120 protein-coding genes, 6 tRNA genes and 1 pseudogene (1 of these 127 running past the window's edge) are annotated in these 106,061 nt (G+C 65.8%); 41 read left to right on the top strand and 86 right to left on the bottom strand.

Annotation, left to right across the window (positions count from 1 at the left end; translation table 11 throughout):
- Nucleotides 1–116: pseudogene (locus P2PM1_RS25330) on the top strand (IS110 family transposase); the annotation flags it as partial.
- 280 nt (nucleotides 117–396) lie between these two features.
- Here the strand turns inward: P2PM1_RS25330 and P2PM1_RS03015 are convergent.
- A complete protein-coding gene (locus P2PM1_RS03015) occupies nucleotides 397–1,107 on the bottom strand; it encodes a DNA helicase (RefSeq protein WP_186398047.1) in 711 nt (236 codons plus the stop codon).
- Nucleotides 1,108–1,422: 315 nt separating this feature from the next.
- Here P2PM1_RS03015 and P2PM1_RS03010 point away from each other — a divergent pair, with 315 nt between their 5' ends.
- From P2PM1_RS03010 to P2PM1_RS03000, 3 genes are all read left to right on the top strand, one after another.
- Nucleotides 1,423–2,040 carry an ATP-dependent Clp protease proteolytic subunit gene (locus tag P2PM1_RS03010; RefSeq protein WP_186386490.1) on the top strand — a complete coding sequence of 206 codons (618 nt, stop codon included), beginning with the start codon at nucleotides 1,423–1,425 and terminating at the stop codon, nucleotides 2,038–2,040.
- Nucleotides 2,041–2,211: 171 nt separating this feature from the next.
- Entirely contained in the window at nucleotides 2,212–3,039 is an 828-nt protein-coding gene (locus P2PM1_RS03005) for an aldo/keto reductase (RefSeq protein ID WP_186398046.1), read from the top strand.
- 135 nt (nucleotides 3,040–3,174) lie between these two features.
- Entirely contained in the window at nucleotides 3,175–3,513 is a 339-nt protein-coding gene (locus tag P2PM1_RS03000) for a hypothetical protein (RefSeq protein WP_244292944.1), read from the top strand.
- Here P2PM1_RS03000 and P2PM1_RS02995 read toward each other — a convergent pair whose 3' ends face one another.
- Nucleotides 3,514–4,191 carry a YafY family protein gene (locus tag P2PM1_RS02995; protein ID WP_186398045.1) on the bottom strand — a complete coding sequence of 226 codons (678 nt, stop codon included), beginning with the start codon at nucleotides 4,189–4,191 and terminating at the stop codon, nucleotides 3,514–3,516.
- An 89-nt stretch (nucleotides 4,192–4,280) separates the two neighbouring features.
- Between P2PM1_RS02995 and P2PM1_RS02990 the strand changes: the two genes are divergently transcribed.
- From P2PM1_RS02990 to P2PM1_RS02970, 5 genes are all read left to right on the top strand, one after another.
- Nucleotides 4,281–4,877: a hypothetical protein gene (locus P2PM1_RS02990; RefSeq protein ID WP_186398044.1), complete on the top strand. Its 597-nt coding sequence runs from the start codon at nucleotides 4,281–4,283 to the stop codon at nucleotides 4,875–4,877.
- A 296-nt stretch (nucleotides 4,878–5,173) separates the two neighbouring features.
- Nucleotides 5,174–6,595 carry a circularly permuted type 2 ATP-grasp protein gene (locus P2PM1_RS02985; RefSeq protein ID WP_186386486.1) on the top strand — a complete coding sequence of 474 codons (1,422 nt, stop codon included), beginning with the start codon at nucleotides 5,174–5,176 and terminating at the stop codon, nucleotides 6,593–6,595.
- Nucleotides 6,596–6,601: 6 nt separating this feature from the next.
- Nucleotides 6,602–7,549: an alpha-E domain-containing protein gene (locus P2PM1_RS02980; RefSeq protein ID WP_186398043.1), complete on the top strand. Its 948-nt coding sequence runs from the start codon at nucleotides 6,602–6,604 to the stop codon at nucleotides 7,547–7,549.
- 75 nt (nucleotides 7,550–7,624) lie between these two features.
- Nucleotides 7,625–8,446: a transglutaminase family protein gene (locus P2PM1_RS02975; protein WP_186398042.1), complete on the top strand. Its 822-nt coding sequence runs from the start codon at nucleotides 7,625–7,627 to the stop codon at nucleotides 8,444–8,446.
- Between the two features lie 120 nt (nucleotides 8,447–8,566).
- Nucleotides 8,567–9,298 (top strand): proteasome-type protease, encoded by a 732-nt coding sequence (locus tag P2PM1_RS02970; protein WP_186396310.1) that lies wholly within the window; start codon nucleotides 8,567–8,569, stop codon nucleotides 9,296–9,298.
- Between the two features lie 11 nt (nucleotides 9,299–9,309).
- On the opposite strand, the gene P2PM1_RS02965 is transcribed toward P2PM1_RS02970, so the two are convergent.
- Genes P2PM1_RS02965 through P2PM1_RS02955 form a run of 3 tightly spaced genes read right to left on the bottom strand, consistent with a single transcriptional unit; the run spans nucleotide 9,310 to nucleotide 12,439 of the window.
- Nucleotides 9,310–10,008: an ATP-binding cassette domain-containing protein gene (locus tag P2PM1_RS02965; RefSeq protein WP_186386482.1), complete on the bottom strand. Its 699-nt coding sequence runs from the start codon at nucleotides 10,006–10,008 to the stop codon at nucleotides 9,310–9,312.
- A gap of 2 nt (nucleotides 10,009–10,010) precedes the next feature.
- Nucleotides 10,011–11,198, bottom strand: coding sequence for an ABC transporter permease DevC (devC, locus tag P2PM1_RS02960; RefSeq protein WP_208985170.1), 1,188 nt, complete (start codon nucleotides 11,196–11,198; stop codon nucleotides 10,011–10,013).
- Complete coding sequence (locus tag P2PM1_RS02955) at nucleotides 11,195–12,439, bottom strand: HlyD family efflux transporter periplasmic adaptor subunit (RefSeq protein ID WP_186398041.1); 1,245 nt, start codon at nucleotides 12,437–12,439, stop codon at nucleotides 11,195–11,197. The genes devC and P2PM1_RS02955 overlap by 4 nt, the downstream gene beginning before the upstream one ends.
- A 61-nt stretch (nucleotides 12,440–12,500) precedes the next feature.
- Between P2PM1_RS02955 and P2PM1_RS02950 the strand changes: the two genes are divergently transcribed.
- A complete protein-coding gene (locus tag P2PM1_RS02950; RefSeq protein ID WP_186398040.1) occupies nucleotides 12,501–13,169 on the top strand; it encodes a TetR/AcrR family transcriptional regulator in 669 nt (222 codons plus the stop codon).
- Nucleotides 13,170–13,276: 107 nt separating this feature from the next.
- Here P2PM1_RS02950 and P2PM1_RS02945 read toward each other — a convergent pair whose 3' ends face one another.
- Nucleotides 13,277–14,167, bottom strand: a complete 891-nt coding sequence (locus P2PM1_RS02945; protein WP_186398039.1) for a hypothetical protein — start codon at nucleotides 14,165–14,167, stop codon at nucleotides 13,277–13,279.
- A 231-nt stretch (nucleotides 14,168–14,398) separates the two neighbouring features.
- Here P2PM1_RS02945 and P2PM1_RS02940 point away from each other — a divergent pair, with 231 nt between their 5' ends.
- Both P2PM1_RS02940 and P2PM1_RS02935 read left to right on the top strand, forming a co-directional pair.
- Entirely contained in the window at nucleotides 14,399–15,292 is an 894-nt protein-coding gene (locus P2PM1_RS02940; protein WP_186398038.1) for a hypothetical protein, read from the top strand.
- A 77-nt stretch (nucleotides 15,293–15,369) separates the two neighbouring features.
- Nucleotides 15,370–15,765: a hypothetical protein gene (locus tag P2PM1_RS02935; protein ID WP_186398037.1), complete on the top strand. Its 396-nt coding sequence runs from the start codon at nucleotides 15,370–15,372 to the stop codon at nucleotides 15,763–15,765.
- Nucleotides 15,766–15,784: 19 nt separating this feature from the next.
- On the opposite strand, the gene P2PM1_RS02930 is transcribed toward P2PM1_RS02935, so the two are convergent.
- The 4 genes from P2PM1_RS02930 to P2PM1_RS02915 all read right to left on the bottom strand — a co-directional run bounded on the left by P2PM1_RS02930 (nucleotide 15,785) and on the right by P2PM1_RS02915 (nucleotide 19,013).
- The gene (locus P2PM1_RS02930; protein WP_186398036.1) at nucleotides 15,785–16,579 is read right to left on the bottom strand and encodes an ATP12 family chaperone protein; all 795 of its coding nucleotides are present in this window, start codon (nucleotides 16,577–16,579) and stop codon (nucleotides 15,785–15,787) included.
- Nucleotides 16,579–17,274 carry an HAD-IA family hydrolase gene (locus P2PM1_RS02925; RefSeq protein ID WP_186398056.1) on the bottom strand — a complete coding sequence of 232 codons (696 nt, stop codon included), beginning with the start codon at nucleotides 17,272–17,274 and terminating at the stop codon, nucleotides 16,579–16,581. The genes P2PM1_RS02930 and P2PM1_RS02925 overlap by 1 nt, the downstream gene beginning before the upstream one ends.
- Nucleotides 17,275–17,277: 3 nt before the next feature.
- A complete protein-coding gene (locus tag P2PM1_RS02920) occupies nucleotides 17,278–18,288 on the bottom strand; it encodes an RluA family pseudouridine synthase (RefSeq protein WP_186396305.1) in 1,011 nt (336 codons plus the stop codon).
- A 122-nt stretch (nucleotides 18,289–18,410) separates the two neighbouring features.
- The gene (locus tag P2PM1_RS02915; RefSeq protein ID WP_186396304.1) at nucleotides 18,411–19,013 is read right to left on the bottom strand and encodes a TetR/AcrR family transcriptional regulator; all 603 of its coding nucleotides are present in this window, start codon (nucleotides 19,011–19,013) and stop codon (nucleotides 18,411–18,413) included.
- 147 nt (nucleotides 19,014–19,160) lie between these two features.
- On the opposite strand from P2PM1_RS02915, the gene P2PM1_RS02910 reads away from it, so the two are divergent.
- Nucleotides 19,161–19,562: a RidA family protein gene (locus P2PM1_RS02910; RefSeq protein WP_186396303.1), complete on the top strand. Its 402-nt coding sequence runs from the start codon at nucleotides 19,161–19,163 to the stop codon at nucleotides 19,560–19,562.
- A 64-nt stretch (nucleotides 19,563–19,626) separates the two neighbouring features.
- Here P2PM1_RS02910 and crcB read toward each other — a convergent pair whose 3' ends face one another.
- The 5 genes from crcB to P2PM1_RS02885 all read right to left on the bottom strand — a co-directional run bounded on the left by crcB (nucleotide 19,627) and on the right by P2PM1_RS02885 (nucleotide 22,889).
- A complete protein-coding gene (gene crcB, locus P2PM1_RS02905; RefSeq protein ID WP_186396302.1) occupies nucleotides 19,627–20,013 on the bottom strand; it encodes a fluoride efflux transporter CrcB in 387 nt (128 codons plus the stop codon).
- Between the two features lie 273 nt (nucleotides 20,014–20,286).
- Nucleotides 20,287–20,715 (bottom strand): VOC family protein, encoded by a 429-nt coding sequence (locus P2PM1_RS02900; RefSeq protein ID WP_186386473.1) that lies wholly within the window; start codon nucleotides 20,713–20,715, stop codon nucleotides 20,287–20,289.
- 38 nt (nucleotides 20,716–20,753) lie between these two features.
- Nucleotides 20,754–22,166 (bottom strand): magnesium transporter, encoded by a 1,413-nt coding sequence (gene mgtE, locus P2PM1_RS02895; protein ID WP_186398035.1) that lies wholly within the window; start codon nucleotides 22,164–22,166, stop codon nucleotides 20,754–20,756.
- A 244-nt stretch (nucleotides 22,167–22,410) separates the two neighbouring features.
- Nucleotides 22,411–22,497, bottom strand: a tRNA-Leu gene (locus tag P2PM1_RS02890).
- 125 nt (nucleotides 22,498–22,622) lie between these two features.
- Entirely contained in the window at nucleotides 22,623–22,889 is a 267-nt protein-coding gene (locus tag P2PM1_RS02885; protein ID WP_186386471.1) for a FliM/FliN family flagellar motor switch protein, read from the bottom strand.
- A gap of 123 nt (nucleotides 22,890–23,012) precedes the next feature.
- Here P2PM1_RS02885 and lipB point away from each other — a divergent pair, with 123 nt between their 5' ends.
- Nucleotides 23,013–23,723, top strand: a complete 711-nt coding sequence (lipB, locus tag P2PM1_RS02880; protein ID WP_186386470.1) for a lipoyl(octanoyl) transferase LipB — start codon at nucleotides 23,013–23,015, stop codon at nucleotides 23,721–23,723.
- 154 nt (nucleotides 23,724–23,877) lie between these two features.
- Nucleotides 23,878–24,246, top strand: a complete 369-nt coding sequence (gene folB, locus P2PM1_RS02875; protein ID WP_186398034.1) for a dihydroneopterin aldolase — start codon at nucleotides 23,878–23,880, stop codon at nucleotides 24,244–24,246.
- Here folB and P2PM1_RS02870 read toward each other — a convergent pair.
- From P2PM1_RS02870 to P2PM1_RS02645, 46 genes are all read right to left on the bottom strand, one after another.
- The gene (locus tag P2PM1_RS02870) at nucleotides 24,221–26,698 is read right to left on the bottom strand and encodes a patatin-like protein (RefSeq protein ID WP_186398033.1); all 2,478 of its coding nucleotides are present in this window, start codon (nucleotides 26,696–26,698) and stop codon (nucleotides 24,221–24,223) included. The two genes, folB and P2PM1_RS02870, sit on opposite strands and share 26 nt — an antisense overlap.
- 65 nt (nucleotides 26,699–26,763) lie before the next feature.
- Entirely contained in the window at nucleotides 26,764–28,077 is a 1,314-nt protein-coding gene (locus P2PM1_RS02865; RefSeq protein ID WP_186398032.1) for a replication-associated recombination protein A, read from the bottom strand.
- Between the two features lie 27 nt (nucleotides 28,078–28,104).
- Nucleotides 28,105–29,541 carry a DegQ family serine endoprotease gene (locus tag P2PM1_RS02860; RefSeq protein WP_186398031.1) on the bottom strand — a complete coding sequence of 479 codons (1,437 nt, stop codon included), beginning with the start codon at nucleotides 29,539–29,541 and terminating at the stop codon, nucleotides 28,105–28,107.
- Nucleotides 29,542–29,689: 148 nt separating this feature from the next.
- Entirely contained in the window at nucleotides 29,690–30,115 is a 426-nt protein-coding gene (gene rplQ, locus P2PM1_RS02855) for a 50S ribosomal protein L17 (protein ID WP_067216462.1), read from the bottom strand.
- 78 nt (nucleotides 30,116–30,193) lie between these two features.
- The gene (locus P2PM1_RS02850; RefSeq protein ID WP_186386464.1) at nucleotides 30,194–31,216 is read right to left on the bottom strand and encodes a DNA-directed RNA polymerase subunit alpha; all 1,023 of its coding nucleotides are present in this window, start codon (nucleotides 31,214–31,216) and stop codon (nucleotides 30,194–30,196) included.
- Nucleotides 31,217–31,295: 79 nt separating this feature from the next.
- On the bottom strand, nucleotides 31,296–31,685 hold the full coding sequence (gene rpsK / locus P2PM1_RS02845; protein ID WP_067216467.1) for a 30S ribosomal protein S11: 390 nt from the start codon (nucleotides 31,683–31,685) through the stop codon (nucleotides 31,296–31,298).
- A gap of 71 nt (nucleotides 31,686–31,756) precedes the next feature.
- Nucleotides 31,757–32,125 carry a 30S ribosomal protein S13 gene (rpsM, locus tag P2PM1_RS02840; protein ID WP_186386463.1) on the bottom strand — a complete coding sequence of 123 codons (369 nt, stop codon included), beginning with the start codon at nucleotides 32,123–32,125 and terminating at the stop codon, nucleotides 31,757–31,759.
- Nucleotides 32,126–32,283: 158 nt separating this feature from the next.
- Nucleotides 32,284–32,880: an adenylate kinase gene (locus P2PM1_RS02835; RefSeq protein ID WP_186396294.1), complete on the bottom strand. Its 597-nt coding sequence runs from the start codon at nucleotides 32,878–32,880 to the stop codon at nucleotides 32,284–32,286.
- Nucleotides 32,877–34,211, bottom strand: a complete 1,335-nt coding sequence (gene secY, locus P2PM1_RS02830; RefSeq protein WP_186386461.1) for a preprotein translocase subunit SecY — start codon at nucleotides 34,209–34,211, stop codon at nucleotides 32,877–32,879. The genes P2PM1_RS02835 and secY overlap by 4 nt, the downstream gene beginning before the upstream one ends.
- A gap of 49 nt (nucleotides 34,212–34,260) precedes the next feature.
- Complete coding sequence (gene rplO, locus P2PM1_RS02825; RefSeq protein WP_186396293.1) at nucleotides 34,261–34,731, bottom strand: 50S ribosomal protein L15; 471 nt, start codon at nucleotides 34,729–34,731, stop codon at nucleotides 34,261–34,263.
- A 20-nt stretch (nucleotides 34,732–34,751) separates the two neighbouring features.
- The gene (gene rpmD, locus P2PM1_RS02820) at nucleotides 34,752–34,943 is read right to left on the bottom strand and encodes a 50S ribosomal protein L30 (RefSeq protein WP_067216479.1); all 192 of its coding nucleotides are present in this window, start codon (nucleotides 34,941–34,943) and stop codon (nucleotides 34,752–34,754) included.
- 42 nt (nucleotides 34,944–34,985) lie between these two features.
- Nucleotides 34,986–35,558 carry a 30S ribosomal protein S5 gene (gene rpsE, locus P2PM1_RS02815; protein ID WP_067216481.1) on the bottom strand — a complete coding sequence of 191 codons (573 nt, stop codon included), beginning with the start codon at nucleotides 35,556–35,558 and terminating at the stop codon, nucleotides 34,986–34,988.
- Between the two features lie 40 nt (nucleotides 35,559–35,598).
- A complete protein-coding gene (gene rplR, locus P2PM1_RS02810) occupies nucleotides 35,599–35,961 on the bottom strand; it encodes a 50S ribosomal protein L18 (protein WP_186386459.1) in 363 nt (120 codons plus the stop codon).
- Between the two features lie 11 nt (nucleotides 35,962–35,972).
- Entirely contained in the window at nucleotides 35,973–36,506 is a 534-nt protein-coding gene (gene rplF / locus P2PM1_RS02805) for a 50S ribosomal protein L6 (protein WP_186386458.1), read from the bottom strand.
- 44 nt (nucleotides 36,507–36,550) lie between these two features.
- Entirely contained in the window at nucleotides 36,551–36,949 is a 399-nt protein-coding gene (gene rpsH, locus P2PM1_RS02800; protein WP_186398030.1) for a 30S ribosomal protein S8, read from the bottom strand.
- 12 nt (nucleotides 36,950–36,961) lie between these two features.
- A complete protein-coding gene (rpsN, locus tag P2PM1_RS02795) occupies nucleotides 36,962–37,267 on the bottom strand; it encodes a 30S ribosomal protein S14 (RefSeq protein ID WP_186386456.1) in 306 nt (101 codons plus the stop codon).
- A gap of 23 nt (nucleotides 37,268–37,290) precedes the next feature.
- The gene (gene rplE, locus P2PM1_RS02790) at nucleotides 37,291–37,848 is read right to left on the bottom strand and encodes a 50S ribosomal protein L5 (protein ID WP_186386455.1); all 558 of its coding nucleotides are present in this window, start codon (nucleotides 37,846–37,848) and stop codon (nucleotides 37,291–37,293) included.
- On the bottom strand, nucleotides 37,841–38,158 hold the full coding sequence (rplX, locus tag P2PM1_RS02785) for a 50S ribosomal protein L24 (RefSeq protein ID WP_067216494.1): 318 nt from the start codon (nucleotides 38,156–38,158) through the stop codon (nucleotides 37,841–37,843). The genes rplE and rplX overlap by 8 nt, the downstream gene beginning before the upstream one ends.
- Nucleotides 38,158–38,526, bottom strand: coding sequence for a 50S ribosomal protein L14 (gene rplN / locus P2PM1_RS02780; protein WP_067216497.1), 369 nt, complete (start codon nucleotides 38,524–38,526; stop codon nucleotides 38,158–38,160). Before rplN ends, rplX begins: the two co-directional genes overlap by 1 nt.
- A 56-nt stretch (nucleotides 38,527–38,582) precedes the next feature.
- Nucleotides 38,583–38,825 carry a 30S ribosomal protein S17 gene (gene rpsQ / locus P2PM1_RS02775; protein ID WP_067216498.1) on the bottom strand — a complete coding sequence of 81 codons (243 nt, stop codon included), beginning with the start codon at nucleotides 38,823–38,825 and terminating at the stop codon, nucleotides 38,583–38,585.
- A 10-nt stretch (nucleotides 38,826–38,835) separates the two neighbouring features.
- On the bottom strand, nucleotides 38,836–39,036 hold the full coding sequence (rpmC, locus tag P2PM1_RS02770; protein ID WP_186398029.1) for a 50S ribosomal protein L29: 201 nt from the start codon (nucleotides 39,034–39,036) through the stop codon (nucleotides 38,836–38,838).
- Between the two features lie 23 nt (nucleotides 39,037–39,059).
- The gene (gene rplP, locus P2PM1_RS02765) at nucleotides 39,060–39,473 is read right to left on the bottom strand and encodes a 50S ribosomal protein L16 (protein ID WP_067216503.1); all 414 of its coding nucleotides are present in this window, start codon (nucleotides 39,471–39,473) and stop codon (nucleotides 39,060–39,062) included.
- A gap of 45 nt (nucleotides 39,474–39,518) precedes the next feature.
- A complete protein-coding gene (gene rpsC, locus P2PM1_RS02760; protein WP_186386454.1) occupies nucleotides 39,519–40,241 on the bottom strand; it encodes a 30S ribosomal protein S3 in 723 nt (240 codons plus the stop codon).
- On the bottom strand, nucleotides 40,241–40,621 hold the full coding sequence (gene rplV / locus P2PM1_RS02755; protein WP_186386453.1) for a 50S ribosomal protein L22: 381 nt from the start codon (nucleotides 40,619–40,621) through the stop codon (nucleotides 40,241–40,243). The genes rpsC and rplV overlap by 1 nt, the downstream gene beginning before the upstream one ends.
- 2 nt (nucleotides 40,622–40,623) lie before the next feature.
- Complete coding sequence (rpsS, locus tag P2PM1_RS02750; protein ID WP_067216510.1) at nucleotides 40,624–40,902, bottom strand: 30S ribosomal protein S19; 279 nt, start codon at nucleotides 40,900–40,902, stop codon at nucleotides 40,624–40,626.
- A 12-nt stretch (nucleotides 40,903–40,914) separates the two neighbouring features.
- Nucleotides 40,915–41,748: a 50S ribosomal protein L2 gene (rplB, locus tag P2PM1_RS02745; RefSeq protein ID WP_186386452.1), complete on the bottom strand. Its 834-nt coding sequence runs from the start codon at nucleotides 41,746–41,748 to the stop codon at nucleotides 40,915–40,917.
- A gap of 16 nt (nucleotides 41,749–41,764) precedes the next feature.
- Nucleotides 41,765–42,058 carry a 50S ribosomal protein L23 gene (locus tag P2PM1_RS02740; RefSeq protein ID WP_186386451.1) on the bottom strand — a complete coding sequence of 98 codons (294 nt, stop codon included), beginning with the start codon at nucleotides 42,056–42,058 and terminating at the stop codon, nucleotides 41,765–41,767.
- Nucleotides 42,055–42,675 (bottom strand): 50S ribosomal protein L4, encoded by a 621-nt coding sequence (gene rplD / locus P2PM1_RS02735; RefSeq protein ID WP_186386450.1) that lies wholly within the window; start codon nucleotides 42,673–42,675, stop codon nucleotides 42,055–42,057. The genes P2PM1_RS02740 and rplD overlap by 4 nt, the downstream gene beginning before the upstream one ends.
- On the bottom strand, nucleotides 42,675–43,388 hold the full coding sequence (gene rplC / locus P2PM1_RS02730; protein WP_186386449.1) for a 50S ribosomal protein L3: 714 nt from the start codon (nucleotides 43,386–43,388) through the stop codon (nucleotides 42,675–42,677). Before rplC ends, rplD begins: the two co-directional genes overlap by 1 nt.
- 23 nt (nucleotides 43,389–43,411) lie before the next feature.
- Complete coding sequence (gene rpsJ, locus P2PM1_RS02725) at nucleotides 43,412–43,720, bottom strand: 30S ribosomal protein S10 (RefSeq protein WP_067216522.1); 309 nt, start codon at nucleotides 43,718–43,720, stop codon at nucleotides 43,412–43,414.
- A 53-nt stretch (nucleotides 43,721–43,773) separates the two neighbouring features.
- Nucleotides 43,774–44,949: an elongation factor Tu gene (gene tuf, locus P2PM1_RS02720; protein ID WP_186398028.1), complete on the bottom strand. Its 1,176-nt coding sequence runs from the start codon at nucleotides 44,947–44,949 to the stop codon at nucleotides 43,774–43,776.
- A gap of 49 nt (nucleotides 44,950–44,998) precedes the next feature.
- Complete coding sequence (gene fusA / locus P2PM1_RS02715) at nucleotides 44,999–47,074, bottom strand: elongation factor G (protein WP_186386448.1); 2,076 nt, start codon at nucleotides 47,072–47,074, stop codon at nucleotides 44,999–45,001.
- Between the two features lie 23 nt (nucleotides 47,075–47,097).
- Nucleotides 47,098–47,568, bottom strand: coding sequence for a 30S ribosomal protein S7 (gene rpsG / locus P2PM1_RS02710; RefSeq protein WP_186386447.1), 471 nt, complete (start codon nucleotides 47,566–47,568; stop codon nucleotides 47,098–47,100).
- A gap of 741 nt (nucleotides 47,569–48,309) precedes the next feature.
- A complete protein-coding gene (locus P2PM1_RS02705; RefSeq protein WP_186386446.1) occupies nucleotides 48,310–48,609 on the bottom strand; it encodes a regulator in 300 nt (99 codons plus the stop codon).
- Between the two features lie 119 nt (nucleotides 48,610–48,728).
- Nucleotides 48,729–52,928, bottom strand: coding sequence for a DNA-directed RNA polymerase subunit beta' (gene rpoC / locus P2PM1_RS02700; RefSeq protein ID WP_186386445.1), 4,200 nt, complete (start codon nucleotides 52,926–52,928; stop codon nucleotides 48,729–48,731).
- Between the two features lie 104 nt (nucleotides 52,929–53,032).
- The gene (rpoB, locus tag P2PM1_RS02695) at nucleotides 53,033–57,175 is read right to left on the bottom strand and encodes a DNA-directed RNA polymerase subunit beta (protein WP_186398027.1); all 4,143 of its coding nucleotides are present in this window, start codon (nucleotides 57,173–57,175) and stop codon (nucleotides 53,033–53,035) included.
- Between the two features lie 203 nt (nucleotides 57,176–57,378).
- Nucleotides 57,379–57,756: a 50S ribosomal protein L7/L12 gene (rplL, locus tag P2PM1_RS02690; RefSeq protein WP_186386443.1), complete on the bottom strand. Its 378-nt coding sequence runs from the start codon at nucleotides 57,754–57,756 to the stop codon at nucleotides 57,379–57,381.
- A 60-nt stretch (nucleotides 57,757–57,816) separates the two neighbouring features.
- Nucleotides 57,817–58,335 (bottom strand): 50S ribosomal protein L10, encoded by a 519-nt coding sequence (gene rplJ, locus P2PM1_RS02685; protein ID WP_186386442.1) that lies wholly within the window; start codon nucleotides 58,333–58,335, stop codon nucleotides 57,817–57,819.
- A gap of 338 nt (nucleotides 58,336–58,673) precedes the next feature.
- On the bottom strand, nucleotides 58,674–59,369 hold the full coding sequence (gene rplA, locus P2PM1_RS02680; RefSeq protein WP_186386441.1) for a 50S ribosomal protein L1: 696 nt from the start codon (nucleotides 59,367–59,369) through the stop codon (nucleotides 58,674–58,676).
- A gap of 4 nt (nucleotides 59,370–59,373) precedes the next feature.
- Complete coding sequence (rplK, locus tag P2PM1_RS02675; RefSeq protein WP_186386440.1) at nucleotides 59,374–59,805, bottom strand: 50S ribosomal protein L11; 432 nt, start codon at nucleotides 59,803–59,805, stop codon at nucleotides 59,374–59,376.
- A gap of 237 nt (nucleotides 59,806–60,042) precedes the next feature.
- The gene (nusG, locus tag P2PM1_RS02670; protein ID WP_186386439.1) at nucleotides 60,043–60,573 is read right to left on the bottom strand and encodes a transcription termination/antitermination protein NusG; all 531 of its coding nucleotides are present in this window, start codon (nucleotides 60,571–60,573) and stop codon (nucleotides 60,043–60,045) included.
- Between the two features lie 32 nt (nucleotides 60,574–60,605).
- Nucleotides 60,606–60,803, bottom strand: coding sequence for a preprotein translocase subunit SecE (gene secE, locus P2PM1_RS02665; RefSeq protein ID WP_067216551.1), 198 nt, complete (start codon nucleotides 60,801–60,803; stop codon nucleotides 60,606–60,608).
- Nucleotides 60,804–60,907: 104 nt separating this feature from the next.
- Nucleotides 60,908–60,983: transfer RNA gene (locus P2PM1_RS02660), tRNA-Trp, on the bottom strand.
- 199 nt (nucleotides 60,984–61,182) lie between these two features.
- Nucleotides 61,183–62,358 carry an elongation factor Tu gene (gene tuf / locus P2PM1_RS02655; RefSeq protein WP_186386438.1) on the bottom strand — a complete coding sequence of 392 codons (1,176 nt, stop codon included), beginning with the start codon at nucleotides 62,356–62,358 and terminating at the stop codon, nucleotides 61,183–61,185.
- 137 nt (nucleotides 62,359–62,495) lie between these two features.
- A tRNA-Gly gene (locus P2PM1_RS02650) sits at nucleotides 62,496–62,569 on the bottom strand.
- 18 nt (nucleotides 62,570–62,587) lie between these two features.
- Nucleotides 62,588–62,672 (bottom strand) — tRNA-Tyr (locus P2PM1_RS02645).
- 208 nt (nucleotides 62,673–62,880) lie between these two features.
- Between P2PM1_RS02645 and P2PM1_RS02640 the strand changes: the two genes are divergently transcribed.
- From P2PM1_RS02640 to P2PM1_RS02630, 3 genes are all read left to right on the top strand, one after another.
- On the top strand, nucleotides 62,881–63,909 hold the full coding sequence (locus P2PM1_RS02640; RefSeq protein ID WP_186398026.1) for an RNA methyltransferase: 1,029 nt from the start codon (nucleotides 62,881–62,883) through the stop codon (nucleotides 63,907–63,909).
- 91 nt (nucleotides 63,910–64,000) lie between these two features.
- Nucleotides 64,001–64,076, top strand: a tRNA-Thr gene (locus P2PM1_RS02635).
- A gap of 102 nt (nucleotides 64,077–64,178) precedes the next feature.
- Nucleotides 64,179–64,904: an orotate phosphoribosyltransferase gene (locus tag P2PM1_RS02630; protein ID WP_371636306.1), complete on the top strand. Its 726-nt coding sequence runs from the start codon at nucleotides 64,179–64,181 to the stop codon at nucleotides 64,902–64,904.
- Between the two features lie 29 nt (nucleotides 64,905–64,933).
- Here the strand turns inward: P2PM1_RS02630 and P2PM1_RS02625 are convergent, their stop codons facing one another.
- On the bottom strand, nucleotides 64,934–66,001 hold the full coding sequence (locus P2PM1_RS02625; RefSeq protein WP_186398025.1) for a fatty acid desaturase: 1,068 nt from the start codon (nucleotides 65,999–66,001) through the stop codon (nucleotides 64,934–64,936).
- Nucleotides 66,002–66,154: 153 nt separating this feature from the next.
- On the opposite strand from P2PM1_RS02625, the gene P2PM1_RS02620 reads away from it, so the two are divergent.
- The 3 genes from P2PM1_RS02620 to P2PM1_RS02610 all read left to right on the top strand — a co-directional run bounded on the left by P2PM1_RS02620 (nucleotide 66,155) and on the right by P2PM1_RS02610 (nucleotide 68,598).
- Complete coding sequence (locus tag P2PM1_RS02620) at nucleotides 66,155–67,003, top strand: transcriptional regulator (RefSeq protein ID WP_186386435.1); 849 nt, start codon at nucleotides 66,155–66,157, stop codon at nucleotides 67,001–67,003.
- A gap of 127 nt (nucleotides 67,004–67,130) precedes the next feature.
- On the top strand, nucleotides 67,131–67,574 hold the full coding sequence (locus tag P2PM1_RS02615) for a cytochrome c (protein ID WP_186398024.1): 444 nt from the start codon (nucleotides 67,131–67,133) through the stop codon (nucleotides 67,572–67,574).
- 109 nt (nucleotides 67,575–67,683) lie between these two features.
- Complete coding sequence (locus tag P2PM1_RS02610; protein ID WP_186386433.1) at nucleotides 67,684–68,598, top strand: cytochrome c; 915 nt, start codon at nucleotides 67,684–67,686, stop codon at nucleotides 68,596–68,598.
- An 18-nt stretch (nucleotides 68,599–68,616) separates the two neighbouring features.
- On the opposite strand, the gene cutA is transcribed toward P2PM1_RS02610, so the two are convergent.
- Nucleotides 68,617–68,940: a divalent-cation tolerance protein CutA gene (gene cutA, locus P2PM1_RS02605; RefSeq protein WP_244292942.1), complete on the bottom strand. Its 324-nt coding sequence runs from the start codon at nucleotides 68,938–68,940 to the stop codon at nucleotides 68,617–68,619.
- A 70-nt stretch (nucleotides 68,941–69,010) separates the two neighbouring features.
- Here cutA and P2PM1_RS02600 point away from each other — a divergent pair, with 70 nt between their 5' ends.
- The 3 genes from P2PM1_RS02600 (at nucleotide 69,011) to P2PM1_RS02590 (ending at nucleotide 71,081) form a co-directional block, all read left to right on the top strand.
- Nucleotides 69,011–69,793, top strand: a complete 783-nt coding sequence (locus P2PM1_RS02600) for an NAD kinase (protein WP_186386431.1) — start codon at nucleotides 69,011–69,013, stop codon at nucleotides 69,791–69,793.
- A 96-nt stretch (nucleotides 69,794–69,889) separates the two neighbouring features.
- Nucleotides 69,890–70,468 (top strand): response regulator, encoded by a 579-nt coding sequence (locus P2PM1_RS02595; RefSeq protein WP_244292940.1) that lies wholly within the window; start codon nucleotides 69,890–69,892, stop codon nucleotides 70,466–70,468.
- A gap of 85 nt (nucleotides 70,469–70,553) precedes the next feature.
- Entirely contained in the window at nucleotides 70,554–71,081 is a 528-nt protein-coding gene (locus P2PM1_RS02590) for an Hpt domain-containing protein (protein ID WP_186386430.1), read from the top strand.
- A 38-nt stretch (nucleotides 71,082–71,119) separates the two neighbouring features.
- Here the strand turns inward: P2PM1_RS02590 and P2PM1_RS02585 are convergent, their stop codons facing one another.
- Both P2PM1_RS02585 and P2PM1_RS02580 read right to left on the bottom strand, forming a co-directional pair.
- Nucleotides 71,120–72,274: a DUF2336 domain-containing protein gene (locus P2PM1_RS02585; protein ID WP_186398023.1), complete on the bottom strand. Its 1,155-nt coding sequence runs from the start codon at nucleotides 72,272–72,274 to the stop codon at nucleotides 71,120–71,122.
- A 184-nt stretch (nucleotides 72,275–72,458) separates the two neighbouring features.
- The gene (locus P2PM1_RS02580; protein WP_186398022.1) at nucleotides 72,459–73,544 is read right to left on the bottom strand and encodes a lytic transglycosylase domain-containing protein; all 1,086 of its coding nucleotides are present in this window, start codon (nucleotides 73,542–73,544) and stop codon (nucleotides 72,459–72,461) included.
- 187 nt (nucleotides 73,545–73,731) lie between these two features.
- Here P2PM1_RS02580 and P2PM1_RS02575 point away from each other — a divergent pair, with 187 nt between their 5' ends.
- Complete coding sequence (locus tag P2PM1_RS02575; RefSeq protein ID WP_186386427.1) at nucleotides 73,732–74,184, top strand: MaoC family dehydratase; 453 nt, start codon at nucleotides 73,732–73,734, stop codon at nucleotides 74,182–74,184.
- 4 nt (nucleotides 74,185–74,188) lie between these two features.
- Nucleotides 74,189–75,070, top strand: a complete 882-nt coding sequence (locus P2PM1_RS02570; RefSeq protein ID WP_186398021.1) for a CoA ester lyase — start codon at nucleotides 74,189–74,191, stop codon at nucleotides 75,068–75,070.
- A 65-nt stretch (nucleotides 75,071–75,135) separates the two neighbouring features.
- On the opposite strand, the gene P2PM1_RS02565 is transcribed toward P2PM1_RS02570, so the two are convergent.
- Nucleotides 75,136–75,738, bottom strand: a complete 603-nt coding sequence (locus tag P2PM1_RS02565; RefSeq protein ID WP_186398054.1) for a flavin reductase family protein — start codon at nucleotides 75,736–75,738, stop codon at nucleotides 75,136–75,138.
- A gap of 2 nt (nucleotides 75,739–75,740) precedes the next feature.
- Complete coding sequence (locus tag P2PM1_RS02560) at nucleotides 75,741–76,325, bottom strand: nitroreductase (protein WP_186398020.1); 585 nt, start codon at nucleotides 76,323–76,325, stop codon at nucleotides 75,741–75,743.
- Nucleotides 76,326–76,523: 198 nt separating this feature from the next.
- Between P2PM1_RS02560 and P2PM1_RS02555 the strand changes: the two genes are divergently transcribed.
- Nucleotides 76,524–77,567 carry a hypothetical protein gene (locus P2PM1_RS02555; protein WP_186398019.1) on the top strand — a complete coding sequence of 348 codons (1,044 nt, stop codon included), beginning with the start codon at nucleotides 76,524–76,526 and terminating at the stop codon, nucleotides 77,565–77,567.
- Here the strand turns inward: P2PM1_RS02555 and P2PM1_RS02550 are convergent.
- From P2PM1_RS02550 to P2PM1_RS02525, 6 genes are all read right to left on the bottom strand, one after another.
- Entirely contained in the window at nucleotides 77,557–78,426 is an 870-nt protein-coding gene (locus tag P2PM1_RS02550) for a lysophospholipid acyltransferase family protein (RefSeq protein ID WP_186398018.1), read from the bottom strand. The two genes, P2PM1_RS02555 and P2PM1_RS02550, sit on opposite strands and share 11 nt — an antisense overlap.
- Before the next feature lie 155 nt (nucleotides 78,427–78,581).
- Nucleotides 78,582–80,537 (bottom strand): threonine--tRNA ligase, encoded by a 1,956-nt coding sequence (gene thrS, locus P2PM1_RS02545; RefSeq protein ID WP_186398017.1) that lies wholly within the window; start codon nucleotides 80,535–80,537, stop codon nucleotides 78,582–78,584.
- A 145-nt stretch (nucleotides 80,538–80,682) separates the two neighbouring features.
- The gene (locus P2PM1_RS02540; protein ID WP_186398016.1) at nucleotides 80,683–82,137 is read right to left on the bottom strand and encodes a RimK family protein; all 1,455 of its coding nucleotides are present in this window, start codon (nucleotides 82,135–82,137) and stop codon (nucleotides 80,683–80,685) included.
- A gap of 5 nt (nucleotides 82,138–82,142) precedes the next feature.
- Nucleotides 82,143–83,300: a GNAT family N-acetyltransferase/peptidase C39 family protein gene (locus P2PM1_RS02535; protein WP_186398015.1), complete on the bottom strand. Its 1,158-nt coding sequence runs from the start codon at nucleotides 83,298–83,300 to the stop codon at nucleotides 82,143–82,145.
- Between the two features lie 198 nt (nucleotides 83,301–83,498).
- Nucleotides 83,499–83,810: a membrane protein insertion efficiency factor YidD gene (gene yidD, locus P2PM1_RS02530; protein WP_244292938.1), complete on the bottom strand. Its 312-nt coding sequence runs from the start codon at nucleotides 83,808–83,810 to the stop codon at nucleotides 83,499–83,501.
- A 104-nt stretch (nucleotides 83,811–83,914) separates the two neighbouring features.
- A complete protein-coding gene (locus P2PM1_RS02525) occupies nucleotides 83,915–84,352 on the bottom strand; it encodes an iron-sulfur cluster assembly scaffold protein (RefSeq protein ID WP_186398014.1) in 438 nt (145 codons plus the stop codon).
- Nucleotides 84,353–84,623: 271 nt separating this feature from the next.
- Here P2PM1_RS02525 and folE point away from each other — a divergent pair, with 271 nt between their 5' ends.
- Nucleotides 84,624–85,259: a GTP cyclohydrolase I FolE gene (folE, locus tag P2PM1_RS02520; RefSeq protein WP_186386417.1), complete on the top strand. Its 636-nt coding sequence runs from the start codon at nucleotides 84,624–84,626 to the stop codon at nucleotides 85,257–85,259.
- A gap of 37 nt (nucleotides 85,260–85,296) precedes the next feature.
- Nucleotides 85,297–85,749 (top strand): phosphoribosyl-AMP cyclohydrolase, encoded by a 453-nt coding sequence (gene hisI, locus P2PM1_RS02515; protein ID WP_186386416.1) that lies wholly within the window; start codon nucleotides 85,297–85,299, stop codon nucleotides 85,747–85,749.
- 37 nt (nucleotides 85,750–85,786) lie between these two features.
- On the opposite strand, the gene P2PM1_RS02510 is transcribed toward hisI, so the two are convergent.
- The 4 genes from P2PM1_RS02510 to P2PM1_RS02495 form a co-directional block, all read right to left on the bottom strand.
- On the bottom strand, nucleotides 85,787–86,188 hold the full coding sequence (locus P2PM1_RS02510) for a DUF2000 domain-containing protein (protein ID WP_186396277.1): 402 nt from the start codon (nucleotides 86,186–86,188) through the stop codon (nucleotides 85,787–85,789).
- A 70-nt stretch (nucleotides 86,189–86,258) separates the two neighbouring features.
- Nucleotides 86,259–87,065, bottom strand: a complete 807-nt coding sequence (locus P2PM1_RS02505; protein ID WP_186398013.1) for an AraC family transcriptional regulator — start codon at nucleotides 87,063–87,065, stop codon at nucleotides 86,259–86,261.
- 81 nt (nucleotides 87,066–87,146) lie between these two features.
- Nucleotides 87,147–87,578, bottom strand: a complete 432-nt coding sequence (locus tag P2PM1_RS02500) for a CBS domain-containing protein (RefSeq protein WP_186386413.1) — start codon at nucleotides 87,576–87,578, stop codon at nucleotides 87,147–87,149.
- Between the two features lie 120 nt (nucleotides 87,579–87,698).
- On the bottom strand, nucleotides 87,699–88,391 hold the full coding sequence (locus tag P2PM1_RS02495) for a rhomboid family intramembrane serine protease (RefSeq protein ID WP_244301389.1): 693 nt from the start codon (nucleotides 88,389–88,391) through the stop codon (nucleotides 87,699–87,701).
- Between the two features lie 597 nt (nucleotides 88,392–88,988).
- Here P2PM1_RS02495 and P2PM1_RS02490 point away from each other — a divergent pair.
- From P2PM1_RS02490 to P2PM1_RS02480, 3 genes are all read left to right on the top strand, one after another.
- Complete coding sequence (locus P2PM1_RS02490; protein WP_186386411.1) at nucleotides 88,989–89,642, top strand: PAS domain-containing protein; 654 nt, start codon at nucleotides 88,989–88,991, stop codon at nucleotides 89,640–89,642.
- Between the two features lie 153 nt (nucleotides 89,643–89,795).
- On the top strand, nucleotides 89,796–90,416 hold the full coding sequence (locus tag P2PM1_RS02485) for a PilZ domain-containing protein (protein WP_186386410.1): 621 nt from the start codon (nucleotides 89,796–89,798) through the stop codon (nucleotides 90,414–90,416).
- A 301-nt stretch (nucleotides 90,417–90,717) separates the two neighbouring features.
- Complete coding sequence (locus tag P2PM1_RS02480) at nucleotides 90,718–91,335, top strand: transglutaminase-like cysteine peptidase (RefSeq protein ID WP_208985169.1); 618 nt, start codon at nucleotides 90,718–90,720, stop codon at nucleotides 91,333–91,335.
- Between the two features lie 157 nt (nucleotides 91,336–91,492).
- Here P2PM1_RS02480 and P2PM1_RS02475 read toward each other — a convergent pair whose 3' ends face one another.
- Together P2PM1_RS02475 and P2PM1_RS02470 are read right to left on the bottom strand one after the other, a co-directional pair.
- Nucleotides 91,493–92,029, bottom strand: a complete 537-nt coding sequence (locus P2PM1_RS02475) for a gamma carbonic anhydrase family protein (protein ID WP_186398012.1) — start codon at nucleotides 92,027–92,029, stop codon at nucleotides 91,493–91,495.
- A 76-nt stretch (nucleotides 92,030–92,105) separates the two neighbouring features.
- Nucleotides 92,106–92,423 (bottom strand): hypothetical protein, encoded by a 318-nt coding sequence (locus P2PM1_RS02470; RefSeq protein WP_186386408.1) that lies wholly within the window; start codon nucleotides 92,421–92,423, stop codon nucleotides 92,106–92,108.
- Between the two features lie 240 nt (nucleotides 92,424–92,663).
- Here P2PM1_RS02470 and P2PM1_RS02465 point away from each other — a divergent pair, with 240 nt between their 5' ends.
- Entirely contained in the window at nucleotides 92,664–93,389 is a 726-nt protein-coding gene (locus tag P2PM1_RS02465) for a hypothetical protein (RefSeq protein WP_186386407.1), read from the top strand.
- A 114-nt stretch (nucleotides 93,390–93,503) separates the two neighbouring features.
- Here P2PM1_RS02465 and P2PM1_RS02460 read toward each other — a convergent pair whose 3' ends face one another.
- Both P2PM1_RS02460 and cysE read right to left on the bottom strand, forming a co-directional pair.
- A complete protein-coding gene (locus P2PM1_RS02460) occupies nucleotides 93,504–93,719 on the bottom strand; it encodes a DUF3126 family protein (protein WP_186386406.1) in 216 nt (71 codons plus the stop codon).
- Between the two features lie 172 nt (nucleotides 93,720–93,891).
- Nucleotides 93,892–94,725: a serine O-acetyltransferase gene (gene cysE, locus P2PM1_RS02455; protein ID WP_186386405.1), complete on the bottom strand. Its 834-nt coding sequence runs from the start codon at nucleotides 94,723–94,725 to the stop codon at nucleotides 93,892–93,894.
- Between the two features lie 247 nt (nucleotides 94,726–94,972).
- Between cysE and P2PM1_RS02450 the strand changes: the two genes are divergently transcribed.
- On the top strand, nucleotides 94,973–95,782 hold the full coding sequence (locus tag P2PM1_RS02450; RefSeq protein WP_186398011.1) for an enoyl-CoA hydratase: 810 nt from the start codon (nucleotides 94,973–94,975) through the stop codon (nucleotides 95,780–95,782).
- Nucleotides 95,783–96,366: 584 nt separating this feature from the next.
- Here the strand turns inward: P2PM1_RS02450 and P2PM1_RS02445 are convergent.
- Nucleotides 96,367–97,251 carry an alpha/beta fold hydrolase gene (locus P2PM1_RS02445; protein WP_186386403.1) on the bottom strand — a complete coding sequence of 295 codons (885 nt, stop codon included), beginning with the start codon at nucleotides 97,249–97,251 and terminating at the stop codon, nucleotides 96,367–96,369.
- A complete protein-coding gene (locus P2PM1_RS02440) occupies nucleotides 97,248–98,015 on the bottom strand; it encodes an alpha/beta fold hydrolase (RefSeq protein ID WP_186398010.1) in 768 nt (255 codons plus the stop codon). The genes P2PM1_RS02445 and P2PM1_RS02440 overlap by 4 nt, the downstream gene beginning before the upstream one ends.
- 230 nt (nucleotides 98,016–98,245) lie before the next feature.
- Between P2PM1_RS02440 and P2PM1_RS02435 the strand changes: the two genes are divergently transcribed.
- From P2PM1_RS02435 to P2PM1_RS02415, 5 genes are all read left to right on the top strand, one after another.
- Nucleotides 98,246–98,491: a zinc-finger domain-containing protein gene (locus tag P2PM1_RS02435; RefSeq protein WP_186386401.1), complete on the top strand. Its 246-nt coding sequence runs from the start codon at nucleotides 98,246–98,248 to the stop codon at nucleotides 98,489–98,491.
- Between the two features lie 24 nt (nucleotides 98,492–98,515).
- Nucleotides 98,516–99,739: an FAD-dependent monooxygenase gene (locus tag P2PM1_RS02430; RefSeq protein ID WP_186398009.1), complete on the top strand. Its 1,224-nt coding sequence runs from the start codon at nucleotides 98,516–98,518 to the stop codon at nucleotides 99,737–99,739.
- Between the two features lie 60 nt (nucleotides 99,740–99,799).
- On the top strand, nucleotides 99,800–100,537 hold the full coding sequence (locus P2PM1_RS02425) for a competence/damage-inducible protein A (RefSeq protein ID WP_186398008.1): 738 nt from the start codon (nucleotides 99,800–99,802) through the stop codon (nucleotides 100,535–100,537).
- Nucleotides 100,538–100,577: 40 nt separating this feature from the next.
- Entirely contained in the window at nucleotides 100,578–101,087 is a 510-nt protein-coding gene (gpt, locus tag P2PM1_RS02420) for a xanthine phosphoribosyltransferase (RefSeq protein ID WP_186386398.1), read from the top strand.
- Between the two features lie 118 nt (nucleotides 101,088–101,205).
- Entirely contained in the window at nucleotides 101,206–101,943 is a 738-nt protein-coding gene (locus P2PM1_RS02415; RefSeq protein ID WP_208984801.1) for a L,D-transpeptidase, read from the top strand.
- 37 nt (nucleotides 101,944–101,980) lie between these two features.
- Here P2PM1_RS02415 and sfsA read toward each other — a convergent pair whose 3' ends face one another.
- The 3 genes from sfsA to P2PM1_RS02400 form a co-directional block, all read right to left on the bottom strand.
- Nucleotides 101,981–102,682 carry a DNA/RNA nuclease SfsA gene (sfsA, locus tag P2PM1_RS02410; RefSeq protein ID WP_186398007.1) on the bottom strand — a complete coding sequence of 234 codons (702 nt, stop codon included), beginning with the start codon at nucleotides 102,680–102,682 and terminating at the stop codon, nucleotides 101,981–101,983.
- Nucleotides 102,683–102,709: 27 nt separating this feature from the next.
- Nucleotides 102,710–104,155, bottom strand: coding sequence for a TrkH family potassium uptake protein (locus tag P2PM1_RS02405; protein ID WP_244301385.1), 1,446 nt, complete (start codon nucleotides 104,153–104,155; stop codon nucleotides 102,710–102,712).
- Nucleotides 104,156–104,234: 79 nt separating this feature from the next.
- Nucleotides 104,235–104,319 (bottom strand) — tRNA-Leu (locus tag P2PM1_RS02400).
- Between the two features lie 268 nt (nucleotides 104,320–104,587).
- Here P2PM1_RS02400 and map point away from each other — a divergent pair.
- Together map and radC are read left to right on the top strand one after the other, a co-directional pair.
- Nucleotides 104,588–105,421 carry a type I methionyl aminopeptidase gene (gene map / locus P2PM1_RS02395; protein ID WP_186398006.1) on the top strand — a complete coding sequence of 278 codons (834 nt, stop codon included), beginning with the start codon at nucleotides 104,588–104,590 and terminating at the stop codon, nucleotides 105,419–105,421.
- A 24-nt stretch (nucleotides 105,422–105,445) separates the two neighbouring features.
- Nucleotides 105,446–106,061 carry the 5' portion of a DNA repair protein RadC gene (gene radC / locus P2PM1_RS02390; RefSeq protein ID WP_186386395.1) on the top strand. The gene runs 95 nt beyond the window's last position, so 616 of the gene's 711 nt are visible here — the first part of the coding sequence; the start codon lies at nucleotides 105,446–105,448; its stop codon lies off the right edge, out of view.

Raw genomic sequence — 106,061 nt, 5'->3', positions numbered from 1 at the left:
ATCAACGGCTTGTCCAGAACGGAAAGAAGCCAATCGTCGCCATCGCCGCTCTCATGAGAAAGATCGTCGTCATCCTCAATGCAAGGCTCAGAGATCAGATCCAACAACAGAGTTGATGACGGCCGAGGGAGGGGTGACGGCCGAGAAGGATGGCAAGGCCCTGCCTTATTCTCAGGACGTCATCCCGGCCGCGCGCAAGCGCAGAGCCGGGAACCATTGGCGCCTTCAGCCCGCGTGGGGTGGAAGGGCGCCGGCCCAGTCTCTGCTGTGCTCTTCACCCCAACCTCTCTCCGATCCCGGCTCGGCGCTGGCGCGCCGTCCGGGACGCTAGGGAAGGTCAGAGCACGGACGCGGCGCCTGCAACAACGCGCTTGCCGACGGGAGGAAAGCCCGCCCCTAGCCGAGATCCGCGACGCGCATCTCGCCCGCCTGCAGGAACACGGCCCTGCTGAACAGGGAGAGGTCGAGCGGGTTGGGCAGCCGCAGGTCGGCAAGGTCCGGCAAGGGTTTCACGGCCGGGTCGTAGCTGCGGTCGACCTGCGAGACGAAGACCAGCACCGCGCCGGAGTTCCGGGCGAAGGCGGCAAGCTGCGCGACCTGCGTGCCGAGGTCCGGCGTGTCGCGCCGCTGGTCGAGGATCTGCAGATAGTCGATAACCGCGAGCGTGCCGGGAGCACAGCCCTGCAGCCGCTCCATGATGCGGGCAGAGCAGATCCCGTCGGAGCAGTCGAGCGCCAGGAGATCCTTGAGCGGCCCCCGCGCGCCGAGCCGCTCGAGCCGTGCCTCCACCTCGCGCTCGACATATTCCAGCGTGAAGACGGCGGCGCGGTTGCCGGCCTTCATCGCCTCGAGGCTGAGTTCAAGCGCCAGCAGCGTCTTGCCCTGACCGGGGCGGGCGGCAACGAGGATCATCTCGCCGGGGCGAAGGCGGGGATAGATCAGCGCGGCGGGCGAGCGCTCGGCGGCGCGCCGCGCCAACAGGCTCCAGCGGGCATGGCCCTCGCGGGCGGCGATGCGGTCGAGCGCGGCGGCAAGGGGAATGCCCGCCTCGCGGGAGAGCAGGCGCGCCTCGCGCTTGAGGCGATAAAGGGGTGCGGAAAGCTGCATGCCGGATGTCTCCGTCTGCGGGCGATGAGCGCAATCCCTCCTCATGCGGCGCCCGAACGGGTGGTCCGGTGATGCGAAAAGCCCGGCATGGCACATGCTTTCCCGAAGCGGAGGGGGGAGGCGCGGGCGGCACCCGACTCGCATTTTAGCCGATGTCCCGCCGCCGGGAAATCGCCGTGGCTGTCGCCTGCGGCAGTCGCGGCAACCTTCTTGCGAGAACCCCTTTGCCGCGCGGACATCCATCGCCTAAGTATGGGGAACGAAACCGGGCCCGGCGGGCCTGATTCCGTCTTCATGAAGGAGCTGATCTTGCACATGACCATCAAGCCGAACGATGTGCCGAGCCGCCTCGACGACGAGGACGGCGACGAGAAGACCAAGACGCCACCGTCCATCCAGGTCGACAAGCATCTGTTCGACGCGCGCACGGTGCTGATCACCGGCCCGATCAACCAGGAACTGGCGCGCGACGTCTGCGCCCGGCTGCTGGCGATGGCGCAGGTCTCCAACGATCCGATCACCGTGATCGTATCCTCGCCCGGCGGCCACGTGGAATCGGGCGACATGATCCACGACACAATCAAGTTCATCGCCCCGGAAGTGCGCATCCTCGGCATGGGCTGGGTGGCGAGCGCCGGCGCACTGATCTACATCTCGGTGCCCAGGGAGCGCCGCTACTGCACCCCGAACACCCGCTTCCTGCTGCACCAACCGTCCGGCGGCGCCGGCGGCCAGGCCTCCGACATCGAGATCCAGGCGCGCGAGATCCTCAAGATGCGCGACCGCCTGAACAAGCTCTTCGCCGCCGCCACCGGCCAGCCGATGGAGCGGATCGAGAAGGACACCGACCGCGACTACTGGATGGGCCCGGAAGAGGCGATCGGCTACGGCCTGGTCGGCAAGGTCGCGGCCTCGGTCAACGACCTCGACTGACGACCCGCCGGCGCCCCCTTGAGAAGAGAGGTGGCGCCGGCCCAAACTCCGGCCCGGCCGGCGCCCGCCCCTCTCGCAAGGGGTGCCGGCCGCCTGCCGGGCCGTTTCGTTTGCCGGTTCGCGCAACAGGCCCCTCCCCGCCGTTCGCGACCTCCGGACAGGAGCAGTGCCATGAAGCAACTCACCCTCGGCGGCATCGACATTCCCGCGCTCGGGCTCGGGACCTGGCCGCTGAAGGACGAAGCCTGCCGCGACATCGTCCGCGCCGCGCTGGAAAGCGGCTGGGACCATATCGACACGGCGGCGATGTATGCCAACGAGAAGGCGGTGGGCGCGGGCCTGCGCGCCTCCGGCCGCGCCCGCGACGGCTACCATGTGACCACCAAAGTCTGGCATGACAGCCTCGACCCGGAGAAGATCCTGCGCTCCTGCGAGGACAGTCTCGACCGGCTGGGGCTGGAGCATGTCGACCTGTTCCTGATCCACTGGCCGAACCCGCGCGTGCCGCTGAACGAGCAGATCGAGGCGCTGCTGGAGCTGCGCCAGCGCGGCTGGACGCGGGCCATCGGCGTCTCCAACTTCACCGCCGCGATGCTGCGCGAGGCGCAGGACCTCGCCAAAGGACAGCTCGTCGCCAACCAGGTCGAGTATCATCCCTTCCTGACCCAGAAGCAGGTGCGCGCGGCGCTGGAGGCCGCCGGCATGGCGCTGATCGCCTATTCGCCCATCGCCAAGGGCCGCGTCATCGGCAACGAGACGATCCGCGACATCGGCAAGCGGCACGGCAAGAGCGAGGTGCAGGTGACGCTGCGCTGGCTGCTGCAGCAGGGCGATGTCATCGCCATCCCGAAGACCGGCACGCCGGCACGGCTCGCCGAAAACGCCGCCGTCTTCGACTTCGAGCTCGACGCGGCCGAGATGGCGGCGATTTCCGCCCTCGGCAGCCCGAAGGGGCGCGGCATCGACCCGGACTGGGCGCCCGACTGGGACGAGGAATAGCCCTCGCCGCCTGCCGCGAGGCCGTTGCCGCAAGGGACCGGCCTGCCATCGCTTTGCCGCGATGGCGGACGACAGTGACGATGGGGCGACCCGGCGGCACGCGAGGCCGGGCGCGACAACAGGGGGAGACCCGGCATGCGTATCGACCATCTGAAGACTGCAGGAACCGGCTTGGCCGTGGCGGCCCTTTCCGCGCTGCTGCTGATGACCCTCGCCCCGCCGCCCGCCTTCGCCCAGCGCCCGGACCTGCGGCAGATGACCTGCGCCCAGGCGCAGAACCTGGTCGCCCGGCGCGGCGCGGTGGTGATGACCACCGGCCCCCACACCTATGACCGCTTCGTCGCCGGCCCGCGCTGGTGCGACCACTGGGAGACGGTGCGCCCGGCCCAGGTGCGCACCCGCGACAGCAATAGCTGCATCGTCGGCTATCTCTGCGAGACGCCGCTGTTCTCGCCCTGGGGAAGCTGGCGCTGATCACAGCGTGGCGAGATAGTCCTCGAAACGCCGGCCGCGCTCGTTCGGCGCGCGCTCGCCGGTGTCCTCGATGGTGGCGATGCGGTCGACACGAAAGTTGCGGAAGTCCTCCCGCGCCTCGCACCAGCCGGTCAGCAGCCACACCTCGTCGAACACGGTGAGGCCGAGCGGGCGGACACGCCTGCGGGTCTCCCGCCGGCTGAGGTCGACATAGCCGAGCGTCACGATCCGCCGCTCGCGGATCACCCGGCGGAGCTCCGGCAGCCAGCGATCGACGACACCGGCCTGCGGGTGCTCCCGCGTTACCGCGCGCAGCGGCAAGCGGTCGGTGACCTTGCCGGCCCCCTCCCCCGATGCCGCGCCGATCTTGCCGGAAACCCGCGCCGCCGCCGCGCGCAAGCCGTCGTCGCCGCGCGCCGCCACCAGCCTCATACCGAGCGCGATCGCCTCCATCTCCTCCGCGTCGAAGCGCAGGGGCGGCAGAAAATAGCCGCGCTCCATCTGGTAGCCGAGCCCGGCCTCGCCGCGCACCGGCGCACCCATCGCCTGCAGGGTGGCCATGTCGCGATAGATCGTGCGCGGCGACACCTCGAGCGCATCGGCGAGCGCCTCGGCGGAGACCGGCGCACTCGCCTCCCGTAGGCGGTCGAGCAAGGCAAACAGACGAAACACCTTCATGGCGCCATCCGTAGCGCAGGCCCCTGACAGAAGGTGTCAGGAGCCACCGCGTATCTCCCGCACTGCATCACGCAGCACAGGAGCATTCCATGCAGGGATATTGTCTCGAAGTCGTCGCCTATGAGGTTGAAGATCCGGCCCGCGCCGACCATGAACGCAGGCTCGCACTCGACAAGGCGAGAGCGCTGCCAGGCTTCCTCGCCTGGACGCAGCTCACGGGAACCGGCGATGCGGCCCGGCGTGTCGACCTCGTCGCCTGGAAAAGCGAGGACGCAGCGCTCTCGGCCGCGCGCGAGGTCGGCGAGGCGGCCGAGTTTGCCGGCTTCCGCGCCACGATCAGCGGCGTTGCCAGCATGGGCCACTATGCGGCGAACCAGCCGTCTCCGGTCGGCCTCCTCGCCGGGGACGGACTGGAGATCGGCCGCTTCCGCCTGAAGCCGGGCGTGACGGAAGCGCAGATGCGCGCCGCACATGCCCAGATGGTGGAGCGCCATCTCTCCCGCCAGCCCGGCTGGCGCGGCCAGCGGCTCCTGCGGCTCGACCATGGCGTCTTCCTGGATCTTGCCGTCGCCGACAGCCGCGAGCGGGCCATCGCCATCTGCGAGAGCTGGACGAACACTGCCGATTGCGAGGCCTTCCTGGCCCTGATCGAGGCCGAGAGCATGGAGTTCGGCGAAGTGGTGTGATCCGAAAGGCCTCCGAGCCCGTCAGGACGGCGCATTCCACAGCCGGGATGCGCCGTTTTGCGTCGCCGCCGTCTCCCGGTTTGACGTCCCCCGCCGGCAGGTTAAGCTTGTTGCCGCAAGGTCCTCTCGCGATGACCCTGCCTGCCGGAAATGCAGAACGGGTGTTTGGCTGGCGCAATTTCGGACTTGGAAGGCGGCTGCCCGGTTTGCGAACATGGGTCCTGCCGGCGGATCGCCGAAGCGGCCCGCGCGGCAAAACAACAAGACGGGCCGAGTGCGAGGGGTTAGAGACACGCATGGGGGAGAGCGCCATTTTCAACGAGATGCTGACCGCCGACGGCAAGCCCCGCGCACCCTACCGGCGGCTCGCCGAATGGTTCGACACCCTGTCCCCGGCGGAGATGCGCAAGAAATCGCGCGAAGCGGAGACGATTTTCCGCCGCCTTGGCATCACCTTCGCCGTCTACGGCACCTCCGAGGCCACCGAACGGCTGATCCCCTTCGACATCGTCCCGCGCGTGCTGTCGGCGTCCGAGTGGCGGCGCCTGTCGGCCGGCATCGACCAGCGGGTGCGCGCGCTCAACGCCTTCCTGCATGACATCTACCACCGCCAGGAGATCGTCCGGGCCGGCCGCGTGCCGGCGGAGCTGATCCTGCAGAACGAGGCGTTCCTGCCGGAGATGATCGGCTTCGCCCCGGCGCGCCGGGTCTATGCCCATATTATAGGCACCGACCTCGTACGCGTCGGCGAGGACGATTTCTACGTGCTGGAGGACAACACCCGCACCCCGTCCGGCGTCTCCTACATGCTGGAGAACCGCGAGACGATGATGCGGATGTTCCCCGAGCTGTTCCAGCAGAACCGGGTGGCGCCGATCGAGCACTATCCGGACATGCTGCGCGAGACGCTGGAAAGCGTCGCGCCGGAGAACTGCGACGGCGATCCGACGGTCTGTATCCTGACGCCGGGCATCTACAACTCCGCCTATTTCGAGCATGCCTTCCTTGCCGACACGATGGGTGTGGAGCTGTGCGAGGCGCGCGACCTCTATGTCGAGGACGGCAAGGTGTGGATGCGCACGACGCAGTCGCCGCAGCGGGTCGACGTGATCTACCGGCGCATCGACGACGCCTTCCTCGATCCGCTGACCTTCCGCCCCGACAGCATGCTCGGCGTGCCGGGCCTGTTCGACGCCTACCGGGCCGGCAACGTGACGATCTGCAATGCGCCGGGCACCGGCATTGCCGACGACAAGGCGATCTATGCCTATGTGCCGGACATCATCGAGTTCTATACCGGCCAGAAGCCGATCCTGAAGAACGTGCCGACCTGGAACTGCGCCAAGCCCGACGACCTTGCCTATGTGCTCGACCGGCTGCCGGAGCTGGTGGTGAAGGAAGTGCACGGCTCGGGCGGCTACGGCATGCTGATCGGCCCGACCTCGTCGAAGCGCGAGATCGCCGACTTTGCCAAGCGGCTGCAAGCCAATCCCGGCAACTATATCGCCCAGCCGACCCTGGCGCTGTCGGCCTGTCCGACCCATGTGCAATCGGGGCTGGCGCCCCGCCATGTCGACTTGAGGCCCTATGTGCTGGTCGGCGACAAGGTGCGCATCACGCCCGGCGGCCTGACCCGCGTGGCGCTGAAGAAGGGCTCGCTGGTGGTGAATTCCAGCCAGGGCGGCGGCACCAAGGACACCTGGGTTCTGGAGGACTGACGAACCATGCTCGGCCGTACCGCCGCATCCCTGTTCTGGACCTCGCGCTACAACGAGCGGGCGGAGAACATGGCCCGCCTGCTGGAGGTGGGATACCGCATCGCCATGACGCCGCGCCTGGGCCAGGACGCCGCCGACGACTGGCGCTCGACCCTGGTCAGCGCCGGCTGCGACCAGGGCTTCTTCAAGAAGCATGAGGAGCCGACCAAGCGCACTGTGGTCTCGCACATGCTGTTCGACGCGGACAATCCCTCCTCGGTGCGCTCCTGCATCGAGGCGGCGCGCAACAACGCGCGCTCGGTGCGCACCGCCATCACCGGCGAGATGTGGGAGAGCCTGAACACGACCTATATCGAGTTCATGGAAGTGCGCCCGCAGCACATGACCGACGACAAGCTGCCGGGCTTCCTGACCTGGATCAAGCAGCGCTCGATGCTGTTTCGCGGCGCCATGCTCGGCACCTTGATGCGCGACGAGGGCTACCACTTCTCGCAATTCGGCTGCTTCATCGAACGGGCCGACAACACCTCGCGCATTCTCGACGTGAAATACTGGATCCTGCTGCCGGACAACGAGGTGGTCGGCGGCGACCTCGACCGCTATCAGTGGTCGACGATCCTGCGCTCGGTCTCGGCCCATCGCAGCTACCGCCACGCCTATCGCGACGCGCAGATCCGCCCCTTCAACATCGCCGAGTTCCTGATCCTGCGGAAGGAGATGCCGCGCTCGCTGGCCTATTGCTACGACTGGATCGCCGAGAGCATGGACGCGCTGACCGCCCGCTATGGCGAACGGCCGATGAGCTACGACATGACCCGGCGCACATACGAGTTGCTGGACAAGGGAACCATGCGGCAGATCTTCCAGGGGGGCCTGCACGAGTTCCTCGGCGACATGATCGCCAGAAACAACGGGCTGGGCGCGCAGCTCGCCGCGGATTATCACTTTGCCTGAAGCCCGAGCGGCCCGAACGACAAGACGCCGGCGGCCGAGCGCGAAGCCGGACGCAGACGAGGAAGCCGGAGAGCCATGCGCCTCATCGTCAAACATGTAACCCGCTACCGGTACGACCGGCCGCTGGCCCATACCGTGCAGCAACTGCGCCTGACCCCGCCGACGCTGGCGGGGCAGAAGGTGCTGTCCTGGAGGATCGACGTGCCGGGCTACGAGGGCGCGGCCCGCTATATCGACGCCTTCGGCAATCCGGTCGACGTCATCAGCCACCGCGAGGCCATGACGGAACTGACCATCGCCGTCGAGGGGACCGTCGAGACGGAGGACCGGGCCGGCGTGATCGGCCACCCGAGGAGCCCGACGCCGGACAACGTCTTCCTCCGCTTCACGCCGCTGACCCGCGCCAATCCGGCGATCCGCCGGCTGGCGGCGGTCGCCGAGCGCGACGGGGCGCAATCGGTCGCCGGCTTCCACGACCTGATGCAGGCGATCCGCGACAAGGTCGCCTATCGCACCGGCGTCACCGAGGTGCATACCTCGGCCGTCGACGCGCTGGCGGCCGGAGAAGGCGTGTGCCAGGACCATGCGCATATCTTCATCGCCGCCGCCCGCGCCATCGGCGTGCCGGCCCGCTATGTTTCCGGCTACATGCTGATGGACGGCGGGCAGGACTCCGAGGCGCACCATGCCTGGGCCGAGGTGCTGCTGCCGACGCTCGGCTGGGTCGGTTTCGACGTGTCGAACGGCATGTGCCCGACGGACCGCTACATCCGCCTCACCTGCGGCCTCGACTCGCGTTCCGCCGCGCCGATCCGCGGCATTCGCATCGGCGGGTCCGACGAGAACATGGATGTGGAAGTGGCGGTTTCACAGGAATCGCAGCAATCTCAGCAATAGCGCCGTTGCCCGGACGGCCGCGAACCTGTCAAATCAGCCGGGTCCGGTGCCCCGTGCGAATCGTCGCCGGATCCTTCCGGCCGGGCGCAAGCCCTCCCCGTTTTCGGAGACTGTCTGGTCATGACCTATTGTGTCGGTCTGAAGCTCGATCGCGGCCTGGTGATGGCCGCCGATACGCGCACCAATGCCGGGCTCGACAATGTCGCAACCTTCAAGAAGCTGCATGTGTGGGAAAAGCCCGACGACCGGGTGATCTGCATGCTGGCCGCCGGCAACCTCGCCGTCACCCAGTCGGTGGTGAGCCTCTTGAGCGAGCGGCTGAAGAGCGAGGAGCCTGGCCGGCCGACCCTGCATTCGGTCGACACCATGTTCCAGGCGGCGCGGCTGGTCGGCAGCGCGGTGCGCGACGTGCGCGCCATCGACGGCGAGGCGCTGGCCGCCAATTCGGAGAGCTTCAGCGTCACCTTCCTGCTCGGCGGCCAGATCAAGGGCGAGGCGCCGCGCCTCTTCCAGATCTATTCCGCCGGCAATTTCATCGAGGCCTCCGCCGACACGCCGTTCCTGCAGATCGGCGAGCACAAATACGGCAAGCCGATCCTCGACCGGGTGACCCGGGCGGACATGCGCCTCGGCCAGGCGGCGAAGCTGGTGCTGCTGTCGTTCAACTCGACCCTGCGTTCCAACCTGTCGGTCGGCATGCCGATCGACATGCTGCTCTACAACACCGACAGTTTCTCCGCCCACCGCCAGACCCGCATCCGCGAAAACGATCCCTATTTCGCGGACCTGTCGCGCATGTGGTCGGAAAAGCTGCGCGACGCAGTCGCCGAAATTCCCGACTTCGAGATCTGAGGCGGCGCGTCTCAGCCCTCGACGATGCGGCCGTCCTCCATCCGCACGATGCGGTCGGCCAGCTCGAGGATGCGGTTGTCATGGGTGACCATCAGCGTCGTCGTGCCGCGTTCGCGGCCAAGCCGGCGCAGCATCTCCACCACCGCCATCCCGCTTTCCCTGTCGAGCGCGGCGGTCGGCTCGTCGGCCAGCACCACCGGCGGATTGCCGACCAGCGCCCGGGCGACGGCAACGCGCTGCTTCTGTCCGCCCGACAAGTTGCCCGGCAGATAGTCCACCCGCTCCGACAAGCCGACGAGATCGAGCACGTGGCGCGCGGCCGCTCGCCCGTCTCCGGTGACGCGATCCCCGTGGACGGCGAGCCCCATATGGACGTTCTGCAGCGCGGTGAGGCTTTCGTGCAGATTGTGCGCCTGGAAGATGAAGCCGAGCTGCCGCCGGCACGCGACGAGCTCCGCCTCGCTGGCGCCCTTGAGCTCGCGGCCGAGCAAGTCCACCGAGCCCGCCTCGACCTGCCGCAGGCAACCGATCAGGGTGAGCAGCGTCGTCTTGCCGGAACCGGACGCGCCCATCAGCACCACCAGCTCACCGCGCCGAACCTCGAGATCGACGTCGAACAGCACCTGCTTGCGCGCCTCGCCGCTGCCGAACCAGTGACTGAGCCCGCGCACGACGATGGCCGCGGATGCGGAGATGAGATCGCCGGCCATGGTCAGAACAGCTCCGCCGGATTGGCCCGCGCCAGCCGGCGCGTCGCGATGGCGCCCGACAGCGCGCACATGGCGAGCGTGCCGAGGAAGACGAGGAGCGGCCGCTCCGCCGGCATGAAGATCGGCAGGCCGGTGCCGGCGGCCACCGCCGCATAAAGGCCGAGCGCCACGAGAACGCCGGGCACGAAGCCGAACAGGGCGAGGATGAAAGCCTCCTCGAAGACGATGCCCAGGAAGAAGCGCTGCGGATAACCCATCGCCTTGAAGGTGGCGTATTCGCGGATGTGGTCGGCAACGTCGGTGGACAGCACCTGATAGACGATGATGACGCCGACAAGCACCCCGATGACGACGCCGAAGCCGAAGACGACGCCGACGGGCTTTTGCGTCGTCTGAAAGCGCTGGTCGCGGGCGGCCGCCTCGCCCAGCGTCCACACCGCGGTGTCGGAGGCCGGCAGCGCGGCGCGCAGGCGCGCCAGCACGGCCGCCGGCTCGGCGCCCGGCGCAAGGCGCAGCAGCACATAATTCGGCGCGCCCGGCAGGCGGGCCGGAAACAGCCGCAGGAAGGTCTGGTCGGAGACGACGAGATAACCGTCGGCGGAAAAGCCGCCGCCGATCTCGAACACTCCCGTCACCGTGATCTCCCGCCCGCGCGTCTCGAAGCGATAGGGCTCGCCCGCCTCCACGGCGGCGAAGAGGTCAGCGGGCACGTTGCGGGTCAGGTTGTCGATCAACGCGGTGTCGGGCAGCGTCAGGCTCTCGACCTGGCGGGCAAGGGCCGGCTCGCGGAAGGGTGCGCCGGTCGGGTCGACGCCGAACAGGTCCATGGCGCGGATGGTGCCGTCCGGCTGCTTCCAGTCGATGCGGCCATAGTAGAAGCCGGTGGCGGAGGCGACCCCCTCCACGGCAAGCGCCTGATAGAGCCGGCTGCGCGGCAGCGGGCTGCCGTCGAACAGGGTATTGGCATCGGAGGCGGAGACGAGAATGTCGCCGTTCAGCGCCGTGTAGGGCAGGCGGATGCTCTCCACCAGCGCGCCGAGAAAGCCGAGTTGCATGAAGATCAGCACATTGGCGAAGGCAACGCCCGAGACCGCGGCGGCCAGGCGTCCCTTGTTGTGGACGAGCTGCAGCCAGCCGATGGGCAGCCGGCCGAGAAGCGCGGTGAGCATGGGGGTGAGCGGGCCCGTCACATCCCCTCTCCCGTCTTGATGCGGGCGGTGACCTGCAGGTTGGTGAAGCGGCGCACGCGGGGAATGTCCGCCGGATCGATGGCGACATAGACCTTGATCACGCGCGCATCGGTGCGAGCGGCCGGGTCCGCGCCCGTCGCGGTCTGGCGGCCGACATCCCAGCCGATCCGCTCGACCTTGCCCGAGATGGCCCCCTCGAACGCCTCGCCAGTGATCTCGACGGGAGCGCCGGTCTCGATGGCACCGATGCGCGACTGATAGACCTCGATCTCCGCCATCATCTTGTCGATGTCGCCCATGTCGAGAATGCCGCGCTCGCCCGGCCGCTCGCCGGGCCGCACATGGATATCAAGCACGACGCCGCCGGCCGGCGCCGGCACCAGGGAGCGCGCAAGATCGGCCTGCGCCAGGGCAAGGGAAGCCTGCGCGGCATCGAGATTGCGCAAGGCGACGGCGATATCCGCCTGGCCATCCGGCGTGTCGGCGGTATAGCGCCCGAGCGTTGCCCGCGCGCTCTCGACCTCGCGCTCCGCCGCCTCCGACCGGGCGAGCGCATCGTCATGGGTGGCGCGGGTGACATGGCCGCGGGCGAGCAGTTCGCGGGAGCGCTCCAGCTCGCGCCGGGCCGTGGCGGCGGCAACCTCGGCGCGCTCCAGCGCGGCGCGCGATTCCGTCCGGCTGGCAGCGACAAAGACCCGCTGGCGGGCAAGCTCGGCCTCGCGCAGGCGGACCGTCGCCTCCGCCGATGCCAGCGCCGCCAGAAGCTGCGGCCGGTTGTCGAGCTCGGCCAACGGCTGGCCCGCCTCGACGAGCGCGCCTTCCGCAACCAGCAGCCGCGCGACACGGGCATCGCCCGCTCCGAAGGGCGGCGCGACGGTGACGACGAACCCGTCCGGCAGCAGCCGGCCGAGACCGAAGACAGCGGCGGTTTCCTCGTCGCTTGCGGCAGGCAGAGGCGCCGCCGGAGCGCCCGTTTCGGCGGCCTGCCAGGGCAGAACTCCGCGCGCCTGCAGGACAATGCCGGCGGCAAGGCCGGCGCCCACGAGAGCGAGACCGAGCGCAAGGCTACGCAGCCGGGAGAGGATCGGCCATAGTCGCGAGCGGCCCGAACCGGGATGCGACGACTCGCGCCGCACCGCCTGCAACGGCAGGGCAGGCGCCGCGCCGGCTGCCTTGGCGGCTAGCGGCCCGGTGGTCTCGACGAGGCCAGGTCGGGGGCCGGGGCCGGGGATTGAGGACATGACACGATCCTGTTAATGACCATAAAGTCATTAACAGCGCGCGACAGGAAGTGCAAGGACGATGACACAGAGCGATTCCGCAGCGGAAACACCGAAGCCCCGGCGCCGGCGCAAGGAGGCGCGCCCTGGCGAGATCATCGATGCGGGGCTGCAGGAGTTTGCCGAAAACGGCTTCGCGGCGACGCGGCTGGAGGACGTCGCAAGGCGCGCGGGCGTCGTGAAAGGCACGATCTACCGCTATTTCGCCAGCAAGGAGGAGCTGTTCGAGGCGGCGCTCTCCTCGCGCATCACGCCGTTCTTCGACGACGTGGCGGGGCTGGTTGCGGCCTATCCCGGCTCGTCGGAGGACCTGGTGCGCACCGCCCTGCCCCGCATCTACAAGGCGCTGTTCGAGGACGGGCTGCACGTCTTGATGCGCATCATCATCACGGAAGGCGGACGCTTTCCGACGATTGCCGAGCAGTACCACCGCCGCGTCATCAGCCGCGGCCAGGAGGTGCTCGCCGCCCTCGTGCGCCGGGGCGTGGAGCGCGGCGAGTTCCGCCGCAGCGCGCTCACCGACCTGCCGATCGTGATCGTCGCACCGGCGGTGATGACCATCGTCTGGAAGATGACCTTCGACCGGTTCGAGCCCATCGAGGCCCGGCGGTTTCTCGCCGCCCATATCGACATGGTGCTGGAGGGACTGCTGGCGAAGGAGCCTGCCGAAGGATCCAGGCGACCGGACTGACGAGGCGACTACAAAACGACGACGGGCAGTTCACCCGTCTTGCAGGCGAGATGATACTGGACCGGTGCGTGGTCATTGCCCCCATAGCCGACCAGCGGCATGTCGGCTCAGGCGGGGACCGGCGCCCGGCGCGGCACCGTGCTGCCGGACCGCACGTCACGTGCCGTCCGGCAGAGCTTGTAGCAGATCGGTGCGTGATCGTTGACCTCCCAGAACTGGTACTGGAACCCCCGCATCGGCGACACGGCAACGCACTGGGAGATGCCCGGATTGCGCCAGACATAGTCGAGCACGCTGCCCCGGCCCATTTGATACTCTTTGTTCTCGTCGCGCGCGCGGGTGACATGGGTCGGAGCAAAGCCCGGCGCGACGGCCTCCCAGCCGGCCCCCCTCAAGAACCCCTCGTCGAAGACGTCCATCTTGCCGAAGGGAATGTTCATATCCCCGATCAAGGCGGCCGGCTGGTCGTGGCGCCCGAGTTCGAGACATGCCTCGATGATCTCCGTGCTCGCCTGGTCGCGGATCACCGCCTTCGCGTGAAGCCCACCGATCCGCATGATCCCGGCATCGAGCATGACCATCGGGCGGGTATGGTCGCGATTCCAGACGAAACGGATCCGCCCCCCCAAACCGCTAAGGCAAGGGACCGCCTCGTTCCAGATGCAGATATAGTTGCACACGCCGACCCGGCCCCCCGCCGTCGGGAACCAGTTGAAGGATGCGTTGAACGCAGCGGTCTGTTGATAGCCCCCGAGGCCGTTGAGGCGGTTGGCGACAACGCGGGCAAAGAGGTCTCCCGCCCCCTTGCTCTCCGTCACCTCGGCCAGAATGATCACGTCGACGTCCGCGGACAAATACCACCGCTCGATCGTCTCGATGATGAAGGCCACGCTCTCGCTCATCACATAGCCGTTCGGATTGTCCGGATCCGGACGTACGACATTGTGCTTCTCGATGTTCCAGAACCCCACCGTCAGAAAATCGACGCCTCGCTCCATTCCGCCCTCCCGCTCCGGCACTCTCCCGCTCCGGCACTTTCCCGCCCACGACCCGGCATCCGTCCGGCCGGCCCGCCGCTTGCCGCGCGTGAGCGGAAGCGCCATACTGGAAAATCAGACGAGGCACACGCCGTTGCCGAAGCGGCTACGATTGCAGTATTCCATGGATTGATAAGAAATTCTACCGGTGGTAGCTTCCTCATCGCATTTCGCGCATAAGAGGAGGTATCCATGAAAGACTTGTACGAAAAGGCGTTGACAGGGCGCCTTTACGCAACCGAGACGGACACGTCCGCCTCGGTGATGATAACCAACAACCTACCGGTCCGCATCGCGGTCTACAGCGTCACCAATGCCGGCACGCGGACCTCGCTCGGCCATGTCGAGGCGGCCTCGACGACCGAGTTCGACGGCACCACCGGGGACTATCTCGTCGTCACCTCGGCACTGAGCGGCAGCTTCATCTGCACCTACCAGATGACCAGCCTCGACGGGGCCTTCACGGTCGACAACTCGGTGCTGACCGAGCCCAACGACATCGGCTCGATCCCCGAACCGACCCTGAACCAGCTCGTCCCGGTCAACTCGCCGCTGGTGATGGTCGGCTGCTCGACCGTGACCAGCACCGGCGGCCAGCAGAACTTCATCACCCGCGAGCAATATTGGAACCTGCAAGGCGACAGCTACAGCCTGACGGTGGGCGAGAGCCGGACGGTCAGCTACACCATCGTCTCCGGTCGCCAGACCACCTCCTCGACGCAGGATACGGTCGGCGCGTCGGTCGGCGTCGACGCTCATGCCGGCTGGGGGCCGATTTCGGCCGGCATCTCCGCGAGCCTCAATGCGGAGGCCTCGACCTTCCAGCAGGTTTCGGTGAACGAGCAGACCACCTCCTACATGTCGGACACCGTCACCAATTCCGGCGACGACGACGTCGTCGTGCTGCGCTGGCAGATGACCGACGTGATCACCGTGTTCTCGCCGAACTACCAGCCGGTGTCGTCGATCGTCAGCGGCCTCAACCCGATCATCGTCAAGACCTACGATCTCACCACCCTGCTGCCGGGCGACGTCCGGCCCAGTCTTGTCGCACGCACCATTCCGGTGACCCGAAAGACCGCCTGACACTGCCTCCGGATCCTTTCATCCGGCCGTTTCCAGTCCCGAAAACCAGACAGACCTTTTCAACAGGAGTACATTCCATGAGCTGCTGCGATTCCAGCCTTGTCGAGATCATCAATCTCTCCGGCGCCGATTTCTCCATCACCGCTTCGGACGGAGAGGTCGGCAACCTGCACGGCCTCGATACCGGAACATCCATTCCCTACAAGGGCTATGCGATCGGTTACGCCTACTCGAGCGGCGGCACCAAGGGCGACGCATCCGGCTATGTCACCGTCACCAGCACCACGGGCGGCTACGAACTGAAGCTGCCCTATTCCTTCACCGCCTCGAACAATTTCGGTGCCTGCCCCTGCACCGCCGCCAGCCAGGACGACGTGCAGTCGGGCAACTATGTCGCCAAGGCCGACGTCGCGACCGGCTCGAACAGCGGCGAGGCCCGCACGGTTTGGGTCATCGTCTCGCAGCCGACCTGACGGCGCATCGGCACCGGGATCAGCGGGCAGAGCGCCCCGCGCAGACGTCGAGAACCACCGCCGCCGCGTCAAAATCGCGGCGGCGCGCGGCGCGCAAGGCGGCTGCCTCGAGATCCTCGCCCCACTGCTCGATGTTCCAATCCTCGTCGACGAAGGCGGCGCTCCAGGCTGCATCGGCCGTCATCTCGCCCTCCATCAGCGCCAGCGCGAGCAGCGCCGAGCCGCCCAAGGTCGTCGCAACATGCAGCGCCGTGAGATGCAGGGGCGCCAGCGGCGAAAGCGCCTGCCGGATACGGGCGAGCAGCGCCGCGTCCTGGCGCACCGGCATCACCCCCTCGGCGAGCACGAAACGGCCGCCGAACCGCGCTTCCGCCCAGCCGATCACCGGCCCCCAGGCGGCATTCTGCCGCTCGATCAGCGTTTGCGGGCCGTCCGCCCGGTAGAACAGCAGGTCGTTGCCGGCATAGGCGGTGACGTCGTCGGCGACTTCCCCCGCCCGGGCCGGCACCGCATCGATCGCGGCATTGGCGATGCGGGTCAGCGGCATGGTGGCCGGGTCGATCTCCTTGCTCTGCGCGGCCCATTCGGCGGCGATGCGGGCGGCGATCTCTTCCTCGGCAAGCGCGAGGAGATTGCGTCCCGTCGTCTTGACCGTTCGGCCGTCGAGATGGACGGCATGCAGGCCGTCCTCCTGCCGGACGATGCCGACCTCCTTGTAGAAGCGCTTCGGCAATTCGCGCCGCGACAGGGTCCTGGCGCGCTCGACCGGATCGGTGGTGCCGCCGGCCTCGATATCGCTCAACAGGTCGCGCATCAGGCAAGCTCCCTTTGTTCCTCGGTGCCGGCCCAGCCGAGCATCTCGCCCAGCGCCGGCACGAGCTCGTCGAAGCGGTCGAGAATACGCGCCGCGCCCGCCGCCGCCAGCCGGGCGCGCGGATGATAGCCCCACCCGACGCCGAGCCCGGCAACGCCGGCAGCGCGCGCCATCTCCATGTCGAAGCCGGTATCGCCGATCATCACCGTGCGCGCAGGCTCCGCCCCGGTCTCCGCCATCGCCTGCAGGATCATGCCCGGATGCGGCTTGGAGGGTGCCGTATCGGCCGTCTGGATGGTGACGAACCGCCCCTCCAGCCCGTGGCTCTGCTGCATGTGGCGGACGCCGCGCAGGGCCTTGCCGGTGGCGATGCCGAGCATCACGTCGTCGCGGGCCGAAAGCGTGTCGAGCGCCTCGCGCGCGCCGGGATAGAGCGGGTCGTGGTCAAGCCCGGCAAGCCGGCGCGCCACCTTGGACTGGCGATAGGCCTCCGCCATCGCCGGCACCAGGTGATGGTGTCCCGGCTCGGCGAGCTGGCGGAACGCCACCTCCAGCGACAGGCCGACGATGGACAGGCCCGCCTCGCGCGAGGGCGGCGCGAGACCGACGGCCTCGAAGCCGACGGCAAGGCCATGCAGGATGGTCTCCTGGCTGTCGACCAGCGTGCCGTCGCAATCGAAGATCACCAGATACAGGGCCTATTCCTCCGGATCGTTGGTCTCGGGGTCGTATTGCGCCGCATCGAAGCCGAGCAGGTTCCAGCTCTGCTGCATATGCGGGGGCAGCGGCGCCGAGACGTCGATGGTGCCGCGCCCGGACGGGTGCGGAATGACGATGCGGCGGGCATGCAGATGCAGCTTGTTCTGGATGCCGCCGGGAAACTCCCAGTTCTCGATGTTGAAGTATTTCGGATCACCAAGGATCGGGTGATGGATATGGGCGGTGTGGGCGCGGAGCTGATGCGTGCGCCCGGTGATCGGCCGCAGCGACACCCAGGAGACCTTCGGCCCGGCATTTTCCACCACCGAATAGAGCGAGACGGAATGCTGCGCCTCGTCCTCGCCGTGGCGGGCAACGCGCATGCGCTCCTCGCCCTCGTCACGCGCCAGATAGGTGGAGACGCGGCCCTGGCGCGGCTTCGGCACGCCGGCGACCAGCGCCCAGTAGATCTTGCGGGTCTGGCGGGCGCGGAAGGACTTGGCCATCTCCGAGGCGGCCTTGCGCGTCTTGGCGAGCAGCAGGATGCCAGAGGTCTCGCGGTCGAGCCGGTGGACGAGACGGGGCTTTTCGCCCTTTGCGTCGCGGAACGCCTCGAGCATGCCGTCGAGATGACGGGTCAGGCCGGAACCGCCCTGCACGGCAAGCCCGGCCGGCTTGTTCAGCACCATCACCTCGCGGTCCTCGTAGAGGATCATCGCCTCCACCGCTTCGCGGTCGCCGGCCACCAGCTTGCGCGGCTTCGGCTTGGCGTTGGCGCTGTCCTTCGCCGCCACATGGGCATCGACGGTGAGCGGCGGAATGCGCACCACCTGGCCGGTGCCGACGCGGGTGGAGGTCTCCGCGCGCTTGCCGTCGACCCGCACCTGGCCGGTGCGCAGCAGTTTCTGCAGATGGCCGTGGCCGAGGCCCGGATAGTGGGTCTTGAACCAGCGGTCGAGCCGCATGCCGGCCTCGTCCGAGGTGACGGTCTTCTGTTCGATGCCGGACATGTCGTTTCCCGTTGCGGGAAGGGCGCGCAGCGTTCGCAGCCGCTCGCCCCGCCCCTTTTCAAGCGCCCTACCTAATCCCGACGCTGCCTGAGGGCAAGCGAAGCATGAAGGTCGCCCCGCTCTCAACGCCCGTCCCTGCCCCGCAGCAGCCCCTCGGCCATCGCCTGAAACGCCTCGACCGCCCGCGACAGGGCCGCACGCGGGTCCTCGCTCGCCGCAACCCAGAGCGCGGCAGTGAGCGCCGCGCCGCTCAGCAGGCGTGCGGCGGCATCCACATCGACCGGTTTCATGATGCCGGCCTCGATGAGCCGGGCAACCGCCTGGCGTGTGGCCTGCAGGCAGGCATTCTGGCTCGGCCATTGCGAGGGATCGCCGAGAAAGGCCGGCCCGTCGAGGAGCACGATGCGCTGCACCTCCGGCTCCAGCGCCATCTCGATATAGGCGGCCCCTTCCGCGAGCAGACCCTGCCACGCGTCGCCGCGCCCTGCCCCGACCGCCTTGGCCCGGGCGGCCATCTCGCCATCTACCTGGGCGACGACGGCCGCGAGAAGCCCCCTCTTGTCGCCGAAATTGTGATAGAGCGCGCCGCGCGTCAGGCCCGCCTCCGCCGTCAGCTCATCCATCGAGGCCGCCGCGAACCCCTTTTCGGCAAAGGCCTTTCGCGCCGCCGCGATCAGCCTGGCGCGGTTTTCCTCCATCGTGTCCGCACGCCGTCTTGCCGCCATCCCCCACACCTCATCCAGATACGCGGCGTATGTGAATTGACATACGTATCGTATGTGAGATTATACATACGAAGCGTATATCAAATTTCCCCCATCGGTAAGCCCCGCAAGGGCGACCCCTCACGCGCCAGCACAAAGGCTGCCACCATGACCAGACCCGAAACCGTCTTCCCCGAAAACCGCCATGCCCTTTACGAAGAGCACGGCTATTCCGCCGCGATCCGCTCTGGTGACCTGCTCTTCGTCTCCGGACAAGTGGGAAGCCGCGAGGACGGCTCGCCCGAGTCTGACTTCGCCGCGCAGGTACGCCGGGCCTTCGCCAATCTCGAGGCGACGCTTGCCGCCGCCGGCTGCAGCTTCGCCGACCTGGTGGACGTGACCACGTTCCACACGGACCCGGAGACCCAGTTCGGAACGATCATGGAGGTGAAGAGCGAGATCTTCCCGAAGGCGCCCTATCCCAACTGGACGGCGGTCGGCGTCACCTGGCTTGCCGGCTTCGACTTCGAGATCAAGGTGATCGCCCGCATTCCTGAGAAAAACGGATAGCGGGCGCGGGAAGCTGCAGGATGTTGCCGCGACCCTCATCTCCACAGCGAGGAGCGCGGCACAGTCAGCCGGCCATCAGCGTCCTCATCGCGAAGAGGCCGGCGACGAGGCCGGCGATCGACAGCGCCACGGAGAGCCCGCCATACAGCAGCGCCGTCGCCGCCTCGCCGCGCTCCCACAGGCTGACGGCGTCGAGCGAGAAGGCGGAGAAGGTGGTGAACCCGCCGAGAACGCCGGTCGCCAGGAAGAGACGAAGCGCATTGCTGCTCCCTTCCGGCCGGGCCGCCAGCCACCCCACCAGCAGCCCCATCGCCAGCGAGCCGAGAACATTGACCGCCAGCGTGCCGGCGGGAAAGCCGGGACCGAAGGTCCTGAGCGCCGCGAGATTGACGAGGTGACGGCCGGCGGCTCCCAGCCCGCCGCCCAGCGCCACCAGAAAGAGGTGAAACATACCTAGAGCCCTTTCGACCAATTCGCAGTCAATTCTGCTTCTCGATTGGGGCGGCGATCCGGCGTCGAAACGGTCGCCGCGCGATGCCGTAGCATCGGGCAAGATCGGATCGGCGTCGGGCGCCCGCCAATCGGAAGCCCTGCGGGACGGGCGATTTTGCGCCAATTCCAGCGCAAAGCCCCTTGCCCGTATCCAGATACGGCCTGCGTGTCTTTGCTTGACCTTGTCACAAAATCGCTCCGTCAGAATGGCTGCGAATTGGCCGAAAGGGCTCTACCCCATGAAATTCGCCCAGAGCGGCGGGGCGGCGAACTCCACCACATTGCCGTCCGGGTCGTCGACATAAAGGCTGGTGCCGCCCGCCGGCCAGGTCACCTCGCTGCGAAGGGCAACGCCGCAGGCGGCAAGATGCGACCGCCACGGACCAAGCTGGTCGGCGGCGATGCGGAAGGCGAAGTGGCCCGGTCCCTCGCTGTGATGGCCGGGGATGACGCCGCCGTCGGTCACGGTATCCTCCGCGGTCTGCCCGCGCGCGAAGACCAGCAACGTCTCTCCGGGACCGGTGTCATAGGCATAGAGCCGGTCGGTCTCCAGCATGCGCTCCAGACCGACGACGCCGGCATAGAAGGCGTGCGCCTTTTCGAGATCGTCGACATAGACGGCGGTTTCCAGAATGCCCTGAAGCGGCGGCGGTGTCGGCATGACGATTCCCTTTCAGTCTTATGCCGCCGCACCTTGCCTCAAAGCGGCAAGCCGAACCAGAGCGCGGCGATGCCGAGAAAGGCGAAGAAGCCGACCACGTCGGTCACGGTGGTGACGAACACGCTGGAGGCGATGGCCGGATCGACCCCGAGCTTCTCCAGCACCACGGGAATGAGCAACCCGGCCAGGCCGGCGAAAAACATGTTGATGATGATCGCCATGGCGATGACGAGGCCGAGACCACTGTTGCCTGACCAGAGCGCCGCCCCGGTGCCCAGCAGCGCGGCGAGCGTCATGCCGTTGAGCAGGGCGACGAGCACCTCGCGGCGCAGCACCCGCAGCATGTTGCGTTCGGTCAGCTCGCGGGTGGCGATGGCGCGCACCGCCACGGTCATCGCCTGGGTGCCGGCATTGCCGCCCATCGAGGCGACGATCGGCATCAGCACGGCGAGCGCCACCATCGCCTCGATCGGTCCCTCGAAGAGCGAGATCACCGAGGCCGCGAGGGCGGCCGTGCACAGGTTGACGAGCAGCCAGGTCAGGCGCGAGCGCGACGTCACGATGACGGTGTCCGAGATCTCCTCGTCGCCGAGACCGGCGAGGCCGCGCAGATCCTCCTCGGCCTCCTCCTGGATGACGTCGACGATGTCGTCGATCATCAGCATGCCGACCAGCCGCCCGGCATCGTCGACAGCCGGCGCCGAGACGAGGTTGTAGCGCTCGAAGGCACGCGCCACCTCCTCCCGGTCGTCGGTGGCGCGGAAGGTCTGCGGCTCCTCCGTCATGATGTCGGAGATCTTCGTCTCGCGCTTGGTGCGCAGGATCTTGTCGAGCGGCACCGAGCCGATCAGGCGGAACCCGGGGTCGACCACGAAGATCTCGTAGAACGTGTCCGGCAGATCCTCCGTCTCGCGCATGTGATCGATGGTCTGGCCGACGCTCCAGAACGCCGGCACCGCAATGAAATCCGTCTGCATCAGACGGCCGGCAGACTCCTCGGGATAATCGAGCGAGCGCTGCAACTGGATGCGGTCGGAATAGGGAAGCTGGTCGAGAATCGCCGCCTGGTCCTCGGCGTCGAGGTCTTCCAGGATGTAGACCGCATCGTCCGAATCGAGCTCGCCGATGCCTTCCGCCAGCGTGTCGTTGGGCAGTTCCTCGAGGATGCCGAGGCGGACGGCCTCGTCCAGCTCGGTCAAGGTGGCATAATCGAACTCGTCGCCAAGCAGGCGCACCAATGGCACCCGCTGGTCGGCCGGCAGCGATTCGATGAGGTCGGCGACATCCGCCTCGTGCAGGTCGCCGGCAAGGCCGATCAGCGCCGGCGCGTCCTGGGCGGCGATACCGGCTTCGATCAGCGCCAGGAAATCGGCATTGATGCGCCCGTCCTCGTCACGCACGGGAGGGATCTCGACGGTCTCGGGATTGTCGACATGGTCGCTCTCGGTCATGTCAGTGCCCCCCTTCTCGCCCTGCCGCGTGCTGCGCCCTGGCCGCCGGCAGAATGAAACTCCTCACCTTTCCCGAAGGAACGGCGTGCCAGACAGTCCTAACATGGGAAACGCCGCGCCGCTGCGCCGCAACAGCAGAATTCGCAGCCACAGACGGCAAAAATCAGGCAGGGCTTGTCTGGCCGTGTGCATTTCCGAGCAAAAATAGACACAAAAAAACCCGGCAGATTGCCGGGTTCTTTTTTGGTGCGGTCGAGAAGACTCGAACTTCCACGGGTTTTACCCCACAGCGACCTCAACGCTGCGCGTCTACCAATTCCGCCACGACCGCTTGTCGTTCCCGCCACGCTCCATCGGCCCGGCGGAGCCCTCGTCTAGCAAATAGGTTTTTCCCGCGCAAGCGCTTTGCGAAGGGATATTCACAAAGGAAAGATACGTCGGCGCCGGCGAGAGAAATCAGAGCGCCCCGGTCATCCTGGCAGGGCGCGCCTCGGGCGGGCGCATCAGGACCTCGGTGATGGAAACGCCCACCCGCTCGCCCTGCAGCACGACCTGTCCGCGGGCGATGGGAATGTTGTTGGCGAGGATCTGGACATCGTCCTCCTCGCGCGACATCAGCTCGATCACCGCGCCGCGGCCCATCCGCAGCAACTGGTGGATCGGCATCTCGGCCTTGCCGAGAACCACGGAGATCTCGATGGAAATATTATCGAACGTACCCATATGACCACCGGACCGATGACGCTTGGCAATCCCGTCAGCTTCATTCTATACGGGCCCGAACCGAGCCCCCCAAGGCTGACCTTGGCCGGCGTCTGGTTAACAAACCCCTAACGGACTTGCAAAATGACAGAGCGCGCGGACCTCGCCGGTTCCTTCCTGTCCCCTGCCGGCTCGCCGCCCGTCGAATGGGCGGTAAGCGATGCTCCGATCGCCTATGAGGCTGCCCTGGAGGAGATGGAACGACGGGTCGCCGGCATCGCCGAGGGCACGCTGGCCGAGCGGGTCTGGCTGCTGGAACACCCCGCCCTCTACACCGCCGGCACCAGCGCCAAGCCGCAGGACCTGATCGCCCCCGACCGCTTCCCCGTCCACAAGACCGGGCGCGGCGGCCAGTTCACCTATCACGGTCCGGGCCAGCGGGTCGCCTATGTGATGCTCGACCTCAAGCGCCGCCGGCCGGACGTGCGCGCGTTCGTCGCCGCCATGGAGGACTGGGTGATCGGCACCTTGTGGGAGCATCATGTGCGCGGCGAACGGCGCGAGGACCGGGTCGGCGTATGGGTGCGCCGCCCCGACAAGGGCGCCACCCGCGAGGACAAGATCGCCGCCATCGGCATCCGCATGCGCAAGTGGGTGAGCTTTCACGGCCTGTCGCTCAATGTCGAGCCGGACCTGGAGCATTTCTCCGGCATCGTGCCTTGCGGCGTGACCGAACACGGCGTGACGAGCCTCGTCGATCTTGGCCTGCCGGTGACGCTCGAAGATGTCGACATCGTCCTGCGGCGCTGTTTCGAGGAGCGGTTCGGTCCGACGGTGACGGTTCCCGCGCCCTGATCGAACCGCCCGTGCCGCGCGGCCGCGTCAGGCACGACGCATTGGTACCGCGCCGCGCCGTTTCGGCGATTGCGCTTGCCGGCCGGCTGGCCTACCGATGCCGGCGACACTCCCCGGTGGCCCGCTCGGGTCGCCTCAGACCAGCGAGCCCGCCATGGACGCCATCCACCTCCAGGATCTTGCCTTCTATGCCTTTCACGGGCTGCACGAGGAGGAGGCGCGGCTCGGCCAGCGTTTCGTCGTCGACCTGACCTGCCGGCTCGACCTCACCGCGCCCTCGCTCAGCGACCGCTACGAGGAGACGGTCTGCTACGCGACGCTGACCCGCACCATCGAGAAGGTGGTGACCGGGTCCCGCTTCAAGCTGATCGAGCGGCTGGCCGGCGCCATTGCCGAGGCCGTGCTTGCGGCGGACGAGCGGATCCGGGAGATCAGCGTGCGGGTGCACAAGCCCGGCGCGCCGCTGCCGATCGCCGCCGGCCGCGTCAGCGTCGAGATCACACGGACGCGGACAGCGGGCTGACATTCTCCGCAGCGACGGTCTCTCCCTCCTTCAGCGCCTTCTCCACCTCCGCCAGCAGGTCCGGCACCAGCTTGGGATCGGCCAGCAGCCGCCCGTCTTCCTCGCGCAGGATCGCCAGGAACACCTCCCGCCGAACGGCGGCAAGCGCCTGCGGGTCGACGCTGGTGATCGGCGCGGCGGCGCGGGTCGCCATGGTCATCAGCCGGTCGGCAGCGGACAGCCGGCCCCACAGATAGTCGTGCTCGCGCCAGCGCCGATTGAAGAAAGCGCCGAAGGCATTGAGGTTGTTGCCCTTGAGCTTCACCCCCTCGGGTCGCAGCGAATGCGGGTCCGACGGGCTGATCCGGTCGATCAGGATCTCGTTGTACTCCGTGCTGGCGAGCCGGCGCAGCACCGGCAGCGTCACCAGATCGTAGAAGGCGAAACCGATATAGGCGGCGACAAGCGGCAGGCGCAGCGGCGGCGGCAGGTAGCTGTAAGCCATCACCGAGAAGGCGTCGTCGCAAAGCCGGTCGAGATCGGCAAGACCCATGCGGGTCGCAAGATCCTCCAGCACCTGGCCGACCGTCTCGATGTCGCCCGGATCGGACGCGGCGAGCCGGGCGGCCGCCTCCGCCGTCTCGGCGCCATAGAAGCTGACAAGGCAGCGCTGGCCGAGATGATCGAGCTGCTCGTAGAGCGTGCTCTTGAGCTCATCCATCTCTGCCGGACGCAGCTCCATTTCCGCCCCGGCGGCGCGATAGAGCCGGTTGAGCCGGCGGATCACGAAGCGCAGGCGGCGGACGCGGTAATCCACATCGAGGCCGCGCAGAAAGCGGATGATCGGCTGCGGCGTCGGACCTTCCACCCCCTCGTGCCCCAGCCCCGCCTCGGCATGCTGGCTGGCAAGCCAGGCCTCGATCCGGGTCTCGCAGTCGCGCGGGCTGACCACTGTGCCGCCGACGGTGCCGGCCCGCGCCGTCGCCAGTTGCGCCAGAAGGTCGGAGATCCGCGCGACGACGCCCGCAAGCTTCAGCCGTTGATAGCCGTGATAGGCATAGCCGGCCGAGGCATGGGCGCGCTGGTTCGCCAGCATCCGGCAGCGGGTGAGTTCGGGAACCGTCATCGGCCGGTCGAGATCGGTCCGCAGGATCGAGCCGACCTCCCGCTCGACGACCGGCTCGGCGGCCGCGATCACTTCGCTCACCTGGCGGACGTCGCGATTGTAGTCCTGCACCTGCTCCAGCGCGTCGCCGATCGGCTCGTTGCGGGGAATATGGGCGAGCGAGGCAAGGATGACCCGGAAGAAGCCGGGGAGCGAGCCCTCCTCGGCCGCCACCTCGCCACCCTGGCCGCTCGCTGCCGCGTCGACCTCCTCGCGTCGGCCAAGCACATTGGCCAGCGGATCGACATAGACGATGCGCCGCACCACCTCGCGCGCCGCCGGCCGCCCGGCAATCGCCTCGATCACCGGCTGGAACGGCTTGTTCATCACCACGCTGCCATCGACCAGAATGCGGCTCTCGGGAGCCCCCTGCCCCTTGCCGAAGGCCCGGTGCAGGAAGATGCCGCGCAGCGGCCAGGTCTCGCCGCGCGCCTTCAGGACCCGGTCCATCTCGCCGACCGTCATCGGCGGAAAGGCTCCGGGAAAGGCGGAGGTGGCGCGGGCCGAGAACACGAGATCGGGAATGCGCGCGTCGGTGAAGTCGGAAACGAGATTGCCGTTGCCCCGGCTGCTGGCGGAATAGCGCAGGATCAGCCGGTGCTCCGTCTCCTCCACCTCCACCGGATCGTCGATGGCGAAGCGGCGGCGGGCGCCATGGAAATCCGTGACGGTGACGAACAGGTCGAGCGACTGCCCCTGCGGGATCAAGGTCGGCGCGGCACCGGCTGACGTATCGGGGCGCATCCCTTTCGCCGCATCCAGCATCCAGCCGACATAGCGCTCGCCGGAAAAGGGCGGGGTGAACCAGCGTGCCTGCATGAACTGGCGCAGCTTGGTGCGCGTCTCCGGATCGCCGAGCTCGGATTTCAGCGCCATACTGACCAGCCGGTCGAGCACGGGAGCGATGGAGCCCTTGAGATAGCGGCTGAGGCCGACCGGCTCGTTCGACAGCCGCATCACATCGGCATTTTCCAGCCACAGGTCGCGGTGGCTGTCGAGCGACAGGTTGTGGGCGAGCGCCCGCGCCAGCATCACGCCGTTGACGCCGCCGGCCGACGCGCCGGCAATGACATCGACGACGATGCGCAGGTCCAGCGCCGGCGCGAACAACGCCAGAAACCGCTCATAGGCCTGCGCGCTGCCGCCCTGCCCGTCCACCGACGGCGGCGCGGGCACGCCGCCCCGAGCCTCCAGGCGGCGCGAGGCCCGCACCAGGTTCAAGAATTCCCGCGTAATGCCATGCATGTAGACGGCGAGGGAAACCCCGCCATAGAGCACCAGCGCCAGACGCAACTCGATCTGTTTCATGGACCGTCCCGGACAGACCCCGCTTCCATGCTCCGCCCGTTCGCCGCAAAGCGCAATGGGCAACCTCAGGAGCGCCCGCCGCGCTCCCGCCTCAGCTTGTCCCAATAGTCGAGGCGCTTGCGGATCTCGCGCTCGAATCCCCGCTCCGGCGGATCGTAGAAGCGCTGGCGTCCCATCGCCTCGGGAAAATAGTCCTGCCCCGAGAAAGCGTCCTGCTGGTCGTGGTCATAGGCATAGCCCTCGCCATAGCCTTCCGACTTCATCAGCTTGGTCGGCGCGTTGAGGATGTGCTTGGGCGGCGGCAGCGAGCCATGCTGCTTCGCCGCGCGCATCGCCGCCTTGTAGGCGACATAGGCGCCGTTCGACTTCGGCGCCGTCGCCAGATAGACAACCGCCTGCGCCAGCGCCAGTTCGCCCTCCGGCGAGCCCAGCATATGATAGGCATCGCGCGCCGCATTGGCCTGGATCAGCGCATGGGGGTCGGCAAGGCCGATATCCTCCACCGCCATGCGGATCAGCCGCCGGGCCAGGAACATCGGATCCTCGCCGCCGTCCAGCATGCGGCAGAACCAGTAGAGCGCGGCATCGGGATCGGAGCCGCGCACGGATTTATGCAGCGCCGAGATCAGATTGTAGTGGCCGTCGCGCGACTTGTCGTAGACCGGCGCGCGCCGCTGCACCAGTTCCTGCAGCCGCGTGGCATCGAAAATCTCCCCGCCGCGCGCGGCGCGCCAGACGTCTTCGGCGAGCGTCAGCGCCGCCCGTCCGTCGCCATCGGCCATGCGCAGCAGCGCGGCGCGCGCGCCCTCGTCGAGCGGCAGCGGGCGCCCCTCCTCCGCCTCGGCACGGGCGAGCAGCTTCTCCAGCGCCTCGGCATCGAGCGTGCGGAAAGTGAGCACATGCGCCCGCGACAGCAACGCGGCGTTGAGCTCGAAGCTCGGATTTTCGGTGGTGGCGCCGACCAGCGTCACCGTTCCGTCCTCCATGACGGGCAGGAAACTGTCCTGCTGGGCGCGGTTGAAACGGTGGATCTCGTCGACGAAGAGCAGCGTCGCCTTGCCGGTGAGGCGCGCGGCGCGCGCCGCCTCGAACACTTTCTTCAACTCGGCAACGCCGCTGAAGATCGCCGAGATCTGCTCGAAGCGCAGGTCCGTCGCCGCCGCCAGCAGCCGCGCCACCGTGGTCTTGCCGGTGCCGGGCGGTCCCCAGAAGATCAGCGAGCCGAGCGTGCCGGTCTCCAGCATGCGGGTCAGCACGCCGTCGGGGCCGAGCAGGTGATCCTGCCCGACCACGTCGGAAAGCTGCGCCGGGCGCAGCCGATCGGCAAGCGGCCGCCGGGTCTGCGCGCCAAGTCCCGCGGACTGGAAAAGATCGCTCATCGCAGTGCTCTGCCTTCGCCTTTCGCCTCAGCCCCTGAGCGCTATCCTGAGCACCCGGCCGCCGCGCCGGATCTCCAGGCGCCAGACGCCCGGATCGCTGCCGGCGATGCGCTGCAGCGTGCGGCTGGAGTCGATCTCCCGGCCGTTGATCGTCTGGATCACGTCCCCGATCTGCAGGCCGACACGGGCCGCCGGCGACCCCGGCGCGACCTTCGAGATGACGACGCCGGTGTCGAAGCCGTCGAGCCGCAGCTCCTCCGCCACCGCCGGCGACAGGTTCATCACCGTCGCGCCGGCGAAGGGCGAGTAATCCGAAATCTCGCGTTCATCGCGCGGGACGGTCTCGGGCGCCGCCTCCAACATCACCTCCAGCGTCACCCTGCCGCGCGGCCGCAGCACCGTGAACGTGGTTTTCGTCCCGAGCGCCCGGGTGGCGAAGCGGTAGCCGAAACTGTCCGGGTCCGTCACCTCGGCCTCGCCCACATGGGTGATCAGGTCGCCGACCCTGAGGCCGGCGCGCTCGGCCGGGCTCCCCGCGCCGACGACAGTGACCAGCACGCCGCTCGGCCGGTCGAGGCCAAGCGCCTCGGCGATCTCCGCGCTGACGCTCTGCAGGCTCGCCCCGAGCCAGGGACGCCGCACCTGACCGTCGCTTTCCGCCGCCTGCACGACGAACCGCACCATGTTGGAGGGAATGGCAAAGCCGATGCCGTTGGACCCGCCGGAGCGGGAGAAGATCGCCGTATTGATGCCGACGAGCCGCCCCTGCATGTCGACCAGCGCGCCGCCGGAATTGCCCGGATTGATGGCCGCATCCGTCTGGATGAAGAACTGATAGTCGGTGATGCCCACCCGCGTGCGGGCGAGCGCCGAGACGATGCCCTGGGTAACGGTCTGGCCGACACCGAAGGGATTGCCGATGGCCAGCACCACGTCGCCGACTTCCAGCGTGTCGGAATCGGCGAACTCGATATGCGGGAAGCTCTGCGAGGCATCCCTCACCCGCAGGATCGCAAGGTCGGTGCGCTCGTCCTTGAGCACGATCTCGGCATCAAACTCGCGCCGGTCGGACAGCGCCACCCGCACCGCGTCCGCTTCGGCGATCACATGGTTGTTGGTGACGATGATGCCGTCGGCCGACACGATGACGCCGGAGCCGAGCGAGGACTGCACCCGCTCGCGCGGGCGCCCGAGATCCTGCCCCGGCTCGCCGAAGAAGCGGCGGAAGAACGGATCGTCGAAGAACGGAGAGACCGGGCGGCTCTGCACCGTGCGGCTGGCATAGACGTTGACGACCGCGGGCGCGGCCTCGCGCACCACCGGCGCGAAGGACAGCCGCAGTTCGGCCGCATCGCGCGGGGCAACGCGCTCCTGCGCGAGCGGCGCCGACAGGCCGGCGGCGGCGACGAAGACGATGGCGGCAAGCGCGGCGGACACACGGCCTGCGAGGGTGGAGACGGACATCCCAGGTATCCTCACCGATTGGGCGGCGCCGGGCATGGCCAAAGCGACTCACGCCCCGCCGGAGACTGTCGAGCCAAACCTAACAAAAAAGGCGACCCGAAGGCCGCCTTTCCGTCTCGTGTGCGAACGCGAAGGTTCGCTCGCGAAATCAAGCCGCGGCTTCGGCGCCCTCGGCGGCCTCGTTGCGCGCCCGGTCGACCGCGCCCTTGGCATCCACGTCGCGATCGACGAACTCGATCACCGCCATCGGCGCGTTGTCGCCATAGCGGAAACCGGCCTTCAGCACGCGGGTGTAGCCGCCGTTGCGGCCCTTGTAGCGCTCGGCAAGCGTGTCGAACAGCTTGCGAACGAGGGCGACGTCACGAATCTGCGCGATCGCCTGACGGCGGGCATGCAGGTCGCCGCGCTTGCCCAGGGTGACGAGCTTTTCCACGATCGGCCGCAGTTCCTTGGCCTTCGGGAGGGTCGTCACGATCTGCTCATGCTCAATCAGCGATGCGGACATGTTGGCAAACATCGCCTTGCGATGGCTGGATGTCCGGTTGAGCTTGCGGCCGCGATTGCCGTGGCGCATGGCTCTCTCCTTTTTCTCTGGCGGTCACGTCTCTTGCGTGCCGCCGCCGGTCCCTTGGAAGACCGCGCTTGCGCGCGATCAGTACTGATGATCCTCGTAGCGCTTGGCGAGCTCGTCGATGTTCTCCGGCGGCCAGTTGGCCACGTCCATGCCGAGATGGAGACCCATCTGGGCGAGAACTTCCTTGATCTCGTTGAGCGACTTGCGGCCGAAGTTCGGCGTGCGCAGCATCTCCGCCTCGGTCTTCTGAATGAGATCGCCAATATACACGATATTGTCGTTCTTCAGGCAGTTGGCCGAACGCACCGATAGCTCCAGCTCGTCCACCTTCTTCAGAAGCGCCGGGTTGAACGCGAGTTCGGGGACGATGTCCTCCTTCACCTCGCGACGCGGCTCCTCGAAGTTGACGAAGATCGAGAGCTGGTCCTGCAGGATGCGCGCTGCGAATGCGACGGAATCCTCCGGAGACACCGAGCCGTCGGTCTCCACGGTCAAGGTCAGCTTGTCATAGTCGAGAACCTGGCCCTCGCGGGTGTTCTCAACCTTGTAGGAGACCTTCTTGACCGGGGAATAGAGGCTGTCGACCGGGATGAGCCCGATCGGCGCGTCTTCCGGACGGTTGCGCTCCGCCGGCACGTAGCCCTTGCCGGTGTTGACCGTGAACTCCATGCGGATCTCCGCGCCCTCGTCGAGGGTGCAAAGGACGAGATCGGGGTTGAGAACCTCGATGTCGCCGACCGTCTGGATGTCGCCAGCCGTCACCACGCCCGGACCCTGCTTGCGCACGACCATGCGCTTGGGGCCCTCGCCCTGCATGCGCAGCGCGATTTCCTTGATGTTGAGGACGATGTCGGTGACATCCTCCCGCACGCCCGGAATGGACGAGAACTCGTGCAGAACGCCGTCGATCTGCACCGCCGTCACCGCCGCGCCCTGGAGCGAGGACAGCAGCACGCGGCGCAGGGCATTGCCCAGCGTCAGACCGAAGCCACGCTCAAGCGGCTCGGCGACGACCGTGCCGACGACACGCGGGTCGTGGCCAGGCTTCACCTCGAGCTTGTTCGGCTTGATCAGTTCCTGCCAGTTTTTGTGAATGCTCAAGTCTTTTCCTCCGGCTGTCCCGCCGGCCTTGAGGGCCGGCCATGCTGTGCCATGGGAATGAACGATGTGCGGCTGAGCGTCAGACGCGGCGGCGCTTGCGCGGACGGCACCCGTTGTGCGGGATCGGCGTCACGTCGCGGATCGACGTCACCATGAAGCCGGCGGCCTGCAGGGCACGCAGCGCGGACTCGCGCCCCGAACCGGGACCGCGAACCTCGACCTCAAGGGTGCGCATGCCGTGCTCGGCCGCCTTGCGGGCAGCGTCCTCGGCCGCGACCTGGGCCGCGTACGGGGTCGACTTGCGCGAGCCCTTGAAGCCCATCGCACCGGCGGACGACCAGGAGATCGCATTGCCCTGTGCGTCGGTGATGGTGATCATCGTGTTGTTGAACGTGGAGTTCACATGCGCCACGCCGGAGGAAATGTTCTTTCGCTCGCGGCGGCGGACGCGCGTGGTGTCTTTAGCCATGTCTTTGTCCTTTGGTCGATCTCGTCACCGCCGTAGTTCGGCGGCTCCACCGGGCCTGATTGCCAGTGAGATTACTTCTTCTTGCCGGCAATCGGCTTCGCCGGACCCTTGCGGGTACGGGCGTTCGTATGGGTACGCTGGCCGCGCACCGGAAGACCGCGACGATGGCGCAGGCCGCGATAGCAGCCGAGGTCCATCAGACGCTTGATGTTCATGGCCGTCTCGCGGCGCAGGTCGCCCTCGACGATGTAGTCGCGGTCGATCGTCTCGCGGATCGCGAGCACGTCGGCGTCGGACAGCTCGTTGACGCGACGCTCGGGCGCGATGTTCACCTTCTCGATGATCTCCTGCGCGAACTTCGAGCCGATGCCGTGAATGTACTGAAGCGCGATGACGACGCGCTTGTTGGTCGGGATGTTTACACCTGCGATACGGGCCACTGCCGTCTCCATGTTAATGGCGCGTCCCATCCCTGGAACGGCGCCGGGTTGTCCCCGCGTCCGGTGGAGCCCGGCCCTTGCGGGGTAAATGCACAAACGCATCCGTGCCGCGTGGGTCACGCGGCGCGGATGCAAGCGTTTGGCTGGAGCCGCGAACTTTAGCCCGCCGCCGCCACGGCGTCAAGCGCGGAATCGATCTGCGCCGAGACGTCGTCGATCGGCTTCATGCCGTCGATGGCCACAAGTTGCCCGCGGCCGCGATAGTAGGGAGCCACCACCGCGGTGTCGCGGTTGTAGGCCTCGAGCCGCTGCTTGAAGACGTCCGGATCGTCGTCCTTGCGCACCGGCTGTCCGGCGGCCCGTGCATCGTCCGCGCGCTTCATGATGCGGTCGACGAGGATCGACTGGTCGACCTCGAGCTCCAGCACCATGTCGAGCTTCAGCCCCTTGCCGGCCAGCATCTGGTCCAGCGCCTCGGCCTGGGCGACCGTGCGCGGAAACCCGTCGAGGATGAACCCCTTCTGCGCGTCGGCTTCCTCGATCCGGTCGGCGACGATGCCGATGACGATCTCGTCGGAAACCAGACCGCCGGCATCCATCACCGCCTTGGCCTGCAGCCCGACCGGCGTGCCGGCGGCAACCGCCGCCCTCAGCATGTCGCCGGTGGAGAGCTGCGGAATTCCGTACTTCTCGACCAGCCGTGCGGCCTGCGTTCCCTTGCCGGCGCCCGGCGGCCCGAGAAAAATCAACCTCATCTGCGCTTCCCCCTGAGTTTCGCCTTCTTGACAAGGCCTTCGTACTGATGCGCGAGCAGATGGCCCTGGATCTGGGAAACCGTATCCATGGTCACGCTGACGATGATCAGCAGCGAGGTGCCTCCGAAGTAGAACGGAACGCCGGTCGCGGAAATGAGGAATTCGGGTAATAGACAGACCAGGACAATGTAGATGGCGCCGACCACGGTGATGCGGGTGAGCACATAGTCGATGTACTGGGCCGTCCGCTCGCCCGGACGGAAGCCCGGAATGAAGCCGCCATGCTTCTTCAGATTGTCGGCCGTGTCGGACGGGTTGAACACGATCGCGGTGTAGAAGAAGCAGAAGAACACGATCAGCGCCGCATAGAGCAGCATGTAGAGCGGCTGGCCATGGCCGAGCAGCGCGGTAATCCAGGTCAGCCAGCTCTCCGCGTCGCCAGTGGTGCCAAGGCCCGACAGGGTCGCGGGAACCAGCAGCAGCGACGAGGCGAAGATCGGCGGAATGACGCCGGCGGTGTTCAGCTTCAGCGGCAGGAACGAGGTGTTGCCCTCGAACATCCGGTTGCCGACATTGCGCTTCGGGTACTGGATCAAGAGCCGGCGCTGCGCCCGCTCCATGAACACGATCAGCGCGATCACGACGATCGACAGCAGGATGATGCCGATGATGATCGGGGTTGCAAGCGCGCCCTGGCGGCCGAGTTCGAGCGTCGAGGCGACCGCCGAGGGAAGACCCGCGACAATGCCCGCGAAGATGATCAGCGAAATGCCGTTGCCGATGCCGCGCGCAGTGATCTGCTCGCCGAGCCACATCAGGAACATGGTGCCGCCGACCAGGGTGATGACCGCCGAGGCACGGAAGAACCAGCCCGGATCCACCACCACATTGGTGGCGCTCTCAAGGCCGATGGCGATGCCATAGGCCTGGAAGGTCGCCAGCAGCACCGTGCCGTAACGGGTGTACTGGTTGATGACCTTCCGCCCCTGCTCGCCTTCCTTCTTCAACTGCTCCAGCGTCGGCACGACGGAGGTCAGAAGCTGAATGATGATCGAGGCGGAAATGTAGGGCATGATGCCGAGCGCGAGGATCGCCATGCGCTCCACGGCACCACCGGAAAACATGTTGAACAGTCCGACGATGCCCTGCTGCGCCTGGCCAAAGGCCTGCGCGAACGCCTCCGGGTTGATTCCCGGAAGCGGCACGTAAGTGCCGAACCGATACACAAGAAGCGCACCCAGTGTGAACCAGATACGCTTCTTCAATTCCTCGGCTTTGGCGAAAGCTGAAAAATTCAGATTAGCCGCTAGCTGTTCGGCAGCAGATGCCATTCCGGGCTCCGGTCAATTCTCGAGCAATCTGACGTGGGAAAACCCAGGCTTATTCAGCCTGGGCTCCGATAATCGTGACCTTGCCGCCGGCCTTCTCGACCGCGGCAAGCGCGTTCTTGGAGGCACCGGCGACCTCGAAGGTCACTCCCGCCTTCAGCTCGCCATCGGCGAGCAGGCGGACACCGTCCTTGACGCGGCGGATGACGCCGGCGGCCTTGAGGGCCTCGGCCGTCACGGTCTGGGAAGCATCGAGCTTGCCGGCATCGATCGCGGTCTGGACGCGGGCAAGCGAGACCGCGTTGAACGACTTGGCGAAGATGTTGGTGAAGCCGCGCTTCGGCAGGCGACGATGCAGCGGCATCTGGCCGCCCTCGAAGCCCTTGATGGCAACGCCCGAGCGGGACTTCTGACCCTTGACGCCACGGCCACCGGTCTTGCCCTTGCCCGAACCGATACCACGACCGACGCGCATGCGCTCCTTCGTGGCACCCGGATTGTCCCGGAGTTCATTCAGTTTCATCGTATGTCTCCCCGCATCCCTTACGCGTCTTCGACGACGCGCACGAGGTGCTGAACCTTCCGGATCATGCCGCGCACTTCCGGGGTATCCTTCAGCGTCGAGCGGCGGTGCATCTTGTTCAGACCAAGACCGACGAGCGTCGCCCGCTGGTCCTTCGGGCGCCGGATCGGGCTACCCACCTGCTCGACCGTGACGGTCTTTTCGTTCGCCATGGAACCAAGCCTTTCTCAAGCTGGGGTCGGCAATCGCCGGGTTCAAGCCTCGGCGGCCGGAACGCTGTCGTCGATGTCGCGGCGACGCGACTGGATCTGCGAAACCTTGAGGCCGCGGCGGGCAGCGACCGAGCGCGGGCTGTCCTCCTGCTTCAGGGCCTCGAAGGTGGCGCGCACCATGTTGTAGGGGTTTGCCGAGCCGAGCGACTTCGCCACCACGTCCTGGACGCCGAGCGTCTCGAACACGGCGCGCATCGGACCGCCGGCGATGATGCCGGTACCGGCCGGAGCCGCGCGCAGCACGACCTTGCCGGCACCATGACGGCCATTGACGTCATGATGCAGAGTGCGGCCTTCGCGCAGAGCCACGCGGATCATCGAGCGCTTAGCGGCCTCGGTCGCCTTGCGGATCGCCTCCGGCACCTCACGCGCCTTGCCGTGACCGAAGCCGACGCGGCCCTTCTGGTCGCCGACCACGACGAGTGCGGCAAATCCGAAGCGGCGTCCGCCCTTCACGACCTTGGCGACGCGGTTGATGTGCACGAGCTTGTCGACAAACTCGCTGTCGCGCTCGGCGCGATCGCCACCGCGCTCCCGTGTATCCTGTCTCGCCATAATATTCGCTTCCGTTTGTCTGTGAGCGTCGTGACGACGATCAGAATTCCAGTCCGCCCTCGCGCGCGGCCTCGGCCAGAGCCTTGACCCGCCCGTGGTACATGTAGCCGCCACGGTCGAACACGACCTGGGTGACGCCAGCAGCCTTGGCCCGCTCCGCGATGAGCTTGCCAACCTCGGCCGCAGCCGAGATGTTGCCGCCGGTCTTCAGCGTGCCACGAAGATCCTTCTCGACCGTCGAGGCGGACGCCAGGGTGTGACCCTGCACGTCGTCGATGATCTGAGCATAGATCTGCTTGGACGAACGGTGCACCGACAGACGCGGACGGCCGTTCATAACCTTCTTGATCGAACGACGGACGCGGTCGCGGCGACGTTCGAAGCCATTGTTTGTCTTCGCCATGATCCGGTCCGTTACTTCTTCTTGCCTTCCTTACGGACGATATACTCGCCCGCAAAGCGAATGCCCTTGCCCTTGTAGGGCTCCGGCGGCCTGTACTTGCGGATTTCCGCCGCAACCTGGCCAACGCGCTGCTTGTCGATGCCTGTGATGACGATCTCCGTCGGCTTCGGGCAAACGGCCTCGATGCCCTCGGGCATCGCGTAGACCACGTCATGGGAGAACCCGAGCGCGAGCTGCAGGTTCTTGCCCTGCACCTGGGCACGGTAACCGACGCCGGTGATCTCGAGCTTCCGCTCGAACCCCTTGCTGACGCCCGTCACCAGGTTCTCGATCATCGTGCGGGACATGCCCCACATGGCGCGCGCAGGCTTGCTGTCCTCGCGCATCTTCACCGAGATGCCGTCGTCACTCATTTCGGCCAGAACGAGGCTGTTGAGCACGAAGGAAAGCTCTCCCTTCGGGCCCTTGACCTCAACCGTCTGACCGTTGATCGTTGCCGTTACCCCGCTAGGCACGGGGACTGGCTTCTTGCCAATTCGAGACATATGACCAACCTGTCCAGTTCACTTGCCGGGCAGAGACTGCCGCATCAGAAGATGCGGCAGAGAACCTCGCCACCCACATTCTGTTCACGGGCATCGTGATCCGCCATCACGCCACGCGGCGTGGAGAGGATCGAAACACCCAGACCGTTCGCGACGCGCGGGATATTCTTCACCGAGGAATACACCCGCCGGCCCGGCTTGGAGACACGCTCGATGGAGCGGATCACGGGCTCGCCGTCGAAATACTTCAGCTCGATCTCGAGCTCGGACTTGCCGCCCTCGAACTCGACCGACGAATAGCCGCGGATATACCCTTCCGCGACCAAAACGTCGAGCACATGTTCGCGCAGCTTCGAAGCGGGCGTCGAGACCTTGCTCTTGCGCCGCATCTGAGCGTTGCGGATCCGGGTGAGCATATCGCCCAAGGGATCGGAAATCGCCATCGGACCGTCTCCTTACCAGCTCGACTTCACGAGGCCCGGGACCAAACCCTTGGAGCCCAGCTCGCGAAGCGCAACGCGCGACATCTTCAGCTTGCGGTAATAGCCGCGCGGGCGGCCGGTGACTTCACACCGGTTGCGCAGGCGGATTTCCGCGGAGTTGCGCGGGAGCTTCGACAGCTTGAGGCGCGCCGTATAACGCTCCTCAAGCGACAGGCTCTCGTCCTTCGCCACAGCCTTCAGCGCCGCGCGCTTCTCGGCATACTTTTTAACGAGCCGCTCGCGCCGCTTGTTCTTCTCGATCGCGCTCTTCTTCGCCATCGTCTGTCCTCGTTCTTTCCCGTTTACTTACGGAACGGGAAGTTGAACGCGCGCAGAAGCTCGCGCGCCTCGTCATCATTGTCCGCAGACGTGCACACGATCACGTCAAGGCCCCAGATCTGGTCAACCTTGTCGTAATTGATCTCCGGGAACACGATGTGCTCCTTGATGCCCATGGCATAGTTGCCACGCCCGTCGAAGCTCTTCGCGTTCAGGCCGCGGAAGTCACGAACGCGCGGCAGCGCGATGGTGATCAGGCGGTCCAGGAACTCGTACATGCGCTCGCCGCGCAGCGTGACCTTGGCGCCGAGCGGCATGCCCTCGCGCACCTTGAAGGTGGCGATGGACTTGCGAGCGCGGGTGATCACCGGCTTCTGACCGGCGATCATCGCCAGGTCCTCGGCGGCGATCTTCGCCTTCTTGCTGTCCGCGACGGCTTCGCCCACGCCCATGTTGAGAACGATCTTCTCAAGCGTCGGGATCTGCATCGGGTTCTTGTAGTTGAACTTCTCCTGCAGGGCCGGACGGATCTTTTCCAGATATTCCGTCTTCAGCCGCGGAGCGGTCTTGGTCTCAGCCATCGATCAGATCCCCCGAACGCTTGGCCACGCGCACCTTGGTGCCGTCTTCCTTGATCTGGAACCCGACGCGCGTCGGCTTGCCATCCTTGGGGTCGGCAAGCGCCAGGTTCGACACGTGAACCGGCAGCTCCTTCGAAACGATGCCACCTTCCGACTGGGCGGTCTGGCGCTGGTGGCGACGAACCACATTCACGCCACGCACCACAGCCTTGTTCTCATCCGGCAGCATGCGGACAATTTCACCGGTCTTGCCCTTGTCACGGCCGGTGAGCACGACGACAGTGTCGCCCTTCTTGATCTTGGCGGCCATTACAAAACCTCCGGCGCGAGCGAGATCACCTTCATGTGGTTCTTCGCACGCAGTTCACGCGGAACCGGGCCGAAGATACGGGTCCCGATCGGTTCCTTGTTGTTGTTGACCAGCACGGCCGCATTGCGGTCGAACCGGATCACGGAGCCGTCGGGCCGGCGGATATCCTTCGCCGTGCGCACAACGACCGCTTTCATCACGTCGCCCTTCTTGACGCGGCCGCGCGGATTGGCCTCCTTGACGCTGACGACGATGATGTCGCCGACGCTGGCATATTTCCGCTTCGAGCCGCCGAGCACCTTGATGCACATGACACGACGGGCGCCGGAATTGTCCGCCACGTCGAGGTTTGTTTGCATCTGAATCATGACTGGCCGCCTTATTCTTCTTTCACCGCGCCCGACACCGGACGCCGGAAGTCACGTCAGTCCGCGGTCGACCCTTCGACAACGGTCCAGGTTTTGGTCTTCGAGATCGGCGCGCATTCCTGGATGAGGACGGTGTCCCCGACCTTGTGCGCGTTGGTCTCGTCATGCGCCCGATACTTCTTCGAGCGACGAACGGTCTTCTTGTAGAGCGGATGCGTGAAGCGGCGCTCCACACGAACCGTCACCGTCTTTTCGTTGGCGTCGCTGACCACGACGCCCTGCAGAACGCGTTTCGGCATTTCGATCTCCTTACGCGCTTGTCGCCACGTGCTTCTCGCGCATGATAGTCTGGATGCGGGCGATGTCGCGGCGCACCTGGCGAACCCGCGCCGTGTTCTCAAGCTGGCCGGTGGCCCGCTGAAAGCGCAGGTTGAACTGCTCCTTCTTCAGGCTCTCGAGCTCCGTTCCCAGCTCGTCCATGGTCTTTGCCCGAACGTCTGTCGCCTTCATGGCACTAGTCTCCTGGTCGCGCCTCAGTCGGCGATACGCTGGACGAAGCGGCACTTGATCGGCAGCTTCGCTGCCGCAAGGCGCATCGCCTCGCGCGCCGTATCTTCCGGCACGCCATCGATTTCGAACATGATCCGACCGGGCTTGACCTTGCAGGCCCAATAGTCCGGCGAACCCTTACCCTTACCCATGCGGACTTCGGTCGGCTTCGACGAAACCGGCACGTCCGGGAAGATCCTGATCCAAACACGGCCCGCACGCTTCATGTGACGGGTCATGGCACGACGGGCCGCCTCGATCTGGCGCGCGGTCACCCGCTCCGGCTCGACGGCCTTGAGGCCGAAGGCGCCGAAGTTGAGATCCGTACCGCCCTTGGCGGTGCCGTGGATCCGGCCCTTGTGCTGCTTGCGGAACTTCGTTCGCTTCGGTTGCAGCATCTCTTCTCTCGCTCTTTGCTTCTGTCCAAGACCCGACCGGCGCCGTTAGGCGGCGCGGCCGCGCTCGCGCTCGCGGCGTCCGCCGCCCTGATTGGTCCCGTCGCCCTCGACCGCGCGGCGCTCGGAGGCCATCGGATCGTGCTCAAGGATCTCCCCCTTGAAGATCCAGACCTTGACGCCGCAGGTGCCGTAGGCGGTATGCGCCGTCGAAACACCATAGTCGATGTCGGCGCGCAGCGTGTGCAGCGGCACCCGGCCCTCGCGATACCACTCGGTCCGCGCGATCTCCGCGCCACCCAGACGGCCGCCGCAGTTGATGCGGATGCCCTGGGCGCCCATGCGCATCGCCGACTGAACGGCGCGCTTCATGGCGCGGCGGAACGCAACGCGGCGCTCGAGCTGCTGCGAGATCGAGTCGGCGACCAACTGGGCGTCGATCTCGGGCTTGCGCACCTCAACGATGTTGATGTGCACGTCCGACGAGGTCATCTCGGACAGCGCCTTGCGCAGCTTCTCGATGTCGGCGCCCTTCTTGCCGATGATCACGCCAGGGCGGCCCGAATGGACCGTGACGCGGCACTTGCGGTGCGGGCGCTCGACGACGACCTTGGAGACCGCCGCCTGCTTCAGGGCCTTGAGGATATACTCGCGAATGCGGAAATCCTCGTGCAGCAGCTTGCCGTACTCGCCCTTGTCCGCGTACCAGCGCGAATCCCAGGTGCGGTTGATGCCGAGCCGCAGGCCGATCGGATTAACTTTCTGTCCCATCAGACAGTCTCCTCGATTTCGCGGACGACGATGGTCAGGTTCGAAAACGGCTTCTCGATCCGACCGACGCGGCCGCGAGCACGCGCCTGGAACCGCTTGATCACGAAAGCCTTGCCCACATGGGCCTCGGCGACGACAAGGCTGTCGACGTCGAGATCGTGATTGTTCTCGGCATTGGCGATCGCCGACATCAGCGTCTTCTTGACGTCGTCGGAGATCCGCTTGCGGGAGAAGGTGAGGTCGGCGAGCGCCTTCTCAACCTTCTTGCCGCGGATCGAGGCCGCGACGAGGTTGAGCTTGCGCGGCGAGACCCGCAGCATCCGGGCGACCGCCTTCGCCTCGTTATCGGCGAGCGCGCGCCCGCCCTTCGGCTTGCCCATCGTTACTTCCTCTTCGCCTTCTTGTCAGCGCCGTGGCCGTAATAGGTCCGGGTCGGCGAGAACTCGCCGAACTTGTGACCGATCATGTCCTCGGACACCAGAACCGGAACGTGCTTCTGACCATTGTAGACGCCGAAGGTCAGACCGACGAACTGCGGCAGGATGGTCGAGCGCCGGCTCCACATCTTGATGACTTCGTTGCGACCCGAGGCGCGGACCTTCTCTGCCTTCTTCAGCAGAAAGCCGTCGACGAACGGGCCTTTCCAAACAGAACGTGCCATTCCAGGCCCCTCTTACTTCTTGCGCGCGTGGCGGCTGCGGACGATGAACTTGTCCGTGGCCTTGTTGCGACGCGTGCGCTTGCCCTTGGTCGGCTTGCCCCACGGGGTGACCGGATGACGGCCACCCGAGGTGCGGCCCTCGCCACCACCATGCGGGTGATCGACCGGGTTCATGGCGACACCGCGCACATGCGGACGACGACCCATCCAGCGCGACCGACCGGCCTTGCCGAGGTTGATGTTGCCGTGATCCGGGTTGGACACGGCACCGATCGAGGCCATGCAGGTGCCGAGGATGCGGCGCTGCTCGCCCGACTGCAGGCGGACCGTGGTGTAACCCTGGTCGCGGCCGACGATCTGAGCGTAGGCGCCGGCGGAGCGGGCGATCTGACCGCCCTTGCCCGGCTTCATCTCGACATTGTGCACGATGGTGCCGACCGGGATCGACGCCAGCGGCATCGCGTTGCCCGGCTTCACGTCGACCAGCTTGCCCGACACGACCTTGTCGCCGACGGCCAGGCGCTGCGGCGCCAGGATGTAGGCCAGCTCGCCGTCCTCATACTTGATGAGGGCGATGAACGCGGTCCGGTTCGGATCGTACTCGATGCGCTCGACGGTCGCGAACATGTCCGCCTTCGTGCGCTTGAAGTCGATCAGACGGTAGCGGCGCTTGTGTCCACCACCCCGGTTCGGAGAGGTCGTGCGGCCCATGTTGTTGCGGCCGCCCGTCTTCGACAGGCCTTCCGTGAGCGTCTTGACCGGCTTGCCCTTGTAGAGGGTCGAGCGGTCGACCATCACCAACTGGCGGCGGCCGGGCGACGTCGGATTAAAGGTCTTGAGTGCCATCTTTCCTTCTCCGCCCTCAGAGTCCGGTGGTGACGTCGATGGACTGGCCATCGGCAAGCGTCACGACCGCCTTCTTGACGTCGGACTGCTGACCGATACGACCGCGGAAGCGCTTCACCTTGCCCTTGCGGACGAGGGTGTTCACTGCCGTGACCTTGACGCCGAACAGCGCCTCGACGGCTGCCTTGATCTCGGGCTTGGTCGCCGTCGAAGAGACGTTGAACACGACCTTGTTCTGCTCCGAAGCGAAGGTCGCCTTCTCGGTGATCACCGGGGAAACGACCGTGTCATAGTGCTTCAGGTTGGTCATTTGAACCGCTCCTCGAGAGCCGTCACCGCCGACTTGGTCAGCACCAGCGTCTCACGACGCAGGATGTCGTAGACATTGATGCCCTCGACCGGCAGCACGTCGATCGCGGGAATGTTGCGCGACGCCAGGCCGAAATTCCGATCCAGCTCGCTGCCGTCGATGAACAGCGCGTTGGTCAGGCCCAGCTTGGCGAAGCGAGCGACAAGCGCCTTCGTCTTCGCCTCGTCGATCGCCGCCGCCTCCACGATGATCAGGCCTTCGGCCTTCACCTTCGCGGACAGGGCATGGCGCAGGCCGAGCGCGCGGATCTTCTTCGGCAGATCGTGGGCGTGGCTGCGCACGACCGGGCCGTGCGCCTTGCCGCCACCGCGGAACTGCGGAGCCTTCTTGTTGCCGTGGCGGGCGCCGCCGGAGCCCTTCTGGCGGACGAACTTCTTCGTCGAGCCAGTGACTTCGGAGCGCTGCTTCGCCTTGTGGGTACCGGCCTGACGCTTGGCAAGCTGCCAGCGCACGACGCGGTGGATCAGGTCGGTGCGCGGGTCGAGACCGAAGATCTCGTCCGACACCGTGATCGAACCGGCGGCGGCCCCGTCGAGGGTCTTCACCTCAAGTTCCATCACTCGCTCTCCTTCTCGACCGCAGCAGCGGCAGCGGCGGACGCACGGAACGCACCCGGCGTCGGCACGCCATCCGGCAGGGCCTTCTTGACGGCGTCGCGAACGACGATCCAGCCGCCCTTCGAACCCGGGACAGCGCCCTGGATCATGATCAGGCCACGCTCCGGATCGGTGCGGACGATCTTCAGGTTCTGCGTCGTCACCTGCTCGGCGCCCATGTGACCGGCCATCTTCTTACCCTTGAAGATCTTGCCCGGGTCCTGGCACTGGCCGACGGAACCATGCGAACGGTGCGAGATCGACACGCCGTGCGAGGCGCGCAGACCACCGAAGTTGTGACGCTTCATGGCACCGGCAAAGCCCTTGCCGATCGAGGTGCCCGTGACGTCCACGAACTGGCCCTCGACGAAATGGTCGGCCGTGATCTCCGCACCCACCTCGATCACGTTCTCCTGGGAGACGCGGAACTCGGCGAGCTTGCGCTTCGGCTCGACGCTGGCAACGGCGAAATGACCGCGCATGGCCTTCGACGTATTCTTCACCTTGGCCAGACCGGCGCCGACCTGCAGCGCGACATAGCCATTCTTCTCTTCCGTCCGGTGGGCAACGACCTGACAGTTTTCGAGCTTCAGCACCGTCACCGGCACATGCTCACCCGCATCGTTATAGATGCGCGTCATACCCACCTTCTGTGCGATCACTCCAGAACGCATCGGCGTGTCCCCTTGTGAGCGCCTTACAGCTTGATCTCGACGTCGACACCGGCCGCGAGGTCGAGCTTCATCAGCGCGTCCACGGTCTGCGGCGTCGGATCAACGATGTCGAGGAGGCGCTTGTGAGTGCGCATCTCGAACTGATCACGGCTTTTCTTGTCGATATGCGGACCACGAAGCACGGTGTACTTCTCGATCCGCGTGGGCAGCGGCACCGGGCCGCGCACTTGTGCACCGGTCCGCTTCGCCGTGTTGACGATCTCGCGGGTCGACGCATCGAGAACTCGATGGTCGAACGCCTTGAGACGGATCCGAATGTTCTGACCGTTCATCTCTCAATCCCCGAGCGGGACGGCGGAACGGGGTATCCGTTCCGCCTTGTTGGTTACTTGATGATGGAGGCGACGACGCCGGCGCCGACGGTACGGCCGCCTTCGCGGATCGCGAAGCGCAGGCCCTCTTCCATCGCGATCGGCACGATCAGCTCGACCTCGACCGACACGTTGTCGCCCGGCATCACCATCTCCGTGCCTTCCGGCAGCGACACCACACCCGTCACGTCCGTCGTGCGGAAGTAGAACTGCGGACGGTAGTTGGTGAAGAACGGCGTGTGACGGCCACCCTCTTCCTTCGTCAGGATGTAGGCCTCGGCCTTGAACTTCGTGTGCGGCGTCACCGAACCCGGCTTGCACAGAACCTGACCACGCTCCACGTCCTCACGGCCAACGCCGCGGATCAGCGCGCCGATGTTGTCGCCGGCCTGGCCCTGGTCCAGAAGCTTGCGGAACATCTCGACGCCCGTCACCGTCGTCTTCCGGGTGTCGCGGATGCCGATGATCTCGACTTCCTCGCCAACCTTCACGATGCCGCGCTCGACGCGACCCGTCACAACCGTGCCGCGGCCCGAGATCGAGAACACGTCCTCGATCGGCATCAGGAACGGCATGTCCACCGGACGCTCCGGCGTCGGGATGTAGTCGTCGACCGCAGCCATCAGCTCGCGGATCTTCGTCTCGCCGATCGCCTCGTCGCGACCCTCGAGAGCCGCAAGCGCAGAACCGGCAACGATCGGAATGTCGTCGCCCGGGAACTCGTAGGACGAAAGCAGCTCGCGCACTTCCATCTCCACCAGCTCGAGCAGCTCGGCATCGTCCACCTGGTCGACCTTGTTCAGGAACACCACCAGAGCCGGAACGCCGACCTGACGGGCCAGCAGGATGTGCTCGCGGGTCTGCGGCATCGGGCCGTCGGCCGCCGAGCAGACCAGGATCGCGCCGTCCATCTGCGCCGCACCCGTGATCATGTTCTTCACGTAGTCGGCGTGACCCGGGCAGTCGACATGCGCGTAGTGACGCGCTTCCGTCTCGTACTCGACATGCGCCGTCGAGATCGTGATGCCGCGGGCCCGCTCTTCCGGCGCCGCGTCGATCTGGTCATACGCCTTGAACTCGCCGAAAAACTTCGTGATCGCCGCCGTCAGCGTCGTCTTGCCATGGTCGACGTGGCCGATCGTGCCAATGTTCACGTGCGGCTTCGTCCGCTCAAACTTTGCTTTCGCCATCGGATTTCTCCGTACCTTGTTTATTCAGTTGATGTGGCGGTGACGGCAATCAGGCGTACTTGGCCTGAACTTCCTGCGCGACAGCCTGCGGAACCTGCTCGTAGTGGTCGAACACCATCGAGTACTGGGCACGTCCCTGCGACATCGAGCGCAGGTTGTTGACGTAGCCGAACATGTTGGCCAGCGGCACCATGGCGTTCACCGCGGTGACGACACCGCGATTCTCGGTGCCGGTGATCTGGCCACGACGGGAGTTCAGATCGCCGATGACATCGCCCATATAGTCTTCAGGCGTCACCACCTCGACCTTCATGATCGGCTCGAGCAGCTTCGGAGCGGCCTTCTGAATGGCCTCACGGAAACCGGCACGCGCCGCGATCTCGAACGCCAGGACCGAGGAGTCGACGTCATGGTAGGCACCGTCGATGAGGGTGGCCTTGATGTCGACCATCGGGAAGCCGGCCAGCGGGCCCGAGGACATGACGCTCTCGATACCCTTGGTGACGCCCGGGATGTACTCCTTCGGGACCGAACCACCCACGATCGTGCTCTGGAACGCGTAGCCGGCACCCGGCTCGTTCGGCTCGATCACCAGCTTGATGCGGGCGAACTGGCCCGTACCACCGGTCTGCTTCTTGTGGGTGTAGTCGATCTCCGCCTGGCGGGTGATCGTCTCGCGATAGGCCACCTGCGGCGCGCCGATATTGGCCTCGACCTTGAACTCGCGCTTCATGCGATCGACGATGATGTCGAGGTGAAGCTCGCCCATGCCGGCGATGATCGTCTGGCCGGACTCCTCGTCGGTCTTGACGCGGAAGGACGGATCCTCGGCGGCCAGACGGTTGAGCGCCAGGCCCATCTTCTCCTGGTCGCCCTTGGTCTTCGGCTCGACGGCGATCTCGATGACCGGATCCGGGAACTCCATGCGCTCCAGGATGACCGGCTTCAGCGGGTCGCACAGCGTGTCGCCCGTGGTCGTGTCCTTCAGGCCGGCGATCGCGACGATGTCGCCCGCATAGGCGATCTCGATGTCCTCACGCGAATTCGCGTGCATCTGCATCATGCGGCCGACGCGCTCCTTCTTCTCCTTCACGGTGTTCTGGAGAGACACGCCCTTGGTCAGGACGCCGGAGTAGATGCGGCAGAAGGTCAGCGAGCCGACGAACGGATCGTTGGCGATCTTGAAGGCCAGCATGGAGAGCGGCTCTTCGTCGCTCGACTTGCGATTGGTCTCGGTCTCGGTCTTCGGGTCGATACCCTTGATCGCCGGAACGTCGACCGGGCTCGGCAGGTAGTCGACGACACCGTCGAGCAGCGGCTGCACGCCCTTGTTCTTGAAGGCCGAACCGCAGAACACCGGAACGAACTCGCTGTTCACCGTGCCCTTGCGGATGAGCGCCTTCAGACCCTCGACCGTCGGCTCCTCGCCCTCGAGATAGGCCTCCATCGCGGCCTCGTCGGCCTCGACGGCGGTCTCGATCATCAGATCGCGATACTCCTGCGCCTTGTCGGCGAGGTCCGCGGGGATGTCGATCTCGTCCCAGGCGGCGCCGAGCGACTCGTCGCGCCAGATCAGGGCCTTCATCTTGATCAGGTCGACAACGCCGGCGAACTCGCTCTCGGCACCCACCGGGAGCTGCATGACGAGCGGCTTGGCACCAAGGCGCGTCTTGATCATCTCGACGCAGCGGTAGAAGTCCGCGCCAAGCTTGTCCATCTTGTTGACGAAGATCATGCGCGGGACGTGATACTTGTCCGCCTGGCGCCACACGGTCTCGGTCTGCGGCTCGACACCGGCATTGGCATCAAGCAGCGCCACCGCACCGTCGAGCACACGCAGGGAGCGCTCGACCTCGATGGTGAAGTCGACGTGACCCGGCGTATCGATGATGTTCAGCCGCTTGTTGTTCCAGAAGGCCGTCGTCGCAGCGGACGTGATCGTGATGCCACGCTCCTGCTCCTGCTCCATCCAGTCCATCGTGGCGGCGCCGTCATGGACTTCGCCGATCTTGTGGCTCTTGCCGGTGTAGAAGAGAATCCGCTCGGTCGTCGTGGTCTTGCCCGCATCGATGTGGGCCATGATGCCGAAATTGCGGTAGTCTTCGATCTTGTGAGTGCGCGACATGATGTCAGCCTCTCCGGTCCGGATTACCAGCGATAGTGCGAGAACGCGCGGTTGGCCTCAGCCATGCGGTGCGTGTCTTCGCGCTTCTTGACGGCGGAACCGCGGTTGTTCGCGGCATCCAGCAACTCGCCGGACAGACGATCGACCATCGTCGTCTCGTTGCGGTTGCGGGCTGCAGAGATCAGCCAGCGAATGGCAAGCGCCTGGCGACGGTCCGCACGGACCTCGACCGGCACCTGATAGGTGGCGCCACCGACGCGGCGGGAGCGAACCTCGACCTGCGGCATGACATTGTCGAGAGCCGCATGGAACACCTCGACCGGGTTCTGACGAACCTTGCCCTCGATAACCTCGAAAGCGCCGTAGACGATCCGTTCGGCGGCCGACTTCTTGCCGTGGTACATGATCGAATTCATGAACTTGGTGACGACGGTGTCCCCGAACTTCGGATCGGGATTGATTTCGCGCTTTTCAGCCTTGTGACGGCGTGACATGGCAGATCCTCAGACCTTGACTTTCAAAGAACCAGCCCGGGGCTGGCCTTTCTTGCGCTTACGGGAACCGTTTCCGGCCCCAACTCCGTTACGTTCCGCCTTCGGCGCAACGCGAATTTCTCACCCGTCCGCCTGAGCGAACGGAAAGGCGGGGCGACCGCTCCGGCCGGCCCCGAGGGTCCAACCGTTCGAAGATCCCGTAGCACATACGGAATCGCGCCTGTTCCCGTTGCAGAACGGGAAAGGCGCCGCCAATCGAGAGGACCACCCGCAGGCGGTCATGCTTACGATATTTTTTCGCCTCGTAATCCCAGCAGCGTTTAAGCCGGCCTGTGTCCAACGCGTGTCGCATCGAACGAAAAGCCGCTTACCGCCTGCTTTCGGGATGCGCGGAATCTACAGTCAGGCCCGCCCTGCGTCAAGTCCGCTGAGGAAGAATTTGCCAGCCCCGGACAATCCCGGCCAGCCGCGCATTTCCTGTCTCCAACGCCCGAAATGGAGACACATAAGAAACCGATTCCGCCGCGTAGCGAAATAAAATGACCGAAACGCCGCCCCGGGCTCCCGCACAGCGTTCCAGGGTCGGGCGAGCGGCAGGTCCACCGGCAGGTCGAAGCCGCCATCGCGACCCTGGCTTTACCCTTTTTCAACCCTCCAGGTCGCCAAGGGTTCGGATTCGCGCCCGGAACCGGGGGGCGAGACAGCGGAGCCGTGGCGATTCTCCCGCGCCGCCGGCGGACCTCAGCCTCGATAGGCGATGACGGCAACCTCGCCCGCCAGCGCATCCTCATAGGCCTGCTCGAAGGTCGGGTCATCCGGCTCATCAAGGATAACGCCGATCTGGTCGAGGGTGGCCTCCACGAACCCCTCCCCCTTCAGCGCCTCCAGGGCGATGCGCACGGCGCTGTCCTCGTCCGCCGCCCGCAATAGGATGTTGACGGGAACTGCCGCTTCCGGCGTGCCCATGTCGGCCGCCCGCGCATGCCCGAGGATGATGTAGACGGCCGGGGCATCCGCCTGATCGCGATAGTGTGGCGCCATCTCGCCTCTCCTTGAACCTGTCCGCAGGCCTGTTGCCGGCACGTGTCTCTGTCAGTCGCCAAAGGAAAAGGGCCGCACGATGGCGGCCCTTCCCTTCAGTCGATCCCTGAGGAGGGAGCTTACTCGCCCGCCCCCGTCAGATCCTCCAGCATGGCGTCCGCCTGATCCGCGGTGGACGACGCCTTGCGCGCCTCCAGGATCAGATCGTCGCGGTGCTGCGCGATCTGGCGGATACGGGTCATCATGCCGCCGGTGCCGGCCGGGATCAGACGGCCGACGATGACGTTCTCCTTCAGGCCCTCCAGCTCGTCCTGCTTGCCGTTGACCGCCGCCTCGGTGAGGACGCGGGTGGTCTCCTGGAAGGACGCGGCGGAGATGAACGAGCGGGTCTGCAGGCTCGCCTTGGTGATGCCGAGCAGAACCGGCACGCCGGAGGCGGGCTTGCGCGCATCGTCGATCGCCCGCTCGTTGATGTCGTCGAGATCGAGACGGTCGACATGCTCGCCGGCCAGCAGTTCCGTGTCGCCCGGATCGTTGATCTCGATCTTCTGCAGCATCTGGCGAACGATCACCTCGATGTGCTTGTCGTTGATCACCACGCCCTGCAACCGGTAGACCTCCTGGATCTCGTTGACGAGGTAGGCGGCCAGCGCCTCCACGCCACGAATGGCCAGGATGTCGTGCGGTGCCGGGTTGCCGTCGAGGATGTACTCGCCCTTCTCGATGGTGTCGCCTTCCTGCAGATGGAAGTGCTTGCCCTTCGGGATGAGGTACTCGACCGGCTCCAGGCTCTCGTCATGCGGCTCGATGATGATGCGCCGCTTGTTCTTGTAGTCGCGACCGAAGCGGATGGTGCCGTCCAGTTCCGCGATGATCGCGTGATCCTTCGGACGACGCGCCTCGAACAGTTCGGCCACACGCGGCAGACCGCCGGTGATGTCCTTGGTTCGGGCGCTCTCCATCGGGATACGCGCCAGCACGTCACCAGCCTGAACCTCGGCGCCGATCTGCACCGACAGGATCGCATCGACGGACAGCAGCGACCGGGCGTCGCCACCACGCGGCAGCTTCTTGATCGAGCCGGTGGAGTCCTTGATGACGATCGCCGGCTTCAGGTCGTTGCCGCGCTGCGACGTGCGCCAGTCCATGACGACGCGCTTGGTGATGCCGGTCGCCTCGTCGGTGGTTTCCTGTACCGACACGCCCTCGACCAGGTCCTCGGCGTCGACGACGCCATCGACCTCGGAAAGGATCGGACGGGTGTAGGGATCCCACTCGGCGATGCGCTGGCCGCGCTTGACCGCGTCGCCCTCGTCGACATGCAGCTTCGAGCCGTAGGTGATGCGATGCACCGCACGCTCGTTGCCATCGGCGTCGATGATCACCACCGCCATGTTGCGCGCCATCGCGACGAGGTTTCCGTCGGAATCGCGCACCGCGCTGCGGTTGCGGATCTTCACCGTGCCGTCGAAGTTGGACTCGATGAAGGACTGGTCCACCACCTGCGCCGTACCACCGATGTGGAAGGTACGCATGGTCAACTGGGTGCCCGGCTCGCCGATCGACTGCGCCGCGATGACGCCGACAGCCTCGCCCATGTTCACCGGCGTGCCACGCGCCAGGTCGCGGCCGTAGCAGGTCGCGCAGACGCCGCGCTTGGTCTCGCAGGTCAGCACCGAGCGGATCTTGATCATCTGGACGTTGGCGGCCTCGATGGCCTCGACGTCCTTCTCCTCGATCAAGGTGCCGCGCGGGACGATGACCTCGCCGGTCGCATGGTTCAGCACGTCCTCGGCCGCGGTACGGCCGAGCACGCGATGACCGAGCGAGGCGATGACCTGGCCGGCATCGACGATCGCCTGGATGGTGATGCCGTTCTCCGAACCGCAATCCGTCTCCAGGATGATCGAGTCCTGCGCCACGTCGACGAGACGACGGGTCAGGTAACCCGAGTTCGCCGTCTTCAGCGCGGTGTCGGCCAGACCCTTACGGGCACCGTGCGTGGAGTTGAAGTACTCCAGCACCGACAGGCCTTCCTTGAAGTTCGAGATGATCGGCGTCTCGATGATCTCGCCCGACGGCTTGGCCATCAGGCCGCGCATGCCGGCAAGCTGCTTCATCTGCGCGGGGCTGCCACGGGCGCCGGAGTGGGACATCATGTAGATCGAATTGATCTGCTTCTGACGCCCGGTCTCCTCGTCGCGCTGGACCGCCTGAATGCGCTTCATCATCTCGTCGGCGACGCGGTCGGTGCACTTGGCCCAGGCGTCGACGACCTTGTTGTACTTCTCGCCCTGGGTGATCAGGCCGTCATTGTACTGCTGCTCGTATTCCTTCACGAGCGCCGCAGTCTCGTCGACCAGGCCGGCCTTCGTCTCCGGAATGACCATGTCGTCCTTGCCGAACGAGATGCCGGCGCGGCAGGCATGGCTGAAGCCGAGACCCATGATGCGGTCGCAGAAGATCACCGTCTCCTTCTGGCCGCAGGCACGGTACACGGCGTCGATCATGCGGCTGATGTCCTTCTTGGTCATCAGCTTGTTGCAGACGTCGTAGGGCACCTCGTGATGCAGCGGCAGGAGTTCGCCGATCAGCATGCGGCCGGGCGTGGTCTCCACGATCCGGTTGGTCAGGTTGCCTTCGGCGTCGACGGCGCGGACGCGGCCGCGGATCTTCGCGTGCAGCGTCACGGCCTTCGTCTCGAGCGCATGATGCAGCTCGCCGATATTGCCGAACACCATGCCCTCGCCCGGCTCCCCGTCGGCAATCAGTGACAGGTAGTAGAGGCCGAGAACGATGTCCTGCGACGGCACGATGATCGGCGATCCGTTGGCCGGGTGCAGGATGTTGTTGGTCGACATCATCAGCGTGCGCGCTTCGAGCTGGGCTTCCAGCGAAAGCGGCACGTGCACGGCCATCTGGTCACCGTCGAAGTCGGCGTTGAACGCCGCGCAGACGAGCGGATGCAACTGGATGGCCTTGCCCTCGATCAGCGTCGGCTCGAAGGCCTGGATGCCGAGACGGTGCAGGGTCGGCGCGCGGTTGAGCAGCACCGGATGCTCGCGGATCACCTCGTCGAGGATATCCCAGACTTCCGGACGCTCCTTCTCCACCAGCTTCTTCGCCTGCTTCACCGTGGAGGAGAAGCCCTTGGCGTCGAGGCGCGAGTAGATGAAGGGCTTGAACAGCTCGAGCGCCATCTTCTTCGGCAGGCCGCACTGGTGCAGCTTCAGCTCCGGACCGACGGTGATCACCGAACGGCCGGAATAGTCGACGCGCTTGCCGAGCAGGTTCTGGCGGAAGCGGCCCTGCTTGCCCTTCAGCATGTCGGACAGCGATTTCAGCGGGCGCTTGTTGGCACCGGTGATGACGCGGCCGCGACGGCCGTTGTCGAACAGCGCATCGACCGACTCCTGAAGCATGCGCTTCTCGTTGCGGATGATGATGTCCGGCGCACGCAGCTCCATCAGACGCCGCAGACGATTGTTGCGGTTGATGACGCGGCGGTACAGGTCGTTGAGGTCGGAGGTCGCGAAGCGGCCGCCATCCAGCGGAACCAGGGGACGCAGGTCCGGCGGAATGACCGGGATCACGGTGAGGATCATCCACTCCGGACGGTTGCCGGAATCGATGAAGGCCTCCACGACCTTGAGACGCTTGGCGAGCTTCTTCGGCTTCAGCTCGGTGGTCGCCTCGGCGATCTCCTTGCGGATCTGGTCGCGCTCCTTCTCCAGGTCGAGCGACATCAGCATCTCGCGGATCGCTTCCGCGCCGATCATCGCCGTGAAGGCGTCCTCGCCATACTCGTCCTGGGCGCGCAGGAAGTCCTCTTCCGACAGAAGCTGGTTCTGCTTCAGCGGCGTCAGGCCCGGCTCCAGAACCACGTAGTACTCGAAGTACAGGACGCGCTCGAGATCCTTCAGCGTCATGTCGAGCAGCAGGCCGATGCGCGAGGGCAGCGACTTCAGGAACCAGATATGAGCGACCGGAGCGGCCAGTTCGATATGGCCCATGCGCTCGCGGCGCACGCGGGACAGGGTGACCTCGACGTTGCACTTCTCGCAGATGACGCCCTTGTACTTCATCCGCTTGTACTTGCCGCACAGGCACTCATAGTCCTTGATCGGACCGAACACCCGGGCGCAGAACAGGCCATCCCGCTCCGGCTTGAACGTGCGGTAGTTGATCGTCTCCGGCTTTTTGATTTCGCCGTAGGACCACGACATGATCTTCTCGGGGCTAGCGATCGAGATCTTGATGTGGTCGAAGGTCTGGGCGGGAGCCTGCTGGTTGAACAGGTTCATGACCTCATGATTCATGGGCTCTCTCCTCGAATGCACGGAAGGGAAGCAGGGCCTGTGCCCTGCTCCCCGCTCCGGCAATGCGGCATCGTGTGTCTGCGGTGGTCGTCATACGCGGGAGATCACTCCGCCGCATCGACCGCCGGAACGCCCGGATCGGCGGGCAACTGTACCTTGTCTTCCCTGAGCTCGACGTTCAGTCCGAGCGAGCGCATTTCCTTCACGAGAACGTTGAAGCTCTCCGGAATGCCTGCCTCGAACGTGTCGTCGCCGCGCACGATCGCCTCGTAGACCTTGGTACGGCCCGCGACGTCGTCCGACTTGACCGTCAGCATCTCCTGCAGGGTGTAGGCGGCGCCGTAAGCTTCCAGCGCCCAGACCTCCATCTCGCCGAAGCGCTGGCCACCGAACTGCGCCTTGCCACCCAGCGGCTGCTGGGTCACGAGCGAGTACGGGCCGATCGAACGGGCATGGATCTTGTCGTCGACCAGGTGGTGGAGCTTCAGCATATAGATGTAGCCCACCGTGACCTGGCGGTCGAACTCCTCGCCGGTGCGGCCGTCATAGAGGGTCGACTGGCCCGACCCCTTGTAGCCGGCCTGTTCCAGCATGCGGACGATATCCGGCTCGCGGGCACCGTCGAACACCGGGGTCGCGATCGGCACGCCGGTCTTGAGCTGCTCGGCCAGGCGGATGACGGACTCGTCATCGTAGTCCTTGACCGGTTCGCCCTTCAGGTTGTCGCCGAACACCTCGACGATCTCGCCCTTGAGCGCCTCGATCTTGCCCGACCGCTTGTACTCCTCGTACAGGTCGCCGATCTTCTTGCCCATGCCGGCGCAGGCCCAGCCGAGATGCGTCTCGAGGATCTGACCGACATTCATGCGGCTCGGCACGCCGAGCGGGTTCAGCACGATGTCGACATGGTCGCCGTTCGCCAGGAACGGCATGTCCTCGATCGGGTTGATCTTCGACACCACGCCCTTGTTGCCGTGACGGCCGGCCATCTTGTCGCCCGGCTGGATCTTGCGCTTCACAGCGACGAAGACCTTCACCATCTTCATGACGCCCGGCGGCAGTTCGTCGCCGCGCTGCAGCTTCTCCACCTTGTCGATGAAGCGCTGCTCGAGCCGTTTGCGGCTCTCGTCGTACTGACCGCGAAGTGCCTCGACCTCGCTCATCAGCTTCTCGTCCTCGACGGCGATCTGCCACCACTGCGAGCGCGGGAACTCGTTGAGGACGGCGCCGGTAACCTCGACGTTCTTCTTGAAGTGCTTCGGGCCGGCAACGGCAACCTTGCCCAGCAGCATCTCGGCCAGGCGGCCATAGACGTTGCGGTCGAGGATCGCCTGCTCGTCGTCGCGGTCCTTGGCCAGACGCTCGATCTCCTCGCGCTCGATCGCCATCGCGCGCTCGTCCTTCTCCACGCCATGGCGGTTGAAGACGCGCACCTCGACGACGGTGCCGGTGACGCCCGGCGGCAGGCGCAGCGACGTGTCGCGCACGTCGGAGGCCTTCTCGCCGAAGATGGCGCGCAGAAGCTTCTCTTCCGGCGTCATCGGGCTCTCGCCCTTCGGCGTGATCTTGCCGACCAGGATGTCGCCCGGCTTCAGCTCGGCACCGATATAGACGATACCGGCCTCGTCGAGATTCTTCAGCGCCTCTTCCGAGACGTTGGGAATGTCGCGGGTGATCTCCTCCGGCCCGAGCTTCGTGTCACGCGCCATCACCTCGAATTCCTCGATGTGGATGGAGGTGAACACGTCGTCGCGCACGATCCGCTCCGAAAGCAGGATCGAGTCCTCGAAGTTGTAGCCGTTCCACGGCATGAACGCGACGCGCACGTTGCGGCCGAGCGCCAGGTCACCCAGGTCGGTGGACGGACCATCGGCGATGATGTCGCCCTTGGTGATCACGTCGCCCACCCGCACCAGCGGACGCTGGTTGATGCAGGTGTTCTGGTTGGACCGCTGGAACTTCATGAGCTGGTAGATGTCGACGCCCGACTTGGACGGATCGAGATCCTCCGTCGCCCGGATGACGATACGGGTCGCATCCACCTGGTCGACGACGCCCGACCGGCGCGCGGCGATCGCCGCACCCGAGTCGCGGGCGACCACCGGCTCCATGCCGGTGCCGACGAACGGCGCCTCGGCGCGCACCAGCGGCACGGCCTGACGCATCATGTTCGAGCCCATCAGCGCGCGGTTGGCGTCGTCATTCTCCAGGAAGGGAATGAGCGAGGCGGCAACCGACACCAACTGCTTCGGCGACACGTCCATGAACTCGACGCGCTCGGGCGGCAGCAGCATGTTCTCGCCGGCATGGCGGCAGGTGATCAGGTCGGAGACGAAACGCCCGTCCTCGTCGATCTCGGCATTGGCCTGGGCGATGTGATACTTCGCCTCTTCCATGGCCGACAGATAGACGGTTTCGGCCGTGACCTGGCCGTCCTTCACCTTGCGATACGGGCTCTCGATGAAGCCGTACTTGTTGATGCGGGCGAAGGTCGCGAGCGAGTTGATCAGACCGATATTCGGGCCTTCCGGCGTTTCGATCGGGCAGATACGGCCGTAATGAGTCGGGTGCACGTCGCGCACCTCGAACCCGGCGCGCTCGCGCGTCAGGCCGCCCGGGCCAAGCGCCGAGAGGCGACGCTTGTGCGTGACCTCGGACAGCGGGTTGGTCTGGTCCATGAACTGCGACAACTGCGAGGAACCGAAGAACTCGCGCACGGCGGCAGCCGCCGGCTTGGCGTTGATCAGGTCCTGCGGCATGACGGTGTCGATCTCGACCGACGACATGCGCTCCTTGATGGCGCGCTCCATACGCAGCAGGCCGACGCGATACTGGTTCTCCATCAGCTCGCCGACCGAACGCACGCGGCGATTGCCGAGATTGTCGATGTCGTCGATCTCGCCGCGGCCGTCGCGCAGCTCCAGCAGCTCGCGGATCACCGCAAGGATATCCTCCTTGCGCAGCGTGCGGACGGTGTCCTCGCACTGCAGGTCGAGACGCATGTTCATCTTCACGCGGCCGACGGCCGAGAGGTCGTAGCGCTCCGCATCGAAGAACAGCGACGCGAACATCGCCTCCGCAGTCTCGACGGTGGGCGGCTCGCCGGGACGCATCACGCGGTAGATGTCGAACAGCGCGTCCTCGCGCGTCTCGTTCTTGTCGACGGCGAGCGTGTTACGGATATAGGCACCGGTCGTCACGTGATCGATGTCGAGCACGGCGATCTCGTGATAGCCGCGGTCGACCAACTCGCCGAGGATCTTCTCGTTGAGCTCGTCGCCGGCTTCGGCGTAGATCTCGCCGGTGGACGGATCGACCATGTCCTCGGCCAGATACTGGCCGTGCAGGTCCTCGTCCATCACCTTCAGGGCTGTCACGCCCTTGTCGGCCAACTGGCGCACGGTCCGGGCGGTGATCTTGCGGCCGGCCTCGACCACGATCTCGCCGCTGTCGGCGTCGATCAGGTTGAAGAACGCCTTGGTGCCCTTCAGGCGATCGCCGTCAAACGCAACGCGCCAGGAGCCCGGCTCGTCGCGGGTGTACTCGATCCGCTTGTAGAAGGTGTTGAGGATCTCCTCGCCGTCGAGGCCGAGGGCCTTCAGCAGCGAAGTGACCGGAATCTTGCGGCGGCGATCGATGCGCGCATGCACGATGTCCTTGGCATCGAACTCGATGTCGAGCCAGGACCCGCGATACGGGATGATGCGCGCGGCGAACAGCAGCTTGCCCGAGGAGTGGGTCTTGCCCTTGTCATGGTCGAAGAACACGCCGGGGCTGCGGTGCATCTGCGAGACGATGACGCGCTCGGTGCCGTTGACGACAAAGGTGCCGTTGTCCGTCATGAAGGGCATGTCGCCCATGTAGACGTCCTGCTCCTTGATGTCCTTCACGGACTTCGCGCCGGTGTCCTCGTCGACATCGAACACGATCAGGCGCAGGGTGACCTTCAGCGGAGCGGCAAAGGTCATGCCGCGCTGACGACACTCCTCCACGTCATACTTCGGCGCCTCGAATTCGTAGGACACGAATTCGAGCAGCGCCGTGCCCGCGAAATCCGAGATCGGAAAGACGGAGCGGAACACCGCCTCCAGTCCCTCGTCGCCCCGCCCGGCCTCGGGCTTGTCGACTTGCAGGAACTGGTCGTAGGACGCCTTCTGGACCTCGATGAGATTGGGCATCGCGGCGACTTCGCGGATCGATCCGTAGACCTTGCGGACCCGCTTGCGACCGTTGAACGTGTGCGCCATTGTCGCTCCTCGTTTCGATCTGGTACGGCTCTCCGAAAAGCCGGTTCCGGCTCAACCGTCAGCATGGCAGCCACGCTTTCGGCCCTTCGGACAGCCGCCCCTTTTTAGGGACTGATACCCCGGTCAGGATGTCCCGCCGGGGTTCGACAGACTTACACTCCCGGCGCGCGAACCGCGCCGGGAGTGTCCAGGCATAAGCCCGATTACTTCAGCTCGACCTTGGCGCCAGCCTCTTCGAGCTTCTTCTTCAGCTCTTCGGCCTCGGCCTTGGAGACGGCCTCCTTGACGGTCTTCGGAGCGCCCTCGACCAGGTCCTTGGCCTCCTTCAGGCCGAGACCGGTGATCGCGCGCACTTCCTTGATGACGTTGATCTTCTTGTCGCCGGCGTCGGCCAGGACAACGTCGAACTCCGTCTTCTCTTCCTCGGCCGGAGCGGCAGCAGCGCCACCGGCGACAGCCGCGACGGCGACCGGAGCAGCGGCGGACACGCCCCACTTCTCCTCAAGCATCTTCGAAAGCTCCGCGGCCTCCATGACGGTGAGCGCGGACAGTTCCTCAACGATCTTCTCGAGATCAGCCATTTTCGTAAGTCCCTATGGTTCGAACCGTGATCGGTTTCGACAGTGTGATTGTGGTCCGCCTTATGCGGCTTCGTCCTTCTTGGCATACGCGCCGAAGACGCGGGCGAGCTGCCCGGCCGGAGCGTTGACAACCTGGGCGATACGGGAAGCGGGGGTCTGGATCATGCCCACCAGCTTCGCGCGCAGCTCGTCGAGCGACGGCATCTCGGCAAGCGCCTTGACCCCGTCCGCATTCAGGTTGGTCGTGCCGAGCGCGCCACCCAGAACAACCAGGTTGTTCGAGGTCTTGGCGAAAGCCACCGTGGCCTTGGCGGCGGCGACCGGATCGTCCGAATAGGCGATGACGGTCGGGCCGGCAAACAGGCCGGAGATGTGCTCGAGCTCGGTGCCTTGAAGGGCAAGCTTCACAAGACGGTTCTTGGCGACCTTGACCGAACCTCCGGCGGCACGGACCTGCGACCGGAAGGCCGTCATTTCCGCAACCGAAAGGCCGGCGTAGTGCGCAACGACGACAACGCCGGTGTTCTTCAACACCTCGTTGAACGACGCGACGAACTCTCGCTTCTCCGCTCTTTCCACTTGCCTACTCCATTTGGCGGCTTGCGCCGCCGGTTTGTCTCTGCCGCCCCTCGGCGGTGCCTTGCGGAACCACCGGTGGACAACACCGAGGATCCTGCCCCCTCGCGAGCCATGACGGCGCGGCAAGGACAAACGGTTCGAACCGGCGGCTAGGCCGTGATTTCGGTTCGCACCCGTCTATGCAGGCCCGTTGGGCTTAAACGATCAGGGCAAAAGCCAGGATCGCACCTGCAGTCTCGGACAGGACACCTGCCGTCTCCGGCAGGCGATCCGCCCGACGGTCACGCCGGACGGAATTCTTGTGATGCGGCGCGTCACGCGCGCCGCGGACCCGTGGGTCAGGCGGTCACCGTCGAGACATCGACCTTCAGGCCCGGACCCATGGTCGAGCTGATGGCGACGCGCTTCAGATAGGTGCCCTTGGCACCCGACGGCTTGGCCTTGACCACCGCATCGACGATCGCCTTGATATTCTCGCTCAGCTTGTCGGCCTCGAACGAGGTCTTGCCGACACCGGCGTGAATGATACCGGCCTTCTCGACGCGGAACTGCACGGCGCCGCCCTTGGCGTCACGCACGGCCGAGGCGACGTCCGGGGTCACGGTGCCGACCTTCGGGTTCGGCATCAGACCGCGCGGGCCGAGCACCTTGCCGAGACGACCGACCAGCGGCATCATGTCCGGCGTGGCGATGCAGCGATCGAAATCGATCTTGCCGCCCTGAACCTCGTTGACCAGTTCCTCGGCGCCGACGATGTCCGCGCCCGCCGCCTTGGCCTCATCGGCCTTGTCGCCACGCGCGAAGACCGCGACGCGAACCGTCTTGCCCGTGCCGTTCGGCAGCACGCAGACGCCGCGAACCATCTGGTCGGCGTGACGCGGGTCAACGCCGAGGTTGATGGCGATCTCGACGGACTCGTCGAACTTGGCGGTAGCCCGTTCCTTGACCAGCGCCAGCGCCTCGTCGAGGGCATAGAGCTTGTTGCGGTCGACGCCCTCGCGGGCAGACTTGATGCGCTTTCCAACCTTCGCCATCGTCTTACTCCGTGACCTCGAGACCCATGGACCGCGCCGAACCTTCGACCATCAGCATGGCTGCGTCGATGTCGTTCGCGTTCAGGTCCTTCATCTTCGCTTCCGCGATCTCGCGGACCTGGTCACGGGTGACCTTGCCGACGAACCCGCCCTTGCCCGGCGTCTTCGATCCGGACTTCAGGCCGGAGGCCTTCTTCAGGAAGAAGCTGACCGGAGCCGTCTTCACCACGAAGGTGAAGGAGCGGTCGGAGTAATAGGTGATGACCACCGGGCAGGGAGCGCCCTTCTCGATATCCTGGGTCTGCGCGTTGAACGCCTTGCAGAACTCCATGATATTGAGGCCACGCTGACCGAGCGCCGGACCGATCGGCGGCGACGGGGTCGCGGAGCCGGCCGGCACCTGCAGCTTGATGTAACCTTCGATTTTCTTCGCCATTCGTCTCTCCAACTGGCGCTGCCGGATGTCCGGCGTCTTCAGATCAGGTGGTGCGGCCGTCATGCGTCCGGCGAAGGGATCGCATCAGGTCTCCCACCAGGGAGCGGGGATCTGCCCCGTCTGTCCGCCCAGGACGGACACCGGCGACGGATCGCCGGGCTTGCCGAACCGCCGGACAGGCCGGCGGACGCGACAAACGGCCCGGGATGCCGAACGGCAACCCCCGGACCGGAAAACTCAGAGCTTCTCGACCTGTCCGTATTCCAGCTCGACCGGCGTTGCGCGGCCGAAGATCGACACCGCGACCTTGAGCCGGGCGCGCTCGTCGTCCACTTCCTCGACGAGGCCGGAGAACGAGGCGAAGGGGCCGTCCGACACCCTGACCTGCTCGCCGATCTCGAAGCTGACGGACGGCTTCGGCCGGTCGACGCCCTCCTGCACCTGGTGCAGGATCCGCATCGCCTCGGAATCCGAGATCGGAACCGGCTTCTGATCGGCGCCGAGGAACCCCGTAACCTTCGGCGTGTTCTTGATCAGGTGGAACGCCTCGTTGGTCATCTCCATCTTGACCAGGACATAGCCGGGAAAGAACTTGCGCTCGGCGTCGACCTTGCGGCCCCGCCGCACCTCGACGACCTTCTCAGTCGGAACGAGAATCTCCTCGAAGAGATCCTCAAGCCCCTGCTGCTGCGCCTTTTCCCGAATCGCATCCGCCACCTTCTTCTCGAAATTCGAGTAGGCGTGGACGATATACCAACGCTTGGCCATAATCCCTCAAGCCGATTGTGTACCAGGTCCGCTCAGTTGCCGAGACCCAGGAGCAAGCCGATGCCCTGACCCATCAGCCAGTCGGCGAGCAAAAAGAAGATGGCGGCGAGGAAGACCATGATGAACACCATGACGGTGGTCACTGCGGTTTCCCTGCGCGTAGGCCACGTCACCTTCGACGTTTCCTTGCGAACTTCGTCGATAAACGTGAAAGGATTCGATTTCGCCATTCAACTGCCGGTCTTTTCACGACGCACAGGCGCGCGGAATCATCCACGCGCCTTGGTCGAAAGCCCTAATTAAGGCCTAACGGCCCGTCGATCAAGAGCAAAGGTGGCAGGGGCGGAGGGACTCGAACCCCCGGCCCTCGGTTTTGGAGACCGATGCTCTACCAACTGAGCTACACCCCTAGACCTTTCGCGACCTGACTTAGATAACTTTCCCCGCCGCTTCAAGCGTGAAATGCACCTTGCGGCAAATAATTCACATCCTTGCGGTTTTTCCGGGCGCCCGCCGGCCTGGAACCCCGAAAACGGCAAAGGGCGCCGCCCGGAGGCGACGCCCTTGAACCGTCTGGCAGGGAACGGGGTATCCGTTCCGCCTTGTTGGTTACTTGATGATGGAGGCGACGACGCCGGCGCCGACGGTACGGCCGCCTTCGCGGATCGCGAAGCGCAGGCCCTCTTCCATCGCGATCGGCACGATCAGCTCGACCTCGACCGACACGTTGTCGCCCGGCATCACCATCTCCGTGCCTTCCGGCAGCGACACCACACCCGTCACGTCCGTCGTGCGGAAGTAGAACTGCGGACGGTAGTTGGTGAAGAACGGCGTGTGACGGCCACCCTCTTCCTTCGTCAGGATGTAGGCCTCGGCCTTGAACTTCGTGTGCGGCGTCACCGAACCCGGCTTGCACAGAACCTGACCACGCTCCACGTCCTCACGGCCAACGCCGCGGATCAGCGCGCCGATGTTGTCGCCGGCCTGGCCCTGGTCCAGAAGCTTGCGGAACATCTCGACGCCCGTCACCGTCGTCTTCCGGGTGTCGCGGATGCCGACGATCTCGACTTCCTCGCCAACCTTCACGATGCCGCGCTCGACGCGACCCGTCACAACCGTGCCGCGGCCCGAGATCGAGAACACGTCCTCGATCGGCATCAGGAACGGCATGTCCACCGGACGCTCCGGCGTCGGGATGTAGTCGTCGACCGCAGCCATCAGCTCGCGGATCTTCGTCTCGCCGATCGCCTCGTCGCGACCCTCGAGAGCCGCAAGCGCAGAACCGGCAACGATCGGAATGTCGTCGCCCGGGAACTCGTAGGACGAAAGCAGCTCGCGCACTTCCATCTCCACCAGCTCGAGCAGCTCGGCATCGTCCACCTGGTCGACCTTGTTCAGGAACACCACCAGAGCCGGAACGCCGACCTGACGGGCCAGCAGGATGTGCTCGCGGGTCTGCGGCATCGGGCCGTCGGCCGCCGAGCAGACCAGGATCGCGCCGTCCATCTGCGCCGCACCCGTGATCATGTTCTTCACGTAGTCGGCGTGACCCGGGCAGTCGACATGCGCGTAGTGACGCGCTTCCGTCTCGTACTCGACATGCGCCGTCGAGATCGTGATGCCGCGGGCCCGCTCTTCCGGCGCCGCGTCGATCTGGTCATACGCCTTGAACTCGCCGAAAAACTTCGTGATCGCCGCCGTCAGCGTCGTCTTGCCATGGTCGACGTGGCCGATCGTGCCAATGTTCACGTGCGGCTTCGTCCGCTCAAACTTTGCTTTCGCCATCGGCGTCGCTCTCTGTTAACTTGCGGTTAAGTCCATCATTTCGATCAAGACCCGACCGCCCCAGGGCGGTGGATGCTAAGCAGGGCATGCGCGTTTGTCGTAAAGCCTGGTCAGGAGCAGCAGCGTCACTCGAAAAGTGGAGCGGGTGAAGGGAATCGAACCCTCGTCATCAGCTTGGAAGGCTGCTGCTCTACCATTGAGCTACACCCGCCGCCTGCCGCAGGGGGGATGGTGGAGGAGGTTGGATTCGAACCAACGTAGGCCAAGCCAACGGATTTACAGTCCGTCCCCTTTAACCACTCGGGCACTCCTCCGTTTCACCGCCCTGTCGCCGAAGCGCCCTGGATGGCTTCACGAAAACGCCCCGCGAAACAATCGCGAGGCCGCTCCCGTGGCGCGTGTTATGTAGAACCGGCATGGGGGTGTCAACACCCATTTATCCCCTTTGGACACAAAAACGACGACCCTTCCGGCAGCGCTTTCTCCTTGCCGGAGGATCGCCCTGCGGATAATCGCAAGGATATGACCAGACCCGATACACCGGCCGGCCCAGCCGGCGCACAAGCCAGTCCCGAAGACAGCGGCGCCGAGCGCCCGGCACGCGCGCGCAGCAAGCCGCGGGGCGGCCCCGCAGGCGCGCAAAGGAACGAGCAGAAGGGCGGAGGAAAGGCCGACAGCGGCCGGTGGTCCAAGAGCGAGGCCAGGAAAGGCGGCCCCAGGCAGACGCCGCAGGGCGCTGCCCATGACGGCGCCGGTCGCCGGCCCTTTGCCAAGCCGCGCGCCCGCCACCCGCAGGGCGGTGAGGCCGCCGAGGGCCCCGTCCTGCTCTATGGTCTTCATACCATCGAGGCGGCCTTCCGCAATCCCGACCGCAGGCGCCACCGGCTGCTCGCGACCGAGAACGCCCAGCGCCGCCTGGCCGAGCGCGGTATCGCGTTCGACGTTCCCGTGGAAACCGTCAATCCGCGCCAGCTCGATCATCTGGTCGGGCGCGACGCGGTGCATCAGGGCGCCGTGCTGGAAGCCGATCCCCTGCCCGCCTTCGGCGCGCGTGACCTCGCTAAGGCGCGGCTGGTGCTGGCGCTCGATCAGGTCACCGACCCGCACAATGTCGGCGCGATCCTGCGCTCCGCCGTGGCGCTTGCCGCCGATGCGGTGGTCACGACCGAACGGCACGCGCCCGAGGAAGGCCCCGTCCTGGCGAAGTCCGCCTCAGGCGCGCTCGACATGGTCCGCCATGTGCGCGTGAAGAACATGGCGCGCTTCGTCACCGAGATGCGCGAGGCAGGCTTCAAGACCATCGCCCTCGACAGCGAGGGCCCGGCACGTTTGGAAGAGACGGAACTGGGCGGCAAGGTGCTGCTGGTGCTCGGCTCCGAAGGCAAGGGCGTGCGCCAGGGCGTAAGGGAGGCCTGCGATGCGCTCGCCCGCCTCGACATGCCGGGCGCCATCGCCTCGCTCAACGTCTCCAACGCAGCGGTGCTGTCACTCTACATCGTCCGGCAGGCGCTGGAGCGCGCAGGCGCGATCCCCGCCGCCGGCGGCAAATAGAGACAGGGCCGACTGCATCGGGGATTTCGGCTGGAAACCGGCGCAAAAGCGGATGCGCGGCGCACGGAACCGTGCTACAGGGGCCGCGTTTGCCGGTATAGCTCAGTTGGTAGAGCACCTGATTTGTAATCAGGGGGTCGCGGGTTCGAATCCTGCTGCCGGCACCACCCACTCTCCCCGATGTTTTCCAGTCCGAACACGGCACGGTCCGCATCGCGGGTCGAACGGTTTTGCCCGGCCGCACCGCAGCCGGGCCGGCGGAGCGCCGCATGGCGCATACAGCAGCGAGAGGACAGCACATGAACCCGATCGGTTTCCCGGATCCCGCCTTCGTGTCACGCCAGACGGCCAGGATGCTGCTCGAGGTCAAGGCGGTTCATTTCCGTGCCGACGAGCCCTACAAGCTGACCTCCGGCCTTGCCAGCCCGGTCTATATCGACTGCCGCAAGCTGATTTCCTTCCCGCGCCTGCGCGCGACGCTGATGGATTTCGCCACCGCCACCATCCTGCGCAATGTCGGCTTCGAATCGCTCGACGCGGTTGCCGGCGGCGAGACGGCCGGCATTCCCTTCTCCGCTTGGATCGCCGAACGTCTCGGCCTGCCGATGCAGTATGTGCGCAAGAAGCCGAAGGGCTTCGGTCGCGATGCACAGATCGAAGGCGTGCTGAAGGAGGGTGACCGGGTGCTGTTGGTCGAGGACCTGACCACCGACGGCGGCAGCAAGGTCCGTTTCGCCGAGGCGCTGCGCAAGGCCGGCGCCCAGGTCGACCACGCCATCGTTCTGTTCTTCTACGACATCTTTCCGCAGACCCACGAAGCGATGGCCCGCAACGGCCTGACGCTGCACTATCTCGCCACCTGGCGCGACGTGCTCGCGGTTGCTCGCGACGAGAACCATTTCGACGAGAAGACCCTGGCCTCCGTCGAATCCTTCCTCAACGAGCCGCTGAAGTGGTCCGCCGCCCATGGCGGCATTTCCGAATTCTCGGTCTGAGGCGGCACCCACCCCCTTTTCGCGCTTGTCTACCCCCCGCTCTCCAGCCGCCGCGCCAGGACCGGATGCTCCACCGGCTCCTTGGCACGGAAGGCATGGCGCCGGGCGATCTCCAGATAGGAGCGATAGACATAGCCGCCATTGCCAGCGCGAAACGCCGCGCGGTGACGGCGATAGAGCCCCGGCAGCCTGTACCAGGGCGCCGCCGGGAAGCGGTGATGCACCGCATGCAGCGAATTGAAGAGGAACAGGAAGGCAAGCGGCCCCCGGTCCTCGATGATCACCGTCCGGTGTCCGACCGCCTCCTCCGCCTGGTGTTCCAGGAACGTGCGCACGCATAGCAGCGACCACGCGCCATAACAGGCGGCAATATAGACCGGCAGCGAAAAGCCGGGCAGCAGCCGCAGCAGCGCCAGCAATATGCCAACGAGCACCAGATGCTCGCCCCAGGCTCGCAGCACGTCGCCCCGCCCCTTGCGCGCCAGCCGCCAATCGGCGATCAGAAAGCCCGTCATGCCGATGGCCGGCCCAATCAACATCCGTCCCAGCAGCGTGTTGTTGAAGGCCAACACGGCGCGCCGCAGACGTCCGGCGGCATGCCAGTCGCGCGGGTGCAGATACCAGCTCTCGGGATCCTCGTAAGGGTCGGTCAGGCGCGGATCGTCGTGATGGGCGATATGCAGCGCCCGAAACCGCCAATAGGGAACGAAGAGACCGAGCGGCAATCCGGCGAGCAGGGCGTTCAGACGCGGAGCGCGGAAGGGATGCCCATGCAGCAATTCGTGCTGCAGCGATGAGTGCAGCGTGATCACCGGCACCAGGCAAAGCCAGAAGAGCAGCTCCCAGCCGCTCCCTGCCGAAGCCGAAGCCGCAACGACAAGTCCTGCGAAGGCGGCATGAACACCGCCGACAAGCGCCAGCGTCGGCCATTCCAGAACGGCGCGCGACACCAGCAACGGGTCCGCGAAGTCGAGCGCCTCATGGTCCGCCACCCCGTCCGAAGCGACGCCTCCAGAGCAGGCGGCGTCCCCATGGTCCTCGCGTATCGGCGTCTCCAGGGAAAAGGGGATGTTCAGCAGGGTCTCGAATTGGGTCATGCTCCCGACAGTGGCGAACTGCAGGCGCGGAACAATGTGTCGTTATCCAACGATAAATGTGATTTCATCATGAAATAGAGAATGAGGCGTACTTTCACACATGTGGTGTGAAGACACATAACTCTCTGTATTTTCCGGGAGGACGATCCGCCGATGAAGGGCACCGACAAGCGCGAACTCGCAGCCGTCTTCCGCGAAAGGCTAGGCCTGCTCATGGCCCGGCGCGGCGAACCTCCCAGCCGTTTCGCCGGCAGGGTCGGCCTCGACCGGTCGGCGCTCAGCCATTTCCTCGATGCCGCGTCCACGCGAATGCCGCGCGCCGAAGCCCTGTGCGACATCGCCCGTTCGGAGGGCGTCACCACCGACTGGCTGCTGGGGCTGACCCAGAGCGCCTCCGACGCCGCCGCCATCGCCCCAGCGCTCGAGATCGAACAGACGGACAACGGCCGAGGCGAGACTTTGCTGGCGACCTGGCACCAGCAGGCGGTCGGCTACAAGATCCGCTACGTTCCCGGCACCATTCCCGACCTGCTGCGGACAGAAGCCGTTCTGGCATACGAATTCGGCTCGCCCGAAACCGCCAAAGCCGCGGCAAAGGCCGATCAGGGCCGCCGCCTCCTCGCCTATACGCGCCGACCGGAAACCGACATGGAGGTCTGCATGCCGCTGCAGACACTTGAGCAGCTCGCCCGGGGCAGCGGCATCTGGAGCGGCTTGGCGGACTCCGACCGTCGCGACCAGTTGCGCCACATGGCCCGGCTCACCGAAGAACTCTACCCGACCTTCCGCCTGTTCCTCTATGACGCGCGCAGCCGCTTCTCGCCGCCCTATACCGTGTTCGGTCCGCAGCGCGCCGCCCTCTATCTCGGCTCCCTGTATCTGGTGGTGAACTCCGTCGAGCACATCCGTGCCCTCACCCGCCATTTCGACATGCTGATCCGAGCAGCGACCATCGGTCCCGATCGTGCCGCCGGCCACCTGAGCAGCTTGTCCGCAAGCTGACGGGAGCTAGAGTCAGGACCGCGAATGTCACGTCTTCGTGAAATCAGACATCTTGAGATGCCAGCGGGAAAGCGCCGACACTTCCGGCGGGCGGCACGTTGCGCCGTACCCTGAGGGAGATCACGACATGTTCAAGTCCTGCCTTCGCATGGCAGCCGTTCTCGTGCCGCTGTTGGCAACCACGTCGCTTGCCGCGGCCGATCCCATCGAGATCCGCCAGACCATGATGAAGTCCGTCGGTGCCGCCACCGGCGTGCTCGGCAAGATGGTCAAGGGCGAGATGCCCTATGATCCGGAACTCGCAAGCCTGGCGATGCGGGTCCTTTTCGTCACACCGGCCGGCTTCATCACCCAGTTTCCGGAAGGCGCCGATTCGCCGACCAGCGAGGCCGGGCCGAAGATCTGGGAAGACCGTGCCGGCTTCGAGAAGATCGCTCTCGACATGCAGACAGCCGCGATGGCCGCGATCCCGGCGGCCGGCGAGAGCCTCGATGCGCTGAAGCCCGCGTTCGGAGCGGTCGCCCAGAACTGCCGCGCCTGCCACGAGCCCTACCGCGTCAAGAAGAACTGATCTAACAAGGGCCTTGAATATGCCGGTTCGCGCGCTGGAGCCCCCGTTCCGCGCGCGGATCGGTTCTGCCGGCCGGCAGCCATTTGCATGACATGTTCCGGAGCAGCCCATGACCCGCCGCACCTTCCGCCGCCTCCTCGGCGTGTTCCTGCTGCTGATCGCCGGTGGCCTGTATCTCACCCGGCCCGAGCGGGTCGATTCCGCCGCCGTTCCCGCGCACCAGCCGGATCTCGTCAATGGCGAGCGGATGTTCTGGGCCGGCGGCTGCGCGTCCTGCCACGCCGCGCCCGGCGCGAGCGGTGACGACAAGCTGGTGCTGGCCGGAGGCGTGGAGTTGAACACGCCCTTCGGCCTGTTCCGCGTGCCCAACATCTCGCCCTCGGAAGCCGGCATCGGCGGCTGGTCCGTCACCGACTTCCTGAACGCGATGATCCACGGCACCTCGCCGCAGGGCCTGCACTACTACCCGGCCTTTCCCTATGGCTCCTACCGCAACATGAAGGCGGAGGACCTCATCGACATGAAGGCCTATCTCGACACGCTGCCGGCCTCGGACAACCAGGTAGCGGACCACGATCTGGCCTTCCCCTTCTCCTGGCGCAGTGCGCTCGGAATGTGGAAACTGCTGTTCCTCGACACGAAAGCCCCGGCGCTCGCAGCCGATGCCGGAGCGGAGGCGGAACGCGGTGCTTACCTCGTGACCGGCGCCGGCCATTGTGCCGAATGTCACACGCCCCGCAATGTCCTCGGCGGGCTCGACACGGCCCGCTGGATGGCCGGTGGCCCCAACCCGGACGGCGAAGGAAGCATCCCCAACATCACCCCCTCGCAGCAGGGGATCGGGTCGTGGTCGGCAGCCGATATCGCCTATTATCTGGAAAGCGGCTTCACCCCGGACTTCGACAGCGTCGGCGGCAGCATGGCCTCGGTTCAGTCGAACTGGGCAAGGCTCCCGGCGGAGGACCGTGCGGCCGTTGGCGCCTATCTGAAAGCGATCGCGCCGATACCCGCCGGAGGCTCCTGACGCAAGGCGGTCGCCCAGTCAGGTGCCGTCAAACTCCTCGCTGCCCGTCTCCCTGCGGATCCATTCAAGGAAAGACGCGCTGCCTCCTTCCACGGGCAACAGCATCACCGCCGGCTCGTCATAGGGATGCGCCTGCACGACCGCCTCGATGGCCTCGCGTGCCCGCGACCGCGTCGTCTTGGCCAGGAACACCACCTCCTGGCCTTCCTCCAGCGTCCCCTGCCAGCGATAGACGGAGGTCATGCCCGGCCACATGTTGACGCAGGCCGCCAGCCCCTCGCCGACCAGCTTCCGGGCCGCCGCGCGGGCCGTGTCGGTGTCGGGAAAAGTCGCGTAGATCAACCGGATATCCATTTCGCCCTGCATCAAAAGACGGGTCCCCAAAATCGCCGGCCCGTGCTACGTGATGAGCATGGATCGCCTGCCGCAGACTATCGAAAAACTTGCCTTCGTCTCAAGTGAGACCGATGAGGCGGAGCGTGCCCGCGATCAGCTCCAGCGTCGCTATGGCGCACATGACCCCAAGCAGGCCGACGTCATCGTCGCGCTTGGCGGTGACGGCTTGATGTTGCAGACCCTTCACCGCTTCATGAACACCGGAAAACCGATCTACGGACTCAATCGCGGCTCTGTCGGCTTCCTGATGAACGAATATGGCGACGACGACCTGCCGGAGCGGATCGCCCGCGCGGTGGTCAGCCGGATCCATCCGCTGGTGATGGAAGCCACCGACGCCTTTGGCCACATTCATTCCGCTCTGGCGATCAACGAGGTCTCCCTGCTCCGCCAGACCCATCAGGCCGCCAAGCTCCGCATTTCGGTCGATGACCGCGTGCGCATGGAAGAGCTCGTATGCGACGGCGTTCTGGTCGCAACGCCAGCCGGAAGCACTGCCTACAACCTGTCGGCGCATGGCCCGATCCTGCCCATCGACGCGCAGTTGCTGGCCCTGACGCCCATCAGCGCTTTCCGCCCCCGGCGTTGGCGCGGGGCACTCCTCCCGAATTATGTAAATGTCCGGATCAGCGTGCTGGAAGCGGCCAAGCGCCCCGTCAGCGCCGCGGCCGACTACACCGAGATCCGCAACGTCATCGAGGTCCGCGTGCGCGAGGAGAAGTCCTCGTCCAGTCTCGCCCTGTTCGATGCCGACCATAATTGGGACGAGCGTATCCTGTCGGAAATGTTCCGCTACTGACGCGGTCGCAAGCACACCTTGTTTCGCGAATAATTAAGTTCTGCGTGCAATCTTTCGAACGTTCCGAGATGGACTTCACGCTGGACCGAAACGGCAATGCAACTGCCTCATCTCGACCTCGGCCGGATCCGGGTCCTGATCGTCGACGACAACACCAACATGCGCCGGATCCTGCGGGCGATGGTGGCTGGCTTCGGCGTGAAGGCGATCTACGAGGCCGAAGACGGTGCGGCCGCGCTGGAGGAGATTTCCCGCAACGACCCCGACGTCGTCATTCTCGACTGGCTCATGCCGCTGGTCGACGGAAACGAGCTCACGCGCCGCATCCGTGCCTCGCAAGCGCCCGGCTGTTTCGTCCCCATCATCGCGATCACCGCCCATACGCAGAAGCGTCGTGTCATCCAGGCCCGCGACAGCGGCGTGACCGAGGTGATGTGCAAGCCGGTGTCGGCACGCGGCCTCTATCTGCGGATCGCGAACTGCATCCTTAATCAGCGGGACTTCGTCCGGACGAAGGGCTTCTTCGGACCGGACCGGCGGCGGTTCCAGAACCCGAGTTTCCAGGGAGGCGAACGCCGCGGACGTCCGGCGGAAGACGGATACACTCTGGACGACCCTGCGGAACTCCCGCAAAGTCAGCCTTCGCGGGCGACCAAGGAATCGAAAACCGGATAAAGCCGCAAGTCCGCGGCAGCCTGTGCGGCAAGACCCTGTCGACGAGGACGCGGGCCAGGGCCTGCAGCGGGAGCGAAAGAAGATTATGAGCAGCGACCCGAGCAAGCAGAATGATGGCTACGAACTCGTCAAGCCGCCGCGCGACTTGCGCGCCAAGGTTCGCGTCCTGAGCGAGCGCGAAGCCGCGCGCTTCGATCCGATCAAGTCGGCCGAGGCCGCCCTTGAGCGCCTGTCTCAGGATTTCGACACCTGGATGGCCGATGAAGTGGAGACGCTGGCGGAGGCCTGGGCCGACATCCAGAAGAACGGGATCAACGATCCGGAACGCCGCGACACCCTGTTTCGCGCCTCCCACGACATCAAGGGCCAGGCGAGTACCTTTGGCTATCCCCTTGTCGGAGCGGTCGCCGGAAACCTGTGCCACCTGATGGAACATCTCGAGGCGGAGAAGATCCCGCTCACGCTCGTCGCGCAGCATGTGGACGCGATCCGCGCCATGATCGCCGAGATCGGCCAGCAAGAGGACAATGCAACGGCCCGAGCGCTGGTCGAGCGGCTCGCCGACGTGACCTCCGACTATCTCGCCCGGCACGGCGACGGCGAGGAAGACTGACGCTTGCCGCGATTGCAGGCCCGCCTGCGGCCGCTCTCTCAGGCCGCAGCCAGCGTGCGGTCGACGAAGGCGCGGGCGGCCTCGCGGGCGATCTCCGAGGAAAAGCGGCGCAGCATCACCACGAGGTCGTCGGCCTCCACCCCATCCTGCGACTGGTAGCGCTCCAGAACCTCGGCAATCATCAGCCGTGCAACGGCCGGGTTCGACGGGATGACGAGATCCGGGGAGATTTCGCGGGCAAGATCCCGCCACACGCCGACAGCAACCTGGATCAGCGGATGAGTGCGTGCAGGCAGGCCCGCCCGCGCAAGCAGAGCCCGGACCGCCAGCCCGCGGCCGGTCTCCAGCACCGTTTGCACGCGTTCCGCGCCCATGCCGGACAGGCGCACCAGCGCCGCATTGAAAAGACGTATGTTGCCCGTGCAGAGCGCTCGCAAGAGCAGCCCGGCGGTCAACTGTCCCGTTTCCAGCAAATGTCCGACCAGGGCCTCGGTGTCCTGCGGACCGGCCTGGCTCGCCAGCGTCACGGTCGCGCGTTCCCGCGCCTCCGCGACCACGGTCCGGGCACGCTCCTCCTTCAACCCCCTGCGAACCAGAGGGTGATCGCTCAAGAGGTCGCCCACCTGTTTCAACAGCATCTGGCGGATCTCGATGGGAATGCCGGGACGGGCCATCAGCGCCTCGCGCAGAACCGCGTCCTTGCCGTGCCGCTCCGCCAGCCGCACCAGGCTGAAGCGAGGGATCTCGGCCGTTTCGTTCTCGGCCAGCGCCTGACACGCCTGCAGCGAGCCGACCTCGGCAATCGCGGCGGCCACCTGCGCCGACAGATGGAAACGGCGCGCGACTGCCGCCGGCAGAGGGTCGAAAACCCCGCCGATGGCATCGACCAGTTCCGCGTCGAGCAGCACCGGCGACCGCTCCAGAATGGGCAGGGCGACCTCCGGCAGATCACTCGCCAGCGCCAGCACCACTTCGCGGGGAGCCTGCTCGCTGCGCGACAGCGCCTCGGCCAATGCCCGCCGCACCTGCACCGCCGGATCGTCGAGCAGGATGATCATCGCCGCCTCGGCCGCGTCGCGGTCTTCCGAGGTCATCTGTGAGTGAAGATAGGCCCGCGCCAGCGCGCTTGTCGCTTCCGCCCGCCGGGCCACCGGCGCATCTGCCATCCAACGCAGAAACTGATGCACGATCATGATGCGTAGTCCCCTGGGTCGCGCCGCGTATCGCAGCGCAGGTCACCAGTCTGGGGCCAAAACGCTTAAAGCTTCGTTCACCATAAAACCTTCGTTCACCATGATCGGCAGCAGACGGAAACGCATAAAGGCGCGCGACCGATCAGGACCGCACGCCGCCCATGGCTTCACCGCTGCCGGCAGTTCATACCGGTGGCAGAAGCTCCTTCTGCGAGAAGGCTGGCCTGTAGTTGAGGAAGCCGGTCAGGTCCATCGGCTGGCTGCGAACCAGACTTGCCGTCCTCTGTGCACCTGCCTCGGTCAGGATCCGGGATCGGCGCTCGGCATAAGCGTCGCTGGCGGAGGCCATTTCCAGACGGGCCGCGGCCCGCTCCAACGCTTCGGCCTGCCCCGCTTCCTGGGCAGCAAAGGCGGAGGTAAAGCGCGAGTCGAACGACACCCGGCGGGCCTCCATGCCATTGCGGAACAGCGCATGGAACGGCGAGGAAATGTCGTCGGTCGCCGACCACGCCGTCAGCACCCGACTGGTCGGATTGCCGTCCGCGCCGGACCTGTCCGTTCCTTGCGCGGGAGCATAGGCAAGCTCCGTCGCCCCTGCGGGCTTGGCTTCCGGCAGGCTGGCGACCATGGTGCCGCGCGCGCCCGGCAGGGCCGGCATCGGCCCGCCGTGCTTGGAGACCAGGTTGGCATAGACCTCGGACACGCTGCGCGCGCCGCTTCGGTCGTAGAAGATCGGCTTGTTGGCCTTCGCCTGGCGCGCGAACACCCGGTCGGCGGCGAGATCCGGTTGGCTCTGGGCCAGCGAGATCAGCTTGTGTGCACCGCCCGCGCCCAGGAAATGCGCGATGTAGAGTTCGCCCTCGCTCGGCGCCCGGCCGAGCTTCTCGCTCAGATAGGCGGCGTTCTTCTGGGTCAGTTCGCCCGCCATCATCGAGGAGATATGCGCGTCGTTGCGCAGGTTGAGAATCTTCTCGCGCATCGCCGGATCGGCCACCCGGTACTTGCCGCTGGCCGTTCGCTCGATCTGGTCGGCATATTGGCCAAGGCCATGGCGCCCGCCCGCCTCCTTGACCGTTTCCAGCCAGGTGCTTTCGATGAACTGGAAGAGGCCGGTCGCGCTGGATGTGCGCGCCCGCGCCGTCTCGACGAAGTTGGATTCCCGCTTCGCCGTCTTCACCAGATACTCGAAGGAGGTGCCGGTCGTCGTGCTGGCCGACTGGAACGCCTGCTCGATCCTCGACGCGATCGAGATCGGTTCGCCGACTTTCATGCTCCGCTCTCCTGCGTCACGGATGTCTTAGGATTTGATTAAGAGTCGCGACCATTTGGTTAACGGATGGTTAACATCCGCTAACGCCCGTTGCGAATTGCACTTTGTGTCTTTAATCCGGGAGCTTGATTCGTCGGAATAGCGGATCTGCCGGCGGTTACGCCGGCCGGCCTAAAGGGAGGAAACCATGCCGGGGCTGTATTACGAGGACTTCACTGTCGGTCACATCTTCACGCATTCGCTGACCCGCACGGTGACCGAGATGGACAACATGCTGTTCTCCAACATGACTCTCAATCCCCAGCCGCTGCATATCGACAGACATTTCTGCGAGACGCAGACGGAGTGGGGCCAGCCGCTCATGAACAGCCTCTTTACGCTCGGACTGATGATCGGCATCTCCGTCAATGATACGACGGTCGGCACGACCATCGGCAATCTCGGCATGACCGATGTCCGCTTCCCCCATCCCCTGTTCCAGGGCGACAGCATCCACTGCACCACGGAAGTCGTCGCCAAGCGCGAATCGAAGTCGCGTCCGGACGCCGGCATCGTCGAATTCGAACATAAGGCCTTCAACCAGAACGACGTGCTCGTTGCCAGTTGCCGGCGGCAGGCCTTCATGAAGAAGAAGGGGTGAGGACATGCGGTCCCTCCTCTTCGTTCCCGGCGACAGCGAGCGCAAGCTGGAGAAGTCGCTGACATGCGGCGCCGACGTGCTCCTGGTCGACCTGGAGGATTCCGTCGCCATTGATGCCAAGCCGAGGGCGCGCGAAACCGCGGCTGCCTTCCTTGGCGCGGCGGGCCAGCACGCCGGGCGCCCGCGCCTCTATGTCCGCGTCAACGCGCTCGACACCGGCGAGACCGACGCGGATCTCGACGCGGTGATGCGCGCGGCACCCGATGGAATCATGCTGCCCAAGTCGATCTCCGGCATGGATGTGCAGCACCTTTGCGCCAAGCTTGCCGTCCATGAAGCGGAGCACGGGCTTGCCGACGGCGCCACCCGCATCATCGTGGTTGCCACGGAGACCGCCGCCTCCGTCTTCAATCTTGGCACCTATGCGGGAGCGAGTCCGCGCCTTGCCGGCCTGACCTGGGGCGCTGAAGATCTTTCGGCCGATCTCGGTTCGCTCGGCAACAGGACGGCGGACGGGCGCTATTCCGGCCCCTTCTGGCTCGCCCGCAACCTCTGCCTGTTTGGCGCCGTGGCGGCGGATGTCGCTCCGGTGGATACCGTCTTCACCAATTTCCGCGACATGGACGGCCTGCGCGCCGAGGCCCTGGAAGCCCTGAACGACGGCTTCACCGGCAAGATGGCGATCCATCCCGCCCAGGTGCCGGTGATCAACGAGGTCTTCACCCCCTCGCCTGACGAGATCGCCAAGGCCAGACGGATCTTCGAGGCTTTCGCCGCCGCCGGCAATCCCGGCGTCGTCGGCCTCGACGGCGAAATGCTCGACCGGCCGCACCTGCGGCGGGCTGAAAAGATCCTGGCCCGCGCGGGCAGCACGGCAGGGGACTGAAGACGAAAAAGGCCGGAGGGCGCATCCCCTCCGGCCGACTCTCCAATCGCTGTGGCGGCGGAGGCTCAGGCCTTGGGCCGACGCATCTGGAACACGCTGTCGACCACCGCATAGTCCATGTAGCCGAGGCGCGAGAGCGGCCGCGCCCTGGTCACGTCGAACAGGCCGTCGACCAGCATCGCCTCGTCGATATGCACCGCGACGACCTCGCCGAGCACCATCCAGTTGTTTGTCGGCGTGCCGTCATGAGCGGTCAGGCGGATCGTCTGCAAGTGCTTGCATTCGAGCGCCACTTTCGCCTCGGCGACGCGCGGAGCATCGACAAGCAGCGAGTCCTGCGGCGTCAGTCCAGCCTTGCCGAACTCCGACACGCCCCTGTCGAACGGTGCCGATGACGTGTTCATCGCGTCCTTCAGGTCTTCGGTGGCAAGATTGAACACAAACTCGCCGGTCTCGTCGATGTTGGCCACCGTGTCCTTGTAGCCGGAGGACGAGAACATCACGATCGGCGGCGTATCGCAGACCGCGTTGAAAAAGCTGTAGGGCGCAAGGTTCAGCGATCCGTCCGCCGCCCGGCTGGAAATCCAGCCGATCGGCCGCGGTGCCACCAGCGCCTTGAACGGGTTGTGCGGCAGGCCATGCCCCTTGGCCACCTCATAGCTGTACATGCTCATGCCGCACTCCATTCACTGATCAGGTCGTCGAGATCCGGTCGCGGCCGTTCGCTCGGCGGCTGCGAGGGGGTGCCAAGGTGGATGAAGCCGGCGACCCGTTCCGTCTCGGCAAGGCCGAGCATGGCGGAGACCTCATCATCGAAAGCCATCCACTCGGTCAGCCACTGCGCGGCAAAGCCGCTGGCATGCGCCGCCAGCACCAGGTTCATGCACACGGCGCCGACGCACAATTGCTGCTCCCAGACCGGGATCTTGGGATGAACGGCAGCGCGGCTGATCACCGCGACCACCAGCGGCGCCCGGGTGAAGCGGGTCAGCTCCTGGTCGCGCCGTTCTGCCGAAAGCTCGCCCTCGCGCGCTTCCGCAAGCGGCAGCAGCCGCCGGCCGAGCTCGGCACGCGCGTCTCCCCGGATCAGGATGAAGCGCCAGGGCACCAGCTTGCCATGATCCGGCACGCGAGAGGCCGCCTGCAGGATCGACCGCAAGACGTCACCGTCCGGCGCAGGCTCGACCAGGGTCATGGCGGGGTGCGAGCGCCGTGTCAGCAGCAGGCGCAGGGTGTCGGATTGCTCCGTCGTCATCGTCAGCCTTTGGGTCAGCGCCGTCCGCAAAGGACGGCAGGGGATGGAAGGTGCACGCAAGGCGCGCTCGCTTCCATGACCTAGTCGGGTTTTCGCGCCTGTCAATCAGGCCAGAGCCTCCCGCGACAGATGACTTGAAATTGCCCCAGTTTTGGAGTGGAACCCGCAGAGGGAAATTTTTCCGATCGGTTTGGGTTCATGACAGGGGCAGGCATCCGGCAGATGCAGGTGATCAGGGTTTTCGCAATCGCGCTTTGCCTCATCGGAGTGACACTCTCCCCGCTTCGGGCAGAGGAGGTCCTGGCACCGCCGGTCAAACCCGACAACCTCAATGCCCCTCAGGCAGATGCGGCCCCTCCCGTACTTGGCGACCTGCTCGGCGGCAACGCCGTCCCCGGATCCTCCACCCCCGTCGTCCCCTATGCCCCGGCGATCACTCCCGATGCCGGTATGCCCGACCAGGGCACCGAATCGCCCGTCTACATGGTCGCCCGCCTGTCCGACGACGGACCGGCCCTGACCCAGGGCGTGACGTGGCGAGTCTATCGGCCGGCATTGAACCAGAACGGCCGGCTGGAACTCGTCGCAACCGCCAGGGGCGGCGATGCCGATTTCCGCCTGCCGCCCGGCGAGTATTTCGTCCACACCGCTTATGGCTATGCCGGCCGCACCAGCCGCATCTCCGTGCGCAACGGCCTCACCAGCCAGACGGTGGTGCTGAATGCCGGCGGCATCAAGCTCGACGCCCAGTTCTCCGGCAACCAGCCGATCCGCACCGGCCGACTGGTGTTCGACATCTATGAGCGGGAATACAACAGCCGCGGCGAGCGCAAGGTTGTCGCCAGCAACATCAAGCCTGGAGACATCGTACGGCTGAATGCCGACACCTATCACATCGTCAGCCGCTACGGCGCGGTGAACGCCACCGTGCGCGCCGACATCCGCGTCGAGCCCGGCAAGCTGACCGAGGCGACCGTCTTCCACAATGCGGCGCGTGTCACCCTGAAGCTGGTCAACCAGCCGGGCGGCGAGGCCATCGCCAACACCAACTGGTCTGTGCTGACGCCGGGTGGCGACACGGTGGTGGAAGGAACCGGCGCCTTCCCGGCCTTCGTCCTGGCCTCGGGCGAGTATCAGGTAATCGCCCGCAACGAGGACAAGCTGTACTCGCGCGAGTTCGAGGTAAAGACCGCCGCCCATGGCGAGGTCGAAGTCCTGACGAGTTCTCTGCTCAAGCAGTGATCCGACGCAGCCGGCGACGATCCCGCCTGACCCGCGGGCGCGGGACACTCGGCGCCATCGCGACGACGCGGGCCAGCAGATGCTCGGTCATCGCCTTCTGATCGCCGAAGGCCTCCAGTTCCTCATATGCGATCGGTGCGCCGACGCGCACCGGCAGGTCGCAGCCCATGATCCGTCGGAACTCCCGAATGTACATCGACAGCCGCAGTGTCAGAGAGACGCGCGAGACAAGGTGGAAGAGCGGCGAATTCTGGCCGTCGAAATAAAGCGGGATGACCGTCGCGCGGGCCGCGCGGATCATCTTGGCCGTGAAGGTCTTCCACGGCAGCTCCCGCGCACGCCCGAAGGGGCGCTGCGCCGTCGCGACCCCGCCTCCGGGAAACACCACGATCGTGACGCCTTCGGCAAGCAGGCGCAGCGCCTCCTTGCGGGTGCGCATGTTGGTCCTGAGCGCCTCCGCGGTTTCCTCGAAGTCGACCGGCAGCGCATAGGGCCGGATCTCCGGCGCCTTCAGGAGTTCGTTATTGATGAGAATGCGATAGGGACGCCCCAGCCGCTCGGCCAGGGACAGGATCGCGAGCCCGTCGCCGAGGCCATAGGGGTGATTGGCGATCATCACCAGCGGTCCCTCCGGCAGGTTTTCCGGCGGCCAGCTTCCCTCCTCCACCACCACATCGACGCCGATCAGCGCCAGCAGGTCGCTCCATTTGGTGGCCGACGTGGCGGCGATGGCATCGCGCCAGTAGCGATAGTAGCCAAGCAGATAATTGCGTCCCGAGAGCGTCTCGATCCCGCGGATCAGCGTGCGCTTGCCCCAGGAATGCGCCTCGTTGGCGTAGCTGAGTTCCGTTTCCCTCACCCCCGGCCCCTGAATTCATTCATGCCTGTGCGAATTAACCTGTGATCTAGCCCGCCTTGCGTGACAGGATCGCGACACTCCCGGCCGCTCCCCGGCAAAAAGGGCCGACCGGGAGATCCCGGCCGGCCCTTTGTTCACAGCGGCATGCGTCGGCCTTAGCTGCGCCGCAGGTCCGGTGCCACCGCTTCCTCGACAAGCGCGGCGATCGCCGCGTCGAGGCCGGTGACTGACTGCTGCTGGGAGCCGAGGCGGCGAATGTTGACGGTGCGCTCTTCCGCCTCGCGCTTGCCGCACACGACGATGACCGGCACCTTGGCCAGCGAATGCTCGCGGACCTTGTAGTTGATCTTCTCGTTGCGCAGGTCGAGCTCAGCCCGCAGACCGGCCTTCCTCATCGCCGCCTGCACCTCGCTTGCATAGTCGTCGGCCTCCGAGGTGATGGTGGTGACGACCACCTGCTGCGGTGCCAGCCACAGCGGGAAATGGCCCGCGAAGTTCTCGATCAGGATGCCGAGGAAGCGCTCCATCGAACCGCAGATGGCGCGATGGATCATCACCGGGGTCTTCTTCTCGCCGTCCCGATCGACATAGAAGGCGCCGAAGCGCTCCGGCAGGTTGAAGTCCACCTGGGTGGTGCCGCACTGCCAATCCCGGCCGATGGCGTCCTTGAGCGTGTATTCGAACTTCGGGCCGTAGAACGCGCCTTCGCCCGGCAGAATGCCGGTCTTGATGCGCCCGCCGGACTGCTCCTCGATCTGCTTGAGCACCCGGGTCATCACCTCTTCGGCATGGTCCCACAGCTCGTCCGAGCCGACGCGCTTTTCCGGCCGGGTCGACAGCTTCACGACGATCTCGTTGAAGCCGAAGTCCTCGTAGACCGAGAGGATCAGGTCGTTGATCTTCAGGCACTCCGCCGCCATCCGCTCCTCGGTGCAGAAGATATGGGCGTCGTCCTGGGTGAAGCCTCGCACGCGCATCAACCCGTGCATGGCGCCCGAAGGCTCGTAGCGGTGCACCGCGCCGAACTCCGCCAGCCGCAACGGCAGATCGCGATAGCTCTTCAGCCCGTGCTTGAAGATCTGCACATGCCCCGGGCAGTTCATCGGCTTCAGCGCGAAGAGGCGCGTGTCCTCCGCCTCCGGGTCGGCGCACTGCACGGAGAACATGTTCTCCTTGTACCAGCCCCAGTGACCGGAGGTCTCCCACAGCGAGGTATCGAGGATCTGCGGAGCGTTGACCTCGTCATAGTCCTCGTCGAGGCGCCGGCGCATATAGGCGACGAGACTCTGGAACAGGCTCCAGCCCTTGGCATGCCAGAACACGACGCCCGGCCCCTCTTCCTGGAAGTGGAACAGATCCATCTCCCGGCCGAGCTTGCGGTGGTCGCGCTTCTCCGCCTCCTCCAGCATGTGGAGATAGGCCTTGAGCTCGGCCTCGTTCGCCCAGGCAGTGCCGTAGATGCGGGTCAGCATCTCTTTGTTGCTGTCGCCGCGCCAATAGGCGCCGGCCACCTTCATCAGCTTGAAGGCATCGCCCACCTGACGGGTCGAGGCCATGTGCGGCCCCCGGCACAGGTCGAGCCAGTCGCCCTGGCGATAGATCTTCACGTCCTGGTCGGCCGGAATCGCATCCACCAGTTCGACCTTGTAGGTCTCGCCCTTCGCCAGAAAATGGCGCTTCGCCTCGTCGCGCGACCACACCTCGCGGGTGAATGCATCGCCCCGCTGGATGATCTCGCGCATCTTCTTCTCGATGACCGGCAGATCGTCGGGGGTGAAGGGCTCGTCGCGCTTGAAGTCGTAGTAGAAGCCGTTCTCGATCACCGGACCGATGGTCACCTGCGTCCCCGGCCACAGTTCCTGCACCGCCTCGGCCATCACATGGGCGGCGTCGTGGCGGATCAGTTCCAGCGCCCGCGGATCTTCGCGGGTGACGATCTCCAGCCGGGCGTCGCGCTCGATCGGCAGCGACAGGTCGGCAAGTTCGCCGTCGAGCGTCACCGCGACGGCCTTCTTGGCGAGCGACTTGGAAATGCCGGCAGCGATCTCCGCGCCGGTCACGCCAGGCGCAAAGTCGCGAACCGAATTGTCGGGGAAGGTCAGATGGATCATGTCTGTCTCCGGCTCACTCCTGCAAACAGGGCAGGTAAGCGTTGATGGTCGGCCGCGCGTGCAAAATGCGCAGCGCGAACCGCGCTCCATTTAGGTGATTTGGGCGAAAGGGGCAACCTGCGGAACAGTCAGGGCGCCAAGGCTGCTACCGCGCCTCGATCCGGCGGACGAACCAGCGCACCAGCCGCTCCCAGACCGCGTCCTTCTCCATCGAGTCCTCCACCCCGTGATCGAGGTTGGGATTGTCGTTGACCTCGATGACGACGACCCGGTCGCCGAACGACTTCAGGTCGACGCCATAGAGTCCGTCGCCGATCAGGCGGGCGGCGCGTATGGCGGTCTCCACCACCGCCGGCGGCGTCTCGGCGAGCGAGATGGAGCGGAAGCTGCCCTCCTTCGCCTGCTTGCCATCCTCGTGCTTGACGATCTGCCAGTGCTTCTTCGCCATCAGATACTGCACGGCGAAGAGCGGCTCGCCGTCGAGCACGCCGATCCGCCAGTCGAAGTCGGTCGGGCAGTATTCCTGCGCGATGATGATATCGCTGTCGTCCAGCAGTTCCTTGAGCTTTTCGGTGATCGCCGCCTCGCCGGCCACGCGGAACACGCCGCGGCTGAACGACCCGTCCGGAATTTTCAGCACCACCGGAGACCCGAGACGCGCTTCCAGCCCGATGGCCTCCTTGACGCTGGACAGCACCGCGGTCTTGGGGATCGGGATGCCGTGCGTCTCCATCAGTTCGGCGAGATAGACCTTGTTGGTGCAGCGGATCATCGACACCGGGTCATCGATCACCGGCATGCGCTCCTGCACCGCCCGGCGGGCGAAGCGGTAGGTGTGGTTGTCGATATTCGTCGTCTCGCGGATGAACAGCGCGTCGTATTGCGCGAGCCGGTCCAGGTCTCCCTTGCCGATCGGCACGATCTCCACCCCCTGGCGCGCGGCGACCTTGGCCAGGTGGCGCAGCGACTCCTGGCTGGAAGGTGGCAGATCCTCCTTCGGATTGGCGAGCACGGCGAGCGAGTATTTCATCGGCAGGCGCTGCTTGGGGGCCCGCCAGGCGCGGTGCGTGTAGCGCTCCAGGCTGGCGTTCAGGAAGCTGCGTGCCGACGCGTCGAGGTCGGAGATCGGCACCACCCGGATGCGGGTGATTGCCCGCCAGGTCTCCTTGCCGAGGTTCACTTCCAATATCGGCGCGCGATACCAGTCGAACAGCAGCCGAGCGAAAGGCTCCAGCGCCGCAATCTCGGTCTGCCCGAGGCAGACAAGCAGCTTGTCGCCGACGCCTTCCGCCTTGGCGAGGCAGCGATTGAGGCTATCCTCCAGCTCGGGCAGCGCGTGGCGATAGAGCCCCTTGCGTGATAGCTCGATCATCGTCTCGACATTCGGCAGCACCCGGTGCTGCCGTGCCTCGGCCAGCAGCGAGGCATAGTAGCCCGCGCCCTGATAGGCGAAGGACCGCGACAGATTGATGATGTTCGGGTTGGTTCCGGTGAAGAGCTTCGGGCGCAGCATGTAGTCGCGCACGCTCATCACCTTGTGGGGTGTGTCGGCGTTGGAGAAGTCCTTCGGATTGTCGACGAGAACGACCCATGTGGCCATCGGTCTCAGCCCTTTCTCAAGATGATCTGCGCGCGCACCGGCGGCTTGCCCCAGCGGGCCATGCGGTCGAATTCGGCATCCGGCACCGGCAGGTTCGAGGCATCCTGCGGCGTCTCGTAGCCCTCGTAGCCGAGCCATGGATCGTGGATGAAGAGATGGCGGGCATCCTCGCCCTGCACCAGCACCCAGTGAGGACCGCGCCGGCCGAGCATGCGGTATTCGGAGATGAGCACGATGGCGAGCGCGCCGGCGCGCAGCTCCTCCGCCAGCGAACGGGCCGGCAACTGCTCCTCCATCACCGGAATGCCGAGCCTCCGCGCCTCGGCACGGTAGTCGTCCTGCACGATCTGCATCACCCGCTGCTTGTCGGGATCGCGCACGGACGAGATGAACAGATGCCCCGGCGGCGACAGGCGCACCTCGGCGGAAAGTCCGCGGTTTGCAGCCGCGACCGCAAGACCGAACGGCCCGCAGCCGCCATGGCCGGAGGCGAGATAGATGGTCGTCGATTCCCGCCAGAGCCGCAGTTCAAGCCTTTCGCTCAGGTCGGTCGCCGGGTCGAAATGCTTGAGCGCCATCATCAGGCAGGCGGGCCCGCAGGTGAACTCGGTCGTCTGCGCATAGTAGGCCACGGCCGAAGGCGGTGCGGCCTCGTCATGCAGCAGCTTCTCCATCCGCAGCGCGGCGGTGCCATCCTCGTAATAGTCGGCAACCCGTCCGTGCACGCGGTATCCGGCTTTTGCGTAAAGTCCGCGGGCGGTGGCGTTGTCCTCGCGCACTTCCAGCCGCAACACGATGCGGTCACGTGCGAAGGCATCGGCCTCGGCCGCCGCCAGCAGCGCACGCCCCCATCCCCGGCCACGCACCTCCCTGCGCAGGGCAAAGGAATAGAGCCGCGCCAGCGCCGTCCCGGATCGGAACAGCAGCAAGGCGTAGCCGATGATCCGCCCCTTGCTCTCCGCGATCACGAAGGAGGCGCCCGAACTCTCCAGGAACCGGCGGAAGGAACGCCGCGAGATCCGATCCTGCGTGAAGCAGGCCTCCTCGGCCTCGACCAGGCCCGCAAGGTCAAGGGCGGTGGCGGCGCGCAGCACTGTCCCGGCGCCGCCGGGCCAAGGTTCCGGGTCGGTTTCGGGCGCGGCTTCGCGGCCCGTCTCGGGCATGGCTGCGGAATCAGCTTCAGGAGTGTTCAAATCCGGGTCTCCCGGGAAGTCTTCAGGATCGCTCACCGGTCGCCGCCTGTTTGTCGATGGCGCTGTACCAATGATGCCCCGAAAGCCCTCTATCTCCAAATTCGTCCTGCGTCTTCAACGGCTTTCGCATGGCTCGCGCGGATTTCGCATGGCGATGGAGCGCGGCACTCAGTCCAGCCGGGTCGCCGGATCGATGTGATGTGATGTCCAGCGTCCGTAACGCCATGGCAGGTACCAGCGCGCATGCTCAGGCAGCGTCTCGGGAATGGGGTCGAACCCGCTGCCTCCGCCAGGCCGGCATCGCTGGATACGGGCGATCCCGATCCAGATCCCGGCCCACAGCCCGTGATAGGCAATGGCATCGGCCGTGTAGCCCGAACAGCTCGGCGCGTAGCGGCAGGAGCGCCCGAGAAAGGCCGACAGCGTCAGTTGGTAGATGCGGATCAGCAGCAGCGCTATCCGTGCGGCAATCCCCGGCACGGGAGGAGGACGTCCGACCACCCCGGCGTGGGAGCGCTCGCCGGGTGAGGGATCCCGAGAAGGAGGGTCGTGGGGAGGATGACCGGAGCACATGGCCGAACGGCTCAGGCCGCCCGCCGCGCCTCGATCTGCTCGGCCGCCTCCAGCGCCGCCTCGAAGGCCAGCATGGTGGACGCATGACGCGCTTTGAAATCGCGCACCGGCAGCAGAACCTCGGCTTCGGCGAAACGGCCGGTCGGCGGTGGGCCGTTCTCCTTGAGCATGGCCAGCATCGCGTCGCGCGCCTCGCGCAGCTCCGCCAGCGTCGCCCCCGTGATGTGCCGCGCCATGATCGACGCGGAGGCTTGCCCGAGCGCGCAGGCTTTGACGTCCTGCGCGAAATCGGTCACAACTCCTTCTTGCATTTTGAGGTCGACAACCACCGTCGAGCCGCACAGTTTGGAGTGTGCCTTCGCGGAGGCATCGGGTGCGTCGAGACGGCCGAGGCAGGGGATATTGCCGGCAAGTTCGAGGATCTTCGAGTTGTAGATGTCGTCGAGCATGAGCGCCTCATCAAGACGGCGTGACGCCGGATCAACCGGCTTCACAGCCGTTTGGCATTTCTTATATAGGGTGGAACGCGGGAAAGAAATGGACACACACGTCTCATGTGGCGGCCAAACGGGGCGGACCGCAGGCCGCCGTCGCAATTCAAACACGATACCGTGCGACCCCTCCGCCACCCGAGACAGAGCCCTTGGAAGGCTCCAGTGGTCCGAAATCACGGGGGCGACGTAAGGGATGCGGAATACAATACAATCGGGAGATCCCGCAATGGATGCCATCTTGAAGCCGGTCACGACCCGGAACGATGCCGCAGCGGCGACGCGCGCCCGACCGTCCCGCGAGGAGGTCGAGGCCGCCGTCCGCACGCTTCTCGCCTGGACCGGAGACGACCCCGAGCGCGAGGGCCTGCTGGATACTCCCAAGCGCGTCACCAAGGCGTATGAGGAAATCTTCTCCGGCTACTTCCAGGACCCGGCGGAGCACCTCCAGCGTACTTTCGAGGATGTCGGTGGCTATGACGACATCGTTCTGGTGCGCGGCATTCCGTTCTTCTCCCATTGCGAGCATCACATGCTTCCCTTTGTCGGCGAGGCGCATGTCGCCTACTATCCGGCAGAGGGTGTCGTCGGCCTGTCGAAGATCGCCCGAGTGGTCGACATCTTCGCCAAACGCCTGCAGACGCAGGAGAACCTGACGGCGCAGATCGTCGATTCCATCGACACCCATCTCGCTCCGCGCGGCATCGCCGTGATGATCGAAGCCGAGCATCAATGCATGACCATGCGCGGCGTGCAGAAGCAAGGCGTGACGACCATCACCACCCAGTTCACCGGCGTGTTCCGCGACGACCCGAGCGAGCAGGTCCGCTTCATGAGCCTTGTTCGCGACCCACGTCGCGGCTGACATCAAAAAGACGCCGTCCGGCGTCGACGGAAGACCCATGACAGAGCTTCGTTTCGCCGGACGCGGCGACAAGAACGAACTGGAAAACGGTGCGGTTTTCCAGCCGAAGTTTGACGGCGACGGGCTGATCGCCTGCGTCATCACCGATGCCGACGACGGGACCGTGCTGATGGTCGGCTACATGAACGCCGAGGCGCTTGCCCGCACCATCGAGACCGGCGAGGTCTGGTACTGGAGCCGCTCACGCCAGGAATTCTGGAAGAAGGGCGGGACTTCGGGCCAGGTCCAGCAGGTTGTCGAGATCCTCACCGACTGCGACCAGGACGCCCTGGTCGTGAAGGTGCGGGTGGGCGGCAACGGCGCCACCTGCCACGTCGGGTACCGCTCCTGCTTCTATCGCCGGGTCGTTGCCGGCGAAGACGGCACTGTACGCCTCGAGCATTCCGGCGGGGAGCGGGTCTACGATCCCAAGGACGTCTACGGCCACTGAAGCGCCCACCGGCGAGCCACTGACGCGCCTGTCGCCCTCAGCGCAGAAGCGGAAGGCTGCCGCAGATCCGGTCCACCGCCTTGCGCGGTCCTGCTAGCAGGATCGCCTGGGGCCTGTGGCCGGCCAGCGGCGCCGAGGCGATCCGCGCCCGGTAGTCGTCGTAGTTCCGCGCCTCGAAGGCCGCCCGCATATAGGCGAGACGCACCGGCAATGCCTCCGCCGCCGCAAAGAGCTGCGGCAAGTCGTCCTCCGGCGCGCCGAGCACCGGCAGCGCCACCCTGGTGATACCCGACAGCGCGACACCGTCACCCGTCGGCGTGTCGGCTCCCACAAGGTCGGGGTGGAGTTGGCCGAGGCTCATTCCCAACACGGCCGAAAAATTCGCCTTGAGCCCAACAGGCAGGCTCTCGCACAAGATGATGACAGGCTTGATCGACATGGCGTCCCCTTTCGTCAGGGGAAGCCCTTGCCATGGCGCGCGGCTCTGCGGATTGGACGAAATTGACCTGTCAGTGCCGGAGCAGCGCACCCGGGGTAACGCCGTAGTGCCGCCGGAACTGGCGGATCATGTGGCCCTGGTCGCAGAAGCCGGCGGCAACCGCCGCCTCCGCCGCCGCGACCCCATCCAGCAGCAGCCGCCGTGCAAGATCCACCCGCTGGCGCAGCACATGGGCATGCGGGGTGAGACCGGTCGCCCTGGCGACGCTGCGCACCAGATAGGACGGGCTCAGGCTCATCTCCGCGGCAAGATCCGCCAGTGACAGGCTCTCCCCCACCTCCACACCGAAGGCAATGCGTTCCCTGAGCCGCCTGACGGCGGCAGGCTCCCGCCCGGCGGCCCGAAGCTCGGCGCCCCCGTAGTGAGTAAAGGCTCGAGCCAGAACCTCGTGAACCGCCTCTTCCACCGCCAGCCGCCGGTCCGGCATCGGACCGCCATTCAGCCGCGCGGCAAGTGCCCCGAGCGCCTGTGTCAGTTCCAACTGGCGGTCGCGCGGAGCGATGGCGGTGAAGCCGCGCAGAACTCGCAGTCCCAGCACCTCACGCACCGCCGTCTCCGAGACATAGAGCATGGTGTAGCGGACGCACTCCGCCGCCGCATGACCGGTATGCGGTTCCTCCGGATTCATCAGCGACAAGGTTCCGGCTGGCAGGACCATGCTCTCGCCGCGACAGACATAGCCGCCTGCCCCTTCGGCAATCGCTCCGATAGCGAAGCCTTCATGGGCATGACGGCTGAAGGTCTGCGTGCTGAAGGCAGCCTCGAACAGTTCGATTCCGTGATGCCAGGCGAGATGATGATAGCGGTTCGCCTGCATGGCTTGCCGTTTAACCTTTCTGCGGTCCGGACAAGACCGGACTGCCATGGGCGGAGCGGGGCTGAGCGCCGCGTCTCGCCTTCAGGTCATGGCAATATAGTTGCGCATGTCCTCAGCCTCGCGCTCGATCTGCGCGATGCGATGCTTGACCACGTCGCCGATGGAAATCAAGCCGGCGAGCTTGCCGTCCTTCACCACCGGCACATGGCGGAATCTGCCGCCGGTCATCCGCGCCATCACCGAGTTCACCGTCTCGCTCGCGTCGCAGGTGACGACTTTCGCCGTCATATAGGCCGAGGCCGGCTTGTCGAGCGCGTCGGGACCGTCCTGCGAGATCGCCCGGACCACATCGCGCTCGGAAACGATCCCACGGATCCCGCCCTTCTGGTCGGTGATGACGATGGCGCCGATACGCTTGGCCCCGAGGATGGCGCAGATCTCGCGCATCGTCGTCTCGGCACGCTCCGTAACGACATCCCGCCCCTTCTCGTTGAGAATTGATGCGACCGTCATGTCCGACCTCCCCGGTGGCTTGTCCTGGCTGCGGGCCGGGGACCCTCCCGTCCCCGATTCCGCCCCCATCATGACAAATCCTTGTTTCGGCGCAATCGGCAACACTGCGAGGCCCTGGCCCTAACCGCCATTCCTGCGTCGGGGGACCGGATCGAAGAGAGAAAACAAGGCAAAGCCTGCAACAAACCCGCCGATATGTGCTTCCCAGGCGATGCTGCCTCCCTCGCCGACAATGGGCACCGAGACAACGCCAAAGAGCAAGTTGAGGCCGAACCAGACCAGCATGAACATCGCGACCCTGGGATTGGACAGGGTTGTCAACATGTTCGAGGCCGGCCGCTGATAGGCCAGGTCATCCGTGCGCCGCATGGCACCGAGCGGCCCGCCCATGTCGAAGACGAACCGTGTCGCCGCTGCCATCTGGCCGGAGATCGCGGCCGAAGCTCCGATCATCGGCACGAGTTCACCGAAATGGAAAGCCAGGTGCAACGCCGCGCCGGCGACGGCGCAGACGGCCGACAGCAGCAGGAAGCGCGCGGCTCCGAAGCGCCGGGCAACCGCCGAGCCAAACACCACCATCCACATCACATTGACGAAGAGATGCGCCCAACTGCCATGCAGGAAGGCGTAGGTGAGGAAGCTCCAGACCTTCGCGCCCTCGCCGCCCGGCAACTGATAGAGTTCCACTGCATCCGGCAGATAGCGCGCCGGCAGAAAGCCATAGGCAAGCAGGACCTCAATCCGCGAACTCATAGGCATCAGGAACCAATCCGCCGCATAGATGCCGATAAGCAGCAGCGCCAAACTCCTCACTATCCTCGGCAGGTTGAAAACCGGCTCCGGCGGTGGCGGCTGGCCCTGGTCGTCGATCTCTTCGGCTCTTGGTTCGTGCATCGTCTCTCGCCTGGCGGGAATTGTACCGTCTCCAGATCGGCCGGCCGGCCGGCCTCCGTCAAGCCGCGACATGCCGCCTCGGCCAAAGAAAAACCGCCCGCCACGCTTTCGCGCGGCCCGGGCGGTCAAGGAACGGCAGGAAACCGGTGCTTTTACCCGGTTCCTGCGAACGAAGTCAGGCGACGTGCAGTGCAGGTAGGCTCGCTTTCACCAACTGGTAGATTCTGCACATCAAACCAACGCTACGGCAACTGCCACCGTTCGTTAACCTTAACAGAAAGTAAATCGAACCGGTCAACTCGTTGGCATGCGGCCTGCTTTGTCTCTCCCCAGGTGCGGCGCAAGGCGGACAACCGTCCCGAAGACGGACAGTTTTCCTTCCTCGCCCCTCCAGAAGCAGCAGGCCAACCGCATTCCGGCACACGCGCCGGGTTCTGCGGCCAGGCCTTGCGCGAAAACAGGACAGCAGCCTCGCCCAGGCAATGGGCGGGACACCTTTCCGGGGCGAGGTTTGACATGAAACATCCGGTGACGCAGCGGCTCTACGAGTACTGGGACAGCCTTCGAGGCGAACGCCCGGCACCCGACCGCGGCGAGATCGAGCCCGGCCGGATCCGCGCCGTCCTTGGCGACACGTTCATCCTGGAACTTGTCGACCGCGACACCTATCGCTTCCGCCTTGCCGGGACGCGCCTGTGTGCGCTGCATTGCCGGGAGTTGAAGAACCGCAACATCCTGCGCGGCTGGTCGAGCGAAGATCGCGAGGCGCTTGCCACCCTGCTTGCGGCAGTGACCGAGGACGCGGCAGCCGCGGTGATCGGCGTGGCCGGCTTCACCGAGCGCAAACAGTCTGTCGACATGGAGATGCTGCTGTTGCCGCTGCATATTCCCGGCGAAGGCTGCAGCCGGGTGCTCGGTGCCTGCGTTGCCCTTGAGCAGCCCTATTGGGCAGGCATGCATCCGATCCTGTCGCAGACGATCAAGAGCGTGAGATTGATCTGGCCGGACGAGCGCCCCACCTTCCTCAGGCCGCAGGCGCGAACCGCCACCAGCCCGGTCCCGCAATTCGGTCGCGAGCCGGCGGCGATCCGCAGTTCCGCCCCGCTGCCGTTGCTCGCGGAAGCCCGGCGGGTTCAACACCTGATGGTGATCGAGGGCGGGAAGAACTGACGCCTGCGCCACTGTCGCAGGCGTCGAACCGGGCGGCACGACCGCCTTACGCAAGGGCAGCACTTACGCTCTGTTAACTGCCATGTCATAACGTCGATCAGCAGTGTTCGCGCGGCCGCCGGAGCCGTGCGCTCCAGGGAAGGTCGACGACGCATGGCGCATGCCACGGCACTCACTTACACGACAGCCGACGCCGCCAAGCAAGTCGACCGACGGCGCCATTCCCGCGTGCCTGTCCACATCCTCGGCCGCTTCATGCTCGAGGATCGTCGCGAATATCCCTGCCAGATCATCGACATGTCGCCTGGCGGCGCCGCCCTGATCGCGCCGGTTCCAGCACGTGTCGGCGAACGGGTCGTTGCCTATGTCGACCATATCGGCCGCATCGAGGGCGAGGTGGTGCGGGAGATCGAGGGTGGCTTCGCCATCCGCATCAATGCGACGCAGCGCAAGCGCGACAAACTCGCCAACGTTCTGACATGGCTTGCCAATCGCGATGTGCTCAACCTGCCGGAAGACCGTCGCCACGAGCGCTTCACCCCGAAAAACCCGGTCACCCAGATCGTCCTTGCGGACGGGCGCAGCTACAAGTCGCTCATCATCGACGTGTCCCTGTCGGGCGCCTCGCTCAAGACTGAGGTGAAGCCGGAGATCGGCACCGCGATCGGCATCGGCAAGATGCGTGCGCGCGTCGTGCGCCACACCGAGGACGGTATTGCCGTCGAGTTCGCGCACATCCAGAACCGCGACCTGCTCGAACAGCACATTTCCTGATCCTGCCGCAGTAAATGCGCAGATCGAACCGGCCGGAGCCGCCTCCGGTCGGTTCGATGCATTTGCGCGCATCCCCCCCACTTGACGCCCCGCCCCTCCGCATCACCGATGCGGCGGCGAGGGTCGATTTGCGCGTTCTGCGCTCGCCCGCCTCATGCTCGGGATCATTACAATTTTATTCTATTTAAGTATAAATTGTCGTATAAACTGAATTTATTTCAAATAAACTTCCGTATCGGACCTTAGACGCAAATAAAAACGCGTGTGTCATTGTCTAGTCAGCCTTGGGGAGGGCGAAGACATGACGATGAACACAAAGATACTGAAGTATACGCTGGTCGCTCTGGCGCTGCTGGCAACAAGCACAGCGCAGGCCGACCCTGGGACGGGACGCTTTATGGAAACCGGCGCGGCCGCGAAGGCTCCCATCGGCCATATCGGCTTCTGTCAGGAGAACCCGGTCGAATGCCAGCCCGATGGCAAGGACGCGGTGGTCGTCAAGCTTGACCGGGCCCGGTGGAACGAATTGCTGGCCGTCAATGCCGAGGTGAACGCCCGCATTCGGCCGGTGACCGACCTCGAACTCTTCGGTGTCGAGGAATACTGGACCTACCCTGTCGATGGGGCCGGCGACTGCGAGGAATACGTGCTGGAGAAGAAGCGCGTGCTCGTGAGCCGCGGCTGGCCGGCCAGCGCATTGCTGATCACCGTCGTCAAGGACACGAACAACGCGGGCCATGCCGTTCTCACGGTCCGCACGGATCAGGGGGACATCATCCTCGACAATCAGATCGAGGCCGTCCTGCCCTGGTATTCGGCGCCCTATCGTTTCGTGAAGCGGCAGTCAGTGTCGCATCCGGCACAATGGGCGGCGATCTCCGACCGCCGGACCAGCACGCTGGCCAGCATCGGAAACTGACTTGAGTGGTGGGACAAGGTCCCGCGACAAGGCAGTTTGGCACGACACGGAAATTGCGCCGTTACTGATGGCAACCAGGCCCATCCCCCTCCCCCATACCCCGGGGTCGGGTTGCCCGGCCGGTCTCCGCTCCGCGGAGGCCGGCCTTTTTTTGCGATCAGCCTCCGGCCACCGGCGAGAGCCCGTTGGCGTAGCGGCGCCACTGGGCGACATAGCCGTCGGCGGAGCCAGCGATTCCGGCCTCCGCGGCCGCGTCGAGCTGGCGCACCACCCGTCCGGGCATTCCCACCACCAGCGAGTTGTCCGGGATCTCCTTGCCTTCGGCAATCAGCGCATTGGCACCGATGATGCAGTTGCGCCCGATGCGGGCGCCGTTCAGCACCGTCGCCCCCATTCCCACCAGCGTATTGTCGCCAATGGTGCAGCCGTGCAGGATCGCCTTGTGGCCGATGGTGCAGCCGCGCCCGATCTCCAGCGGAAAGCCCATATCCGTGTGCAGAACGCAGCCGTCCTGCACGTTGGAGCGCTCTCCGACGGTAATCGTTTCATTGTCGCCGCGCAGCACCGCAGAGAACCAGACGCTGGCGTCCCGCTTCAGGACGACCCGGCCGATCAGTGCCGCATTCGGAGCCACCCAGAAGGCTCCCTGCTCGGGTGTGATGGGACTGTGATCGTCGAGGCGGTAAAGCGGCATGGAACACTCCGGAATAGCTGGCCTCAATCAGGCCTTGCGGCATCAGGAGACGGACGCGCGCCCGCGCCCGTCAACCTTACAGGACCACGGTCAGAGCGACATGCACCACCATGATGCCGGAGCAAAGGCTCCACATCCCGGCGATCGTCGAGGAGGCAACAAGCCAGCCGAGCGGCCTTTGTTCGACCCGCCGGCCGCGAATCGCGTTGCGCATGATGATGAAGGGGCCTGCGAAAACACACAGCAGACAGGACAGGACGCCCTTGATCCAGGTTTCGACCGATATGGCGAAACGAAGGGGCTCTCCGGTCACAAGTTGATAGAAACTGCCGATGATTCCGGAGATGACAAAGCCCGCGCAGCCCAGATAGACCGCCAGCGCCAGTTCACTCATGGTGCCGTTAACCCCTCGTTAACCAATTCTCTGGGAACCTTAATAGGAAACTCACGTCTCGCACCAGCAATTAGCATGCCGTTTCCACGGGTCCATTAACGAACTGGTAACCATAAAGATGGCGAACGGAGTGCCCCGCGTCCCGGAGCAGATCGGGACACCCGTCCCGGATCGGGACAATCTGCTGGGTCACCTGCCGTGGCCGGGGTTGCCGTCGCGGCCTGCAACAGGAGCGCTCGGATGATGCCGTTGACGCTTCCCGGCGGAACGGGGGTTGAGGCCCGCCATTTCACATCGATGGTCGTTGCGCTGGCGCTTGCCGGCACCGCTCTGCTCGCCCACACGGTCGGAAGCTGGCTGAACTACACGCGCGGCCCCACCGGCTGGAGCGACAGCCGCGAGCGTGTCGCCATAAGTCTCGGCGATGTGCAGCTCAAGGTGCCGGCCAACATGATGCGGCGGGTCGAGGAGCGCATTGCCGGCGGCTCCGTCGACCGGCTGAGCCTTGCAGTCCTGTGGCCGTCCATGGACGGCTACAGCGAGTTCAACGCCCGCGCCTTTGCCGATCCCAGCGATACGTCCGCCGTCATGCTCGTCTCGCTGGAGCCGCTTGCCACCGCCGACATCATGGACACGAGCGAGCGGCTCACCCATGTCTGGCTTTCGCTTGCCTCGGGCGATCCTCTGCCGGGCCCTGCGGGCCTCGCCCTGCTGCCCTTGCCCGGTGATGCGGCAAGCGGCACGGACTTCGTAGCACATCGCTCCCAGGACGGCCGGCTGTTCGCAGCCCGCTGCTTCACGCCGCGCGACAAGACGCTTGCCGCGAGCTGCGAACGCAGCATCCGCCTCGGCCATGGCCTCTTCGCCACCTATCGCTTCCGCCAATGGCAGTTGGAGCACTGGCAGAGCCTCGATGACGGCGTCGCCGCACTGGTTGCCCGTTTCGCGCCGCAACCGGCCTCCTGACCGCACTTCGCGGTCGCACTCGGTGACGGGAACCGCGAAACGAAAAACGGGCGCCCGCCCCGCGGTGCGCCCGTCTTGGTTCCGTCCGTCCGGTCCCCCTGAAGCGCTGGCGGCTCAGGCCTCGTCGAGGTCGTAGGACAGGATCGCCATCTGGAAGTTCCAGCTCAAGTCGTCGTCGTCATCGTCGCGATAGATCACGCCGATGAACTCCTCACCGATATAGACTTCGGCGGAATCGTCCTTCTTCGGCCGCGCCCGGACAACAAGCTTCGGAAGCTCGAACTTCTTCTGCAAATAGGCTTCGAGCTTGCGGATCTCGTCTGGCTTCACGAAAGGCTCCTTTCAAAGGCCACGGCTCTTTCCCTGGCGGCCCCATGAGTTGCCGGCAATGCCGGATTGGCCCCGAACCTACACATTCGGCCGCGCGAACCAAGAAAAAAGCGCGCCTTTCCCCCAGGCGGGGAACTGCGCGCCTCATATTGATACCAGGTCGTCAGCCCGATCAGCCCCTGTCGCTGTCCGCCGAAAGCAACTGATCCATCGTCCGCGACGGCTCGGCACAGCCCGCCGCGCCGACCACCCGGGCCGGCACGCCGGCAACGGTGGAGTTCGGCGGCACATCCGTCAGCACGACCGACCCAGAGGCGACCTTTGAGCAGTGGCCGATCTCGATATTGCCGAGCACCTTGGCGCCAGCGCCCAGCAGCACGCCGTTGCGGATCTTCGGGTGGCGATCGCCCTCTTCCTTGCCCGTGCCGCCCAGCGTCACGTTCTGCAGGATCGAGACATTGTCGCCGATCTGCGCCGTGGCACCGACGACGATGCCGGTGGCATGGTCGACGAACACGCCGACGCCGACCGGCACCGCCGGATGGATGTCCACCTGGAAGGCTTCCGAGCACCGGCTCTGCAGATACAGCGCAAAGTCCTTGCGCCCGCGCTTCCACAGCCAATTCGCCAGCCGATGCGTCTGCAGCGCGTGGAAACCCTTGAAATAGAGCAGCGGCTCCAGCAGCCGGGTGCAGGCCGGATCGCGGTCATACACGGCGACGAGGTCGACCCGAAAGGCTTCCGCAAGCGCACGCGAATCCTGCAGCGCCTCCAGATAGGTCTGTCGGATCAGCGAGGGGGAAACCACCACATGGCCCAGCCGGTCGGCCAGCCGGTGCACGACAGCCTCCTCCAACCGGTCGTGGTTGAGCACGGTCTCGTAGGCGAAGGACGCGAGCGCCGGCTCGCAACGCACCATCGCCTCGGCCTCCTCGCGTAACTGGCTCCAGACGGGGTCATGGCGCGACAGGGTCGGCGCCTCGGCAAGGGGATTGATCTGCGGCATGCTCGCCTCCTTACGGAGCCTCCGCCACACGGGCAGGGCGGCCCCCTTTCAAGCATAGGTCGTGGGTGCCATCTTACCGCGATGTATGCAGGCAAGGCCATAGGTCAAGGCCGCCGGCGCGGTCAATTCACCTCCCGCCCTGCCCCGAACAGGCCCAACCGATCGATTTTCCGCCCGGTGCGAATGGACTGGGTCGCTGGAGATTGCAATATGCCCGCAGCCCTGCCGCGCCCTGCCGGAGTCCGATATGACCGACATCTCGACCGACACACGCCCCGCCCGTATCACCACCCGGATCGAGGATCGCATCGGCTGGCTGGAGGTCGACAACCTCGCCCGGCGCAATGCCCTCACGCTCACCATGTGGCAGGCGATTCCCCAGGCGGTGGCGGAGCTTTCGAGCGACCCGCGCGTGCGCGTCATCGTCCTGCGCGGAGCTGGCAACGAGACCTTTATCGCCGGCGCCGACATTTCCGAGTTCGCCACGTTGCGCAAGGATGCCGCCTCCGCACGCGCCTATGAGGTCTCCAACGCTGAGGCGTTCGACGCGTTGCGCAACGCGGCCTTGCCGACCCTCGCGATGATCCGCGGCTTCTGCCTCGGTGGCGGCTTCGGACTTGCGGCAGCCTGTGACCTGCGCATCGCCGCGGATGGCTCCAGTTTCGGCATCCCGGCCGCCCGTCTGGGCGTCGGATATCCTCCGACCGCGATCGCCGACGTCGTGCGCCTCATCGGACCGGCGCGCGCCAAACTGCTTTTCTTCACGGCCCGGCGCATCGGCACGGCCGAGGCCGAACGCTTCGGCTTTCTCGATCTTGTCGCCGCGCCGGAAACGCTGGAGACGGAGACCAGGCGTCTTGCCAGCGAGATCGCCAGCGGCGCACCTCTCACCCTGCGCGCCGCCAAGGCCGGCATCGATGCCCTCACCGCCCGCCTGTCGGCAGAAGATCGCGACGCCTGCCAGACCCTTGCCGACGCCTGTTTCGACAGCCGCGATTTCGCCGAGGGCCGCACAGCCTTCATGGAAAAACGCGCCCCCGACTTCACCGGCAGTTAACCTCGCTCGACGATACCTGTCGCTACTCGCGGCAAGCCGGCCCCGTCCCTACCCGTCGTGGCAGGCCGATCGCGCCAGGCGGCTGACGTAGAGTCATTTTGTTAACCGACTCCTTGCAGCGTCGAATGTACGGCATCGGTCAGGACAACGCCGATGCGGACATGCCGAGGCGTGCTCTTGACGCCGGGAATCGGGAATGATTCCCTGACGCCCGCATCGTGTTGATTCTGTCTGTGAGGATCCTGAATCAGATCCTGAGCACAGGCTAATGCACCACTTTAAGTTCCAGAAAAATACCCCGCATAAACAGAGGCTTGAAGCAAGGTCTTCACCTAATGCATTACTGTGCGCGCAGTTCCACATTAACTATCAGTTAACCATATAAGTAATTGATTTATCTATCTAAAAAATGAACACCATCATGCGGCCGCGAACGCGCAGCTCTCGCCGAAAAGTGGTGTGAAAACGGGTCCGGCCACCCGGGAGCAGGGTCCATGCGCGCTGCGAGCCAAGGCGGAAGGCCTTGCTGGCACCACATGATCAGCGGTTCTGAAAACACGCCGCAAGCCGGCAAGACGTGCCGTTCAGGCGGCCTTGAGCCGCTCGAGAAACGTCACCACCGCGCCGGCAAAGGCGTCGTTGCGGTCGCCGGCGACCATGTGGCCGGCATCCGCCACATCCGCATACTCGGCATGCGGCACCAGGGTCAGGAACTCGTCGACATGGCTCTGGGTCACCAGTTCGGAGCGCGCGCCGCGCACCAGCAGCACCGGCACCTTGAGCGATTGCGCGGCCCGCACCAGCTCGCCCTCGACCCTCTCCTCGATGCCGTCGCTGGGATCGAGCGGCCGGCCGCGCCGGTGCCCGAGGAAGCGCGGGTCCCAATGCCAGCGGTAGCGGCCGTCGTCATGCAGGCGCAGGTTCTTGGCGAGCCCGTCGAGCCGCTCGGGACGCTTGCGATGGGGCAGGTAGCGGGCGATCGCGTCGGCCGCCTCCTCCACAGTGGCAAACCCGGCCTCGGCCCTGTCTGCCATGAAGGAGATGACCTTGTTCACCCCGGCGGGATCCATGCGCGGCGTCACGTCGACAAGCACCAGCGCCGACAGCGTACCGGGCCGCAACTGCCCTTCGGCCAGAAGACTGGCAATGCCGCCAAGCGAGGCGCCAATGCCAACGGGCCGCACGCCCGAGCGTCCGGCGATCTGGTCTGACACCGCCACCACGTCGCGGGCGAAATCCCGAAACTCGTAAGCACCGCTCGCGATCCAGTCGCTGCCGCCATGGCCGCGTTGGTCGAGACACCATGCCGATAGCCCGCGCGCCGCGAGCCGTGCGCCTGTTGCCTCCCAGGCATGGCGTGTCTGGCCGCCGCCATGCAGCAGCAGCACGGAGCGGCTGCCCGCGCCGTGGACGTCGGCAACGAGATCGTTGCCGTCAGCTCCTGTCAGAGTGAGGGTCCTGGCGTTCACGCGATCCCCTCCCGCGCCAGGCTCTCCAGGAAACCGGTGACGCCGGCCTTGTAGACCTTGTCGCCTACGGCGACCATGTGGTCGCGGCCGGGGATCTCCAGCACCTTCGCGCGCGGCATCAGTCGGGCAAGCCTCTCCGGCGAGCCGGCGATCTCATCCTTCGTGCCGACCGCAACCAGCACCGGCTGGGTGATCCGCGAGACCTGCTCCTCGCTGATCTTCTGCCGCGAGGACCGCATGCAGGCGGCAAGCGCCAACCGGTCGGAATTGGTCTGCTCGGCAAAGGCGCGGAAGGCGCGGGCCGCCCGGTCGGTGACGTCGGAGAGCTTTGCCGCTTCCAGCCCGGCGGCAATCGGTTCGGGATCGCCAACACCGGTGATCATGCCATAGCCAAGCCCTCCGAAGACGGCGCTGCGCACCCGTTGCGGATGGTCGAGCGTCAGGAAGGCGGAGATCCGCGCGCCCATCGAATAGCCCATCACGTCGGTCCGCTCGATGCCCAGGTGGTCGAGCAGACGCCTTGCATCCTCCGCCATTGTCGGGGCGCCATAATCTTCCGGATCATGGCTGCCGTCGCTCTCGCCATGGCCGCGATTGTCGATGGCGATCACCCGGCGACCGGCTTCCGTCAACAGCTTCACCCAACCGGGATAGACCCAGTTCACGTGCTTGTTGGACGCAAAGCCGTGGATGAGCAGGATCGGCTCCCCCCGTCCCTCGTCCAGATAGGCGATGCGCAGGCCGGCGGAATCGAAATGGGGCATTGAGGGCCTTTACCTTGACGTAAACGTAAAAAGATGACCCTTACGATAATGCGCGACTGTGCGGATGAAAAGCCCGCAGCCCGCATGGCGGCTCGCATGAGCGCCGCCACCCCGCCTGCCACCTGTTGCCGCAGATGTGGCCAAACCGCCACTTCCCCCTGTTCAAACAGCTCCTTCCTGCGTATGGTCCGGCAAATTCTGCAGACCCTGCTGAACGACGGATGGATGCGATGGCGCATGCTGTAATCCCCCATTTCCAGAATGATCGCGGCCTGGAGTCGATCGAGATCGGCGCGAAGGAGTTCCAGTGCGTGGGCGCCCGCCCGCCCTTCGACCACCCGCACGTCTTCCTGGACATGGGCGACGACAACGAGATCATCTGCCCCTATTGCTCGACGCTCTACCGCTACAATCCGGCGCTTGACGTCCATCAGGCGGACCCGGCCGACTGCATCTGGACGCCTGAAGCCGCCTGACCGGCGCTCACGCAAGGCCCGCGCATGGCGCAATCCCGATCCGACGCAAACCGCATCTTCATCGCCGGTGCAGGGATCGGCGGGCTCACCGCCGCGCTCTGTCTGTCGCGCCGGTCGCGTCCAGTCACAGTGATCGAACAGGCGAGCGAGCTTCGTCCGGTCGGCTCCGGTCTGCAACTCTCCCCCAACACCATGCAGGTGATGCGCGAACTGGGTCTTGAGGACGCGCTGCTGCCGCATGTGGTCGCGCCGCGCGCCATCCAGGTGATGACCGCGCACAGCGAGGATCCGGTCGCCGAGATTCCCCTCGGCGCCACGGCCGAGAAGCGCTATGGCGCCCCCTATCTCGTCATTCACAGGGCGGACTTGCAGGCGGTGCTGCTGCAGGCGGCACGCGCCTCCGCCGGCATCACCCTGCGTCTCGGCACGCGCTTGCGCGACGCCGCACAGAATGCCGACCGTATCAAGCTGGAATTCGAGCGGGCCGGAGACGATGCCGATCCGCAGGCCCCGCTCGACCATGACACCGGCGCGGCCCTGATCGGCGCCGACGGTGTCTGGTCGACGGTGCGCCGCCGGATCATGGGCCTGCGGGGCGCCGCCTTTTCGGGGCGCACCGCCTATCGCGCAGTCATACCCGTGAGCGAGGTGCCGCAACGCTGGCGCAATGTCACCGGCCTGTGGCTCGGTCCCCGCGCCCATATCGTCCACTATCCGCTCGCCGGCGGCGAACAATTCAACCTCGTGGCGTTGGTCGAAGAGGACTGGCAGGAAGAGGTCTGGTCCGCCCAGGCCGACCGCGACGCGCTGCTCTCGCGCTTTCGTGACTGGCCGCGCGGCTGCCGGGAGTTGCTGTCCCTCCCCTCCTCCTGGCTGAAATGGGCGCTCTGTTCGATGGACCCCGGCACCAGTTGGGTCGACGGCCGCTTCGCCCTGCTCGGCGATGCCGCCCATGCCATGCTGCCCTTCGCCGCGCAGGGGGCGGCCATGGCCATCGAGGACGCCGACGCGCTTGCCCGCCATCTGTCCGAAGGCATGGACGACGTACCCCGGGCCCTACGTGCCTACGAGGCGGAGCGGCAGGACCGGGCCGAGCGCGTCATGCGCCTGTCGCGCGCCAACGACCGCATCTATCACATGCGCCGCCCGCTTTCCCTCGCCCGCGATGCGGTGATGCGCGCCTTGCCCTCGGAACGTCTTCTCGCGCGGCTCGATTGGCTATATGGATGGCGACCTCCCGGCGCCTGATGGCGTCTGCGAGCGCCTCCCGCGGCGGCTGAGGGCGGGGAACAACGGGAATGAACGGGCATGACGGCTGACCAGGATATCGTGACCGCGGGCTTCCTCGTCATCGGCGACGAGATCCTGTCGGGCCGCACCAAGGACAAGAACATCGGTTACCTGGCCGAATACCTCACCGCGATCGGCATTGACCTGGCCGAGGTGCGCGTGGTGCCGGATGTGGAAGATCGCATCGTCGAGGCGGTCCGCGAACTCAGCGCCCGCTACACCTATGTCTTCACCTCCGGCGGCATCGGCCCGACTCATGACGACATCACCGCCGATTCGATGGCAAAGGCCTTCGGCGTGCCGATCGGCCACGATCCCCGCGCAGTGGAGATCCTGCGCAACTTCTATCCCGAGGGCCAACTCACCGAGGCGCGTCTGCGCATGGCGCGGATCCCGGAAGGCGCGGAACTGATCGAGAATCCGGTTTCGAAGGCTCCGGGTTTTCGCATCGGCAATGTCCATGTCATGGCCGGTGTTCCGGCGATCATGCAGGCCATGCTGGACGCCGTCGCCCCGACGCTGAAGACCGGCCTGCGCATGCTCTCGGAGGCCGTCGATGCCGACCTTCCGGAAAGTCGCATCGCCGCCGCCCTGCGCGAGATCCAGGACGCTCATCCGGGCGTCATGATCGGCTCCTATCCGCGCTCGGTCGACGGACGCTTCTCCACCCAGATCGTCGTCCGCTCGCGCGATGCCGGGTTGATGCGGCAGGCCTGCGACGCAGTGCGCACTGCCGTCGCGGCTGCGGCCCGCTGAGCAGAATCATCCCTTGCCAGAACGACAGGACTTGACCCGCATGGAAAACCCGCAAGCCCCCAAAGCCTTTCCCGTCTCCTGGGATCAGTTCCACCGCGACTGCCGCGCGCTCGCATGGCGCCTGTCGGGACAGGGCAAATGGGAAGCAATCGTCTGCATCACCCGCGGCGGCCTGGTTCCCGCGGCCATCGTCGCCCGCGAGCTCGGCATTCGCCTTATCGAGACGGTCTGCGTCGCATCCTATCACGACTATGAGAACCAGGGCGAGTTGCAGGTCCTGAAGACCATCGACAAGCGGGTGATCGATCTCAACGGCGGCAAGGGCTCCGGCGTCCTGGTCATCGACGACCTTGTCGACACCGGAAAGACCGCGCGCGTCGTTCGCGACATGTTGCCCGATGCCCATTTCGCAACCGTCTATGCCAAACCGATGGGGCGTCCGCTGGTCGACACCTTCGTGACGGAGGTGTCGCAGGACACCTGGATCTACTTCCCCTGGGACATGGGCTGGCAGTTCCAGCCGCCGATCGCCACCCACAGCCAAGGCTGAGCGCGGTCGCGTTTCGCCGGCCTTGAGCCTCCCGACAGGCGCAGGGCAGCCTTGCACTCGCGGGAAAGTTATTGCCGTGCCCATATTTCGGCGCAATTTCTGAGCCTATAACCGCGTCATGACACACGAGATTCTCCCGCGCTCCGGAAGCGGCTCCGCCTCCGGCAACACCCTCATGACGCGCCGCGCCGCCCTCGTTGGCCTCGGCGCGATGGCGCTCGCCGGCTGCCAGACCACCGGCAGCAACCCTCGCCTGCAGGCGGCCTCGTCGGCGCCCCCGGCGCCGGTGATCGATCCCTATTACCTGCAGATGTATGCGGCGATGCCACAGGAGAGGTTCCCGTTGCCGGCCGTCGACCTGCGGCGTGTGGATCCGATGTATTTCCGCCAGGTGGTGTCCTACCCGACGCGGGAGCGTCCCGGCACACTGGTCGTCGACACGCCGAACCGCTTTCTCTATCTGGTGATGGAGAACGGGCAGGCGCTGCGCTATGGCGTGGGTATCGGCCGCGCCGGCTTCGACTGGGGCGGACGCGCGCGCATCGCCTACAAGCGCGCATGGCCGCGCTGGACCCCGCCGGCCGAGATGATCGCCCGCCAACCGGAACTCGAGCCCTATCGCAACGGCATGGAGCCGGGGCTGGACAATCCGCTGGGCGCCCGCGCGCTCTACATCTTCGAAGGCAATCGCGACACGATCTACCGGATCCACGGCACGATGGAGTACTGGACCATCGGCAAGGCGGTCTCTTCCGGTTGCGTGCGCCTGATCAACCAGGACGTCATCGATCTGGCCGCGCGAGTGCCCAACAACACGCCGATCGTGGTCCTGCAAGGCAACGAGGGCATTGCCTGAGCTACGCGAGCCTGACCGCTTCCTGAAATCCGGCGGCTCAAGCGGTCAGTGTCACAGGCCGCTCTGCCACGATTTCCTCGGGCGTGACGCGGCAGCCGATCGCATAGGCCTCAACTCCGCGTGCCTTCGCCGCCACAAAGGCCGCCGCATAGGCGGGATCGATATCGGCAGCGAAGGACAGGTGGTCGCAGTCCGGCCGTTGCACCAGATAGACCATCGCGGCGCGCGCTCCTTCCGCCACCATGTCCCCCATCTCGACAAGGTGCTTGGCGCCTCGCGCTGTCACCGAGTCCGGGAACTCGGCAAGGCCCGCCTGCCGCATCAGATGGACGTTCTTCACCTCGACATAGACAGGGCGCCCGTCTAAGCCCTCAAGCAGGATGTCGATGCGCGAGTTGCGACCGTATTTCACCTCGCGCCGCAAGCCGGAAAAGCCGGCCAGTTCGGGAATCAGCCGCGCCGTCAACGCCTCCTCGACCAGGCCGTTGGGATGAGCGGTGTTGATGCCGACCAGCGCGCCGTCCGCCTCGACGATCTCCCAGGAGTATTTCAGCTTGCGCGCCGGATTGTCGGACAGCGACAGGAAGACCCGCGCACCCGGTTCGCGCAGCCCCAGCATCGAGCCGGGATTGGCGCAATGCGCGGTCACCTCCTCGCCGCTGTCGAGGATCACATCGGCGAGAAAGCGCTTGTAGCGCTTGACCAGACGGCCGGACACAAGGGGGGAGGAAAAACGCAAGGGACCAACTCCAGCCGTTGAATGGGCTCAGCGCGACCAGAAATCCGGATCGAGCAGCACCAGCACCGTGAAAAGCTCCAGCCGGCCCATCAGCATGGCGAAGGACAGGATCCACTTGGCACCATCGGGCAGCGGCGCAAAGTTGCCCGACGGACCGATGACCGGACCAAGCCCCGGGCCGACATTGGACACCGCCGTCGCGGCCGCCGACAGCGCAGTCACCAGATCGAGCCCGAAACCGGACAGCGCCAGCGTGATCGTGCCGACCGAACCCATATAGACGACGAGGAAGGCCAGCACCGAGAAGGACAGCTCCGGCGTCAGTCGGGTGTTGGCATATTGCTCGGACATCACGCGGTTCGGCCGGATCATTCGCCGCAGATGGGCCCGCACCGTGCCGAAGAACACCAGAAACCGGAATATCTTGATACCGCCCGAAGTGGAGCCGGTGCAGCCGCCGACAAAGGTCAGCAGCAGGGCAAGACCGACAATGGGCGGCCCCCACAGACTGTAGTCGCCCATGGCAAAGCCTGTCGTGGTGATGATCGAGACGATGTTGAAGGTCGAGGCCAGCAAGGCTTCGGAGAAACTCATCTCCAGCACCGCCCCGAGATACACGGTCACTGTCAGCGAGGCCAGCACCACGAGCCCGAGCAGAGCGCGCACCTGCGGATCGTTCCACAGCAACAACGGCCGGCCGCGCAGCGCCTGGATGACCAGGACGAAGGGCATGGCCCCGATCAGCATGAAGACCACCGCGATCCAGCCCGCGGCCGGGTTGGTGAAAAAGGCGAAGGACGCGTCGTGCGTGGAGTAGCCTCCAGTGGCGATCGTCGTCATCCCGTGATTGATCGCGTCGAAAACGGTCATGCCGGCGACCAGGAACGCAAGGACGCAGACGAAGGTCAGGAACAGATAGGTGATGCCGAGCAGGCGGATCAGTTCCACCGAGCGGGCAACGATCTTCTCGCTGCGATCGGAACTCTCGCTCTGGAACAGTTGCATGCCGCCGATGCGCAGGAACGGCAGCAGCACGATGGCCATGACGACGATGCCGATCCCGCCCATCCATTGCATCAGCGACCGCCAGACCAGAAGACCCGGCGGCAGCCCGTCGAGACCGGACAGCACCGTCGCCCCGGTCGTCGTGAAGCCGGACACCGCCTCGAACACCGCATCGGCATAGCCGACGCCGAGCCAGAGGAACGGCAGCGCGCCGAAAGCCGGCAGCGTCACCCAGGACAGCGTCGTCAGGATGAAGGTCTGGCGGATGTCGAGCCCCTCGCTCAACGCCCCGCCGACGGCCACCGACAGCAGCAGGCCGATCAGTCCGGTGATCAGCGCCGACATGACGAAGGCCTGCCAGTCGGCGTTGCGCGCGGCGACGTCGACCATTGCCGGGATCAGCATGGCCGTCGCCAGGCCCACATAGAGGAAGCCGAGGACGTTGAGCACGGGGCGCAGCGAAATCACGGATCGGCGTCTTTCGTCGTCTGGCGTCGTCTGGGACCCGCGATGGTCGTCCCGCTTTGCGGTGCGTGGCGGCAATCCTTGGTACGGACGGCGGGACTCGAACCCGCATGGCCGAGGCCGAGGGATTTTAAGTCCCTTGTGTCTACCGGTTCCACCACGTCCGCGCCCGCTTTGGGTACAAGCACCTTGGAAGCGGCGCAAGAGGGAAGACCGGCGGCCCGCTCCGCGCATCGCGCAGCTCCCTGGCCAAACCTTGCGGCGAAAGCGGATTGCGCCCCGCGCCCCCGCGTTTTAAGGCTAGTTGGAAATCCTGTCGGCGCACATCCCGCCCCCGGCGCCTCGGCCCGCGTGCCTTCCGCACCAGCGTGGCAGCCGCCGTTCCGGCGGCGGGCGGGCGATCCGCCGCACGAACAATCCGGACGAGCATCCCGCATGGTCACCTATATCGACGCCGCTACCGCCCCTTTGAAGAATACCGGCCAGATTCGCCTCTACGGGCCGGAGGACTTTGCCGCCATGCACAAGGCCGGACAGCTTACCGCCCGCTGCCTCGACGCGCTGGTCGAAAAGATCGTGCCCGGCATCACCACCCAGGAGATCGACGACTTCGTCTACAGCTTCGGCATCGACAATGGCGCCCTGCCGGCGACGCTGAACTATCGCGGCTACACGAAGTCGACCTGCACCTCCATCAATCATGTCGTCTGCCACGGCATCCCCAACGACAAGCCGCTGAAGGAAGGCGACATCGTCAACATCGACGTAACCTATATCGTCGACGGCTGGCACGGCGATTCCAGCCGCATGTATGCGGTCGGCAAGCTGAAGCGGGCGGCCGAACGACTGGTCGAGGTCACCTACGAGGCGCTGTTGCGGGGCATCGAGGCGGCGCGCCCCGGCCGGACCACCGGCGATATCGGCCATGCCATCCAGAGCTTCGTCGAGGCGGAGCGCTGCTCGGTCGTGCGCGACTTCTGCGGCCATGGGGTCGGCCGGCTGTTCCACGACATGCCGAACATCCTGCACTATGGCCGACCGGGCGAAGGCATCGAACTGAAGCCGGGCATGATCTTCACCATCGAGCCGATGGTCAATCTCGGCCGGCCGCATGTGAAGGTGCTGAGCGATGGCTGGACCGCCGTCACCCGCGACCGCTCGCTGTCTGCCCAGTTCGAGCACTCGGTCGGCATCACCGCGACGGGCTGCGAGATCTTCACCCTGTCGCCAGCCGGCCTCGACAATCCACTGGCTTTCGATCGCTCCTGACGCGGCATCACGGGAGGAGGCGGCATGAGCGGCACGGACGACGGCTTCTCCGACGCTGGCATCTCTCCGCATTTTCACGGCCACCGCGACCGGCTGCGCCAGCGCTTCCGCGAAGGCGGCCATGCCGCGCTTCAGGACTATGAGTTGCTGGAACTGTTGCTCTTCTCGCCGATCCGCCGGGCCGATACCAAGCCGGTCGCCAAGGCGTTGATCGACCGTTTCGGCTCGTTCGCCGAGGTGCTCGCGGCTCCGCCCGCCCTTCTCAAGGAAGTGCGCGGCGTCGGCGACCGGGTGGTCGACGAGTTGAAGCTCGCCCATGCGGTGGCCGAGCGCTTCCTGCGCGGCCGGGTTCGCGAGCGCACCCTGCTCTCCTCCTGGTCGCAGGTGATCGACTATGTCCGCACCGCCATGGCCTTCTCCGACCGCGAGGAATTCCGCATCCTCTTCCTCGACAAGAAGAACGCACTGATCGCCGACGAGGTGCAGCAGCGCGGCACCGTCGATCATACGCCCGTCTATCCGCGCGAGGTGATGAAGCGGGCGCTGGAGCTTTCCGCCAGCGCCATCATTCTCGTGCACAATCACCCGTCCGGCGATCCGACGCCTTCGCGCGCCGACATCCAGATGACCAAGCAGATCT

This window comes from Stappia sp. P2PMeth1 (assembly GCF_900185735.1).
Classification (GTDB): domain Bacteria; phylum Pseudomonadota; class Alphaproteobacteria; order Rhizobiales; family Stappiaceae; genus Stappia.
The sequence above is the reverse complement of the archived record's forward strand: the minus strand, read 5'-3'. Positions and strand labels throughout refer to the sequence as shown.

Bases quoted from the DNA above. Each gene is read 5' to 3' on its own strand.
- P2PM1_RS03015 (WP_186398047.1), bottom strand. From the start codon at position 1,107: ATGCAGCTTTCCGCACCCCTTTATCGCCTCAAGCGCGAGGCGCGCCTG.
- P2PM1_RS03010 (WP_186386490.1), top strand. From the start codon at position 1,423: ATGACCATCAAGCCGAACGATGTGCCGAGCCGCCTCGACGACGAGGAC.
- P2PM1_RS03005 (WP_186398046.1), top strand. From the start codon at position 2,212: ATGAAGCAACTCACCCTCGGCGGCATCGACATTCCCGCGCTCGGGCTC.
- P2PM1_RS03000 (WP_244292944.1), top strand. From the start codon at position 3,175: ATGCGTATCGACCATCTGAAGACTGCAGGAACCGGCTTGGCCGTGGCG.
- P2PM1_RS02995 (WP_186398045.1), bottom strand. From the start codon at position 4,191: ATGAAGGTGTTTCGTCTGTTTGCCTTGCTCGACCGCCTACGGGAGGCG.
- P2PM1_RS02990 (WP_186398044.1), top strand. From the start codon at position 4,281: ATGCAGGGATATTGTCTCGAAGTCGTCGCCTATGAGGTTGAAGATCCG.
- P2PM1_RS02985 (WP_186386486.1), top strand. From the start codon at position 5,174: ATGGGGGAGAGCGCCATTTTCAACGAGATGCTGACCGCCGACGGCAAG.
- P2PM1_RS02980 (WP_186398043.1), top strand. From the start codon at position 6,602: ATGCTCGGCCGTACCGCCGCATCCCTGTTCTGGACCTCGCGCTACAAC.
- P2PM1_RS02975 (WP_186398042.1), top strand. From the start codon at position 7,625: ATGCGCCTCATCGTCAAACATGTAACCCGCTACCGGTACGACCGGCCG.
- P2PM1_RS02970 (WP_186396310.1), top strand. From the start codon at position 8,567: ATGACCTATTGTGTCGGTCTGAAGCTCGATCGCGGCCTGGTGATGGCC.
- P2PM1_RS02965 (WP_186386482.1), bottom strand. From the start codon at position 10,008: ATGGCCGGCGATCTCATCTCCGCATCCGCGGCCATCGTCGTGCGCGGG.
- P2PM1_RS02955 (WP_186398041.1), bottom strand. From the start codon at position 12,439: ATGTCCTCAATCCCCGGCCCCGGCCCCCGACCTGGCCTCGTCGAGACC.
- P2PM1_RS02950 (WP_186398040.1), top strand. From the start codon at position 12,501: ATGACACAGAGCGATTCCGCAGCGGAAACACCGAAGCCCCGGCGCCGG.
- P2PM1_RS02945 (WP_186398039.1), bottom strand. From the start codon at position 14,167: ATGGAGCGAGGCGTCGATTTTCTGACGGTGGGGTTCTGGAACATCGAG.
- P2PM1_RS02940 (WP_186398038.1), top strand. From the start codon at position 14,399: ATGAAAGACTTGTACGAAAAGGCGTTGACAGGGCGCCTTTACGCAACC.
- P2PM1_RS02935 (WP_186398037.1), top strand. From the start codon at position 15,370: ATGAGCTGCTGCGATTCCAGCCTTGTCGAGATCATCAATCTCTCCGGC.
- P2PM1_RS02930 (WP_186398036.1), bottom strand. From the start codon at position 16,579: ATGCGCGACCTGTTGAGCGATATCGAGGCCGGCGGCACCACCGATCCG.
- P2PM1_RS02920 (WP_186396305.1), bottom strand. From the start codon at position 18,288: ATGTCCGGCATCGAACAGAAGACCGTCACCTCGGACGAGGCCGGCATG.
- P2PM1_RS02915 (WP_186396304.1), bottom strand. From the start codon at position 19,013: ATGGCGGCAAGACGGCGTGCGGACACGATGGAGGAAAACCGCGCCAGG.
- P2PM1_RS02910 (WP_186396303.1), top strand. From the start codon at position 19,161: ATGACCAGACCCGAAACCGTCTTCCCCGAAAACCGCCATGCCCTTTAC.
- crcB (WP_186396302.1), bottom strand. From the start codon at position 20,013: ATGTTTCACCTCTTTCTGGTGGCGCTGGGCGGCGGGCTGGGAGCCGCC.
- P2PM1_RS02900 (WP_186386473.1), bottom strand. From the start codon at position 20,715: ATGCCGACACCGCCGCCGCTTCAGGGCATTCTGGAAACCGCCGTCTAT.
- mgtE (WP_186398035.1), bottom strand. From the start codon at position 22,166: ATGACCGAGAGCGACCATGTCGACAATCCCGAGACCGTCGAGATCCCT.
- P2PM1_RS02885 (WP_186386471.1), bottom strand. From the start codon at position 22,889: ATGGGTACGTTCGATAATATTTCCATCGAGATCTCCGTGGTTCTCGGC.
- lipB (WP_186386470.1), top strand. From the start codon at position 23,013: ATGACAGAGCGCGCGGACCTCGCCGGTTCCTTCCTGTCCCCTGCCGGC.
- folB (WP_186398034.1), top strand. From the start codon at position 23,878: ATGGACGCCATCCACCTCCAGGATCTTGCCTTCTATGCCTTTCACGGG.
- P2PM1_RS02870 (WP_186398033.1), bottom strand. From the start codon at position 26,698: ATGAAACAGATCGAGTTGCGTCTGGCGCTGGTGCTCTATGGCGGGGTT.
- P2PM1_RS02865 (WP_186398032.1), bottom strand. From the start codon at position 28,077: ATGAGCGATCTTTTCCAGTCCGCGGGACTTGGCGCGCAGACCCGGCGG.
- P2PM1_RS02860 (WP_186398031.1), bottom strand. From the start codon at position 29,541: ATGTCCGTCTCCACCCTCGCAGGCCGTGTGTCCGCCGCGCTTGCCGCC.
- rplQ (WP_067216462.1), bottom strand. From the start codon at position 30,115: ATGCGCCACGGCAATCGCGGCCGCAAGCTCAACCGGACATCCAGCCAT.
- rpsK (WP_067216467.1), bottom strand. From the start codon at position 31,685: ATGGCTAAAGACACCACGCGCGTCCGCCGCCGCGAGCGAAAGAACATT.
- P2PM1_RS02835 (WP_186396294.1), bottom strand. From the start codon at position 32,880: ATGAGGTTGATTTTTCTCGGGCCGCCGGGCGCCGGCAAGGGAACGCAG.
- secY (WP_186386461.1), bottom strand. From the start codon at position 34,211: ATGGCATCTGCTGCCGAACAGCTAGCGGCTAATCTGAATTTTTCAGCT.
- rplO (WP_186396293.1), bottom strand. From the start codon at position 34,731: ATGAAACTGAATGAACTCCGGGACAATCCGGGTGCCACGAAGGAGCGC.
- rpmD (WP_067216479.1), bottom strand. From the start codon at position 34,943: ATGGCGAACGAAAAGACCGTCACGGTCGAGCAGGTGGGTAGCCCGATC.
- rpsE (WP_067216481.1), bottom strand. From the start codon at position 35,558: ATGGCGAGACAGGATACACGGGAGCGCGGTGGCGATCGCGCCGAGCGC.
- rplR (WP_186386459.1), bottom strand. From the start codon at position 35,961: ATGGCGAAGACAAACAATGGCTTCGAACGTCGCCGCGACCGCGTCCGT.
- rplF (WP_186386458.1), bottom strand. From the start codon at position 36,506: ATGTCTCGAATTGGCAAGAAGCCAGTCCCCGTGCCTAGCGGGGTAACG.
- rpsH (WP_186398030.1), bottom strand. From the start codon at position 36,949: ATGGCGATTTCCGATCCCTTGGGCGATATGCTCACCCGGATCCGCAAC.
- rpsN (WP_186386456.1), bottom strand. From the start codon at position 37,267: ATGGCGAAGAAGAGCGCGATCGAGAAGAACAAGCGGCGCGAGCGGCTC.
- rplE (WP_186386455.1), bottom strand. From the start codon at position 37,848: ATGGCTGAGACCAAGACCGCTCCGCGGCTGAAGACGGAATATCTGGAA.
- rplX (WP_067216494.1), bottom strand. From the start codon at position 38,158: ATGGCCGCCAAGATCAAGAAGGGCGACACTGTCGTCGTGCTCACCGGC.
- rplN (WP_067216497.1), bottom strand. From the start codon at position 38,526: ATGATTCAGATGCAAACAAACCTCGACGTGGCGGACAATTCCGGCGCC.
- rpsQ (WP_067216498.1), bottom strand. From the start codon at position 38,825: ATGCCGAAACGCGTTCTGCAGGGCGTCGTGGTCAGCGACGCCAACGAA.
- rpmC (WP_186398029.1), bottom strand. From the start codon at position 39,036: ATGAAGGCGACAGACGTTCGGGCAAAGACCATGGACGAGCTGGGAACG.
- rplP (WP_067216503.1), bottom strand. From the start codon at position 39,473: ATGCTGCAACCGAAGCGAACGAAGTTCCGCAAGCAGCACAAGGGCCGG.
- rpsC (WP_186386454.1), bottom strand. From the start codon at position 40,241: ATGGGACAGAAAGTTAATCCGATCGGCCTGCGGCTCGGCATCAACCGC.
- rplV (WP_186386453.1), bottom strand. From the start codon at position 40,621: ATGGGCAAGCCGAAGGGCGGGCGCGCGCTCGCCGATAACGAGGCGAAG.
- rpsS (WP_067216510.1), bottom strand. From the start codon at position 40,902: ATGGCACGTTCTGTTTGGAAAGGCCCGTTCGTCGACGGCTTTCTGCTG.
- rplB (WP_186386452.1), bottom strand. From the start codon at position 41,748: ATGGCACTCAAGACCTTTAATCCGACGTCGCCCGGCCGCCGCCAGTTG.
- P2PM1_RS02740 (WP_186386451.1), bottom strand. From the start codon at position 42,058: ATGACCAACCTGAAGCACTATGACACGGTCGTTTCCCCGGTGATCACC.
- rplD (WP_186386450.1), bottom strand. From the start codon at position 42,675: ATGGAACTTGAGGTGAAGACCCTCGACGGGGCCGCCGCCGGTTCGATC.
- rplC (WP_186386449.1), bottom strand. From the start codon at position 43,388: ATGCGTTCTGGAGTGATCGCACAGAAGGTGGGTATGACGCGCATCTAT.
- rpsJ (WP_067216522.1), bottom strand. From the start codon at position 43,720: ATGAACGGTCAGAACATTCGGATCCGTCTCAAGGCGTTCGACCATCGA.
- tuf (WP_186398028.1), bottom strand. From the start codon at position 44,949: ATGGCGAAAGCAAAGTTTGAGCGGACGAAGCCGCACGTGAACATTGGC.
- fusA (WP_186386448.1), bottom strand. From the start codon at position 47,074: ATGTCGCGCACTCACAAGATCGAAGACTACCGCAATTTCGGCATCATG.
- rpsG (WP_186386447.1), bottom strand. From the start codon at position 47,568: ATGTCACGCCGTCACAAGGCTGAAAAGCGCGAAATCAATCCCGATCCG.
- P2PM1_RS02705 (WP_186386446.1), bottom strand. From the start codon at position 48,609: ATGGCGCCACACTATCGCGATCAGGCGGATGCCCCGGCCGTCTACATC.
- rpoC (WP_186386445.1), bottom strand. From the start codon at position 52,928: ATGAATCATGAGGTCATGAACCTGTTCAACCAGCAGGCTCCCGCCCAG.
- rpoB (WP_186398027.1), bottom strand. From the start codon at position 57,175: ATGGCGCACACGTTCAACGGTCGCAAGCGGGTCCGCAAGGTCTACGGA.
- rplL (WP_186386443.1), bottom strand. From the start codon at position 57,756: ATGGCTGATCTCGAGAAGATCGTTGAGGAACTGTCCGCGCTCACCGTC.
- rplA (WP_186386441.1), bottom strand. From the start codon at position 59,369: ATGGCGAAGGTTGGAAAGCGCATCAAGTCTGCCCGCGAGGGCGTCGAC.
- rplK (WP_186386440.1), bottom strand. From the start codon at position 59,805: ATGGCGAAGAAAATCGAAGGTTACATCAAGCTGCAGGTGCCGGCCGGC.
- nusG (WP_186386439.1), bottom strand. From the start codon at position 60,573: ATGGCCAAGCGTTGGTATATCGTCCACGCCTACTCGAATTTCGAGAAG.
- secE (WP_067216551.1), bottom strand. From the start codon at position 60,803: ATGGCGAAATCGAATCCTTTCACGTTTATCGACGAAGTTCGCAAGGAA.
- tuf (WP_186386438.1), bottom strand. From the start codon at position 62,358: ATGGCGAAAGCAAAGTTTGAGCGGACGAAGCCGCACGTGAACATTGGC.
- P2PM1_RS02640 (WP_186398026.1), top strand. From the start codon at position 62,881: ATGACCAGACCCGATACACCGGCCGGCCCAGCCGGCGCACAAGCCAGT.
- P2PM1_RS02630 (WP_371636306.1), top strand. From the start codon at position 64,179: ATGGCGCATACAGCAGCGAGAGGACAGCACATGAACCCGATCGGTTTC.
- P2PM1_RS02625 (WP_186398025.1), bottom strand. From the start codon at position 66,001: ATGACCCAATTCGAGACCCTGCTGAACATCCCCTTTTCCCTGGAGACG.
- P2PM1_RS02620 (WP_186386435.1), top strand. From the start codon at position 66,155: ATGAAGGGCACCGACAAGCGCGAACTCGCAGCCGTCTTCCGCGAAAGG.
- P2PM1_RS02615 (WP_186398024.1), top strand. From the start codon at position 67,131: ATGTTCAAGTCCTGCCTTCGCATGGCAGCCGTTCTCGTGCCGCTGTTG.
- P2PM1_RS02610 (WP_186386433.1), top strand. From the start codon at position 67,684: ATGACCCGCCGCACCTTCCGCCGCCTCCTCGGCGTGTTCCTGCTGCTG.
- P2PM1_RS02600 (WP_186386431.1), top strand. From the start codon at position 69,011: ATGGATCGCCTGCCGCAGACTATCGAAAAACTTGCCTTCGTCTCAAGT.
- P2PM1_RS02595 (WP_244292940.1), top strand. From the start codon at position 69,890: ATGCAACTGCCTCATCTCGACCTCGGCCGGATCCGGGTCCTGATCGTC.
- P2PM1_RS02590 (WP_186386430.1), top strand. From the start codon at position 70,554: ATGAGCAGCGACCCGAGCAAGCAGAATGATGGCTACGAACTCGTCAAG.
- P2PM1_RS02585 (WP_186398023.1), bottom strand. From the start codon at position 72,274: ATGATCGTGCATCAGTTTCTGCGTTGGATGGCAGATGCGCCGGTGGCC.
- P2PM1_RS02580 (WP_186398022.1), bottom strand. From the start codon at position 73,544: ATGAAAGTCGGCGAACCGATCTCGATCGCGTCGAGGATCGAGCAGGCG.
- P2PM1_RS02575 (WP_186386427.1), top strand. From the start codon at position 73,732: ATGCCGGGGCTGTATTACGAGGACTTCACTGTCGGTCACATCTTCACG.
- P2PM1_RS02570 (WP_186398021.1), top strand. From the start codon at position 74,189: ATGCGGTCCCTCCTCTTCGTTCCCGGCGACAGCGAGCGCAAGCTGGAG.
- P2PM1_RS02565 (WP_186398054.1), bottom strand. From the start codon at position 75,738: ATGTACAGCTATGAGGTGGCCAAGGGGCATGGCCTGCCGCACAACCCG.
- P2PM1_RS02560 (WP_186398020.1), bottom strand. From the start codon at position 76,325: ATGACGACGGAGCAATCCGACACCCTGCGCCTGCTGCTGACACGGCGC.
- P2PM1_RS02555 (WP_186398019.1), top strand. From the start codon at position 76,524: ATGACAGGGGCAGGCATCCGGCAGATGCAGGTGATCAGGGTTTTCGCA.
- thrS (WP_186398017.1), bottom strand. From the start codon at position 80,537: ATGATCCATCTGACCTTCCCCGACAATTCGGTTCGCGACTTTGCGCCT.
- P2PM1_RS02540 (WP_186398016.1), bottom strand. From the start codon at position 82,137: ATGGCCACATGGGTCGTTCTCGTCGACAATCCGAAGGACTTCTCCAAC.
- P2PM1_RS02535 (WP_186398015.1), bottom strand. From the start codon at position 83,300: ATGCCCGAGACGGGCCGCGAAGCCGCGCCCGAAACCGACCCGGAACCT.
- P2PM1_RS02525 (WP_186398014.1), bottom strand. From the start codon at position 84,352: ATGCTCGACGACATCTACAACTCGAAGATCCTCGAACTTGCCGGCAAT.
- folE (WP_186386417.1), top strand. From the start codon at position 84,624: ATGGATGCCATCTTGAAGCCGGTCACGACCCGGAACGATGCCGCAGCG.
- hisI (WP_186386416.1), top strand. From the start codon at position 85,297: ATGACAGAGCTTCGTTTCGCCGGACGCGGCGACAAGAACGAACTGGAA.
- P2PM1_RS02510 (WP_186396277.1), bottom strand. From the start codon at position 86,188: ATGTCGATCAAGCCTGTCATCATCTTGTGCGAGAGCCTGCCTGTTGGG.
- P2PM1_RS02505 (WP_186398013.1), bottom strand. From the start codon at position 87,065: ATGCAGGCGAACCGCTATCATCATCTCGCCTGGCATCACGGAATCGAA.
- P2PM1_RS02500 (WP_186386413.1), bottom strand. From the start codon at position 87,578: ATGACGGTCGCATCAATTCTCAACGAGAAGGGGCGGGATGTCGTTACG.
- P2PM1_RS02490 (WP_186386411.1), top strand. From the start codon at position 88,989: ATGAAACATCCGGTGACGCAGCGGCTCTACGAGTACTGGGACAGCCTT.
- P2PM1_RS02485 (WP_186386410.1), top strand. From the start codon at position 89,796: ATGGCGCATGCCACGGCACTCACTTACACGACAGCCGACGCCGCCAAG.
- P2PM1_RS02480 (WP_208985169.1), top strand. From the start codon at position 90,718: ATGACGATGAACACAAAGATACTGAAGTATACGCTGGTCGCTCTGGCG.
- P2PM1_RS02475 (WP_186398012.1), bottom strand. From the start codon at position 92,029: ATGCCGCTTTACCGCCTCGACGATCACAGTCCCATCACACCCGAGCAG.
- P2PM1_RS02470 (WP_186386408.1), bottom strand. From the start codon at position 92,423: ATGAGTGAACTGGCGCTGGCGGTCTATCTGGGCTGCGCGGGCTTTGTC.
- P2PM1_RS02465 (WP_186386407.1), top strand. From the start codon at position 92,664: ATGATGCCGTTGACGCTTCCCGGCGGAACGGGGGTTGAGGCCCGCCAT.
- cysE (WP_186386405.1), bottom strand. From the start codon at position 94,725: ATGCCGCAGATCAATCCCCTTGCCGAGGCGCCGACCCTGTCGCGCCAT.
- P2PM1_RS02450 (WP_186398011.1), top strand. From the start codon at position 94,973: ATGACCGACATCTCGACCGACACACGCCCCGCCCGTATCACCACCCGG.
- P2PM1_RS02440 (WP_186398010.1), bottom strand. From the start codon at position 98,015: ATGCCCCATTTCGATTCCGCCGGCCTGCGCATCGCCTATCTGGACGAG.
- P2PM1_RS02435 (WP_186386401.1), top strand. From the start codon at position 98,246: ATGGCGCATGCTGTAATCCCCCATTTCCAGAATGATCGCGGCCTGGAG.
- P2PM1_RS02430 (WP_186398009.1), top strand. From the start codon at position 98,516: ATGGCGCAATCCCGATCCGACGCAAACCGCATCTTCATCGCCGGTGCA.
- P2PM1_RS02425 (WP_186398008.1), top strand. From the start codon at position 99,800: ATGACGGCTGACCAGGATATCGTGACCGCGGGCTTCCTCGTCATCGGC.
- gpt (WP_186386398.1), top strand. From the start codon at position 100,578: ATGGAAAACCCGCAAGCCCCCAAAGCCTTTCCCGTCTCCTGGGATCAG.
- P2PM1_RS02415 (WP_208984801.1), top strand. From the start codon at position 101,206: ATGACACACGAGATTCTCCCGCGCTCCGGAAGCGGCTCCGCCTCCGGC.
- map (WP_186398006.1), top strand. From the start codon at position 104,588: ATGGTCACCTATATCGACGCCGCTACCGCCCCTTTGAAGAATACCGGC.